This window comes from Citrobacter freundii complex sp. 2025EL-00176, from assembly GCF_053309355.1.
The window spans coordinates 1-86819 of record NZ_JBRYHT010000016.1; the positions used below are offsets into that span (position 1 = coordinate 1).

78 protein-coding genes and 1 pseudogene are annotated in these 86819 nt (G+C 54.4%); 29 read left to right on the plus strand and 50 right to left on the minus strand.

Annotated features, from left to right (window positions below; all coding sequences use genetic code 11):
• Nucleotides 1-152: 152 nt before the first annotated feature.
• The 3 genes from ndk to ACVXHP_RS21195 all read right to left on the minus strand — a co-directional run bounded on the left by ndk (nucleotide 153) and on the right by ACVXHP_RS21195 (nucleotide 7981).
• Complete coding sequence (ndk, locus tag ACVXHP_RS21185) at nucleotides 153-584, minus strand: nucleoside-diphosphate kinase (RefSeq protein WP_003037710.1); 432 nt, start codon at nucleotides 582-584, stop codon at nucleotides 153-155.
• A 149-nt stretch (nucleotides 585-733) separates the two neighbouring features.
• Nucleotides 734-3046 carry a peptidoglycan glycosyltransferase PbpC gene (gene pbpC, locus ACVXHP_RS21190; protein WP_447572142.1) on the minus strand — a complete coding sequence of 771 codons (2313 nt, stop codon included), beginning with the start codon at nucleotides 3044-3046 and terminating at the stop codon, nucleotides 734-736.
• Complete coding sequence (locus tag ACVXHP_RS21195) at nucleotides 3047-7981, minus strand: alpha-2-macroglobulin family protein (RefSeq protein WP_447572143.1); 4935 nt, start codon at nucleotides 7979-7981, stop codon at nucleotides 3047-3049.
• Between the two features lie 206 nt (nucleotides 7982-8187).
• Here ACVXHP_RS21195 and sseA point away from each other — a divergent pair, with 206 nt between their 5' ends.
• A complete protein-coding gene (sseA, locus tag ACVXHP_RS21200) occupies nucleotides 8188-9039 on the plus strand; it encodes a 3-mercaptopyruvate sulfurtransferase (RefSeq protein WP_447572144.1) in 852 nt (283 codons plus the stop codon).
• A gap of 8 nt (nucleotides 9040-9047) precedes the next feature.
• Here the strand turns inward: sseA and ACVXHP_RS21205 are convergent, their stop codons facing one another.
• Nucleotides 9048-9218: a hypothetical protein gene (locus ACVXHP_RS21205; RefSeq protein WP_447572145.1), complete on the minus strand. Its 171-nt coding sequence runs from the start codon at nucleotides 9216-9218 to the stop codon at nucleotides 9048-9050.
• Between the two features lie 10 nt (nucleotides 9219-9228).
• Between ACVXHP_RS21205 and timP the strand changes: the two genes are divergently transcribed.
• On the plus strand, nucleotides 9229-9345 hold the full coding sequence (timP, locus tag ACVXHP_RS21210) for a small toxic inner membrane protein TimP (RefSeq protein WP_304701152.1): 117 nt from the start codon (nucleotides 9229-9231) through the stop codon (nucleotides 9343-9345).
• Nucleotides 9346-9381: 36 nt separating this feature from the next.
• Here the strand turns inward: timP and sseB are convergent, their stop codons facing one another.
• From sseB to trmJ, 11 genes are all read right to left on the minus strand, one after another.
• Nucleotides 9382-10158 carry an enhanced serine sensitivity protein SseB gene (gene sseB / locus ACVXHP_RS21215; protein WP_447572146.1) on the minus strand — a complete coding sequence of 259 codons (777 nt, stop codon included), beginning with the start codon at nucleotides 10156-10158 and terminating at the stop codon, nucleotides 9382-9384.
• A gap of 70 nt (nucleotides 10159-10228) precedes the next feature.
• A complete protein-coding gene (gene pepB, locus ACVXHP_RS21220; RefSeq protein WP_038642620.1) occupies nucleotides 10229-11512 on the minus strand; it encodes an aminopeptidase PepB in 1284 nt (427 codons plus the stop codon).
• A gap of 61 nt (nucleotides 11513-11573) precedes the next feature.
• Nucleotides 11574-11774, minus strand: a complete 201-nt coding sequence (gene iscX / locus ACVXHP_RS21225) for a Fe-S cluster assembly protein IscX (protein WP_200005470.1) — start codon at nucleotides 11772-11774, stop codon at nucleotides 11574-11576.
• A gap of 11 nt (nucleotides 11775-11785) precedes the next feature.
• Nucleotides 11786-12121, minus strand: a complete 336-nt coding sequence (gene fdx, locus ACVXHP_RS21230; protein ID WP_003037690.1) for an ISC system 2Fe-2S type ferredoxin — start codon at nucleotides 12119-12121, stop codon at nucleotides 11786-11788.
• Nucleotide 12122: 1 nt separating this feature from the next.
• A complete protein-coding gene (gene hscA / locus ACVXHP_RS21235) occupies nucleotides 12123-13973 on the minus strand; it encodes a Fe-S protein assembly chaperone HscA (RefSeq protein WP_165408184.1) in 1851 nt (616 codons plus the stop codon).
• 15 nt (nucleotides 13974-13988) lie between these two features.
• A complete protein-coding gene (gene hscB / locus ACVXHP_RS21240; RefSeq protein ID WP_447572147.1) occupies nucleotides 13989-14504 on the minus strand; it encodes a co-chaperone HscB in 516 nt (171 codons plus the stop codon).
• A gap of 74 nt (nucleotides 14505-14578) precedes the next feature.
• Nucleotides 14579-14902, minus strand: coding sequence for an iron-sulfur cluster assembly protein IscA (gene iscA, locus ACVXHP_RS21245; protein ID WP_003037681.1), 324 nt, complete (start codon nucleotides 14900-14902; stop codon nucleotides 14579-14581).
• Between the two features lie 20 nt (nucleotides 14903-14922).
• Nucleotides 14923-15309, minus strand: coding sequence for a Fe-S cluster assembly scaffold IscU (iscU, locus tag ACVXHP_RS21250; RefSeq protein WP_032433428.1), 387 nt, complete (start codon nucleotides 15307-15309; stop codon nucleotides 14923-14925).
• A gap of 26 nt (nucleotides 15310-15335) precedes the next feature.
• Complete coding sequence (gene iscS, locus ACVXHP_RS21255; protein WP_032939471.1) at nucleotides 15336-16550, minus strand: cysteine desulfurase; 1215 nt, start codon at nucleotides 16548-16550, stop codon at nucleotides 15336-15338.
• A gap of 112 nt (nucleotides 16551-16662) precedes the next feature.
• Nucleotides 16663-17154 (minus strand): Fe-S cluster assembly transcriptional regulator IscR, encoded by a 492-nt coding sequence (gene iscR / locus ACVXHP_RS21260; RefSeq protein ID WP_200005468.1) that lies wholly within the window; start codon nucleotides 17152-17154, stop codon nucleotides 16663-16665.
• 241 nt (nucleotides 17155-17395) lie between these two features.
• The gene (trmJ, locus tag ACVXHP_RS21265) at nucleotides 17396-18127 is read right to left on the minus strand and encodes a tRNA (cytosine(32)/uridine(32)-2'-O)-methyltransferase TrmJ (protein WP_447572148.1); all 732 of its coding nucleotides are present in this window, start codon (nucleotides 18125-18127) and stop codon (nucleotides 17396-17398) included.
• Between the two features lie 118 nt (nucleotides 18128-18245).
• Here trmJ and suhB point away from each other — a divergent pair, with 118 nt between their 5' ends.
• Nucleotides 18246-19049, plus strand: a complete 804-nt coding sequence (suhB, locus tag ACVXHP_RS21270; protein WP_149281455.1) for an inositol-1-monophosphatase — start codon at nucleotides 18246-18248, stop codon at nucleotides 19047-19049.
• 67 nt (nucleotides 19050-19116) lie between these two features.
• Here suhB and ACVXHP_RS21275 read toward each other — a convergent pair whose 3' ends face one another.
• A complete protein-coding gene (locus ACVXHP_RS21275) occupies nucleotides 19117-20097 on the minus strand; it encodes a nickel/cobalt transporter (protein WP_447572149.1) in 981 nt (326 codons plus the stop codon).
• Entirely contained in the window at nucleotides 20088-20726 is a 639-nt protein-coding gene (locus ACVXHP_RS21280) for a DUF1007 family protein (protein WP_200005464.1), read from the minus strand. Before ACVXHP_RS21280 ends, ACVXHP_RS21275 begins: the two co-directional genes overlap by 10 nt.
• 419 nt (nucleotides 20727-21145) lie before the next feature.
• Between ACVXHP_RS21280 and ACVXHP_RS21285 the strand changes: the two genes are divergently transcribed.
• The 6 genes from ACVXHP_RS21285 to ACVXHP_RS21310 all read left to right on the plus strand — a co-directional run bounded on the left by ACVXHP_RS21285 (nucleotide 21146) and on the right by ACVXHP_RS21310 (nucleotide 27935).
• Nucleotides 21146-22129: a substrate-binding domain-containing protein gene (locus tag ACVXHP_RS21285; RefSeq protein ID WP_447572150.1), complete on the plus strand. Its 984-nt coding sequence runs from the start codon at nucleotides 21146-21148 to the stop codon at nucleotides 22127-22129.
• Nucleotides 22130-22232: 103 nt separating this feature from the next.
• Nucleotides 22233-23741, plus strand: a complete 1509-nt coding sequence (locus ACVXHP_RS21290) for a sugar ABC transporter ATP-binding protein (protein WP_200005462.1) — start codon at nucleotides 22233-22235, stop codon at nucleotides 23739-23741.
• Nucleotides 23734-24723: an ABC transporter permease gene (locus ACVXHP_RS21295; protein ID WP_304701173.1), complete on the plus strand. Its 990-nt coding sequence runs from the start codon at nucleotides 23734-23736 to the stop codon at nucleotides 24721-24723. The genes ACVXHP_RS21290 and ACVXHP_RS21295 overlap by 8 nt, the downstream gene beginning before the upstream one ends.
• A gap of 1 nt (nucleotide 24724) precedes the next feature.
• The gene (locus ACVXHP_RS21300) at nucleotides 24725-25678 is read left to right on the plus strand and encodes an ABC transporter permease (protein ID WP_200005460.1); all 954 of its coding nucleotides are present in this window, start codon (nucleotides 24725-24727) and stop codon (nucleotides 25676-25678) included.
• Nucleotides 25679-25695: 17 nt separating this feature from the next.
• Nucleotides 25696-27333 carry an FGGY-family carbohydrate kinase gene (locus tag ACVXHP_RS21305; RefSeq protein ID WP_304701175.1) on the plus strand — a complete coding sequence of 546 codons (1638 nt, stop codon included), beginning with the start codon at nucleotides 25696-25698 and terminating at the stop codon, nucleotides 27331-27333.
• Nucleotides 27330-27935, plus strand: a complete 606-nt coding sequence (locus ACVXHP_RS21310) for an SIS domain-containing protein (RefSeq protein ID WP_447572151.1) — start codon at nucleotides 27330-27332, stop codon at nucleotides 27933-27935. The genes ACVXHP_RS21305 and ACVXHP_RS21310 overlap by 4 nt, the downstream gene beginning before the upstream one ends.
• Nucleotides 27936-28228: 293 nt before the next feature.
• Here the strand turns inward: ACVXHP_RS21310 and ACVXHP_RS21315 are convergent, their stop codons facing one another.
• Entirely contained in the window at nucleotides 28229-28531 is a 303-nt protein-coding gene (locus ACVXHP_RS21315) for a hypothetical protein (protein ID WP_447572152.1), read from the minus strand.
• Nucleotides 28532-28594: 63 nt separating this feature from the next.
• On the opposite strand from ACVXHP_RS21315, the gene csiE reads away from it, so the two are divergent.
• A complete protein-coding gene (gene csiE, locus ACVXHP_RS21320; RefSeq protein ID WP_447572153.1) occupies nucleotides 28595-29872 on the plus strand; it encodes a stationary phase inducible protein CsiE in 1278 nt (425 codons plus the stop codon).
• On the opposite strand, the gene ACVXHP_RS21325 is transcribed toward csiE, so the two are convergent.
• From ACVXHP_RS21325 to ACVXHP_RS21340, 4 genes are all read right to left on the minus strand, one after another.
• Nucleotides 29867-31015 carry a 3-phenylpropionate MFS transporter gene (locus tag ACVXHP_RS21325; protein WP_447572154.1) on the minus strand — a complete coding sequence of 383 codons (1149 nt, stop codon included), beginning with the start codon at nucleotides 31013-31015 and terminating at the stop codon, nucleotides 29867-29869. The two genes, csiE and ACVXHP_RS21325, sit on opposite strands and share 6 nt — an antisense overlap.
• Before the next feature lie 88 nt (nucleotides 31016-31103).
• Entirely contained in the window at nucleotides 31104-31946 is an 843-nt protein-coding gene (locus ACVXHP_RS21330; RefSeq protein WP_447572155.1) for an aldose 1-epimerase, read from the minus strand.
• The gene (locus ACVXHP_RS21335) at nucleotides 31946-33385 is read right to left on the minus strand and encodes a sugar porter family MFS transporter (protein ID WP_316130264.1); all 1440 of its coding nucleotides are present in this window, start codon (nucleotides 33383-33385) and stop codon (nucleotides 31946-31948) included. Before ACVXHP_RS21335 ends, ACVXHP_RS21330 begins: the two co-directional genes overlap by 1 nt.
• Before the next feature lie 72 nt (nucleotides 33386-33457).
• Nucleotides 33458-36724 (minus strand): DUF5107 domain-containing protein, encoded by a 3267-nt coding sequence (locus ACVXHP_RS21340; protein ID WP_447572156.1) that lies wholly within the window; start codon nucleotides 36722-36724, stop codon nucleotides 33458-33460.
• A gap of 114 nt (nucleotides 36725-36838) precedes the next feature.
• Here ACVXHP_RS21340 and ACVXHP_RS21345 point away from each other — a divergent pair, with 114 nt between their 5' ends.
• Complete coding sequence (locus ACVXHP_RS21345) at nucleotides 36839-38032, plus strand: ROK family transcriptional regulator (protein WP_447572157.1); 1194 nt, start codon at nucleotides 36839-36841, stop codon at nucleotides 38030-38032.
• A 3-nt stretch (nucleotides 38033-38035) separates the two neighbouring features.
• Here ACVXHP_RS21345 and hcaR read toward each other — a convergent pair whose 3' ends face one another.
• Complete coding sequence (gene hcaR, locus ACVXHP_RS21350) at nucleotides 38036-38929, minus strand: DNA-binding transcriptional regulator HcaR (RefSeq protein ID WP_200005452.1); 894 nt, start codon at nucleotides 38927-38929, stop codon at nucleotides 38036-38038.
• Nucleotides 38930-39064: 135 nt separating this feature from the next.
• On the opposite strand from hcaR, the gene hcaE reads away from it, so the two are divergent.
• From hcaE to hcaD, 5 genes are read left to right on the plus strand one after another with little or no spacing between them, the layout of a single operon-like run.
• The gene (gene hcaE, locus ACVXHP_RS21355) at nucleotides 39065-40426 is read left to right on the plus strand and encodes a 3-phenylpropionate/cinnamic acid dioxygenase subunit alpha (protein ID WP_200005451.1); all 1362 of its coding nucleotides are present in this window, start codon (nucleotides 39065-39067) and stop codon (nucleotides 40424-40426) included.
• The gene (hcaF, locus tag ACVXHP_RS21360; RefSeq protein ID WP_447572158.1) at nucleotides 40423-40941 is read left to right on the plus strand and encodes a 3-phenylpropionate/cinnamic acid dioxygenase subunit beta; all 519 of its coding nucleotides are present in this window, start codon (nucleotides 40423-40425) and stop codon (nucleotides 40939-40941) included. The genes hcaE and hcaF overlap by 4 nt, the downstream gene beginning before the upstream one ends.
• Nucleotides 40941-41258 carry a 3-phenylpropionate/cinnamic acid dioxygenase ferredoxin subunit gene (hcaC, locus tag ACVXHP_RS21365; protein WP_200005449.1) on the plus strand — a complete coding sequence of 106 codons (318 nt, stop codon included), beginning with the start codon at nucleotides 40941-40943 and terminating at the stop codon, nucleotides 41256-41258. Before hcaF ends, hcaC begins: the two co-directional genes overlap by 1 nt.
• Nucleotides 41258-42070: a 3-phenylpropionate-dihydrodiol/cinnamic acid-dihydrodiol dehydrogenase gene (hcaB, locus tag ACVXHP_RS21370; protein WP_447572159.1), complete on the plus strand. Its 813-nt coding sequence runs from the start codon at nucleotides 41258-41260 to the stop codon at nucleotides 42068-42070. The genes hcaC and hcaB overlap by 1 nt, the downstream gene beginning before the upstream one ends.
• Before the next feature lie 9 nt (nucleotides 42071-42079).
• Complete coding sequence (hcaD, locus tag ACVXHP_RS21375; protein WP_447572160.1) at nucleotides 42080-43282, plus strand: phenylpropionate dioxygenase ferredoxin reductase subunit; 1203 nt, start codon at nucleotides 42080-42082, stop codon at nucleotides 43280-43282.
• Nucleotides 43283-43360: 78 nt separating this feature from the next.
• Here hcaD and glyA read toward each other — a convergent pair whose 3' ends face one another.
• Entirely contained in the window at nucleotides 43361-44614 is a 1254-nt protein-coding gene (gene glyA, locus ACVXHP_RS21380; RefSeq protein WP_032939458.1) for a serine hydroxymethyltransferase, read from the minus strand.
• A 326-nt stretch (nucleotides 44615-44940) separates the two neighbouring features.
• On the opposite strand from glyA, the gene hmpA reads away from it, so the two are divergent.
• Nucleotides 44941-46131: an NO-inducible flavohemoprotein gene (hmpA, locus tag ACVXHP_RS21385; protein ID WP_447572161.1), complete on the plus strand. Its 1191-nt coding sequence runs from the start codon at nucleotides 44941-44943 to the stop codon at nucleotides 46129-46131.
• A gap of 101 nt (nucleotides 46132-46232) precedes the next feature.
• On the opposite strand, the gene glnB is transcribed toward hmpA, so the two are convergent.
• The 5 genes from glnB to purL all read right to left on the minus strand — a co-directional run bounded on the left by glnB (nucleotide 46233) and on the right by purL (nucleotide 54609).
• Nucleotides 46233-46571: a nitrogen regulatory protein P-II gene (gene glnB, locus ACVXHP_RS21390; RefSeq protein ID WP_002914032.1), complete on the minus strand. Its 339-nt coding sequence runs from the start codon at nucleotides 46569-46571 to the stop codon at nucleotides 46233-46235.
• Nucleotides 46572-46631: 60 nt separating this feature from the next.
• Nucleotides 46632-47966 carry a two-component system response regulator GlrR gene (gene glrR, locus ACVXHP_RS21395; protein WP_304701307.1) on the minus strand — a complete coding sequence of 445 codons (1335 nt, stop codon included), beginning with the start codon at nucleotides 47964-47966 and terminating at the stop codon, nucleotides 46632-46634.
• Nucleotides 47966-48709: a two-component system QseEF-associated lipoprotein QseG gene (qseG, locus tag ACVXHP_RS21400; RefSeq protein WP_447572162.1), complete on the minus strand. Its 744-nt coding sequence runs from the start codon at nucleotides 48707-48709 to the stop codon at nucleotides 47966-47968. The genes glrR and qseG overlap by 1 nt, the downstream gene beginning before the upstream one ends.
• Nucleotides 48710-48731: 22 nt before the next feature.
• On the minus strand, nucleotides 48732-50162 hold the full coding sequence (gene qseE, locus ACVXHP_RS21405; protein ID WP_200006810.1) for a two component system sensor histidine kinase QseE/GlrK: 1431 nt from the start codon (nucleotides 50160-50162) through the stop codon (nucleotides 48732-48734).
• Between the two features lie 559 nt (nucleotides 50163-50721).
• Entirely contained in the window at nucleotides 50722-54609 is a 3888-nt protein-coding gene (gene purL, locus ACVXHP_RS21410; protein WP_447572163.1) for a phosphoribosylformylglycinamidine synthase, read from the minus strand.
• 257 nt (nucleotides 54610-54866) lie between these two features.
• Between purL and mltF the strand changes: the two genes are divergently transcribed.
• Nucleotides 54867-56417, plus strand: coding sequence for a membrane-bound lytic murein transglycosylase MltF (gene mltF / locus ACVXHP_RS21415; protein ID WP_447572164.1), 1551 nt, complete (start codon nucleotides 54867-54869; stop codon nucleotides 56415-56417).
• 40 nt (nucleotides 56418-56457) lie between these two features.
• Here the strand turns inward: mltF and tadA are convergent, their stop codons facing one another.
• The 4 genes from tadA to murQ are packed head-to-tail and all read right to left on the minus strand — an operon-like array spanning nucleotide 56458 to nucleotide 59918.
• Nucleotides 56458-56994, minus strand: a complete 537-nt coding sequence (gene tadA / locus ACVXHP_RS21420) for a tRNA adenosine(34) deaminase TadA (protein ID WP_200005442.1) — start codon at nucleotides 56992-56994, stop codon at nucleotides 56458-56460.
• A 17-nt stretch (nucleotides 56995-57011) separates the two neighbouring features.
• The gene (gene yfhb / locus ACVXHP_RS21425; protein ID WP_200005441.1) at nucleotides 57012-57647 is read right to left on the minus strand and encodes a phosphatidylglycerophosphatase C; all 636 of its coding nucleotides are present in this window, start codon (nucleotides 57645-57647) and stop codon (nucleotides 57012-57014) included.
• Nucleotides 57648-57650: 3 nt separating this feature from the next.
• A complete protein-coding gene (locus ACVXHP_RS21430; RefSeq protein WP_447572165.1) occupies nucleotides 57651-59015 on the minus strand; it encodes a PTS transporter subunit EIIC in 1365 nt (454 codons plus the stop codon).
• A gap of 9 nt (nucleotides 59016-59024) precedes the next feature.
• On the minus strand, nucleotides 59025-59918 hold the full coding sequence (murQ, locus tag ACVXHP_RS21435; RefSeq protein ID WP_447572166.1) for an N-acetylmuramic acid 6-phosphate etherase: 894 nt from the start codon (nucleotides 59916-59918) through the stop codon (nucleotides 59025-59027).
• 117 nt (nucleotides 59919-60035) lie between these two features.
• Between murQ and ACVXHP_RS21440 the strand changes: the two genes are divergently transcribed.
• Together ACVXHP_RS21440 and ACVXHP_RS21445 are read left to right on the plus strand one after the other, a co-directional pair.
• A complete protein-coding gene (locus tag ACVXHP_RS21440) occupies nucleotides 60036-60884 on the plus strand; it encodes a MurR/RpiR family transcriptional regulator (RefSeq protein WP_304701214.1) in 849 nt (282 codons plus the stop codon).
• A 55-nt stretch (nucleotides 60885-60939) separates the two neighbouring features.
• Entirely contained in the window at nucleotides 60940-61200 is a 261-nt protein-coding gene (locus tag ACVXHP_RS21445; protein ID WP_038642696.1) for a YfhL family 4Fe-4S dicluster ferredoxin, read from the plus strand.
• Here the strand turns inward: ACVXHP_RS21445 and acpS are convergent.
• From acpS to rseD, 12 genes and pseudogenes are all read right to left on the minus strand, one after another.
• Nucleotides 61197-61577 (minus strand): holo-ACP synthase, encoded by a 381-nt coding sequence (gene acpS / locus ACVXHP_RS21450; RefSeq protein ID WP_038642698.1) that lies wholly within the window; start codon nucleotides 61575-61577, stop codon nucleotides 61197-61199. The two genes, ACVXHP_RS21445 and acpS, sit on opposite strands and share 4 nt — an antisense overlap.
• A complete protein-coding gene (pdxJ, locus tag ACVXHP_RS21455) occupies nucleotides 61577-62308 on the minus strand; it encodes a pyridoxine 5'-phosphate synthase (protein WP_003838383.1) in 732 nt (243 codons plus the stop codon). The genes acpS and pdxJ overlap by 1 nt, the downstream gene beginning before the upstream one ends.
• Before the next feature lie 11 nt (nucleotides 62309-62319).
• Entirely contained in the window at nucleotides 62320-63048 is a 729-nt protein-coding gene (gene recO, locus ACVXHP_RS21460; protein ID WP_042306658.1) for a DNA repair protein RecO, read from the minus strand.
• A gap of 134 nt (nucleotides 63049-63182) precedes the next feature.
• Nucleotides 63183-64088, minus strand: coding sequence for a GTPase Era (gene era / locus ACVXHP_RS21465; RefSeq protein WP_006683413.1), 906 nt, complete (start codon nucleotides 64086-64088; stop codon nucleotides 63183-63185).
• On the minus strand, nucleotides 64085-64765 hold the full coding sequence (gene rnc / locus ACVXHP_RS21470; RefSeq protein ID WP_003037579.1) for a ribonuclease III: 681 nt from the start codon (nucleotides 64763-64765) through the stop codon (nucleotides 64085-64087). Before rnc ends, era begins: the two co-directional genes overlap by 4 nt.
• Before the next feature lie 269 nt (nucleotides 64766-65034).
• Nucleotides 65035-66009 carry a signal peptidase I gene (gene lepB / locus ACVXHP_RS21475; RefSeq protein WP_038642704.1) on the minus strand — a complete coding sequence of 325 codons (975 nt, stop codon included), beginning with the start codon at nucleotides 66007-66009 and terminating at the stop codon, nucleotides 65035-65037.
• Nucleotides 66010-66024: 15 nt separating this feature from the next.
• A complete protein-coding gene (gene lepA, locus ACVXHP_RS21480; protein ID WP_200005437.1) occupies nucleotides 66025-67824 on the minus strand; it encodes a translation elongation factor 4 in 1800 nt (599 codons plus the stop codon).
• A 282-nt stretch (nucleotides 67825-68106) separates the two neighbouring features.
• Entirely contained in the window at nucleotides 68107-68586 is a 480-nt protein-coding gene (gene rseC, locus ACVXHP_RS21485) for a SoxR-reducing system protein RseC (RefSeq protein WP_447572167.1), read from the minus strand.
• Nucleotides 68583-69539 (minus strand): sigma-E factor regulatory protein RseB, encoded by a 957-nt coding sequence (gene rseB, locus ACVXHP_RS21490; protein WP_447572168.1) that lies wholly within the window; start codon nucleotides 69537-69539, stop codon nucleotides 68583-68585. Before rseB ends, rseC begins: the two co-directional genes overlap by 4 nt.
• Nucleotides 69539-70189: an anti-sigma-E factor RseA gene (rseA, locus tag ACVXHP_RS21495; protein ID WP_008785497.1), complete on the minus strand. Its 651-nt coding sequence runs from the start codon at nucleotides 70187-70189 to the stop codon at nucleotides 69539-69541. Before rseA ends, rseB begins: the two co-directional genes overlap by 1 nt.
• 31 nt (nucleotides 70190-70220) lie before the next feature.
• Nucleotides 70221-70796, minus strand: coding sequence for an RNA polymerase sigma factor RpoE (rpoE, locus tag ACVXHP_RS21500; RefSeq protein WP_003037573.1), 576 nt, complete (start codon nucleotides 70794-70796; stop codon nucleotides 70221-70223).
• A pseudogene (gene rseD, locus ACVXHP_RS21505) lies at nucleotides 70793-70958 on the minus strand (rpoE leader peptide RseD). Before rseD ends, rpoE begins: the two are co-directional and overlap by 4 nt.
• Nucleotides 70959-71220: 262 nt before the next feature.
• Between rseD and nadB the strand changes: the two are divergent.
• The gene (gene nadB / locus ACVXHP_RS21510; RefSeq protein WP_038642714.1) at nucleotides 71221-72843 is read left to right on the plus strand and encodes an L-aspartate oxidase; all 1623 of its coding nucleotides are present in this window, start codon (nucleotides 71221-71223) and stop codon (nucleotides 72841-72843) included.
• Here the strand turns inward: nadB and trmN are convergent.
• On the minus strand, nucleotides 72828-73565 hold the full coding sequence (gene trmN / locus ACVXHP_RS21515) for a tRNA(1)(Val) (adenine(37)-N(6))-methyltransferase TrmN (RefSeq protein ID WP_085048976.1): 738 nt from the start codon (nucleotides 73563-73565) through the stop codon (nucleotides 72828-72830). The genes nadB and trmN overlap by 16 nt on opposite strands.
• Before the next feature lie 130 nt (nucleotides 73566-73695).
• On the opposite strand from trmN, the gene srmB reads away from it, so the two are divergent.
• The gene (gene srmB, locus ACVXHP_RS21520; protein WP_447572169.1) at nucleotides 73696-75024 is read left to right on the plus strand and encodes an ATP-dependent RNA helicase SrmB; all 1329 of its coding nucleotides are present in this window, start codon (nucleotides 73696-73698) and stop codon (nucleotides 75022-75024) included.
• 18 nt (nucleotides 75025-75042) lie between these two features.
• Here the strand turns inward: srmB and ACVXHP_RS21525 are convergent, their stop codons facing one another.
• Entirely contained in the window at nucleotides 75043-75939 is an 897-nt protein-coding gene (locus tag ACVXHP_RS21525) for a LysR family transcriptional regulator (RefSeq protein WP_447572170.1), read from the minus strand.
• Between the two features lie 102 nt (nucleotides 75940-76041).
• On the opposite strand from ACVXHP_RS21525, the gene eamB reads away from it, so the two are divergent.
• Nucleotides 76042-76629: a cysteine/O-acetylserine transporter gene (gene eamB / locus ACVXHP_RS21530; RefSeq protein WP_165408156.1), complete on the plus strand. Its 588-nt coding sequence runs from the start codon at nucleotides 76042-76044 to the stop codon at nucleotides 76627-76629.
• Between the two features lie 78 nt (nucleotides 76630-76707).
• Here the strand turns inward: eamB and grcA are convergent, their stop codons facing one another.
• Complete coding sequence (gene grcA / locus ACVXHP_RS21535; protein WP_005121223.1) at nucleotides 76708-77091, minus strand: autonomous glycyl radical cofactor GrcA; 384 nt, start codon at nucleotides 77089-77091, stop codon at nucleotides 76708-76710.
• 317 nt (nucleotides 77092-77408) lie between these two features.
• On the opposite strand from grcA, the gene ung reads away from it, so the two are divergent.
• A complete protein-coding gene (gene ung, locus ACVXHP_RS21540) occupies nucleotides 77409-78098 on the plus strand; it encodes a uracil-DNA glycosylase (RefSeq protein ID WP_042306632.1) in 690 nt (229 codons plus the stop codon).
• A gap of 33 nt (nucleotides 78099-78131) precedes the next feature.
• Here the strand turns inward: ung and ACVXHP_RS21545 are convergent, their stop codons facing one another.
• Nucleotides 78132-79211, minus strand: coding sequence for a tRNA/rRNA methyltransferase (locus ACVXHP_RS21545; protein ID WP_447572171.1), 1080 nt, complete (start codon nucleotides 79209-79211; stop codon nucleotides 78132-78134).
• Between the two features lie 207 nt (nucleotides 79212-79418).
• On the opposite strand from ACVXHP_RS21545, the gene trxC reads away from it, so the two are divergent.
• From trxC to ACVXHP_RS21570, 5 genes are all read left to right on the plus strand, one after another.
• A complete protein-coding gene (gene trxC / locus ACVXHP_RS21550) occupies nucleotides 79419-79838 on the plus strand; it encodes a thioredoxin TrxC (RefSeq protein WP_008785506.1) in 420 nt (139 codons plus the stop codon).
• A gap of 69 nt (nucleotides 79839-79907) precedes the next feature.
• Nucleotides 79908-80606, plus strand: a complete 699-nt coding sequence (gene tapT, locus ACVXHP_RS21555; protein WP_174330097.1) for a tRNA-uridine aminocarboxypropyltransferase — start codon at nucleotides 79908-79910, stop codon at nucleotides 80604-80606.
• 36 nt (nucleotides 80607-80642) lie between these two features.
• Nucleotides 80643-83303: a bifunctional acetate--CoA ligase family protein/GNAT family N-acetyltransferase gene (locus ACVXHP_RS21560; RefSeq protein WP_447572172.1), complete on the plus strand. Its 2661-nt coding sequence runs from the start codon at nucleotides 80643-80645 to the stop codon at nucleotides 83301-83303.
• A 114-nt stretch (nucleotides 83304-83417) separates the two neighbouring features.
• Nucleotides 83418-84773: a CDP-diacylglycerol--serine O-phosphatidyltransferase gene (gene pssA / locus ACVXHP_RS21565; protein WP_038642732.1), complete on the plus strand. Its 1356-nt coding sequence runs from the start codon at nucleotides 83418-83420 to the stop codon at nucleotides 84771-84773.
• Between the two features lie 32 nt (nucleotides 84774-84805).
• Nucleotides 84806-85141: a YfiM family lipoprotein gene (locus ACVXHP_RS21570; RefSeq protein ID WP_447572173.1), complete on the plus strand. Its 336-nt coding sequence runs from the start codon at nucleotides 84806-84808 to the stop codon at nucleotides 85139-85141.
• Here the strand turns inward: ACVXHP_RS21570 and ACVXHP_RS21575 are convergent.
• Nucleotides 85138-86436, minus strand: a complete 1299-nt coding sequence (locus ACVXHP_RS21575) for an MFS family transporter (RefSeq protein ID WP_447572174.1) — start codon at nucleotides 86434-86436, stop codon at nucleotides 85138-85140. The two genes, ACVXHP_RS21570 and ACVXHP_RS21575, sit on opposite strands and share 4 nt — an antisense overlap.
• Nucleotides 86437-86819: the final 383 nt, after the last annotated feature.

Sequence of the window (86819 nt, forward strand, 5' to 3'; positions counted from 1 at the left end):
TGATACGGCATGCGGGCTGCATGGCAGAAAGAACTGGCCGGTTCTCTCTGCACAGAAAGGATAATACAAGGCCTGATAAGACGCCTCGCGTCGCCATCAGGCAAAGCAGAGCCGGATGCGCAAACGCTTATCCGGCCTACAGGACGAGCTTATTAGCGCGTACGCGGGCAAACCTCGCCCTCACCAAAGAAATAGGCGATTTCGCGAGCGGCAGATTCAACGGAATCAGAACCGTGAGTCCCGTTCTCGGTGAAGCTGTCAGCGTAGTCGGCACGCAGGGTACCGGCCAGCGCGTTCGCCGGGTTGGTAGCGCCCAGCAGATCGCGATGACGCTGTACGGCGTTTTCGCTTTCCAGAACGGAAACAACGATCGGGCCGGAGGTCATGAATTCAACCAGACCGTCAAAGAACGGCTTGCCATCGTGCTCAGCATAAAAGCCACGCGCCTGCTCAACGGTCAGGTGCAGCATTTTAGTCCCGACAATCTTGAACCCTGCAGCTTCAAAGCGCGCAAAGATGCTCCCAATAACGTTTTTTGCCACCGCGTTTGGTTTAATGATGGAAAAAGTACGTTCAATAGCCATTGATAACCTCTGTAATGTGTTCTGTTGTTGTCTATATAGATGTACGACCTGGCGCGGATTATAAAGAGCATCCCGGCAATTGACTATTGATGAAGGTAACATTTCTTTAAAATAAGATGAGTTTTAGCAACAAATAGTCACCAACTGGTCTACTGCAACGAAAATCTCACCGTCGCCACCTGTCCGGCGTCATCCATCACCAGCAGCTGGTAATCCCCTTTGGCTGTCAGACGTAGCGTCAGGTGACGCCCGCGCTCGTCCAGACGTTGTCCGTTAAGAAACCACCAGCGATCGCCTGTTCCACCGCTGGTTTGCACCGGTAATGAAGCCTCTGGAAAACCAGGTAAACGCTTCACGATCGCGCCATCGCGCAGACCTGTCAACTGCAACGGTAACGCGGGGTCCTGCCCCAACGGCGGACATGTGGCAGAAACAGGCGGTAATCTCGCCCCACGGCGCTCTGATTCCGGCAGCCATGGTTCCAGCGGCAAGGGCCAGACGATAAGCGTCTGTTCGCGCGCCTGTGGGCAATCCGCCGCCACGCGTTTACCCTCGCCGTCCAGCCAGACAGGGAAACGAATGCCGTTAACGCCCTCCTGCTCGGGTAATAACAGCGTTGGCGGCTGACTGCCATCCAGTAACCAGGTTGCCAGACGGCGGCGACAGTTGCCGTCTCCAGCCGCAAGAGATTGCCCGCCCGGCCAACATACCACGCCGCGGCTGACAGATTCAGGACGAGGATCTTCCGGCTGATTCGTCCCGCGAGAGAGCAGAAGATTGTTGACCTGATTGAGCAGCGGTACAGCACTGGCAAAACCAAACTGCCCCACCACCGGCGTACCGTCCGGCCTGCCGGTCCAGATGCCAATCACATAACGGGCGTTAATACCAATCGCCCACGCATCGCGATAGCCATAGCTGGTGCCCGTTTTCCACGCCAGCGGAACCACTCTGCTCAGTGCGTTATCCGGGAGCGGTTGTGCTTCGTCAGCCATAATCCGGCGAATAATCCACGCCGCGCCTGCCGACATCAGCGGGCGCTCCAGTAGCGGGTCTGCTGGCTGCAGGCGCAATTTACCCGCCTTCCCGTGGCGGGCAAAGGCGCTATACGCCGCCGCCATATCATCAAGCCTTGCCCCCGCCCCGCCCAAAATCAGCGACAGATTCGGCGCAGCCCCTGCGGGTAGATATAACGGTAAACCGACGTTACGTAACGATGCGGCAAAACGCTTCGGGCCATAGGCTTCCAGTACCTGGACCGCGGGTAAATTCAGTGACCGTACCAGCGCCTCGCTCATGCTTACCGGTCCGTGAAATCCACTGTCAAAATTCCCCGGTCGATAATCACCGGTTCGCCGTGGTACATCCTGCAACAACGAGGCCGGATGAATTAATCCGTCATCCAGCGCCAGACCATAGATAAACGGCTTCAACACCGATCCCGGCGAGCGGATCGCATTCACCATATCCACATGGCCAAAGCGGGAGTCATCATTCATATCCACCGACCCCACCCAGCCACGCACGCTCATATCGGTGTGATCGACCACAATCATCGCCAGCGAACTGCGCGCCGGTAATCGCCCTTTCCAGTTTTGCGCCAGCTCTTCGAGTTGGCGCTGCAACCCGGCGTCAAGGGTAGTCACGATTTTATCGCTTCGGCTTTTTCCCAGCATCATGCGCGAAAATAACGGCGCTAACTGCGGCATCTGCCTGGGGGCCAGCCAGACCGGCTCTTCGCGTGACTCCTGCACCTGTTTTGCGGGCCAAATGCCCTGAGTTGCCATACGTTCGAGCACTTTATTACGTGCCGCTTCAGCGCGCTCCGGCCAGCGGTCCGGGCGCAGACGGCTCGGCGCCTGTGGCAGCACAGCCAGCAATGCGGCGTCAGAGTAGCTCAGTTGTGCAGGCGATTTGCCAAGATAGGCCCAGCTTGCTGCGCCCACGCCCTGCAACGTGCCGCCAAACGGCGCACGGTTAAGATACAGCGTCAGGATGTCGCGCTTGGACAGATGCCATTCCAGCTGCAACGCGCGCCAGAGCTGGCGAAACTTGCCGCCAAAGGTGCGTGGGTGGGGGTCGAGTAAACGTGCCACCTGCATGGTGAGCGTACTGCCGCCCGAGACGACACGTCCTGAAGAGAGGTCCTGCCATGCGGCGCGCAGCACTGAAAACGGATTGACGCCAGGATGTTTCCAGAACCAGCGGTCTTCGTAATTGATTAAGGCTTCAAGGTATCGGGGGGATACCTCCTCAATCGTCACCGGATAACGCCAGATACCGTCCGCGTCGGCGAAGCGCCAGAGAGGCGTACCATCGTGCGCCACCACGACACGTGCGGTATCCACCTCGTGAAGCGGCAGTGGCCAGATTTTATCTGCCGCCCAAATCGCCGTCACCAACACTAGCGCAACGGCTGCCAGCCAGAGCCAGCAGCCGCGTTTACCCAACCTGCGCATCATTTACGGTCTGACAATCAAAAGCCCCTCTGTCGCACCGGTTGCTCGCCACTGCGGTACATACATTGATTCCACCTGCGGGACGGGAACCTGATACGTCCCCGGCGTTACTGCCCTCGCCAGGTAGACCAGCGTAACCGGCTGTCCTTCATTGACCGCCACCGCAGCGACAAAGCGATCGTCGCGGAACTCAATATGCTGGATATCCGCCTGCTGCATCTGATTGAGCAGATTCGCCACTTCGCTAGCGCTATCCTGCAGGCTGGCGCTACCGTTGGCCAGATTCTGGTTTTCCAGCTCCAGCCCGGCAGGCAGTAAGTCGACAACCAGCGCATCCGGCACGTTCTGGCTGGCTTTCACTTCCAGCCAGACCAGCACCAGCTCGCCACTGCGCAGAGAATCCAGTGATTTGCTGCTCCCGTCGAGTCCCAGGATTTGACGTTCAATATGCAGTACGTTGCTGGCAGGCGTCGGTGAGGTTTGCGGATACCCGCTGACATCCAGACGCAGCCACAGCGGCAGATTACCGGTATTCGTGACGCTCAGCGTGGACAGTTCGTCGGCATCCAGATTCCGGGTTTGCGATTTCTCACCTGCTAACGGCTGTTCAGAGAGTGATGTTTGCGCCTGCCACGTGCCAGGTAAATCCTGTAGCGTACGCGCGGCAAGGAACAACGCATTATTTTCCTGAGTAGAGAGCCAGCGCTGACCAAAGGCCTGTTCTGACAATGTATTCAGCAACGTATTCTGCTCTTCAGGTTTGAGCTTGTTCTCTTCCAGCAAGGCCAGCATCAGCGCATTGTCGCGAAGCTGACTGCCGTAATCCGCCATCCACTCCTGTGCATCGCGACGCGGTGTATTCAGTGCCAACGTAAGCGCCTGTTCACTGCGATTGGCATCGCCCATGTTTTTCAGCGCGATCCCCAGTTGCAACAGCGGTAAACCAGAAGCCGCCTGAGCGCGGCGATCCCAGATTTCACGCAGTGCACCAAGCGGGGCTTTTTGCTGACGGGCCAGCACCAGCGCGGCGTAGGCCTGTACGGCAAACCGGCTTGCAGACGAGTCATCGGTATAACGAATCGACATCATCCCCGGATCCTGCAAATAACGCAGCAGCCGCTCATTACCCCGGTTAATCACCTCAACCGGGACGCTGTAGCCCTGTTCGTTCGCACGGACGAGGAAATCCATTACGTACGCGGTCAGCCAGTACTCTTCCGGCCCGTTCTTATCCCACAGCGCAAAACCGCCGTTATCACGCTGCATTTGCAGTAAACGGGAGATGCCAATCTCTACTGCCGCACGGCGTTTTTCATCACTGTCGCCCGCGATACCTAACGCCTTCAGTTGCGCAGCATTGGTGTATAAAGAGGGGAACAACCCACTCGCCGTTTGCTCCAGACAACCGTAAGGGTACGCTTTCAATTCACGGATGTAGCGCGCCAGATTCAGCGGCGGCTTACCGCTGAACAGCAATTGCCCCTGCATCGTCACAGGAGAGAAATTAGCCAACTCTTCGCCCGGAAGCTGCCAGGTTGTCCCCGGCTGGAGCGCAACGCCATTATTGACGGTTTGCGCGGGGAATGCCGGGCGCACGCCAATCTTCCACTGTTTGTGCTGCACAGGCAGCGTTTCACCCGGCAGAGACAGACCGCTAATCTGCGCCTGAATTTCACCCTCGCCAAAGCCTTCCCGCGCGCGCACCGGAATAAACAGCGTAGTCCGTACGCCTGGCGCCAGATTCACCGGCGTAGGATCTTGCCCTATCAGTTCCAGTAAACCGCTGGCCGCGAGCTTAAGATTCAGCGTCTGTGGCTTATCGGTCAGGTTGGTCACGTCCAGCGTCAGGCGCGACGTATCTCCCCCAGCCAAAAAGCGCGGCATGTTCAGTTCAGCAATCACCGGCGCGGCGACAATCACTTTGCTTTCGCTGCTGCCAAAGTCATCCGCCGTCCAGGCCTGCGCCATAACCCGCAGCTCGCCGTTGAAATCACCGATCGGTAACGTCACCGTACCTTCGCCCTGCTCGTTAAGCGTGACCGGCAGCGCCTGTTGCGCCACGATATTGACGTGATTAACCGGAGGCTTACCGCCACGCTTTAACTCGTCGCCATCGCCACCAAAGCGCAGCGCCGCCAGACGTCCTTGTCCTTCGATGACCTGACCGTAAATATCATAAATATCCGCGCCATAGCGTTTTTGCCCAAAAAACGCCTGCCATGGGTCGGGCGTGACGTAATCAGTGATGTTCAACACCCCACTGTCAACGGCAGAGACCAGCACGTTAACCTGCTTTGGCACGTCGCCATTTTTAACGCTGGCTTTAATCCTGACGGTTAACGGCTGATTTGGACGTACTTTCGCCGGGCTTTCGAGCGCCAGTCCCAGACGGCGATTTTCATCGCCCAGCGGTAAATGCAGCAACCCAACCGCCCGTTTTGGCGTCGCCGAACGGGATTTGTCGCCAGGACGAACCACCAGCGCACTGAGATACAAATCGTGGCGATTCCAGGTTTTATCGACCGGAATAGTGAGATCCAGGCCATTCGCAGGCACGTCTATTTCTTGCCACCACAACGGTCCTTCGCTGGATTCCACCATCGCATAACCTTTGCCAGCCGCAGGGGCAGCAATATGCAGCTTCATGGTATCGCCAGGACGATAGCCGGGTTTATCCAGTTTCAGGGTCACACGATCGGGGCGAACAGAGCCGCTGCCGTCGCTATTATCCTGCCAGCTATAACCGGCCCAGAAGCGCACACTGCTCACCGCATCATTCGGCGCTTTTACTTCCAGACGATAGGCGCCCCACTCAACCGGGAAGCTCACTTTCCCGGTTTCATCGGCTTTAAGATCCAGCGTCTGCTCACCTTCGATCAGATCTTTTTGATCAAACTGCGATTGCCAGCCCTCACCCTCAGTCCAGTTCCAGTAATAATCACGACGTTCCCGGATCAAACGCACCTGCAAGCCGGACACCGCTTTTTTATCGCCTTTCGCATCGGCATAAACGATATCAAAAGCGGCATTGCTGTCTTCATCGACGATAGGCTGATTCACCGTGGTGTCGGTGCGGTAATCATAAACGGCTTTCGCCGCAAACTGCGGACGAATCCCCGGCAGCGTATCCGCAGGCCAGATGGCTTGTTCAACCCGACGCGTCACCGGGCGGCCCCCCGACTCCAGCAGGCTGGCTTGCAACACCACCTGTAACGGCGAGTGCGTCTCCTGCCACTGGCTGGCGGTGGTTACTTCGCCACGACCGTGATCGTCCAGCGTGAGCTGAACCTCATCAAGACTGCGGGAAAGATTTTCTTCGGCAATATTACCAAACTGGAACCCCGGCAGTGTCTGCACCGCTTCGCGTAACGGCCGCAGGAAAAGCTGCCCTTGCAGCGCGTTGCCGTTGGCGGGCGCGCCGTACAGGTAGTATCCCACCACCGAGAACTTCACTTCATCAGTTGGCGCTACCGGCATCTTGCTGGCGGTGAGATTCAGCGCCATCCGCTCTGGCATAAAATCTTCGACATGGAAATCCCACATCCGCGTCTGGTTGTCGCCAGTATTGGCGCGAATATGCCACATACCGGTTGGCGCGCTGCTGTCCAGCGGCCAGCTAAAGCGGTACAGACCGTTCTCCGGCTGGCTGACAACCGAGCGCAAGACCTGTCCGTCGGGCTTGACGACCTCCAGTTTTACTGGCTGATCGGGCAACGTTTTGCCGTCGCTGTCACGTAGTAATCCATTGAGGATCACCGTTTCACCGGGGCGATAGAGATCGCGCGGACCAAACATAAAGAACTGTTTGCTGTATCCCGGCGCGCCGGCAATATCAAACTCAGCCAGATCCAACGCCGGAAGTTTCAGGTCAAGCAGCGTGGTCTGCCCGTCTTTGCGAGCCAGCAATAAGGCCGCTTCTTTATCGGTTTTAAGCTTTACATGACCCTGTGCGTCGCTGGTGGCCTGCGCCAGCGTCTGCCCTTTTTCGTTGAGCAACGTGACATCAATACCCTGCTGCGCTGCACCGTTTTCCAGACTCTGCGTAAAGACATCCAGTTGATTGTGGTAACGATGCGCCGACACACCAATATCGCTGAGCGTAAACAGCGTCGCGGCATTACTGTAGTTGTATTTTCCGGCCTGATTCATCACCGCGATGTAAACGCCGGCCTGCTGCAACGGTTTGATTTCGCTCAGCGGCAGCAACAGCTTTTCGCGCGTATTGCGCGCAGGGTTGAGGTCAAAGCGTCCGGTATAGACCAGTTCCGCCATTTTCAGCAGATTATCGGATTCCCAGTTCGACAACGAATTGCGGTATTCCCACTGGCTGACAAACGCGCCGAGCGACTCTGGCTTCACGCGATAAAAATTCACATCCACACTGTTAACGTTGAGCGCCATCACCGGCAGCCCTTCAATCACTTTTCCCGGCAGTAGCGAACCGCGACTGGCGAAGCCTACGCTCGGCTGGACGTCACGTGTGGTTATGTTTTTTTCATAATCGATGCCAAACGTCGCTTTATTCAGCGCCAGTAAATCACGTTCAATGGTAACCACCAGTTCACGGTTAGGTTCGAGGTGGCGTAGGCGTAGCTCTTTCAGGTTTGGCGCCAGCTCCCAGGCACCATCGACTTTGCCGCTTTTTTTATCGACAACGTGCACTACGCGGGAAAAATCTTGTTCCGGATTGAGAGGAATGGAAAAGGTCAACACGAGCGTTGCCGCACCGTCGAGCTGAACCTCTGAGGCATCTAACAGCGTCAGCGACTTGCCCTGACTTTGTTGCATCAGCTTTTCTAACTGAGCCTTGTCTTTTGCGGGCGCGGTCTGCGGCGCAGGTGCATCCGGCTTCGCGGCCGTCGTCGATTTTTCGTTATTATTATCGCACCCGACAAGTGCCAGCATCAGCATGCAGGCCGCTACGCGTAAATGTTTCATTTTTCATCCCTGGCCGTAGTGGCCCGTTAGCTACGTAGAACAACTATTATGCGTTAGTTTTCAGGCTGTGGAAGCCAGTAAATGAACAACGTTGTCCTAATTTTCGTGATTAATGTGGATTCGCCTGCCAAATCAGCCTCTTTTACTTGTCGCTTTGCACTAAACGTCCGACAATTTGCCAAAACCTGGTAAAAATGGAGATGCCTATGACCACCGCCTTCTTTGTCGCTGCCGACTGGCTTGCCGAACACATTGACGACCCGGAAATACAAATCCTTGATGCCCGGATGGCACCGCCAGGTCAGGAAGATCGCGATGTTGACGAGGAGTATCGTGCAGGTCACATTCCTGGCGCCGTTTTTTTTGATATTGAAGCGCTTTCCGACCATACCTCGCCGTTGCCGCACATGATGCCGCGCCCGGAAGCCTTCGCTGTCGCGATGCGCGAACTGGGTGTTCATCAGGATAAGCATCTGGTGGTCTACGATGATGGCAATCTGTTTTCCGCCCCACGCGCGTGGTGGATGCTGCGGACTTTTGGCGTCGAGAATGTCTCCATTCTGGCGGGCGGCCTTGCAGGCTGGCAGCGCGATGAGCTGATGCTGCAGGAAGGAAACGAGGATTTACCCGAAGGCGAATTTAACGTCGCATTTACGCCTGAAGCCGTGGTACGCGTCACTGATGTGCTGCTGGCCAGTCATGAAAAAACGGCGCAGATCGTCGATGCCCGCCCGGCTGCGCGTTTTAATGCCGAAGTTGACGAGCCGCGTCCTGGCCTGAAGCGTGGTCATGTGCCTGGTGCGCTTAACGTACCGTGGACAGAGCTGGTTCGTGATGGCGAACTGAAAACTACCGATGAGCTGGATGCTATTTTCTTCAGCCATGGCGTGAGCTTTGACCGCCCGATTATCGCCAGCTGCGGCTCCGGCGTTACGGCTGCCGTGGTGGTACTGGCGCTTGCCACACTGGATGTTTCGAACGTCGCATTGTATGACGGGGCGTGGAGCGAATGGGGAGCGCGTAACGATTTACCGGTTGAACCGGCTGAGGCTAAATAAAATCTGATTTACTCATCTTTTTCGCCGACAAAAAAACCGCTCAAATGAGCGGTTTTTTTGTGCCAGTCCGGTTCGCGGCCTTTCCAGCAGGCGTTGTTGCCATAGCAACGCAAGCACACCACAGTGCTTGCTATCACGGCATTATCGCCAGTGGTGCTGTCGTGATGCGGTCTTCGCATGGACCGCGCAATGAAGATACGATATTTCTGTATCGTGCTTGTTGTTTCTGGCGCGTTGTGTCTTCACGGGGACCAGAGTTACTCAGGTAATTCTGCACGCGTGACGCTCAGCCCCCAGGGCAAGTAAGCCTGGTAGCCGCCCTTCGGGGCGGCTTTCCTTCACTCAGATAATCCGGTTCTGTTTAAAATCGCGCAGGAAACCGCCCCAGCGGCGTTCGTAGAACGGCGCGATATGCTCGGTAATAAAGTGGCTGGCGCCCTTCTCGCCTTTCTTCACCTGGCAGATATCAATCGGCTCATCGCCCGGTAATGTGTCGGTCGCGACGCTGCCCGCAGCATGAATGATCTCTTCAATATCACCTTCGGCTTCAATACCAATCAGCAGGTTCGGCTGAGCTTCCGCACTTTCTTTGATTGAGCAGAGAAACGCGCGTTTTACCGGCTTAATGGTTTTGAACAGCGTGGTCAACGAGTCAATCATCTGCGCCGGGGGTTCTGCGACTTCGGAGAGGATCAGCGATTCCCCCCCTTCCAGTACCTCCTGGGTGCTTAGCGGACTCCCCTCTTCACCGATCAGCAGACTGATTTCACGCGGCATAAACTCTTTGCCGGTCGGCAGTTTCGCATTGAGAAACAGCGTTTCGCCAAGCGTCATTTCAAACAGCGTGCGCACTGGCATGACGACAAATGCTTGCTCGTCTGCAACCGCCTGCTGCAGAGCCTCAAGGGAAGTAAAGAACGGGATCACGGTTGTGCCGTCTTCTTTTTCCCAGTGCTGCAGATCGAGCGCGCTGTCTTCAACCACCGCCTCGCCTTCTGCAGCAGTACCCGGCACCCAGACGGTGGATTCAAGTAAAGTACGGAAAAATGCCGGACGATGCGCAGGCTCTGTCGCCGCTTGTTCCAGCAACGTTTCTAATTCATTTTTTGTTTCGGACATAAGGATCACAAATTAGATGAATACATGTAGGCCGGATAAGCGTAGCGCCATCCGGCAATACCGTCATGAATTATGCGGTCAGCAGATTCGCGATGGTGCGCACACCCAGACCGGTCGCGCCTGCAGACCACTGCTCAACCGGCGCTTTGCGATAGGTTGCAGAGCAGTCGATGTGCAGCCAGCCTTGCTGGTAGTTTTCCACGAAATGGGACAGGAAGCCTGCCGCAGTGCTCGCCCCCGCCGGATAGGCCGCGCTGCCGGTGTTATTCAGTTCGGCAAAGTTAGACGGCAACTGGCTACGGTGGAACTCAGCCAACGGCAGACGCCAGAACGGCTCGTTTTCTTGTGCCGCACTTGCCAGCAGACGAGCAGCCAGCTTGTCATCAAAGCTGAACAACGCGTGATAATCGTTACCCAGGGCGGTTTTCGCGGCGCCGGTCAGCGTAGCTGCATCAATAATCAGCTCTGGTTTCTGCGCGCTGGCGTCGATCAGACCATCAGCAAGCACCAGGCGTCCTTCCGCATCGGTATTCATCACTTCAACTTTTTTGCCGTTGCGATAGTGAATAATATCGCCCAGCTTAAAGGCGTTGCCGCTGATCAGGTTATCCGCACAGCACAGATACAGTTTCACACGCTTGTTCAGACCACGGGTAATGGCAAACGCCAGCGCGCCGGTGACCGTTGCCGCACCGCCCATATCAGACTTCATTGAGTCCATAAATGCGCTTTGCTTGATGCTGTAACCGCCGGAGTCAAAGGTAATTCCCTTACCAACCAGGCAAGCATAAACCGGGGCTTCTTTGTCGCCAGTCGGGTTGTAATCCAGCGCCAGCAGCACCGGAGGACGCTCGGAGCCGCGGCCCACGGTATGCAATCCCATGTAGTTCTGCTCACGCAGATCTTCACCTTTGGTGATGCGGTAAGAGACGTTATCGCAGGCAACAGAGCACAGCAGGTCGACCGCGCGCTGCGCCAGTTGTTCCGGACCCAGTTCTTCCGCCGGGGCGTTAATGGTATCGCGCACCCAGTCAATAATCTTCAGACGGTTATCCAGCTCTTTGCGCTGTGCTTCATCCAGGGCAGCCCACTCAACTTTGCGACTGCCTTTTGGTCCTTTATAACCCTGCCAAAAAGCCCAGCTGCGTTCGGTATCCCAGCCTTCACCGTCCAGTTGAACGTGTTTAATACCCAGGCCGTCGATTTTACGCGCGGCGCGCTGGATAAGGCCAAGGTCATCTTTTCCGTTCAGGTGCAGGGTAATGCCTTCATTATTAATACTGTATGTTGCCTTTTCACCCCAGCGGGCATCAGCAGGTTGCGTGGAAAGCGTAATTTTCATGGCTTCTGTCATTTTATTTATCCTTATTTTCGCGCATACAGGAAAACGGGCCACCCGTGGGCAGCCCGTTGACTTATTCGGCTTCGTCCAGCCAGACCAGTAAAATGGCCTCAAGGATTTTTTCGTTCGATGCCTGTGGATCATCATCGAACTCTTCCAGGTCACAGATCCATTGGTGCAGATCGGTGAAACGAACGGTCTTGGGATCGAGATCGGGGAAGGTGTCGTACAACGCTTCACCGATTTCACGGCTATCGGTCCACTTCAGTCCCATACTACCCTCTGTTAATGCTCACGTGCATGATTGATTGTGTAACGTGGGATTTCGACCACTAAATCGTCCTCGGTTACCCGCGCCTGACAGCTTAAACGGCTCTCCGGCTCCAGACCCCAGGCTTTATCCAGCATGTCGTCTTCTTCTTCCGTGCTTTCCGGCAAAGAATCAAAACCTTCACGTACGATGCAGTGACAGGTCGTACAGGCACAGGATTTTTCACAGGCGTGTTCAATCTCGATACCGTTACGCAGGGCAACGTCGAGAATGGTTTCGCCGGTCTCAGCTTCCAGAACTGCGCCATCGGGACAGAGATCCTGATGAGGCAAAATAACAATCTTTGGCATATTAAACCTCGTCCACGGAATGGCCTTTCAGCGCGCTACGGACGGATTTGTCCATGCGGCGAGCGGCGAATTCCTGGGTTTGTTTGTCTACGTTTTTAATGGCTTGTTCTATCGCGTCAACATCGTCACCCTGCGCAACCTCGCTCAAGTGCGCGGCGGCGGTGTCGATAGCCTGACGTTCTGCGGCGCTTAACAGCGCGGCATCAGCGTTCAGCGCACCGGATAAACTCTCCAGTACACGTGCCGCTTCGACTTTCTGTTCTGCCAGCATACGGGCTTTGACGTCCTGCTCGGCAAAACTCATCGAATCCTGAATCATAGAGGCGATTTCGCCGTCGGTCAGACCGTAGGACGGTTTGACCTGAATGGAGGACTCAACGCCGGTGGATTTTTCCATAGCGGTGACGCTCAACAGCCCGTCGGCATCCACCTGGAAGGTCACGCGAATATGCGCGCCCCCTGCCGGCAGCGCCGGAATACCGCGCAGCGCAAAGCGCGCCAGTGAACGACAGTCCTGCACCAGCTCACGCTCGCCTTGCATCACGTGGATGGACATCGCGGTCTGGCCGTCTTTAAAGGTGGTAAAGTCCTGCGCACGCGCCACCGGGATAGTGGTGTTACGCGGAATCACTTTCTCCACCAGACCGCCCATGGTTTCCAGCCCCAGGGACAGCGGAATGACGTCTAGCAACAGCATTTCGCTGTCTGGTTTATTCCCGACCAGAATATCCGCCTGGATTGCCGCACCGATAGCGACCACTTTGTCCGGGTCGATAGAGGTCAGCGGCGTACGGCCAAAGAATTCGCCGACGCGTTCACGAACCAGCGGCACGCGGGTTGAACCACCGACCATCACCACTTCCAACACATCCTGCGGCTCAACACCCGCATCTTTCAGCGCGCGACGGCAGGCCAGCAGCGTACGCTTAACCAGTGCGGAAATAAGTTCATTGAAGGTTTCACGGGTGATTTCACCCTGCCATCCCGCCACGTTAACCGTTACCGAATCGGCGTCGCTGAGCGCGATTTTCGCCGCAATGGCGGCATCCAGCAGTTCGCGCTGTACGCGATTGTCGCTGCGATCGGCAACACCCGCCTGCTCGCGAATGTAATCGGCGAGCAGATGGTCAAAATCATCGCCACCGAGTGCGGAATCACCGCCGGTCGCCAGCACTTCGAACACGCCGCGGCTCAGGCGCAGAATAGAAATATCAAAGGTACCGCCGCCAAGGTCATAGACCGCGATCACGCCTTCCTGACCGGAGTCCAGGCCATAAGCGATCGCCGCAGCGGTCGGCTCATTCAGCAGACGTAATACGTGCAGACCAGCCAGACGCGCGGCGTCTTTGGTCCCCTGACGCTGTGCATCGTCAAAGTATGCCGGGACGGTGATCACGACGCCGTCCAGTTCACCGGACAGCGATTCGGTTGCCCGCGCGGCCAGCGCTTTCAGAATGTCAGCGGATACGCGCACCGGATTAAGTAAACCGGCAGCGGTTTCAATCATCGGCAGGCCGTTTTCACTGGCCTGGAACGTATAAGGCAGATGCGGGTAGCGCGCCTGGATATCCGCCAGTGAGCGGCCCATCATGCGTTTTACCGAACTAACGGTATTGGCCGGGTCAAGCGCGGCATTGGCGCGGGCATCATAACCGACAGAGTAGCCCTGCGGCTGATAGTGAACCACTGACGGCAACAGGTGGCGACCTTCGTGGTCTGCCAGCGTTTCGGCCTGGCCGCTGCGTACGGTCGCAACCAGGGAGTTGGTAGTGCCTAGATCGATACCTACCGCCAGACGACGCTGGTGCGGCGCGGCGCTCAGACCAGGCTCACTAATTTGTAATAAGGCCATTTTCGCTTCCGGAAATTAAAAATCGAGCAGTTTTTCTTCGAGTTGTTCTGCACTGCTTCGCAGTTTATCGAGAAAACGCAGCTTACGCACGGTATCCGCCGCCGCGTCCCACATCTCGTTATCCAGCTGTTCAACCATCAGTTGATGGCGACTTTCAAACATTTTTTTCACGCGCTGGATAAAGCTTTCCAGTCGCGATTCGTCTTTCGCCTGCTCGATCTCGTCAAGCTCTTCCCGCAGCTCCAGTTGCTCCATCAGGAACGCGGTATCACACACCGTGTGCTGCTCGCTGCGGATATCAAAGCCGTGTAAAGACAATAAGTATTCGGCGCGCATCAAGGGGTGACGCAGCGTTTGCCAGGCCTGGTTAATGGTGGCGGACTGCGAAACCGCAGCAAGTTGCTCCGCCTGAGAGCCGCTGGCGAATTTATCAGGATGATACTGACGTTGGAGATCCTGAAAACGGATCGTCAGAGCCTGGAGATCAATAGGATATTGAGCGGGTAATCCGAAGAGAGTGAAGTAATCCATAACTATCTCAGGGGTAGCCTGTTAGAACAAACCCCACACGTAAAATCATGCGTGTGGGGTTATCGGTGAGCGCGTTATACGTGGAAGCTTTCGCCGCATCCACATTCGTCTTTCACGTTCGGGTTAGTGAACTTAAACCCTTCGTTCAGACCTTCTTTGACGAAGTCTAACTGCGTACCGTCGAGAAATTGCAGGCTCTTACCGTCGACTACAACTTTAACGCCTTTGTCTTCAAACACGGTATCTTCAGCCGCCGGCTCGTCAACAAATTCCAGTACATAGGCCATACCTGAGCAACCGGAGGTTCTCACGCCCAGACGCAGGCCAAACCCCTTACCGCGGTTAGCCAGGAAGGTATTTACACGCGCTGCTGCACTGTCGCTTAAGGTAATCGACATAATAAAACCTCAACTCTTAATTATTTTACTTCACGTTTGCTTTTGTAATCCGCAATCGCGGCTTTAATCGCGTCTTCAGCCAGGATAGAGCAGTGAATTTTCACCGGTGGCAGTTCAAGCTCGTCGGCGATATCGGTGTTTTTAATCGCCTGTGCTTCGTCCAGAGATTTCCCTTTTACCCATTCGGTAACCAGAGAGCTGGAGGCAATAGCGGAACCGCAGCCGTAAGTCTTGAAACGCGCGTCTTCAATGATACCCTCATTGTTGACTTTGATCTGCAACTTCATCACGTCGCCACAGGCTGGTGCACCGACCATGCCGCTACCCACGTTCTCGTCGCTGTTGTCAAAAGAGCCCACGTTACGTGGATTCTCGTAATGATCGATAACTTTTTCGCTGTAAGCCATGTTGAATTCTCCTTATCGGTGCCGAATTAGTGATGTGACCATTCAATACTGTTCAAATCCACGCCCTGTTTGAACATTTCCCACAGTGGAGAAAGGTCGCGCAGACGGCCAATGGAGTTGCGAACCAGATTGATGGCGTAGTCAATCTCTTCTTCGGTAGTGAAACGACCTAAAGAGAAACGAATTGAGCTGTGTGCCAGCTCGTCGGTCATACCCAGCGCGCGCAGCACGTAGGATGGCTCCAGGCTTGCTGAAGTACATGCAGAACCGGAAGATACCGCCAGGTCTTTCAGCGCCATAATCAGCGACTCGCCTTCAACAAAGTTGAAGCTGACGTTGAGAATGTTCGGTGCGCCCTGCTCGAGGTCGCCGTTCAGGTACACTTCTTCCATGTCCTTCACGCCGTTCCACAGACGGTTACGCAGGCTGCGCAGACGCGCCATCTCGGTTTCCATCTCTTCTTTCGCGATACGGTACGCTTCACCCATGCCAACGATCTGGTGGACAGGCAAAGTACCGGAACGCATGCCGCGTTCGTGACCGCCGCCGTGCATCTGCGCTTCGATACGGATACGCGGTTTACGACGCACATACAGCGCGCCGATACCTTTCGGACCATAGATTTTGTGGCCGGAGAAGGACATCAGGTCAACTTTCAGCTGGCTCAGGTCGATAGGCAGTTTGCCCACGCTCTGAGTGGCGTCAACGTGATAGATGATGCCGCGCGCACGGCACATTTCGCCGATAGTCGCGATATCCTGCACCACGCCGATTTCGTTGTTCACGTGCATGATGGACACAAGGATGGTGTCGTCACGCATTGCCGCTTCAAGTTCTTTCAGGTCGATAATACCGTTACGCTGTGGGGCGAGGTAGGTGACTTCAAACCCTTCGCGCTCCAACTGACGGCAGGTATCCAGCACGGCTTTGTGTTCGGTTTTGCTGGTGATGATGTGCTTGCCTTTTTTCTGATAAAAGTTAGCTGCACCTTTAATCGCCAGGTTATCGGATTCCGTCGCACCGGAGGTAAAGACGATTTCACGCGGATCGGCACCGACCAGCTCAGCGATCTGATTACGGGCGATATCTACCGCCTCTTCAGCATGCCAGCCAAAACGGTGTGAACGGGAAGCTGGGTTACCAAAGTTTCCGTCCAGGGTCAGACACTGCATCATTTTCTCGGCAACACGCGGGTCCACCGGCGTGGTTGCGGAGTAATCGAGATAGATCGGTAATTTCATTGCTCTATAAACTCCGTACATCGCTTCAATGCAAGGAACCAGGCAACCGGCTGGATGTACGACCGAGTTAACGGGGCGTCAAACACCCCGGCCTGATTCTGAAATACTTTTATTATGCGCGTAACTTAACGTCGATCGCGTCTTGAGTACGATTAGTGCGTGGAGCGTCGTGCGTGTGCTGGCGACCAGACACATCCAGGACTTCCTGATTATTCACCAGTTCGCCCAACGTAATGTTGTTGAGGAAACCGGTCAGACGATCGCTCAGATCGCGCCACAGCGCGTGGGTCAGGCATTTATCGCCGCCCTGACAACCGCCTTTGCCCTGGCAACGGGTCGCATCTACAGACTCGTCAACAGCGCTAATCACTTCACCTACTGCGATGCTCCCGGCATCTTTACCCAGCAGATACCCGCCGCCTGGTCCACGTACGCTTGAAACCAGACCGTTTTTACGCAAACGGGAAAACAGCTGCTCCAGATATGACAGGGAAATTCCCTGACGTTCAGAAATATCAGCCAACGGTACCGGGCCCGTTTCGGAGTTGAGCGCAACGTCCAACATTGCGGTCACGGCATAACGCCCTTTTGATGTCAGTCTCATGTCTTACTTAGCCTCAAACTCGCCCCTGCCCGGGGTTTTTTATTGTAAAATGGGGGTATTGCATAGCAGGGGCAAGTCTGACATTCCCGACTAAATCAGTCAACTATTTACTTGACTAATTTAGTCAAGTATTTGGCGTTCCGTGCGGTATTCGTTTGTCGGATGGCGCTTCGCTTATCCGACCTACAGGCCGCACGATTCGTAGGCCGGATAAGCGAAGCGCCATCCGGCATTAGCACAGTTACTTGCTTTTATTCTGCTGTTCAATCGACGCCAAAATTCCGCGCAAAATGTTCAGCTCCTGACTCTCAGGACGCGCACGCGTAAACAAACGGCGCAGCTTGTTCATCACTTGTCCCGGATGGCCTTCGCGAATAAACCCGGTCGACAGCAGCGTTTGTTCCAGATGACCGTAAAAACGCTCTAAATCATCCACCAGCGGATACTCAGCTTCTTCGTATTCGACGGTCTTATCACCTTCCTGCGTCGCCAGCCAGGCCATGCGGACTTCATAAGAGATAACCTGCACCGCCATCGCCAGGTTGAGCGAACTGTATTCCGGGTTCGCGGCAATGGCGACGTGATAATGGCATTTTTGCAGTTCTTCGTTGGTCAGGCCAACGCGTTCACGACCAAATACCAGCGCCACCGGCGTATTCGCCGCTTCAGAGACGCTTTTTAAGCCGCATTCGCGCGGGTCCAGCATCGGCCACGGCAACGTACGGGAACGCGCGCTGGTGCCAACCACCAGACTGCAACCCGCCAGCGCTTCATCAAGGGTATCGACGATCTGCGCGCTGCCGATTACATCGCTGGCGCCCGCCGCCAGGGCGATGGCCTGCGAGTCCGGTTTAACCAGTGGATTGACAAGCCACAGATTGGTTAAACCCATGGTTTTCATTGCGCGGGCCACAGAGCCCATGTTGCCAGTGTGAGAGGTTTCCACCAGCACAATTCGAATATTTTGCAGCATTGTATTTCTTCGGCTAAAGATTATTCGGGCATATTATCATAAAACGAAGACATATTCCGAACTCGCTGCTATACTCTGCGCCGTTTTCCCGTTCTTTAACATCCAGTGAGAGAGACCGATGCATCCGATGCTGACCATCGCCGTGCGCGCAGCGCGCAAGGCGGGTAATGTAATTGCCAAACACTACGAAACCCCAGACTCTGTAGAAACCAGCCAGAAAGGCAGCAATGATTTCGTGACTAACGTCGATAAAGCCGCCGAAGCGATTATTATCGAAACGATTCGCAAATCTTACCCACAGCACACCATCATCACCGAAGAAAGCGGTGAACATGTTGGTGAAGATTTGGATGTTCAATGGGTTATCGATCCACTGGATGGCACCACCAACTTCGTAAAACGCCTGCCGCACTTCGCGGTATCTATCGCAGTACGCATTAAAGGCCGTACTGAAGTCGCCGTGGTTTACGATCCAATGCGTAACGAACTGTTCACTGCTACCCGCGGTCAGGGCGCGCAGCTTAACGGTTACCGTCTGCGTGGCAGCACGGCTCGCGATCTGGACGGCACCATCATTGCCACCGGCTTCCCGTTCAAAGCGAAACAGCACGCCGCTTCTTACATGAAAATCCTTGGCAACATGTTTACCGAATGCGCTGACTTCCGCCGCACCGGCTCTGCCGCGCTGGATCTGGCCTATGTTGCCGCTGCGCGCGTTGACGGTTATTTTGAAATCGGTCTGAAACCATGGGATTTCGCCGCAGGTGAGCTGATTGCTCGTGAAGCTGGCGCCCTGGTGTGCGACTTCACCGGCGGTCATAACTATATGGCAACCGGCAACATCGTTGCAGGTAACCCGCGCGTAGTGAAAGCCATGCTGGCTAACATGCGTGACGAACTGAGCGACGCGCTGAAGCGTTAATCTGCTGTGGTGCCGGATGCGTCGCTTTCGCGTCTTATCCGGCCTACAATTCCTGCCGCTCACTAATCTAAAACGGTCTTAATCCCCTACCGACCGGCACCGCGCTCATCCACATCACCACCGCCGCCGCAATCAATACCGCCCCACCGGCTAATGCCAGCGTTGTCCAGCCAATTTGTCGCCACAGCACCGGCGCTTTATGCCCGCTAAGTCTTACCGCCAGCGAGCGGAAACTGTGTACCAATAAAGCCAGCGACGTAATCGTTAAAGAGGTTCCCGCCGCCATCGCCAGCGCCGAGGCCATGCCCCAGCTAAAGACGCCAATCACTTTACTGAACAGCAGCACCATGATGGCCCCGGAGCATGGGCGCATCCCCATAGACAGAATAATCATCAACCGGGCGCGCCAGTCATCGCCGCTTTGCAACTGTTCCGGCTGCGGTAAATGCTGATGCCCGCAGCCACAGCCGTCGTGATGCACATGGTGCGGTATGAAAGCGGTAAACGTTGGCCGTTTTAGCAATGAGCGCAGTTTTTTCAGCGCCCGCCAGCACAGCAGCAGGCCCAACACGCCCACCAGCACATAGCTCCCTCTTTCCAGCCAGAAGCTGCTCATATGCAGCTGCCGCGCAGGCAACTGCAAGACGGTGAGCACAATAACGACCAGACCAATCGCGACCAGTCCTTGTAATAAAGACGACGCCAGCGTCAGACCGATACTTGATTTGAGTTTCGACGGGTGCGTCGCAAGCCAGGTAGTAATCACGACTTTTCCATGTCCCGGCCCCAGTGCATGCAGGACGCCGTAGAGAAAACTAAACAGTAGCAGCGATCCCCCTGCCTGGGTCGGACTGGCAGCAACCGCTTTCAGCAATCCGCTCATCTGTTGGTTTACTTCGCGCTGCCAGACGATGCTTTTCATCATCACCTGCGGCCAAGCCTGCCATAGCCACAGTATGCCGCCTGCCGCCAGCAGCAAAAATAGCGCCAGCGGCCACAGCGTAAGCCAACGACGTCCGGCGGAGCGTTGCTGATAAACTACTGACATTGCAGCGTTACCGTTTGTGCGAACTGTTTACCCAACTCCATATCCTCCGGCGGGGCGTCTTCTTTATCCAGCGACTGCGCAAAGCTCAGCGTTTGTTCATTCGGCGTCGGCGTATGGACAGTGAGTCGGCATTGCTGGCTAATGGCCTGCGTTAGCCTGGCGTCGCTGTCCTGGTCATAGCTCATATCAACGTAGTAGGTCGGATCGAAGGTTGAAATGGTATATTTTTGACCACTCAGCGGCTGCGGTTCAGCTAAGGGCAGAACGAACGTCAGCACCGCCTGATGTTCCTCACGTTCCATGCCGTATTCCGTCGGCCTGTTTTTAAACTTTACCTTTTGCCCGTCATGCCACACTTCAGTGAAATAATGCTGCCCAAGCACATTCGCCATCACTTCCGCCGCCAGCTTTTTCCAGATCTCCGTGCCAGGTTTGGCATTGCCCGCATCGTAAAGCAGATCTGCTGAGGTGATTTCATCCATCGTCCAGCGCATTTTCAGCGCCACGAACTGATTATTCTCGCTCACGATCTCGGTTTTCAAATGGATAAAGCTGTGGGGATGCGCGCCTGCGCCAAAGGACAGGACAGCAAGAAACAACGCTACAATAATGTGCTTAACGTGCTGCATGACTTCTCCACGATAAAAATCCAGGCCGCCAGAAATAATGATGTGTGTTTGGCGAAAGAGTGCTGAGAATACCATTGAACGAAAAAATGTTGAGCACCCTTTTCCGGTATCGATTCAGTTCTCAATTTCGACAATTCTTTCTCCAGCAACGCCCGTCTAAATCCCTTTTCACCGCCACAACTTACGTAAAATGATAATGAAATGTTAATTTATAGTTTCATTTTAATGATTAATTAACAATACCTTCGCTGCAACGGATAGAAAATCTCGGTAATTTAACTAATTTTTAACTATTATTTCTCCATAAATTCACAGCAACGGACATATATCACATTCACGAAACTTATGATTCATTCCCTCTTCCATTCGTAGTTAACTTCACGGCGTGACATGTCCTGCCCCCTACGAAAGGTACAACTATGAAATTCAAACTCGCATTACTCAGTGCAACCCTGGTTTCTGCATGCATGTTGTCCGGCACATCCTTTGCGGCGGAAAAATATGAAATTGCTGTGGTTGCCAAAGTCACCGGGATTCCGTGGTTTAACCGGATGGAAACCGGCGTTAATGAAGCAGCAAAAAAATTGGATGTGAATGCTTACCAGACCGGGCCTTCGACACCGGATCCGGCTCAACAGGTGAAAGTCATTGAGGATCTGATCGCCAAAAACGTTAACGCGATCATTGTGGTGCCGAATGATGCCAAAGTCCTTGAGCCGGTACTGAAAAAAGCGCGCGATAAAGGCATCGTGGTGCTGACGCACGAATCCCCGGATGAGCAGATTGGCCAGTGGGATATTGAAACCATCGACAGTGAAAAATATGCGCAGGCTAACGTCGATGAATTAGCGAAAAGCATGGGCGGAAAAGGGGGGTATGCCATCTATGTCGGTTCGCTGACGGTACCGTTGCATAACGCGTGGGCCGATTATGCGATTAAGTACCAAAAAGAAAAATATCCGGAAATGTTCGAGGTCACTTCACGTCTGCCGGTCGCGGAAAGCATCGATAAATCCTACGCCACCACGCTGGACCTGATGAAAACCTATCCACAGATGAAGGGCATTATCGGCTTCGGCTCGCTGGGTCCAATCGGTGCGGGTCAGGCGGTGCAGAAAAAACGCGCCAAAGATAAAATCGCCGTTGTCGGGATCGCTATGCCAGCACAGGCTGCGCCTTACCTGATGCGTGGCGATATCAAAAAAGCGCTGCTGTGGGATCCAAAAGACGCGGGATACGCGCTGGTAACGGTAGCCGATCAACTGTTGCAGGGTAAAGACGTTAACGCCGATTTGAGTATCGATGGTTTAGGGAAAGCCGATATCGACACGGAGAAGAAAGTGATCCGCTTTAACAAGATCCTCGAAGTCACCAAAGACAACGCAAAATCACTCGGTTTCTAAGGCTTTAGCCGACACCAGGGAACCTTAACGCCGACCGTCTGGTCGGCGCTATCAACCAAACTAACACTTAGCGTCCATGCGGACGCGCGCAGGGGTATTGTCCATGACAGACACCACCGCATTTATCACTCTTGAGAATATCAGCAAACAATTCCCGGGCGTGCTGGCGCTGGATAACGTGAATCTGACGCTGAGAAAAGGCGAAGTTCACTGTCTGGCGGGTCAAAACGGCTGTGGTAAAAGCACCATTATTAAAGTGATCTCCGGGGTGTATCATCCGGAAAAAGGCGCGAAGATTTTACTCGATGGCAAATTATTCCATCACCTGACACCACAGCTTTCTTCCCATTATGGTATTCAGGTTATTTATCAGGACCTGTCATTATTCCCTAACTTTAGCGTCGCCGAAAATATCGCGGTCAACCGCTATCTGCCCGGTGGCGATATCTGGGTACGCCGTGGCGCGATGAAACAGCAGGCGCTGGCCGCCATGAAACGCATCGGCGTGAACATCGATCCCGATAAAAAAGTCGAAAAACTGTCGATTGCCGATCGGCAACTGGTCGCCATTTGCCGGGCTATTGCCGCCGATGCGCGTCTGGTGATTATGGACGAACCCACCGCGTCGTTAACCCGCCAGGAGGTCAATGGCCTGCTGCGGGTCGTCAACGAACTGAAAGCGGCCGGGATTTGCGTGGTGTTTGTCAGCCACCGTCTGGATGAAGTGATGGAAGTGGCGGACCGCATCAGCGTGATGCGCGACGGCAAACTGGTGGGGACTTACCCAGCCAGCGAACTCGACAGTCACGAACTGGCCTTCCTGATGACCGGACAACGCTTCCACTACAGCCCGCTGCCGGAAAGACCTGCGGTTGAGCAAGAGCCGCTGCTTGAGCTGCGCAACCTCAGCCGCCGGGGGAAATACCAAAACATCAATTTATCGCTACATAGCGGTGAGATTGTCTCCATTGTCGGTCTGCTGGGTGCCGGTCGCACCGAGCTTTGCCTCAGTTTGTTCGGCATGACCCATCCGGAAAGCGGCGAAATGCGCATTAACGGCCAACCGGTTACTCTGCGCAACAACCATGACGCCATCAAACACGGGATCGGCTATGTCTCTGAAGATCGCCTGACGCAGGGGCTGATCATGGAGCAGTCGATCTATGACAACACCATCGTCACGGTGTTTGACCAACTGCATACCGGCAGCGGTCTGCTCGATCATCGCAAAGCGCAAAAGCTGGTCGCCGATTTGATCCGCGAGCTGAACATTAAAGTCTCCGATCCGCATCTGCCGGTCAAAACGCTCTCCGGCGGTAATGCCCAACGCATTGCCATTGCCAAATGGGTGGCAACCCATCCGCGCATCTTGATCCTCGACTCCCCTACGGTCGGCGTGGATATCGCCAACAAAGAGGGGATTTACCAGATAGCCCGCGATCTGGCGGAACAGGGAATGGCGGTGCTGATGATTTGCGATGAAATCCCGGAAGCGTATTACAACAGTCATCGTGTGCTGGTGATGCGCCGCGGCAAGCTGGTAGCGGAATTTAATCCTCATCACTGCCGTGAAGAGGAGATTGCTGAAGTGGTCGAGGTAATCAATGAATAGTCTGCGTCTCTCCCGTTTAATCGGGCAACATGAATTCTGGCTGGGCCTGCTGGTCGTGGCGCTCGCCGTCGGGCTGAGCGTCAGTACCGATGAGTTCTTGTCACTGGGCAATCTCACAGATGTCGCCACCAGCTACGCTATTCTCGGCATTCTCGCCTGCGGGCTGTTTGTGGTGCTGATTTCCGGCGGGATCGACATCTCATTTCCGGCGATGACCGCGATTGCCCAGTATGCGATGGCCAGTTGGGTGATCGCTCACGGCGGCAACTTCGTACTGGCTTTAGCCATCGCAATGGCGGTCGGCCTGCTGCTTGGCCTGTTTAATGGCTTCCTGGTCTACTGGCTGCGCGTTCCGGCGATCATCATTACCATCGCCACGCTGAACGTCTACTACGGCCTGTTGGTTTATGCCACCAAAGGTACCTGGCTGTACGGCTTCCCGGACTGGTTTATGAACGGTATCAACTGGTTGTCGTTCACCGCGACAGACGGCTACGACTACGGTTTAACCCTGCCCCTGCTGTGCCTGGCGGCGGTGATCATCTTTACCGCCGTGCTGATGAACTATACCCGTCTTGGCCGTCAGGTTTACGCCATGGGCGGCAACCGCGACGCGGCCTCGCGCCTGGGGCTGAATCTGCTGAAGCTGCATTTCTACGTCTATGGCTATATGGGCATTCTGGCTGGTGTTGCCGCCGTGGTTCAGGCGCAAATCACCCAGTCTGTTGCCCCCAACTCCCTGCTCGGCTTTGAGTTAACGGTACTGGCAGCGGTCGTGCTCGGCGGCACCAGCATGAGCGGCGGGCGCGGTACGTTAACCGGAACGCTACTGGGTGTTGTGCTGCTGGCGTTCTTGCAAAATGGTCTGACGCTGCTGAGCGTCTCCTCTTACTGGCACACCGTGTTCAGCGGCGCCATTATCCTGGTCAGCATTAGCGCCACGGCCTGGAATGAAAAACGTAAACTGGCAAGGGAGCTTTGAGATGAAAACAATCGCCAGATTTTTACCCGGTGATGCCATCATTCGTCTGCAATGCGTCATTATTGTGGTCGTCGCCCTGGTCTTCTCGGCCCTGCTCGGCAGCCGTTTTTTCAGCGTCGCTAACTTCCAGTCGATCGGCTCGCAGCTGCCGATCCTCGGCATGCTGGCCCTCGGAATGGGCATGACCATGCTGACCGGCGGCATTAACTTGTCGATTATTGCCGGCGCAAACGCCTGCTCGCTGGTGATGGCGGCGATTATCGTCACGCATCCGGATAACCCGCTGTTTCTGGTGCTGGCGTTGATCGCAGGCGCGGCGGTGGCGGTGGCTATCGGCACGCTCAACGGTGCTTTAATTGCCTGGGTCGGCGTCTCGCCTATTCTCGCCACCCTCGGCACGATGACGCTTATCTCCGGGCTGAATATTTTGCTCTCCAACGGGACGGTGATTTCCGGTTTCCCGACCGCCATTCAATACCTTGGTAACGCGACGATTGCCGGCATTCCGGTGGCGCTGCTGCTCTTTTTCCTCGTGGCTATCCTGCTGTGGGTGCTGCTGGAGCACACCACGCTTGGGCGCAGTCTTTATCTCGTCGGTTCCAATGAGCAGGCTACCCGCTACAGTGGCGTGAATACCGTACGGGTACAAATTTCGGTGTACGTTATTTCAGCCCTGCTCGGCTGGGTCGCCGCCATTCTGATGATGGCGAAATTCAACTCGGCCAAAGCCGGATACGGTGAATCCTACCTGCTGGTCACCATCCTTGCCTCTGTGCTCGGCGGCATTAACCCAGATGGCGGCTTCGGGCGCATTATCGGCCTGGTACTGGCGCTGATTGTGCTGCAAATGCTGGAAAGCGGCCTTAACTTGCTGGGGGTCAGCAGCTATCTGACGATGGCGCTGTGGGGCGCGGTGCTGATCCTCTTTATCGCATTACAGAATCGTAAAGCCTGATTTCAGGAGAAAAAATTATGGCAAGTTACTTTATTGGTGTGGATGTCGGAACCGGAAGCGCCCGTGCTGGCGTGTTTGATCTCAACGGCAGAATGGTCGGTCAGGCCAGTCGGGCCATCGAGATTTACCGTCCGCAGGCCGATTTTGTTGAGCAGTCTTCCGATAACATCTGGCAGGCTGTGTGTAACGCGGTTCGCGATGCGATTAACCAGTCGGATATCAACCCTATTCAGGTGAAAGGTCTGGGCTTTGACGCTACCTGTTCATTGGTGGTGCTGGATAAAGAAGGTAATCCACTCACCATCAGCCCTTCCGGGCGCAGTGAACAAAACATTATTGTGTGGATGGACCACCGCGCCATTACCCAGGCCGATCGCATTAACGCCCTGCATCATCGGGTGCTGGATTATGTGGGCGGTATAATCTCCCCGGAAATGCAAACGCCAAAACTGTTGTGGCTGAAGCAGCATATGCCCAATACCTGGGCTAACGCCGGTTACTACTTTGACCTGCCTGATTTTCTCACCTGGCGCGCAACGGGCGACGATACGCGCTCATTGTGCTCGACGGTGTGTAAATGGACCTATATGGGCCATGAAGATAAATGGGATGCCAGCTATTTCCGCCAGATTGGGCTGGAAGATTTGCTGGAACACGATGCCGCCAAAATTGGCCGCTACGTGAAAACCATGGGCGAACCGCTCGGCCATGGGCTTTCAGCGCGCGCCGCCAGCGAAATGGGGCTCATCCCCGGCACTGCGGTCAGCGTATCGATTATTGATGCCCACGCCGGTACCCTCGGCACGCTCGGCGCCAGCGGTGTTTCTGGCGAAGTGCCGGATTTCGACCGTCGTATCGCACTGATTGGCGGCACCTCCACCGGGCATATGGCGATTTCTAAAGAGCCGCGTTTTATCGGCGGCGTCTGGGGACCTTACTACTCTGCCGTACTGCCGGAATACTGGCTCAACGAAGGCGGGCAGTCGGCTACGGGGGCGTTAATCGACCACGTAATTCAGTCGCATCCGTGCTACGACACCCTGCTGACGCAGGCTAAGTCCCAAGGGCAGACCATCTATGAAGTGCTGAATGCGTTGCTGCGCAAAATGGCCGGTGAGCCGGAAGATATCGCCTTCCTGACCCGCGATATGCATATCCTGCCCTATTTCCACGGCAACCGCTCGCCGCGCGCCAACCCAACGCTTACGGGGACAATCACCGGGCTTAAGCTGTCGCGCACGCCGGAAGATATGGCGCGACAGTATCTGGCGACCATCCAGGCCATTGCCCTCGGTACGCGGCATATCATTGAAACGATGAATCAAAGCGGCTACACCATCGATACCATTATGGCCAGCGGCGGCGGGACGAAAAACCCGATCTTCGTCCAGGAGCACGCCAACGCCACCGGCTGCGCCATGCTGCTGCCGGAGGAGAGCGAAGCCATGCTGTTGGGCGGCGCCATGATGGGAACTATCGCCGCCGGAGTATTTGACACCTTCCCGGAAGCGATGTCGGCGATGAGCCGGATTGGTAAAACGGTCACCCCACAAACCAACCGCATTAAGCAGTACTACGATCGCAAATATCGGGTATTCCACGAGATGTATCAGGACGATATGAAATACCGCCAGCTGATGCAGGAGGACGCATGAGTGACTCATGGTCTCAAGCCACCGGCGTATTCCAGATCTACAGCGATGCCCTTGCGGGACTGGGACAGCATCTGACTGAGCCGGTCTGGCAGTCGCTGATGGCAGAACTGCGCGGATGCCAGGGGAAAATCGTCGTTACCGGCGTCGGCACCTCCGGCATTGCGGCGCGTAAAGTCGCGCATATGCTCGCCTGCGTGGAGCGCCCGGCGATTTATCTCAATGCCACCGATGCGGCGCACGGCGATCTGGGTTTTTTACGCGCCGACGACCTGGTTATTATGCTGTCGCGCGGGGGCAATTCGGATGAACTTACCCGGCTGCTGCCTGGGCTGGCGGCGAGAAATGTGCCGATCCTGAGCGTGACGGAAAACGCCGATTCGGCCATCGCTAAAGCGTCGAGGCTGGTGATTTCCACCGGCGTACAGCGTGAGGCCGACCCGCTGAACATGCTGGCCACGACCTCAATTCTGCTGGTACTGGCTATCTTTGACGCCGCCTGCGCCTGTCTGATGAGTGAAAGCGGCTACTCAAAGGAGACACTGCTGGCGGTGCATCCCGGCGGCGATGTGGGATTAACGCTGAGCCGTGGGCAAATGCCGTAAGTTAAAGGAGATTGACCGTAGCAATAGCTGAGAGTGGAGCATCCGTAGATATTGAATTTGTTACCTCCAGCGTATTGCTACGTTCACCTTATGTTTTTCACTTCTCTGAAATAATGGCACCCGTGAACGTGTTAAGGGTACTATCGCCGTACCCTTAACAATCCCGGCTCCCGGCGGGAAAATTGTTGCTGCGCAATACCCTCCGCTTATTCCTTCAGGCTAGCGGGCCGGGCGCGAGGTAGCGTCCTTGCAAAGCGCGCCCTGAGCCAGCATCCATGCTGGCTCTCCCGGCCTTACGGAAACACGTCGGCAATTTTCAGCCGGACCAGCCACACCTGACCACCTGTATTTTTATTTGAAAATATCTGAACAGCAAAACCGATATAGTTGAAAGCAAGAGCGTTGAAGCGCCCCCCGTCCGGAATTACATGTTCTCCATAATGTAAAACAGACATGCAGTACATCTCTGGCATATCTAAACAAAAGATAAAACCGTGAAAAAGGGTGTTAACGCGCTGCGTTCCACTACCGCTATCTGTTCCGCACGTTAAAAATTCTGTGACGCTCCCCAGCATTCCTGGCGTAAAGCTTTCCATTCCTCAAATCTATGCGCAAACTTTAACTATTCTTATCAAACATACTCACGGGAGATTCTACAGATGATGTCAACGCTCGCCCCACCATCTGTACTTTCCGCTCCCCAACGCCGTTGCCAGGTGCTGCTGACGCTTTTTCTGCCGGGGCAGATAGCTACCGCGCAGACCTTCAGCAGTCTCAATGGCGTCGATGATGCCACCGTTCAGGAGGATATCATTGGCGCGGGACTTGAAATCCAGCGCTATCATCGGCTTGCCATTACTTCCGCCCAGAATGGCGGCTATACGATCGAAGGGGCCACGCTGAACCAGCGTCTGTGCCTGTTGCATTGGCTGCGCCGTGGCTTGCGTATCTGCCCGACGTTTATCGCCCAACATTTCACCCCCGCATTGAAAATGGCGCTGAAACAGCAGGGCATCGCGCGCACGTTATATGATGATACCAATCTGCATGCGCTAATTAACCTCTGCTCCCGACGATTGCAAAAGCCCTTTGAGTGTCGTGATATCCAGTTCCTGCGGCTATTTTTACAGTACTGCCTGCTGCAGCATCACGCGGGGATCACCCCGGAGTTTAATCCACTTCAGCAGCGCTGGGCGCAATCCTGCGCGGAGTACGCGCTCGCTGAGGAGATTGCCCGCCACTGGCAACGTCACGTCATGCAAAGTGCGCCGCCAGGCGAATCGCTGTTTATGGCATTGCTGTTCTCAATGATTCGTATCCCCGATCCCATCCGCGATAACCACCAGCAGGATCGTCGTCTTCGTCTGGCTATCGCGCGGCTGGTGCTGCGCTTTCGCGAGTATGGCAACGTTCGCTTCAGCGATGAACAAGGGCTGAATGACCAACTGTATATCCACCTTGCCCAAGCGCTGAACCGCAGTTTGTTTGCTATTGGCATTGATAACACGCTACCGGAGGAGTTCAGCCGACTTTATCCCCGGCTGGTACGCACCACCCGCGAGGCAATACACGGATTCGAAGCAGAATACGATGTGCAGTTTTCAGAAGAAGAGATCGGACTGGTGGCGGTTATTTTCGGTGCCTGGCTGATGCAGGAGAAGGATTTACACGAGAAGCAGATTATCCTGCTGACCGGCAGTAATGAACAGCTCGAAGCGCATATAGAACAGCAACTGCGCGAACTGACGCTGCTGCCGCTCAATGTAAAACATATGCCAATGCAGGACTTCCAAAAAGAGGGTGCGCCGCGCGGCGTAACGCTGATCGTCACACCGTACACTACGCCGCTGCCGCTGTTTTCACCGCCATTGATTCATGCGGATCTGGCGCTGACGTCTCACCAGCAGCAGCAGATCCGCAAAATCCTCGAATCATGACGTCGCAGGCTGCGCCACCACTTTCGGGCGCAGCACGATAGCCGGTAGCGCCACCAGCGCCATCACCCAGAATACGCCGCTGCCCAGGTTCTGGTACAGATAGCCGGCGAAGACGGTCATGATAGCGATACTGCCGCCCATCGCCACCGCGGAATAGACCGCCTGCAGACGAATCACTTCGCTGCCCTGTCGCGTCGCGATATAGCGCATTGCCGCCAGGTGACAGACCGTAAAGGTGCCACAGTGCAGGATTTGCACCACAATCAGCCACGGCAGCTCGGTGCTCCAGCCCATCAGTCCCCAACGAACCACGCCGCAAACGGCGGAAAGCAGCAGCAGATCGCGGGCGCTAAAGCGACGGAACAGCTTGTGACTCAGCGCGAAGATGATCACTTCCGCCACCACGCCCAATGACCATAAATAGCCCACCGCCGAGGCGGAATACCCGGCGGATTGCCAGTAAATGGCGCTGAAACCGTAATAGGCGGCATGCGCGCCTTGCAGCAGACTCACGCAGGCCAGAAAACGCCAGCTCTGGGTTATCAGCGCGCGCCACGCGGGCCATCCCGCACTCTCCTGCTGACGGTTTTCACCCGCTGGCTGCACGCTCGGGCGAATCATCATTCCCAGCAGCATCGAGGCGACGCCAAGCGACAGCAGAATAAGGATCACCCGATAGTCGAACAGGCTCACCAGCTTACCGGTCAGCGCAGAGCCAATCACAAAGGCCACGGATCCCCACAGTCGAACCCGCCCATAATCCATGGTTATCTGTTTTTGCCAGGTGTTGGCCAGCGCATCCGTCAGCGGCACCAACGGTGAGAAAAACAGGTTAAATCCGACCATCACCACCATCAGCCACGCCACGTTGGTACCCGCCCAGAAGGCCAGCGCAAACACCAACGTCAACAGAGCCAGAATACGTAAAGCGGTAATCAGACGAGAGGGATCGCTCACCCGCGGCGCAATCAGCAGGCTACCGAGAAAACGGGCAATCAGCCCCGCGCCCAGCAGTAAACCAATGGTTTCCGGCGTCAGCCCCAGCCCTTCAAGCCAGACGCTCCAGAAAGGCAGAAAAATACCGTAGCTAAAGAAATAGGTGAAATAACCGAGCGCCAACCAGCGCGTGGAATGCAAAGCCATGAATCCCTCCCGTTTGGAGACGGTAGTCTGGCGATAAAGTCTGGTTGGCGCAAGAGACCATTAACAGGCAGATAACATGATTTTTGCCCTATTCTACGCAAATTTGCATCGCAAAATGACAGCGTTCTCCCTGCGCTAAAACCTGCAATCCCGGCTGCCCCTGCATGTGGTGGGCATTCACCGGATGCGTTTGCGGTTCAAGGCACAGGAACTCCTCACCCGACATTCTGAACAGCATCAACCACGGAGTTTGCGCTAAAATCGTGACTTTCATCACACCTCTGCGGATAATCGCCCGCCCACTCCAGCCGGAATAACCCACATTCAACCAGGCATCTTCTCCGTATTGCGCATGCATGAAATCTGCTGCGGGTGGAATATTACTTTGCCAATCCAGTGGCAGATGCTGTTCCCCCCCCGGCCAATAGCCGCTGGCGCTGAACTGGGCCGTACTGCGCGTATCAAAGGCGAAAAACGGATGGAACCCGCAGCCATAGATCATTGGCTGTTCACCGCAATGGGTGAGCGTCAATGAAGCATGCAGGATCGACGCTTCCAGTTGGTAGCAAAGCTGCGCCGTATAGTCGTAACCACAGGGATGCCAACTGCGCAACTGTAGCAAACAACCGCTTTGCGTAGCGGTGATAACCTGCCAGCGCTGCAACCAGCCGTCACCGTGCAGGAAGAAGTGTTCATCCGCCTCATGGTGCGGTAGCACAACCTCTTCCCCACGTAACATAAAACGATTGCCCGCCACCCTATTTGCCACCGGTAACATCGGGAACAGACCGCAATCACCGGGCTGCTGACCATGACCTTCACGTAATATTGCCTGTTGATGTTGTAACGAAACCAGACTCAATAGCGAACCGCCCTGTGGATCTACGCACATCCGTAGATGTGCGTTTTGTAGCATCAGCAGAGAGTTCATTAGCGGGCGCTTCGTTGCTGGCTTGATGCGCCAACTTTCGTATGCTGTGCCGCCAGCCGTTCTTCCAGTGCTTCCAGCGTCACCCCTTTGGTTTCCGGTACATTACGCAGAACATAGATAAAGCCCATCGCGCAAATCACACCGTAGAGCAGGAAGCTTCCCGATGCGCCCAGACTCGCATTCAGCAGTGGGAAGGTATAGGTCAGCAGGAAGCAGGCAATCCACAACGCCAGCGTGCCGAGCGACATCGCTAACCCGCGTACACGGTTGGGGAAAATTTCGGATAGCAGCACCCAAGTCACTGGGGCCAGCGTCAGAGCGTAAATGGCGATCGCCGCCAGCACCAATACCAAAACCGGCCAGCCCAGAATGCCCAACCCGTATGCCCCGGCAATAAGTACGTAGATAACCGTCAACCCTGATGCACCAAACAGCATCAGTTTACGCCGCCCAATTTTGTCCACCAGCGGCAGAGCGGCAAGGGTAAAGACCAGATTAATGATCCCGGTCGCTACGATCGATTTTAACGTGCCGTTGATGTCGAATCCGGCAGAAGCAAATATCTCCTGCGCATAGTTGAAAATAACGTTGATCCCACACCACTGCTGGAACACGGCCAGCACCATGCCAATAATCACGATCGGTTTTATCTGCGGCTGTAACAGCGTGGACCACGCAACCTTGTGGTTATCTTTTTGCAGCGTATGTTCAATCTCTTTCAGGGTTTGCCCGGCATATTCCGCCGAACCAATGCGCTGCAGCATGGCACGGGCACGTTCGGTTTTCCCTGCCTTCACTAACCAACGCGGCGATTCAGGGACAAAGAACATCAGTACCAGGAAGATCACCGCGGGCACTAATTCAGCGCCAAACATCCAGCGCCAGCCCGTCTGACCATTCCAGCTTTCCACAATCGCCTGCTGCGTAGCACCTGTAGCGACAGGTTCGGCAATCATCAGGTTGATAAGTTGCGCCGCCAGTACGCCAATCACGATGGTGAGCTGGTTAACGGCAACAAAGCGACCACGCTTTTCAGCCGGGCTAACCTCGGCGATATACAGCGGGCTTAGCGCGGATGCCAGACCGATCCCCACGCCGCCAACGATGCGGTAAACAATAAACATGTCGAAATTGCTGGCAACTGCGGTTCCCCAGGCTGAAGCGCTAAAGAGGATCGCCGAGAGAATCAGCGGCATCTTTCGACCAAATTTGTCGGCGCACCAGCCCGAAATCAGCGCACCAAAGATACAACCAACCAGCGCCGAGCTCATCGCCCAGCCAGATTGTGCCGGATCGGTAATCGAGAAATAAGCTTCATAGAAGGGCTTTGCCCCGCCGATCACCACCCAGTCATAGCCAAACAGTAAACCACCGCAGGCGGCAACCAGGCAGATAGTCCAGACGTAACCAATCTTTAAATGTGTCTGCGCGTTATTCATTATGATTCCTCTTTCAGGGAAACGCAGGGGACAGAAGGTTTCGGGTGAGGTTGCCCCCACCCGTTTCGGGTATTACTGGAAAAGCCTTACGTTGATGGCGTGACGCAGCAGTAACGCCTTGTCATGCGCCGGATTGCGTTGCAGAAGCTCAGCAAGATCGCGCTGGCAAGCAGAACTGTTTCCCAGCCCCAGATGCCCAAGCGCATTGATAAACAGGCAGTGTTGCTGATGTTTTGCTTGTGCAGAGGTATCCAGCACCACCAGATCGGGCAGCGATACGGCAAAGAAATCGACATCCGGGACGTTATCACGATGCGACTCAACCCATTGCAGGAAGCTGTTGAACAGGGCGTCCGCCTCTGCATCATCGCCAAGTTTTCTCTGCGCCATCCCCTGCCAGAAGAGATAGTCCACCGGCTGGTCGTTGTAGTAACGTCCGGCATCCAGTGAGCTACCGCCACGCGTCGCACGGGAGAAGTAGCGTTGGGATTCCTCGAAATGCCCCAGCTGCTGGGCGCAATAACCCAGCAAATACCAGATGTCATTATCCGTTTGCCCAGGCAGACGCCCCTCCCCAAGGTTTTGCGGGTAGTGCAGCGCCTGTTGCAGTTGCGTAATAGCGGTTTGCGGGTCGCCTGACTGCACGGCCTCCAGTGCGCGATGCATCTGATTCAGCAGATATTGCCCAGTGGCTTTGCCTTCTCCCCCTTCCCACGGGTGAAAGACACGCTCACGTAATATTGCCGCGGCCTCGTCGTAGCGACCCAATCCATTCCACAGACTCAGCAGTTTCACCGTCAGATCGTCACGTTGGAAGACAATATCTTTGCTGGCTTCCAGTCGCTGCAAACGCTGTTCAGCCGGTTGCGCCATCAGCTTTTTGAGATAGTCGAGTTCGAACAGGAAACGGGCATTTTGCGGATCCAGAGCGACGGCCTGCGACAGATACTGCATAGCCTGCTGTGCATCGTGCTGTTTGTTCCACGCATAGATCCCCAATAAGCGATGCACTGGGGCAAAATCCGGCTCCTGCACAAGGGTAAATTGCCAGCAGGAGACCGCCTCGTCATAGCAGCGTTTGCTGTACCAGAAACAGCCGAGCAAATAGCGGGCAAAAGCGCTCTGCTCGAGGGTTTGCAGCATCTGTACTTCATCCAGCGTATTGGGAAAACGGACGCGATTTTGCAGGCACTTACGCGCTCGTTCGATGAAAGGTTGCGGATCGTCGCTCAACGAAGCGCGCCACAGCATCGGTAGCGTTTCCTGGCTGTCGAGCAGTTCCAGCACGCTACGGGCAGCATCTTTTTGCCCCAATGCGCTCAGCCAGCCTGCCAGTTCACACGCGTTGGTACCACGACGCCCGGTAATCGAGATTAGCGCCTGTGCAGTCGCCTCATCCTGGCAGATAGCCCAGCGCGCATAGTGCAGGGTGTAACTCAGCGGATAATCAACCAGTTGTTGGCGAATGTACTCCAGCGCTTGCGCATTGCGATCAAGCTTTGCCAGCGCCAGCGCTTTCAGTCCCATCGCCAGGTTATTACTGCCGTTAAAGCGCAGGCTCTGCTCGACCTTTTCCAACGCGCCGGCATAGTCCTGACGTTTCATCGCCAGACGCGCCAACGACCAGAAAGCCGCATCCCGGCAGTTGCCGCTCCAGCTCGCCTTATAATAATTATCCCAGGCGCTTTCATCGTCGCCCTGGCGTTCCTGCGCGGCGGCCAGCAGCATACTCGCCTCGCCATCACGTGGATTCTTATTGAGCTTGTGCGCCCGTTCCAGCGCCTTGTTCGCACAATGCGCTGCTAATGCCCAGTCCGCGCGGTTTAGCGCCAGCGTCCCCAGAGCCACATTATTACGATAATCCAGCGGGTCAACCTCCAGCGCGCGGCGGTAATAATCTTCGGCATAGCGGCTGGCGTGGTTGTATTGCTCCAGATGTTGACCAATAAAATAGAGTTCATCGGTATTAGAAAGCGTTTCTGGCTGAGCTGGCGCGACGGCCGCCGAGGGCAGCGGTAACTCTTGCGCGATGTGCTCTTCGTACTGCAAAAGCACAGTGCCATCGGCGCGAGTGACGGTCATCGTTACCCGGGCATGACCATTGTCAGACACATCAGCTAACCAACTCTGCCCCGGTTCAAGGGTGAGTGTATTCTCAAAGAACGGCTGCCCGTGTGCCGCAAGCGTAACCTGGACATCACGTAGCGGCGCAATGGCATAAATGCCGACAGAAAGTTGGCTTCCCTCACGCACCAGCCGAAGCGCCAACTGCGTGCTGGCGTTTTGCACCATGCCAAGTTCGCTGTAGGGCAGGAAGTTTTGCACGAAGACTTTCTCTTCGTACGGCGCAAGCCAGGTGAAATCCGGCTGGTTATCGGTAAAGACCCCGGTCATCAGTTCGATATACGGACCGTTGTCATCGGTGAGATTACGATCCCAGGCAACGCCAAAGTCGCCGTATCCCCAGGTCCACTGTTTTTTCCCTGGCGAAACGTGGTGGTCCGCCACGTGCAGTAATCCACCACGCTCACCATGGTGCCAGGCACCGACAAAGTCATAATCCGATTTTTCCGCCATATAAGAGGTCGGAACGGGCACATTTTTGTAGCGAGAGATATCCACACCCGCCGAGTAATCCACTTTGTAGTAGGTGCCAGTAGCAATAGGAAACGCTGAAACATCGCGCTTGCCGTGGTCAAATACCGCGGTTACATCCGGCGGAAACACGCTCTGATGATCGTCGCCACCTTTCACCGCCGGATTCGCCCACCACAGGAAGTGGCGCGGCGTGGCGTTACCGTTAAACACCTTCCCGGTTATTTCGATCAGAGCGCGATCTGGATACAGCGTGAATCCGGTCATCACCTGTAAACCGCGCATGGGTTCAACCTCCCCCATCCACACGGTGTATTCGCCCTGCTCGCCCTGCTGCTGCGTAAAATCAACCGGCATAAAGGTGGTGGGACGATGATGCTGCGGCCAGTTAAACTCAATGCCGCCAGAGATCCATGGTCCAAGCAGGCCAACCAACGCAGGTTTCACCACTTCGTTGTAGTAGACGAAATCACGCTGCTGCACTTTGTCATACGCACGATGGATACGTCCGCCTAATTCCGGCAGCAGCATGATGCGAATGAAGTCATTCTCCATCCATACCGCCTGATAGTCGCGCATTTCACGTTTGCCGGTCAGCGTATCAATCACGCCGTAGGGATAAACCGCACCAGAGGACCCCTGATACACCCTTTTCTCCAGAAACATCGGGTTGGCGTCTTCTTCACCCACCGTCCACGTTGGGAGGGTGATCTTTTCCTGCCAGACTTTAACAGAACCGTACATGCCGCTCTCCACTCAATAAACAAAAGTAAAAATTTAACCTGAGGCTATTCTGCGGCAGTTAAGTGGCGTTAAAATGCGCAATGCTCACGCAATATAGTAAAGGGAGTTAAGTGTATGCAGCGTTCGGGATTCAATAACGCCAGGGTGCGCCAGGCAAATAAACAGATCTTTTTGTCGCATCTATGGCGGGAAAAACAGCTCAGCAAGTCGCAGTTGGCGCAGCTCACCAGCCTGTCGATTCCAGCGGTCAGCAATATTCTTGAAGAGCTGATGGATGAAGGGAGAATCAGCCATTCGCGAGAAACGTTAAGCCAGCGCGGTTTGAGTAGCGGCAGCTATCATTTGCCAGAAACAGGCGCCTGGACGCTCTGCATCAACGTCACCCCCACCAGCATCACCAGCCAACTGGCGGACGCGCGTCTGGTTGCCGTCGGTGACTGGCGCCATGAGGTCATTAATCCTGAAACGCCAAAAGCGCTGCTGACGGCATTGGCGGCACACTGGCGGGAATACCGTCGGCAATTTCCAGAGGTTACGATTAATCTGGCGCTAGGCGTGCACGGCCAGGTTGATCCGATTACCGGCGCATCAAAAACCATGCCTCAGGCTCCGTGGAAAACACCGGTGGAAATAAAATATCTGCTCGAGGAGATGCTTGGTGTGCAGGTCCGGCTGGACAATGACTGCGTGATGCTGGCGCTGGCGGAAAAGTGGCAAAATCCGGCGGCTAACGGTGATTTTTGTGTGATTAACGTTGATTACGGCATTGGCTCATCGTTTGTCATTAACGATAACATCTGGCGGGGTAGTTTGTATGGCAGCGGTCAGATTGGCCATACAATAATTCATCCGGACGGCGTTGCCTGTGACTGCGGTCGTTATGGGTGTCTGGAAACGGTGGCGTCATTAAGCGCACTGAAAAAGCAGGCTCGCATGTGGATGAAATCGCAACCGACATCCCGGTATGATCCCCAAACACTGACGACCGACCAGCTTATTGATGCCTGGAGGCACGGAGATGTCCGCATTCAGGCGTGGGCTGAACATGCCGCCAGCGCTATTGGCCTGAGTCTTTATAACTTTTTGAATATACTGAATATTAACCAAATATGGTTATATGGCCGGAGCTGCGCATTTGGCGAGAGCTGGCTCAATACGCTGGTGCAACAAACCGGATTTAATCCGTTCGATCACGGCGATAATCCGCGAGCCAGGGCAACGCAGATCGGTTTCGGTAAACTGACTCGCGCTCAGCAACTCATGGGAATTGGCTATCTGTATGTAGAATCACAGCTTAGCGAGCTGTAACCGTTAATCCGTAACGCTCACGGCTAAACGTTCATGCACCGTGGCGATAAAATCGGCCAGCGCCGGTTTGATCGCTCCTTTTTTCCACGCCATCAGCAACGCAATGGTCGGGACATCACCAATAATTGGCCGAAAAACCACCTGCCCGGTATTAAAATTATTCATATAACCGGGTATCAAAGTCACCCCTAACCCCATGCCAACCAGGTTCATGGTCACCAGAATATTGGTCGCCACCTGCACGATATTGGGCTGGCTTTTTTGCTGCTGAAACCAGTTTTTGACAATCATTGCTAACGCGCCGGAATAGGCCGGATCGGTACTGACAAAATTGACGCCGTGCAGTTGCTCCGCCGATATCGCGTTCTCATTAGCCAGCGGGTGATTAACGGGTAACACCACCACCAGCGGCTCATGAATCAGCTCCAGGTAATCCAGCTCCGGGCTGTAAACCGGATGACGCATTAAGCCAACGTCCAGCTCTCCACGTAGGATCTTCTCCTCCTGCTCGGTGGTGATCAGACTGACCAGTTCAATGTGCGTATTCGGTTGTTTTAAACGAAACAAAGGCAGCACCTTGGGCAACAGATTTACCTCTGCGGAAGGGACAAAGCCGATGGAGAAATGGTTATCTTCCTGCACCGTTTTACGAGCGCGAACTTTGGCATTTTCCGCCTGTTCGAGGATCACCAACGCATCCTGTAAAAAACACTCACCTGCTGCCGTTAACGCAACTTTGCGCTTGTCCCGCACCAGCAAGGGCACCCCCACGCAGGCCTCCAGATCGCGGATCTGACTGCTTAACGAGGGCTGAGAGGTATGCAGTTTTTCTGCCGCCCGGGTGAAATTCAGCGCCTGCGCCACCGCCACAAAATAGCGTAAGTGCCTCAGTTCCATGCCCTTCTCCTTGTTATCGAAAAAATGTCTCAACTGGTAGAAATTTACTATTTCACAGATTGATAACTAACCAGCAACATCCTTAGGGCACAAAAAAAGAAGGTCAATACATCTTAGCTTTCAGGATTAAAAAATATGACCACCCCCTCAAATTTAGACATCTACCAACTGATTGATACCCAACACGGTCGCGTAACCCCACGTATTTATACCGACCCTGAAATTTACCAACTGGAGCTGGAACGCATCTTCGGTCGCTGCTGGCTGTTTCTTGCCCACGAAAGCCAAATCCCCAAACCGGGCGATTTCTTTAACACCTATATGGGCGAAGACGCGGTCGTGGTGGTGCGCCAGAAGGACGGCAGCATCAAAGCGTTTCTCAACCAGTGCCGCCACCGCGCGATGCGCGTGAGTTACGCCGACTGCGGTAACACCCGCGCGTTTACCTGCCCGTATCACGGCTGGTCGTACGGCATTAACGGCGAGCTGATCGACGTACCGCTGGAGCCGCGCGCCTACCCACAAGGGTTGTGCAAATCCCACTGGGGGCTGAACGAAGTGCCGTGCGTCGAGAGCTACAAAGGGCTGATTTTCGGTAACTGGGATACCACCGCGCCGAACCTGCGCGATTATCTCGGCGACATAGCCTGGTATCTCGACGGCGTGCTGGATCGCCGTGAAGGCGGCACTGAAATCGTCGGCGGCGTGCAGAAGTGGACCATCGACTGCAACTGGAAATTCCCCGCCGAACAGTTCGCCAGCGACCAGTATCACGCGCTGTTCAGCCACGCCTCCGCCGTGCAGGTGCTGGGCGCGAAAGACGACGGCAGCGATAAGCGCCTCGGCGACGGCCAGACCGCCCGCCCGGTGTGGGAAACCGCCAAAGACGCGCTACAATTCGGCCAGGACGGGCATGGCAGCGGCTTCTTCTTTACTGAGAAACCGGACGCCAACGTCTGGGTCGACGGCGAAGTCTCCAGCTACTATCGCGACACCTATCAAGAGGCCGAGCAGCGCCTGGGCAAAGTACGCGCCCTGCGTCTGGCCGGTCACAACAATATTTTCCCCACCCTCTCCTGGCTGAACGGCACCGCCACGCTGCGCGTCTGGCATCCGCGCGGGCCGGATAAAGTGGAAGTGTGGGCGTTCTGTATCGCCGATAAAGCCGCCTCTGATGACGTCAAAGCCGCTTTTGAAAACAGCGCCACCCGCGCCTTCGGTCCGGCGGGATTCCTTGAACAGGATGACTCGGAAAACTGGTGTGAGATTCAAAAACTGCTGAAAGGCCACCGGGCACGCAACACCAACCTGTGCCTGGAGATGGGTCTCGGCCAGGAAAAACGTCGTGAAGACGGCATTCCAGGGATCACTAACTACATCTTCTCGGAAACCGCTGCCCGCGGCATGTATCAGCGCTGGGCCGATTTATTAAGCAGCGAAAGCTGGCAGGAAGTGCACGAAAAAACCGCCGCGTACCAGCAGGAGGTGATGAAATGAGCACGTTAGTCTCTCTGGAGCTACATCACCGCATCAGCCAGTTCCTGTATGAAGAAGCGCGTCTGCTGGACGACTGGCAGTTTCGCGACTGGCTGGCGCAGCTGGATGACGACATTCGTTACACCATGCGCACCACGGTCAATGCTCAAACCCGTGACCGCCGCAAAGGTGTACAGCCGCCGACCACCTGGATTTTCAACGACAACAAAGACCAGCTTGAGCGCCGCATCGCGCGGCTGGAAACCGGCATGGCGTGGGCCGAAGAGCCGCCTTCCCGCACCCGCCATATGATCAGCAACCTGCAGGTGAGCGAAACCGACCAGCCGGAGGTGTTCGCCGTGCGCCTGAACTATCTGCTGTATCGCGCGCAAAAGGAGCGTGACGAGACGTTCTACGTCGGCACGCGCATGGATAAAGTCCGTCGTCTGCCGGGCGACGAATGGCGCTTACTGGAGCGTGAGATCGTGCTCGATCAGGCGGTGATCGCCTCCCACAACCTGAGTGTACTGTTCTGATGAGCCGCATATTTGCCTGCTCCGCCACGGAGCTACCGGAGGGGGAAGCCCTCCGGCTGGAAACCTCTCCCGTCATCGCGCTGTTTCACATTGGCGGTGAGTTTTATGCCATTAACGATCGCTGTAGCCACGGTAACGCCTCGATGTCAGAGGGCTATCTGGAAGACGACGCCACGGTGGAGTGCCCGCTGCACGCCGCCAGCTTCTGCCTGAAAACCGGCAAAGCGCTGTGCCTGCCCGCCACCGATCCGCTCACCACCTACGCGGTGCATGTGGAAGGTGGTGAGGTGTTTATTGATGTCCCCGAGGAGGCCTGATGAGCGATTTACGCGATAACGTCGTCTTTATTACCGGCGGCGGTTCCGGCCTGGGCCTGGCGCTGGTGGAACGCTTTATTGAAGAAGGTGCGAAGGTTGCCACGCTGGAACTTTCGCCAGCCAAAGTCGCCAGCCTGCGCCAGCGCTTTGGCGAACATATACTGGCAGTGGAAGGTAACGTGACCTGCTACGCCGACTACCAGCGCGCGGTGGATAGTATCCTCAGCACCTTCGGCAGGTTGGATTGTTTTATCGGCAACGCGGGTATCTGGGATCACAATGCTTCGCTGGTCGATACGCCCGCCGAGGCGCTGGAGAGCGGCTTCCACGAGTTGTTTAACGTTAACGTGCTGGGTTATCTGCTGGGTGCCAAAGCCTGCACCCAGGCGTTAATCGCCAGCGAAGGCAGCATCATCTTTACCCTGTCTAACGCCGCGTGGTATCCCGGCGGCGGCGGGCCGCTGTATACCGCCAGCAAGCACGCTGCCACCGGGTTGATTCGCCAGTTGGCCTACGAACTCGCCCCCAAAGTGCGGGTGAACGGTGTCGGCCCGTGCGGCATGGCGACCGATCTGCGCGGCCCGCAGGCGCTGGGGCAAAACGACACCTCGATTATGCAGTCGCTAACGCCGGAGAAAATCGCCGCCATTCTGCCGCTACAGTTCTTCCCCGATCCGGCCGATTTTACCGGCCCGTACGTGATGCTGGCGTCGCGTCGTAACAACCGCACGCTGAGCGGCGTGATGATCAATGCCGACGCTGGTCTGGGGATCCGTGGGATCCGTCACGTCGCGGCCGGTCTGGAGCTGTAAGGAGCAAGCATGAACGAACAGATTATTGCCATCATCGGCGGCGGTCAGGCAGGCGCGATGGCCGCCGCTGCGCTACGTCAGCAGGGGTTTAGCGGGCCGTTACACCTCTTTTCTGACGAGGCGTATCTGCCCTACGAGCGCCCGCCGCTTTCAAAAGCGATGCTGCTGGACGATAACCCGCAGCTTCAGCCAGTGCTCCCCGCCAGCTGGTGGCAGGAGCACAACGTGCAGCTGCATCTGGGCGTGACGCTTCGCGAGATCGATCGCGCGACCCGCACGTTAACGCTTGCGGATGGGCAAACCTACCGCTGGACTCAACTGCTGCTGGCGACCGGGGCCGCCGCCAGACCACTGCCGCTGCTGGATGCACTGGGCGATCGCTGTTTTACCCTGCGCCATGCGGGCGATGCCGAGCGCCTACGCACCGTTCTACAACCTGGGAAATCGGTGGTCATCATCGGCGCGGGCACCATTGGCCTGGAACTGGCGGCCAGCGCCACCCAGCGCGGCTGCCGGGTGACGCTGGTCGAACTGGCGGATACGGTGATGGGCCGCAATGCGCCGGCTCCGGTACGCGATTATTTGCTCGCTCGCCATCAGTTAGCCGGCGTGCGGATGCTGCTCAATAGCGCCATTGAGCACGCCAAAGCGGGAGAATTTCTCACGCTCACGCTGCAAAACGGCGAACAGCTCACCGCCGACGCGGTAGTTTACGGCATCGGTATCATCGCCAACGATACGCTGGCCAGCGACGCGGGGCTGGAAACGGCCAACGGTATTATTGTCGATAGCGCCTGCGCCACCGCCGACCCGACCATTTTCGCCGCCGGTGATGTGGCGCTCACTCGCCAGCCGGATGGTTCACTGCGCCGGATCGAAAGCTGGGAAAACGCCAATTTTCAGGCGCAGGTAGCCGCCGCCGCGATGCTCGGCTTGCCCCTGCCGGAAGCAGCGCCAGGCTGGTTCTGGACCGATCAGTACAGCGATAACCTGCAGTTTGTCGGGGAGATGCAGGGAGAAAGCTGGCTCGTACGTGGCGATCCTGATGCGCAGAAAGCAATATGGTTTAGTCTGCAGAATGACGTGATTGTCGGCGCAGTGACGTTAAACCAGGGCCGGGAAATGCGCTTATTGAGGAAATGGATTCAGGCAAAGAAAAAGCCGCCAGTGGCGGCTTTAGTCGATGAAACAATCTTGCTTAAGTCAATATAACTGGCGGATGTCTCTTCGTTTATCCGGCCTACACGTGAGTTATCAGTAGGCCGGATAAGGTCCGGCAATCAATATTACTTACGCGTAAACCGGGAAGCGTGCGCAGATATCCAGCACTTTACCTTTGATGCGCTCAATCACCGCTTCATCATTGATATTGTCCAGAACATCACACATCCAGCCAGCCAGCTCTTTCACTTCCGCTTCTTTAAAGCCACGGCGAGTGACAGCCGGGGAACCGATACGGATACCGGAAGTCACAAACGGGCTCTTCGGATCGTTTGGTACGCTGTTTTTGTTGACGGTGATGTTAGCACGACCCAGTGCGGCGTCAGCTTCTTTACCGGTCAGGTTTTTATCAACCAGATCCAGCAGGAACAGGTGGTTTTCAGTCCCGCCGGAAACCACTTTGTAGCCGCGGTTCAGGAACACTTCCACCATCGCTTTGGCGTTTTTCGCAACCTGCTGCTGGTAGACTTTGAACTCTGGCTCCATCGCTTCTTTCAGCGCCACAGCTTTCGCTGCGATCACGTGCATCAGCGGGCCGCCCTGCGCGCTTGGGAACACAGCGGAGTTCAGTTTTTTGTACAGCTCTTCGTCACCGCCTTTTGCCAGGATCAGGCCGCCGCGCGGACCCGCCAGGGTTTTGTGGGTGGTGGTGGTGACAACGTGAGCGTGCGGAACAGGGTTCGGGTAAACGCCAGCAGCAATCAGGCCAGCAACGTGCGCCATGTCGACGAACAGGTATGCGCCGATGCTGTCAGCGATTTCACGCATTTTTGCCCAGTCAACCACGCCGGAGTAGGCAGAGAAGCCACCGATGATCATTTTTGGCTTATGCTCTTTGGCCTGCTTAGCCATGTCTTCGTAGTCAATTTTACCGGACTCATCAATGCCGTAAGGAATGATGTTGTACAGTTTGCCGGAGAAGTTAACCGGGGAGCCGTGAGTCAGGTGGCCGCCCTGCGCCAGGTTCATACCCAGCACGGTATCGCCCGGTTGCAGCAGCGCGGTGTAGACAGCAAAGTTAGCCTGAGAGCCAGAGTGCGGCTGGACGTTAGCGTAGTCAGCGCCAAACAGTTCTTTTGCACGATCGATAGCCAGTTGCTCAACGATATCAACGTACTCGCAACCGCCGTAGTAGCGCTTGCCCGGATAACCTTCAGCGTATTTGTTGGTCAGCTGAGAACCCTGCGCCTGCATTACACGCGGGCTGGTATAGTTTTCGGAGGCGATCAGTTCGATGTGCTCTTCCTGACGTACTTTTTCCTGCTCCATAGCCTGCCACAGTTCGGCATCATAATCGGCAATGTTCATTTCACGCTTTAACATCCGCATCTCCTGACTCAGCTAACAATAGAATTTCGGCCTAAAAAGGCAGTCCCGTTGGACGACGGCCAACAGTATAACCGAATCATTCTTCGATAACAGGTCTTGACAAAGGATTTTACGCAAACGATTACCTTCACGGCACACAAGGCTTTGGAGAACAAAGGTCTGCTGAATTTCAACGGATTTCTTTTCAGGTTTGTGATGCAGATTTTTCACGATGTAACCTTTACAACGCAAAGTTACAAAGAACCATTTACAATGCAGGGGTATTTTTTATAAGATGCATTTGACATACATCATTAAAGTTTCAGATAAAGGAAGACCGTATGCTTGACGCACAAACCATCGCTACAGTGAAAGCCACCATTCCCCTGCTGGTTGAAACAGGTCCGAAGCTGACCGCCCATTTCTACGATCGCATGTTTACGCATAACCCAGAGCTGAAAGAAATTTTCAACATGAGTAACCAGCGCAATGGCGATCAGCGTGAAGCGCTGTTTAACGCCATTGCCGCGTATGCCAGCAACATCGACAACCTGGCAGCGCTGTTGCCAGCCGTTGAGAAAATCGCGCAGAAACATACCAGCTTCCAGATTAAACCAGAGCAGTACAACATCGTTGGGAGCCACCTGCTGGCCACGCTGGACGAAATGTTCAGCCCGGGCCAGGAAGTGCTGGATGCGTGGGGCAAAGCATACGGCGTGCTGGCGGGCGTGTTTATTAACCGTGAAGCGCAAATCTACAGCGAAAACGCCAACAAAAATGGCGGTTGGGAAGGCACGCGTCCTTTCCGTATCGTGGCGAAAACGCCGCAAAGCCGCGCGATTACCAGCTTTGAGTTTGAACCCGTCGACGGCGGCGCAGTGGCTGAATACCATCCGGGCCAATACCTGGGCGTCTGGCTGAAGCCGGAAGGTTTCCCGCATCAGGAAATTCGTCAGTACTCACTGACCCGTAAACCCGATGGCAAAGGCTATCGAATTGCCGTGAAGCGCGAGGACGGTGGTCAGGTTTCAACCTGGCTGCATAACCACGCCAATGTCGGTGACGTCGTTCACTTAGCCGCGCCAGCGGGTGATTTCTTTATGGACGTCGCGACCGATACTCCGGTGTCTCTGATTTCCGCAGGCGTGGGTCAGACCCCGATGCTGGCGATGCTGGATACGCTGGCGAAGGCCAATCATACGGCGCAGGTAAACTGGTTCCACGCGGCGGAAAATGGTGATGTACATGCTTTCGCCGATGAAGTAAAAGCACTCGGCGAAACGCTGCCACGCTTTAGCGCACATACCTGGTATCGTGAGCCAAACGAAGCCGATCGCGCGAAAGGTGCGTTTGATAGCATTGGTCTGATGGATCTGAACAAACTGGAAGGGACAATCAGCGATCCGGCGATGCAGTTTTATCTGTGCGGCCCGGTCGGCTTTATGCAGTTCGCCGCGAAGCAACTGGTCGGTCTGGGCGTGAAAAACGAGAACATTCATTACGAATGCTTCGGCCCGCATAAAGTGTTGTAATGTATTACGCGTGTAGGCCGGATAAGGCGTTTACGCCGCCATCCGGCATTCACTCTGCCTGATGCGCTACGCTTATCAGGCCTACAAATTAACGGCGCGGCTTAGATTGCCGCGTCGTCTTCTTCACCGGTACGAATACGAATAACGCGTGCCACGTCGAAGACAAAAATCTTACCGTCACCGATTTTACCGGTCTGCGCGGTACGAATAATGGTGTCAACGCAGGTATCGACGATGTCGTCGGTAACCACAATTTCAATTTTTACCTTCGGCAGAAAATCAACCATGTATTCCGCACCACGGTATAACTCGGTATGGCCTTTCTGACGGCCAAACCCTTTCACTTCTGTGACTGTCATACCAGTAATGCCGACTTCTGCCAGCGCTTCACGGACGTCGTCCAGCTTGAAGGGTTTAATAATCGCATCAATCTTTTTCATGCTATTCCTTGAAAAGGTCGCCTGTCTTTTGATCGAATAAAGCTAACATAATCCGCAGATTTATTCTTTGAAATCGTTTGCATCCAGCTCGTGTCGAGAAAGCAATTTATAGAATTCGGTGCGGTTGCGCCCCGCCATTCGCGCCGCGTGGGTCACATTGCCTTTGGTGATTTGCAATAGCTTGCGCAGGTAGTTGAGTTCAAACTGATTGCGCGCTTCAACAAACGTCGGCAGCGCGGTGTTCTCCCCTTCCAGGGCCTGCTCCACCAGCGCATCGCTGATCACCGGCGAAGAGGTCAAAGCCACGCACTGCTCGATCACGTTGACCAACTGACGCACGTTGCCCGGCCAACTGGCGGTCATCAAACGCTTCATGGCATCGGTCGAGAAGGCGCGCACGAACGGTTTATGCCGTTCAGCAGACTGTCGCAGCAGATGGTTTGCCAACAGCGGAATATCTTCCGTACGCTCGGCCAACGCCGGGATCTTCAGGCTTACCACGTTGAGGCGATAGTACAAATCTTCACGAAACTCGCCCCGCGCCATCGCTTTTGGCAGGTCGCGGTGGGTAGCGGATATAATGCGCACATCAATGTCGATATCGCGGTTACTGCCCAGCGGTCTGACCTTGCGCTCCTGTAAAACGCGCAGCAATTTGACCTGTAATGGCGCGGGCATATCGCCAATCTCATCAAGGAACAGCGTCCCGCCTTCCGCCGCCTGAAACAGGCCCTCGCGATTGCTTACCGCACCGGTAAAAGCACCGCGCGCATGACCAAACAGTTCGGACTCCAGCAGTTGTTCCGGTAACGCGCCGCAGTTAATAGCAATGAATGGCTTGTGGCTGCGCGGGCTGGCGTTATGAATCGCCTGGGCAAACACCTCTTTCCCGGTTCCGCTTTGACCGTTAATCAATACGCTCACATCCGATTGCGCTACCATCCGCGCCTGTTCTAACAGACGCAGCATCAGCGGGCTGCGGGTGACGATGGACTCACGCCAGCTGTCATCCGTGGCTGGCGCAGACTGTTCCAATGCGCCATCAATCGCCTGGTATAACGCGTCTTTATCAACCGGCTTGGTGAGAAAACTGAACACCCCTTGCTGCGTCGCGGCAACGGCGTCAGGGATGGAACCGTGAGCAGTGAGGATTATAACCGGCATTCCAGGCTGCACTTTCTGGATTTCAGTAAACAGCTGCATGCCGTCCATTTCATCCATACGCAGGTCACTGATAACCAGATCCACTTTTTCGCGGTTCAGCACCCGTAACCCTTCCTGCCCACTTTCTGCGGTTACGACACTGTAGCCTTCGCTGGTCAGTCGCATACCGAGCAATTTCAACAGGCCCGGATCGTCATCCACCAGCAGCAGATGTGCGGGCTTACGGCTTATCATGGTGTGACCTCATCGGCTGATGGCACAGTGCCATCCTCGTTATCAGGCGTGGTGAGTTTATCATTCCCGTGCGGCGCATCAGGATTGTAGCTGCCTGCAGGTTTGCGCGTGGAAAGCTGACGTTCTATATCGGTCAGATTCTCCAGCTTACGGGTGGTGAGATCGAGCTGGGACTGCAAATGCTGCTGCTGTTGACGTAGCGTATCAAGATCGCTGTCCGATGTTTGCTGGAGTTTACTGTAGCGCATACGCTCTTCGGCAAGCTGCAGTTGTAGCGTTTGGCTGCTGAGCCAGACCTGATACAGCGGTCTGACTTGCGGCGGAATTTGTGGACTTAATGCCTCGAGGCGCGAAACAGCCTCCCGCCTTTCAGGTGGCGTAATGTTAGCGTTATCGAGCAGAATCCCGCGTCTGAAAGCCCCCTGCCAGGTATCTGGCATCATCATACTGGCTTCACTGCGCGCCTGGACCGGCATCAGGCGATTGGCGCAATCCATAGCCCGCAGCCAGTACAGTGGATTAGTCTCTGTGGGCTGGCCCGCCAGTGACCAGATATCCGTACACTCGGTTGCAAGATAGTCCGCCAGTTGGTAAGGCGGGATTTTCTCCTGCGAGGGATCGCCGGTAACATGATTCACCGCGTTCGGCGCGCACCCGGCCAGCACCAGACACGGCAGGCTCATAAGCAAGACTCGACGGAAAAAATGTCGTTTAAGCATTCGGACAACAACGTGTGGCATACTCACCAGACTTAGGTTTATTTTAGTGATTTTTTGCAGCAGATAGCGGCAATTCTATGCGAAAACAAACGCTTTGCGCATGGTCATCAACCAGATACAGTTTGCCCCGCATACGGCGGATGCAATCTCTGGCAATGCTTAGCCCCAACCCGCTTCCTTTTACCGCCCCTTTTCGCTGATGACTACCCTGGAAAAAAGGCTCGAAGATCATGGTCTGTTCTGCTTCTGGAATCGGTGTGCCGGTATTCGTTATATCGATGTATACCGTTGAGCCATGCAAACTGCTGCGGATCCAAATGTTACCGGATTCAGCGCCATAGTGCACCGCATTGGAATAAAGATTGTCCAGCACGCTCATCAACAGCATCGGTTCTGCCAGGCAGGTGTTCGCCTCAAGCGCTACCTCAGTATGTATCATTTTGCCGCGAGCGGGCAGACTATGTGCAGAAACAACGCGTTCAACCAGCGGCGCGATTTCCACGCTCTCAAGCTCAACCTCGTCATCCGCCAGCTTGCGGTTGTAATCAAGAAGCTGCTCAATCAGCTTTTGCAGGTTGCGGCTACTGTCATCCAGAATACCGACCACCTCTTTTTGCTCCGGCGTTAGCGGTCCAACGACCTGATCGGCCAGCAACTCCGTACCTTCGCGCATGCTCGCCAGCGGTGTTTTCAGCTCATGAGACAGATGGCGTAAAAACTGATGCCGTTGCGACTCAAGCCAGGAAAGACGTTCGCTCAACCAGATAATGCGCTGACCGACAGACCTCAGCTCACGCGGCCCGGTAAATAATACGCTATCGCCCAGCGAGCGCCCTTCCCCCAGCCGATTGATCATCCTTTCTATGCCCTTCACCGGGCCAATAATCATACGAGTGAACAGCAGTACCATCGCCAGGCTGACAAGAAACAGCACCAGCGCCTGCCAACCAAAGAACTGCCCACGTTCGGCTATTTCCTGCTGTAGCTGCTGACCACGAGAAAAGACCACGGTGCGCGTCGCTTGTACCATCTCGGTATTGGCATTAGCGAACGCTTCCAGCCGGGCTGCCGCCACGCTATCTGGACCGCTGTTATGGCACTGTAATTGCGCGAGATCGTTGAGATCCTGACGTAATGCCTGATAAAGCTTGTTATCCGGCAACACGCCCGCATGCGCATCCAGCATGTCGCTATAGCGTTTACGCTGACTCTGGTAGACCTTTGCCAACGTTGGGTCATCAAGCACACAGTATTGCCGGTAGCTCCGCTCCATCTCCAGCGCAGCGTTGGTCATTGCCTCACTGCGTCTGGCGTCAATCAGCGTGGTGCGGTTCGTCAGCGCCGCCTGCGCGCTCAAAGCATTCAGGCTTTGCCACGCCTGCCAGGCCAGAACTAACAACGGCAGCAGAATCAGCAAGAATGCCAACATAACCAATTGACGTAAAGATCGGGGGAAAACTGACCAGCGCTTCAAGGCGTTACTCTCAATGGACAGGAATAGCTTGATGCTAACTGAGGGGAACGCCAGATACAACAAAGCCGGGATTAACCCGGCTTTGTTGTGGAATAAGGCGGTGCCTAACTCGACGTTTCGCCCGGAGGTTGATATGAGCAATGCTAATATCAGATGTTGGACGGCAGGCACCTTGTTGTGCGTCATTCGAAGTTTATGTAGCGCTTCCCGAAGGGGCTGACATAAGAAGGTGAATGAGCCACTGATTAATATTATGCAGTATCTGTGCCAATATTCAAAACACTTTGTTAACACAATGATAGATATGAAAAATATCGTTATTCAGGCAAAAAATAATTCTGCCTGTTTTTTGCGCTTTCTGTCGCTAATCAGCAACACATGCAGCACATAAAAACAAAACCATTTTAAATCAAATGGTTAAATGTCTCTTTTTGGCGACAGCCTCACCCCACCCATGTCGGGATTTCCCGACAGTTTAATCTTGCGGCGTAAACGCTTTATCCGGCCTACGATACAAAAAAGCCCCTCACGAAGAGGGGCTTAATGACTATTGAGCGAATTAACCGAGCTGTTTACGCGCGTTACGGAAAATACGCATCCACGGGCTGTCCTCGCCCCAGTTTTCCGGGTGCCAGGAGTTAGCCACCGTGCGGAACACACGTTCCGGGTGCGGCATCATAATGGTGACGCGACCATTTTCAGTAGTAACGGCAGTAATACCGTTCGGCGAACCGTTCGGGTTAGCCGGGTAGGTTTCGGTCACCTTACCGAAGTTATCAACGTAGCGCAGCGCCACCAGACCTTTGCCCTCAAGCTGAGCCAGATGCGCGTCGTCACGCACTTCCACCCGACCTTCACCGTGAGAAACGGCAATCGGCATCATCGATCCAACCATATCGCTGAGCAGTAAAGATGGGCTTTGCGTCACTTCGACCAGGCTGAAGCGGGCTTCAAAACGATCGGAGTGGTTACGCACAAAGCGCGGCCACAGGTCGCTGCCCGGGATCAGTTCATGCAGGTTCGACATCATCTGACAACCGTTACACACCCCAAGCGCCAGCGTTTGTGGACGATGGAAGAAGGTTTCAAACTCGTCACGTACACGGTTGTTGAACAGAATCGACTTCGCCCAGCCCTCCCCGGCGCCAAGCACATCACCGTAAGAGAAGCCGCCACAGGCTACCAGCGCCTGGAAATTCCCCAGACCGATACGTCCGCCCAGCAGATCGCTCATGTGCACGTCGATAGCATCGAAGCCCGCGCGATGGAAAGCTGCTGCCATCTCGACGTGGGAATTAACGCCCTGCTCGCGCAGTACGGCGACTTTTGGACGTGCGCCGGTGGCGATGTACGGCGCAGCAACATCGTCATTAATATCGAACGACAGTTTGACGTTGAGACCCGGATCGGCGTCGTTGGTTTTAGCGTCGTGTTCCTGATCGGCGCATTCCGGGTTGTCGCGCAGACGCTGCATCTGCCATGTGGTTTCTGCCCACCACATACGCAGGGTGGTGCGGCTTTCGCTGAACACCGACTGCCCATTAGCGGAGAGGGTGAAGCGATCGCCTTCGACGGCTTTACCGAGGTAGTGTACGCAGCCTGCCAGGCCGTTGGCCGCCAGAATGGCTTCCACCGCGTCACGGTCAGCGGCGCGAACCTGGATCACGGCGCCCAGCTCTTCGTTAAACAGCGCTGCCAGACGATCGTCGCCCAGCGTGCTGATATCAGCCTCAATACCACAGTGCCCGGTGAAGGCCATTTCCGCCAGCGTCACCAGCAGACCGCCGTCAGAACGGTCGTGGTAGGCCAGCAGCTTGCGCTGTGCGACCAGCGCCTGAATAGCATCGTAGAAGCCTTTCAACTGCGCCACGTCACGAACGTCGGCCGGTTTGTCGCCCAGTTGACGGTAAACCTGCGCCAGCGCGGTCGCGCCCAGTGCGTTGTGGCCCAGACCAAGGTCAATTAACAGCAGGGCATTATCTTCAGTAGAGAGCTGCGGGGTAATAGTGTGACGCACATCTTCCACACGGGCAAAAGCGGTGATCACCAGCGACAGCGGCGAGGTCATTTCGCGCTGCTCGTTGCCTTCTTGCCAGCGGGTTTTCATCGACATGGAGTCTTTACCCACCGGAATAGTCAGGCCAAGCGCCGGACATAATTCTTCCCCGACGGCTTTTACCGCTTCGTATAACCCGGCATCTTCACCCGGGTGACCCGCAGCCGCCATCCAGTTTGCGGAGAGTTTAATGCGTTTGATGTCGCCAATCTGCGTTGCCGCAATGTTGGTCAGCGCTTCCCCTACCGCCAGACGGGCAGAGGCCGAGAAGTCCAGCAGAGCGACTGGCGCACGTTCGCCGATAGACATCGCTTCACCATAGTAGCTATCAAGGCTGGCGGTGGTCACCGCACAGTTAGCCACCGGGATCTGCCACGGCCCCACCATCTGGTCACGCGCCACCATACCGGTAACCGTACGGTCGCCGATGGTTACGAGGAAGGTTTTTTCGGCGACAGTCGGCAGATGCAGCACGCGGTTCACCGCATCTGCAATCGAGATTTCGCCACGATTCAGAGCATCGCCCTTGGCTTTCAGCGTCTGCACATCACGGGTCATCTTCGGCGTTTTGCCCAGCAGCACGTCCAGCGGCATGTCGATCGGCTGGTTATCGAAGTGGCTGTCGCTAAGGGTCAGATGCTGCTCTTCGGTGGCTTCACCGATCACCGCATACGGCGCGCGCTCGCGCTTACAAAGTTCGTCAAACAGCGGCAACTGGTCGGCAGCAACCGCCAGCACGTAACGTTCCTGAGATTCGTTACACCAGATTTCCAGCGGGCTCATACCCGGCTCGTCGCTGAGGATATCGCGCAGCTGGAATTTACCGCCGCGACCGCCATCGCTGACCAGCTCCGGCATGGCGTTGGACAGACCGCCCGCGCCAACGTCGTGGATGAACAGAATCGGGTTGGCATCGCCCATCTGCCAGCAGCGGTCGATAACTTCCTGGCAACGACGCTCCATTTCCGGGTTATCACGTTGTACGGAGGCGAAGTCGAGATCCGCGTCAGACTGGCCGGATGCCATAGAAGAAGCCGCCCCGCCGCCGAGGCCGATGTTCATCGCCGGGCCGCCGAGAACGATCAGCTTCGCGCCGACGACAATCTCGCCTTTCTGCACGTGATCGGCACGGATGTTGCCAATGCCGCCCGCCAGCATGATCGGCTTATGATAGCCGCGCAGCTCTTCGCCGTTGTGACTGTTAACTTTTTCTTCATAGGTACGGAAGTAGCCGGTCAGCGCCGGACGACCAAATTCGTTGTTAAACGCCGCGCCGCCCAGCGGGCCGTCGGTCATGATATCCAGCGCGGTAACAATACGTTCCGGTTTGCCGAAATCTTCTTCCCACGGCTGTTCGAAGCCGGGAATACGCAGGTTGGAAACAGAGAAGCCCACCAGCCCGGCTTTCGGTTTTGCGCCGCGCCCGGTGGCGCCTTCATCACGAATTTCACCGCCGGATCCGGTTGCCGCGCCCGGCCATGGAGAGATGGCGGTCGGGTGGTTATGGGTTTCGACCTTCATCAGGATATGGGCTGGCTCCTGATGGAAATCGTAGCGACCGGTTTCGTGGTCAGCGAAGTAACGGCCAACTTCGGATCCTTCCATCACCGCAGCGTTGTCTTTATAGGCAGACAGCACGTGGTCCGGGGTGGTTTCGAAGGTGTTTTTAATCATTTTAAACAGCGACTTCGGCTGCTGTTCACCGTCGATAATCCAGTCGGCGTTAAAAATCTTGTGGCGACAGTGTTCGGAGTTGGCCTGCGCGAACATGTACAGCTCGATGTCGTTCGGGTTGCGCCCCAGTTTGCTGAACGCATCCTGTAGATAGTCGATTTCATCTTCCGCCAATGCCAGGCCGAGACGCACGTTGGCGTCAATCAGCGCCTGACGACCCTGGCCGAGCAGGTCAACGCTGGAGACCGGCGCAGGCTGGTGATGCGCAAACAGTTTTTCGGCATCGTTTAGCGCAGAGAAAACCGTTTCCATCATGCGGTCGTGCAGTACGTCGGCAACCTCCTGCCACTGCGCCGCAGTCAGCGTAGAAGCGTCTACATAGTAAGCAACACCACGCTCCAGGCGGCTAATCTGTTGTAGGCCGCAATTATGGGCAATATCAGTCGCTTTAGAAGACCACGGGGAGATGGTGCCTGGACGAGGGGTAACCAGCAGCAGTTTACCCTCAGGAGCGTGGCTGTGAAGAGCAGGACCATATTTCAGCAGGCGTGCAAGCTGTGCGTGCTCATCCTCATTCAACGGTGCGTTCAGATCGGCAAAATGGACGTACTCGGCGTAAATATTGTGGACCTGGAGGTTGGCAGCCTGAAAACGTGCCAGCAGTTTGTTAATACGGAATGCAGACAGTGCAGGTGAACCACGCAGAATTTCCATCATAAGTCTCTCGTCTTCTAAGCTTTCGGTGTGCCCAAGTGGGGGAAACGGGCGGTATTATAAAGAATCTACCGCGCCGACGAAACCGTTTGCGTGGAAATAAAATCGCGGCCTTGTCTTATCATCAAATGCGGTCTGTATTCTGAATAAGTTGCCAACTGACGCAAGTTTAAGCAAAATGCCGCTCATTAATGACGACTTCACTTCTTAAACAACACCACAGCAGACAGAGACAACGTACGGTTCAGAGAATTAACTAATTGAAAAAATTAAAGATTAATTATCTGTTCATCGGCATATTAACGCTGTTGTTGGCAGCGGCTCTCTGGCCATCCATTCCCTGGTTCGGTAAAGCCGAAAATCGTATCGCCGCCATTCAGTCGCGGGGAGAACTGCGCGTCAGTACCATCGACTCGCCGTTAACTTACGCTACTCTCAACGGCAAAAAATTCGGTCTGGATTATGAACTGGCCCAGGCGTTCGCCAACTATTTAGGCGTGAAGTTAAAAGTTACCGTGCGTCAGAACATCAGCCAGCTGTTTGACGACCTGGATAACGGGAATGCCGATCTGTTAGCCGCAGGCCTGGTGTATAACAGCGAGCGGGTGAAAAATTATCAGCCCGGCCCGACCTATTACTCGGTTTCACAACAGCTGGTGTATCGTGTTGGGCAATATCGCCCCCGAACCCTGGCTACCGTGAATGAAAATCAGCTGACTATCGCCCCGGGGCATGTGGTGGTTAACGATCTCCAGCAGCTAAAAGAGAAAAAATTTCCCGACCTGAGCTGGAAAGTAGATGACAAAAAGGGCACCACTGAACTGCTTGATGATGTTATCGCCGGTAAGCTGGATTACACCATCGCCGATTCCGTCGCCATTAGCCTGTACCAACGCGTACATCCTGAGCTGGCCGTCGCGCTGGACGTCTCCGACGAACAACCGGTGACCTGGTTTAGTCGTCTGGACGATGACAACACCCTGTCTGCCGCCCTGTTGGATTTCTTTAACACCATGAATGAAGATGGCTCTCTGGCGCGACTGGAAGAGAAATATCTCGGGCATGGCGATGATTTTGACTATGTCGACACCCGCACCTTTTTGCGCGCCGTCGATAGCGTGTTGCCAGACCTTAAGCCGCTGTTTGAAAAATATGCGCAAAAAATAGACTGGCGACTGCTTGCCGCGATCTCGTATCAGGAGTCGCACTGGGACGCGCAGGCCACGTCCCCGACCGGCGTACGCGGACTGATGATGTTGACCAAAAATACCGCCCAGAGTCTCGGGCTAACTGACCGTACCGATGCCGAACAGAGCATCAGCGGCGGCGCGCGTTATTTGCAGGATATGATGAGTAAAGTGCCGGATACCGTCCCGGAAGGGGAACGCATCTGGTTTGCGCTTGCCGCCTACAATATGGGTTATGCGCATATGCTGGACGCACGGGCGCTGACGGTCAAAACCAAAGGCAATCCGAATAGCTGGTCCGATGTAAAACAGCGTCTACCGCTGCTCAGTCAAAAGCCATATTACAACAAGCTGACCTATGGCTATGCGCGTGGTCATGAAGCCTACGCCTATGTGGAAAATATCCGTAAATACCAGATAAGCCTGGTGGGATATCTGCAAGAAAAAGAAAAGCAGGCGCAGGAAACGCAGCAGCTGGCGCAGGATTACCCGGCGGTGTCACCCGCGGAGTTATTAGGTAAAGAGAAATTCCCGCTTTCCGCGTTCCTGTCTCAAACGTCGTCAAACTACCTGACGCACTCCCCTTCCCTGCTGTTTTCCACGCAAAAGAAAGAGGAAAAGTAGTCTTATCGGCCTGATAAACATCAGGCAATCAGGCCGGCATTTACGCACTGGCGGATTTTTTCAGGGCTTTAATTTCCTGACGACGCATACGAAAGAAATCGCTGAGCAGAGTGGCGCATTCATCCCGTAGGACTCCCTCTGTCACTTCAACCCGATGATTCATTCCAGGGTGATGCAGCACGTCCATTAATGAACCCGCCGCCCCCGTTTTCGCATCGCGCGCGCCAAAAACCACCCGGCCGATACGGCTGTGCACCATCGCGCCTGCGCACATCACGCATGGCTCCAGAGTGACGTACAACGTGGCATCTAACAGACGATAATTTTGCAGCACCAGGCCGCCCTGACGCAGCGCCATAATTTCAGCATGGGCTGTGGGATCATGGTGACCAATCGGCCGGTTCCAGCCTTCGCCAATGACGCGGTTATCATGCACTAATACCGCGCCCACCGGGACTTCACGCTCATCCCAGGCGCGCTTAGCCAGCGTTAAAGCATGACGCATCCAGTATTCGTGGCTAAATTCAACTTCAGACAAAGGGGTAACTCCAGTAATCAAAGCGGGCGCATTATACACAGACGCTATCGTTTACTCTATTCGAGTTGTTGCAGTTCCCCACGCGGCGTGACGCGCCAGCGATGCTGGCAAAAAGAGAGCAGCGGGTTGTCCTGTTTACTGTCGCTATAACCACTATACAGTTGCAGCGGCGCGCCAATCTGGCGTTCCAGCTGTGTCACTTTCTCATGCCCCAGACAGCGCAGAGGCAGCACCCAGCCACCATATCCCCGCGCCATTTTACTGGCGATCAGATTGACGCGCGGTAGCCACGGGGTATCAAAGTAAACCTGTTCCACCAGCGACTGTGGGGAGCCGGTGATAAGCCAAATATCGGCGTCAGAACTCAACAGATAAGTGGTCAACCGCTGCTGTACGAGCGGAAACGCCGTCACGTTATTGCGAAACCAACGTACAAAATCAGCCTGGTGCGCTTTCAGACGCGCCTCGCTACGACCAAAAGTGCACCCCCATAACAGCAGGCTCATCGGCCAGCGGGCCGCGCGTCCTTTTATCAACAACGCCAGCGCAATCACCGGTAACAGAGGCAGCACAAGCAGCACGTTCAGCGGCTGGCGGCGCAGCAGATAACGTATAAAACTACCGAACATATCCTGCTGGTGTAACGTGCCATCCAAATCAAAAAAGACAACGCGGCGCTGGTGATTGGTCAAACTTTATTCCTCTGGATCGTTGAACCCCAATAGCCAGGTAAACAGAAACCCGGCAATAACTGCTACCAGATAGCCTAACAGATAGAACATCACTTTTCCGGCAACAATCGTTAATGCCAGCGGTAATCCTGAGATACCAAAGGTGATGACCGTTGCCACTTTCCAGTAGCTTATCAGCGCCCCGCCTACCGCTCCGCCAAGACAAGCACCGATAAACGGCTTACCCAACGGTAGCGTAACGCCAAAAATCAGCGGTTCGCCAATACCCAATAATCCAACCGGCAACGCCCCTTTGATCACTTTTTTTAGTCGTGCGTTGCGGGTTTTCATCAGCACCGCAATCGCAGCACCTATTTGCCCAACACCCGCCATGGCAAGGATTGGAAAGAGCGCGTTATAACCGTGCGCCTGCACCAGTTCGACGTGGATAGGCACTAACCCCTGATGAAGTCCGGTAAGCACCAGCGGCAGGAAGGTTCCTGCCAGTACAGCGCCGACCAGAAAACCGCCGCGATCGATGGCCCAGGATGCGCCGTGAGCGATAGATTCGGAAATCCATCCCCCCAATGGTTGCAGCGCCACTATCGCAATAGCCCCGGTAATAATAGTGGTCAGTAGTGGGTTAAGGATCAGTTCCAGTGATTCCGGCAGCAGTTCGCGGAATTTGCGCTCGATCCAGCACATCAACGCGACCACCAACAGCACTGCGATCACCCCACCGCGCCCCGGCTGCAACGTTTCGCCAAACAGGGTAATTTGCGCCAGTTGCGGACTGGAGAGGATCCCCGCCATCACTCCGCCCATCGCCAGAGAACCGCCGAAGACTTTAGCGGTATTGACCCCGACCAGAATATTCATAATGGCAAACACGGCGCTGCCGAATATGCCCATCAGTCCAAGTAAATTCGGATAGTGGGTCGCAAAATCCCCGACGATATCAGGCCGCTTAAGGATGTTAATAATGCCGGTAATTAAACCAGAGGCGATAAACGCCGGAATAAGGGGGATAAAGACGTTCGCCAGCTTACGCAGCGCGTCGCTCATCGGCGCTTTGTATTTCGCTTTAGCCTGTGACTTCGTGCGCTCGATATCATGCGCATTGGTATGCTCTCCGCTATCGGCAATCAGGGAGCGCATAGCATCCACCACCCTGGCAGCTTTACCGGGGCCGACGATGATCTGGTGCTGCGCGCCCTGCTTCACATAACCGCTGACGCCGGACAGTTGCTTAAGTCGGGATACATCGAGCTGACCGTCATCCCGGACTTCCACCCTGACACGGGTCATACAGTTTTCCAGGCGCAGAATATTTTTCTCTCCGCCAACGCCCAGCAGAATGTCGCTGGCCAGCACCGCCGTCTTATCCATATACACCTCTTAGTGTTCTAACGCCGCGCGTAAAAAACCTTGGTGAGCAGCAAGCTTTTCGCGGGCGGCAGCGGCGTCCTGGCCGGTGAGCGCCATTAAAATGGCGGGTTTAACATCAAAGTCAGTCTGCTTTAACAGCGCTTGCGCCTGCTCACGCGCAATGCCAGTGGCTTCAACCACCATGCGACACGCCCGATCGACCAGTTTGACGTTGGTGGCCTGCATATCCACCATCAGGTTCTGGTACACCTTGCCAAACTTCACCATCGCACCGGTTGAGATCATATTGAGCACCAGTTTTTGCGCGGTGCCGGATTTCAGTCGTGTTGACCCCGTCAGAGCCTCCGGTCCTACCACGGGGGAGATGGCAATATCCGCTTCATGCGCGATAGGAGAGTCCGGATTGCAGGAAATTGCCACCGTCGTACAGCCTACCGTCCGGGCATATTTCAGCCCGCCAATCACATACGGCGTACGACCTGAAGCCGCCAGACCCACCACCAGATCCTGTGCGGTAAGATTGAGCGCACGCAGATCGTCTTCACCTAACTGCGGATTATCTTCCGCGCCTTCAACCGCCTTCAGCAACGCGCCCGGTCCCCCGGCAATCAGCCCAACCACCAGACCGTGCGGTACGCCGAAAGTCGGTGGGCATTCAGATGCATCCAGAACCCCAAGACGCCCGCTGGTACCCGCGCCCATGTATATAATGCGTCCACCCGCTTTAAGCGCATCAGCCGCCGCATCGACCGCACGCGCAACTTCAGGAAGAGTGGCTTTTACTGCTTGTGCTACCAGCGTATCCTGTTGATTAAAACGATGAACCAACTCCAGCGTGGAGAGCGCATCAAGATCCATGGTCTGAGGGTTACGGGTTTCTGAAACTAATGCACCGAGATTCATTTTTTGGTCCTTAGGAATTTTTAATTCATAATAATCTGTCATAATGGAATATTATATTCATCCAGGCGAGTGAAATTTTGTTTTGTAATCGCCATCACGTTTTCGCCAGGAGACAGCATGAACTGTTTAATTCGCATTCGTCAGCGTTACCCGGATCTCGCGCAAAGCGATAAAAAACTTGCGGATTATCTCCTTGCTCAACCGGATACCGCGCGTCACCTCAGCTCACAGCAGTTGGCATTTGAAGCGGGCGTCAGCCAGTCCAGCGTGGTGAAGTTCGCGCAAAAAATGGGCTTTAAGGGTTTTCCGGCACTCAAACTGGCGATTAGCGAAGCACTGGCCAGCAATCCCAACCCCCATTCTATTCCGGTGCATAATCAGATCCGTGGTGATGACCCGATGCGTCTGGTGGGTGAAAAGCTGATTCAGGAGAACGTGGCGGCGATGCATGCGACGCTGGATATTAACAGCGAAGAAAAACTGTTGGAGAGCGTCACGATGCTGCGCTCTGCACGACGTATTATTCTGACCGGTATTGGTGCCTCCGGTCTGGTAGCGCAGAATTTTGCCTGGAAGCTGTTGAAGATTGGTTTTAACGCGGTGGTTGAACGCGATATGCACGCGCTGCTGGCGACGGTGCAGGCGCTTTCGCCAGGCGATCTACTGCTGGCTATTTCGTACACCGGTGAACGCCGCGAGCTTAATCTGGCGGCAGATGAAACGCTGCGTACCGGGGCCAAAATTCTCGCCATCACCGGCTTTACGCCCAATGCCCTGCAGCAACGCGCAAGTCATTGTCTGTATACGATTGCCGAGGAGCAGGCCACGCGCAGCGCCGCGATCTCCTCCACCCACGCGCAAATGATGCTTACCGATTTACTGTTTATGGCGCTGGTGCAGCAGGATCTGGAGCATGCTCCGGAACGCATTCGTCACAGCGAAGCGCTGGTAAAAAAACTGGTCTGAGCAAAGAATGCGCGTATAATGCCCGCCCGATTTGTGATGTTTTGAGAGTTTCCTGATGGCCCTGTTAATCACTAAAAAATGTATCAATTGCGATATGTGCGAACCTGAATGCCCGAATGAGGCGATTTCGATGGGTGACAGCATTTACGAGATTAACAGTGACAAATGTACGGAATGCGTAGGCCATTACGACACGCCAACCTGCCAGAAGGTGTGCCCGATCCCCAATACTATTTTGAAAGATCCGGCACATTTAGAGAGTGAAGAGCAGTTGTGGGATAAATTCGTCCAGATGCATCACGCGGACAAAATCTAGCTTTCAATAATTACCGTGGCGCAGGCGTAGTGACGCTCATCGGCCAGCGTCACATGCATATGTGCGACGCCGAGTTTTTCCGCCAGGTTTAACGCCTCCCCCCATAACCGCAGACGCGGCTTACCGAGTTCATCGTTAAAGACCTCGAACTGATTAAACGCCAGGCCGTTACGGATACCCGTACCAAAGGCTTTTGCTGCCGCCTCTTTAACCGCAAAACGCTTCGCCAGAAAACGTACCGGCTGCTGATGCGTCTCCCAGATTGCCCATTCGTTGTCGCTGAGTACGCGCCTTGCCAGACGGTCACCGGAGCGGGAGATCACCGCTTCAATGCGGGCAATCTCCACGATATCCGTACCTAATCCCAAAATCGCCATTAGCCACGCGCTTCCAGCATCAGGCGTTTCATTTCTACTACCGCGTCTTTCAGACCGCTCATCACTGCGCGTCCGATAATGGCATGACCGATGTTCAGTTCGTGCATTTCCGGGATCCGCGCGATGGCTTTAACGTTGTGATACGTCAGACCATGACCCGCGTTAACCTTCAGGCCAAGGCTTGCGGCAAAGGTCGCCGCTTTCGCGATACGCGCCAGTTCGCTGGCCTGTTCCGCGTCAGTTTTCGCATCAGCATAACAGCCGGTGTGAATTTCGATAAACGGCGCGCCAACTTCAGCAGCGGCTTTGATCTGTTCTTCATCGGCATCGATGAACAGCGAAACCAGGATGCCGGCGTCCGCCAGGCGTTTACAGGCGTCACGCATCTTGTCACGTTGACCGGCGACATCCAGACCACCTTCAGTGGTAACTTCCTGGCGTTTTTCCGGCACCAGGCAGCAAAAATGCGGCTTAGTCTCAACGGCAATCGCCAGCATTTCTTCGGTTACCGCCATTTCCAGATTCATACGCGTGTCCAGCGTCTGGCGCAGAATACGCACGTCTCGGTCGGTGATATGGCGACGGTCTTCGCGCAGATGCACGGTAATGCCGTCTGCGCCCGCTTGTTCAACGATAAACGCCGCCTGAACCGGGTCCGGGTATGCGGTGCCGCGTGCATTACGTAAAGTGGCAATGTGGTCAATGTTGACGCCTAACAGTAATTCAGCCATGACAATCCTCGTTAATCATTTTTAATTTTTACTGCGCGTTTTGGCATAAATTGCCGGAACAGTTCCCGGCTTTTTAACGGCTTACCACCAAGATACGGCTTTAACGCCATGCGGGTAAAGCGTTTCGCAGCGCGAAGCGTATCAACATCCGGAAATTCACGCGACTCAAGCGCTTTCAGATGGCGTCCGGTAAAGGTGGCGTTATCAATTACTACACTTGCAATAAACCCTTTCTCTTCCCGATAGCGATAGGTCATGGTGTCATCTACCGGCTCGCCGCTGCCCGCGCAGTGGGTAAAATCGACGCCGTAACCCAGATGACCGAGTAAAGCCAGTTCAAAGCGACGTAAGGCGGGCTCTGGGGAACCTGTCGCGCCTGCCAGCGCCTGGATACAGTTCAGGTAGTCGAAAAAGAGTTCAGAAAAGCGGGTCTCGTATTCAAGCACGCGCGAGATAAGCTCGTTGATATACAGACCGCTGTACAACGTAATACCGCTTAGAGGGAGTGCCAGAGAGACGGCTTCGGCGCTACGCAAGGTTTTGACCTCACCACGTCCACCAAAGCGAAGCAATAACGGCGTAAAAGGCTGGAGTGCGCCTTTGAGATTAGAACGTTTGGAACGCGCGCCTTTGGCTACAAGGCGCACGCGGCCTGATTCTTCCGTGAAGACGTCCAGCACAAGACTGGTTTCGCTCCACGGGCGGCTATGCAGGACAAAAGCGCGTTGCCATCCTTCCATCATAATACTCGTCGTCTTTCAAGTTGCAGGTGCGTTGGCTGCGCCCGTTCACCCCAGTCACTTACGCGAGTAAGCTCCCGGGGATTCGCGGACTTGCCGCCTTCCTGCACCTCGAAAGCCATAGAGTATTAAAACTACTGATCGTCGCCGTAACCGAGGCTGCGCAGCGCGCGTTCGTCATCGGCCCAGCCGGATTTCACTTTCACCCACAGTTCGAGGTGAACAGGCGCTTCGAACATTTCCTGCATGTCTTTACGCGCTTCAATACCGATGGTTTTAATTTTGGCCCCTTTGTTGCCAATCACCATCTTCTTCTGCCCTTCACGTTCGACAAGGATCAGACCGTTGATATCGTAGCCGCCGCGCTCGTTAGAGATAAAACGCTCAATCTCAACGGTGACGGAATACGGCAGTTCAGCCCCCAGAAAACGCATCAGCTTCTCACGGATGATTTCAGAAGCCATAAAGCGTTGAGAACGGTCAGTAATGTAATCTTCCGGGAAGTGATGAATCGCTTCCGGCAGGTGCTTACGCACGATGCCCGCAACAGTATCGACATTCAGGCCGGTTTCGGCAGAGATCGGGACGATGTCGAGGAAGTTCATCTGGCTGGCCAGGAACTGCAGGTGCGGCAGCAGATCGGCTTTTTCCTGAACGTTGTCGACTTTGTTCACCGCCAGAATTACCGGGGCTTTACCATCACGCAGCTTGTTGAGCACCATTTCGTCGTCCGGCGTCCAGCGAGTGCCTTCCACAACGAAAATCACCAGCTCAACATCACCAATTGAGCTGCTCGCCGCCTTGTTCATCAAGCGGTTAATGGCACGTTTTTCTTCCATATGCAGGCCCGGGGTATCAACATAAATCGCCTGATACGCGCCTTCGGTATGGATGCCAACAATACGGTGACGTGTTGTCTGAGCCTTACGAGAGGTAATAGAAATCTTCTGCCCAAGCAGATTATTCAACAGGGTAGATTTACCAACGTTCGGGCGACCGACGATGGCAATAAATCCGCAGTAAGTTTTATCGATACTCATTCCAGCTCCAGTTTTTTCAACGCCTGTTCGGCGGCAGCCTGCTCAGCCTTACGACGGCTCGAACCTGTGCCAACCACCGGTTCACTCAGGCCGCTGACCTGGCAGTGGATAGTAAATTCTTGATCGTGAGCTTCACCACGGACCTGCACCACCAGGTAGGACGGCAGCGGCAGGTGGCGACCCTGTAAATATTCCTGCAGGCGCGTTTTCGGATCTTTTTGTTTGTCGCCCGGGCTAATTTCATCCAGACGGGTTTGATACCAATTCAGGATCAGTTGCTCAACGGTTTGAATATCGCTGTCGAGGAAGACGCCGCCGATCAAAGCTTCAACGGTGTCTGCCAGGATCGATTCACGACGGAAACCGCCGCTTTTCAGCTCGCCTGGCCCCAAACGTAAACATTCACCGAGGTCAAACTCACGGGCTAATTCTGCCAGCGTATTACCGCGAACCAGCGTCGCGCGCATGCGGCTCATATCACCTTCATCCACACGCGGGAAACGGTGATATAACGCATTAGCGATGACAAAGCTCAAAATAGAGTCGCCTAAAAATTCTAAACGCTCGTTATGTTTGCTGCTGGCACTACGGTGAGTTAATGCCTGCTGCAACAGCTCCTGATGATTAAAAGTGTAGCCCAGCTTCCGTTGAAGCCGATTAATTACGATGGGGTTCATGCGATACCAATAAATGAATGCGTCAACAATTCAGCACACGAAACAGACCTGATATACGCCATTCACTCAGCCATCTGGCATCGTCTGAATGCTTTTGTATACAAACCAACGCTGTTTCGTGTGCCGTGGCAACCTGTCGGTGCCAACCTAAAACTTCGGGGGAATATTCTATACACAACGACAAGGGATGTCGTTAGTCTGCGGGAATTTATCCGAGAAATAATTCACGTTGTCGCCATAATGACGACAACGTGAACGATTATTAGCAATTAATGAATACCACCAATACGGCTTAAACGCACGCCGGTCGGCCATTCACCCTCTTGCTTGTCGAAGCTCATCCAGATTGCAGTCGCTTTACCCACCAGATTCGCTTCCGGGACAAATCCCCAATAACGGCTGTCCGCGCTGTTGTCACGGTTATCACCCATCATGAAGTAATGTCCCGGTGGGACGATCCAGGTCGCTAACTGCTGGCCTGGCTGACGGTAGTACATGCCTACCTGATCCTGCGCGATTGGCACGGTCAGAATGCGGTGCGTTACCTCACCCAGCGTTTCTTTACGTTCGGTGAGGCGAATACCGTTCTCTTTCGTTTCGTTCAACGGAACTTCAAAGAAACCGCTGGTCGCTTCCCCGCCATTACGACGAGCAAAGGTCTGCACAAAATCACTCGGCTGAACATCAGAGTAGGTTACCGGCAGCGCATTTTCACACGCCTGACCGGAGCTGCAACCTGGCTGAATAGTCACCTCTTTCGCCACCGGATCGTACGTCACTTTGTCTCCCGGTAAACCGACAGCGCGTTTGATGTAGTCCAGGCGCGGATCTTCCGGGTATTTAAACACCACGATATCACCGCGTTTTGGATGGCCGGTTTCGATCAACGTTTTCTGGTAAATCGGATCTTTAATCCCGTAGGCGAATTTCTCCACCAGAATAAAATCACCAATCAACAGCGTCGGCATCATCGAACCTGACGGGATCTGGAATGGTTCATAAATAAACGAACGCACCACCAGCACGATAGCTAATACCGGGAAAACAGATGCGCCAGTTTCCAGCCAGCCCGGCTTAGGGGCCACTTTTTTCAGCGTTGCTTTATCCAGTGAATCCCCTGCAGCAGCTTGCGCTGCTGCCTGACGCTCCCGGCGTTTCGGCGCGAAAATGAATTTATCTACGCACCATAAAATGCCCGTCACCAGTGTGGCAATCACCAGAATCAGGGCAAACATGTTCGCCATGCCAACTCCTTAAGATTATTTGCTGTCTTTACCGACATGCAGAATGGCGAGGAAGGCTTCCTGCGGCAGTTCGACGTTACCGATCTGCTTCATGCGCTTTTTACCCTCTTTCTGTTTTTGCAGCAGCTTTTTCTTACGGCTGATATCGCCACCGTAGCACTTCGCCAGAACGTTTTTACGCAGCTGCTTCACCGTTGAACGCGCGATGATGTGCGTGCCGATGGCCGCCTGAATCGCAATATCAAACTGCTGGCGCGGGATCAGATCTTTCATCTTCTCCACCAGCTCACGGCCACGGCTCTGCGAGTTATCGCGGTGCGTGATCAGCGCCAGCGCATCGACACGTTCGTTGTTGATGAGGACATCAACGCGCACCATGTCAGAGGCCTGGAAACGTTTGAAGTTGTAGTCCAGCGACGCATAGCCGCGGGAGGTCGACTTCAGACGGTCGAAGAAGTCGAGTACCACTTCCGCCATCGGAATTTCGTAGGTCAGCGCCACCTGGTTACCGTGGTAAACCATGTTGGTCTGTACGCCACGCTTCTCGATACACAGCGTGATGACGTTACCAAGGTAAGCCTGCGGCAACAGCATGTGACACTCGGCGATCGGCTCGCGCAGTTCGTAGATGTTGTTCAGCGGCGGCAGCTTGGACGGACTATCGACGTAGATAGTCTCCTTCGCCGTGGTTTCCACTTCGTAGACTACGGTCGGCGCGGTAGTGATCAGATCCAGATCGTATTCACGCTCCAGACGTTCCTGAATGATCTCCATGTGCAACAGGCCGAGGAAGCCACAGCGGAAGCCGAAGCCCAGCGCGGTTGAGCTTTCCGGTTCGTAGAACAAGGAAGCGTCGTTCAGGCTCAGCTTGCCGAGCGCATCACGGAAGTTTTCGTAATCGTCAGAGCTGACCGGGAACAAACCGGCGTAAACCTGCGGCTTCACTTTTTTAAAGCCTGGCAGCGGTTTGTCTGCCGGGTTACGCGACTGGGTCAGGGTATCGCCCACCGGCGCGCCGAGGATGTCTTTAATTGCACACACCAGCCAGCCTACCTCGCCGCATTTCAGCTCGGTACGGTCAACCTGTTTCGGCGTAAAGATGCCCAGACGGTCGGCGTTATAGACCTGACCGGTGCTCATCACTTTGATTTTGTCGCCTTTACGCATGGTGCCGTTTTTAATACGCACCAGCGACACAACGCCCAGGTAGTTATCGAACCAGGAGTCGATGATCAGCGCCTGCAGCGGGCCTTCCGGATCGCCTTCCGGCGGCGGAATGTCGCGCACCAGACGTTCAAGAACGTCGGTCACGCCCACGCCGGTTTTCGCCGAGCAGCGTACTGCGTCGGTGGCGTCGATGCCGACGATGTCTTCAATTTCTTCCGCTACGCGCTCAGGGTCAGCGGCCGGCAGGTCAATTTTGTTCAGTACCGGCACCACTTCCAGATCCATTTCCATGGCGGTGTAGCAGTTGGCCAGCGTTTGCGCTTCTACACCCTGTCCGGCGTCAACCACCAGCAGTGCGCCTTCACAGGCGGCAAGCGAGCGGGAAACTTCATATGAGAAGTCGACGTGGCCCGGGGTGTCGATAAAGTTAAGCTGATAGGTTTCACCATCAGATGCTTTGAAATCGAGCGTCACGCTCTGCGCTTTGATAGTAATACCGCGCTCACGCTCAAGATCCATCGAGTCGAGAACCTGCGCTTCCATTTCACGGTCAGACAGGCCACCGCAGATCTGGATAATACGGTCAGACAGCGTCGATTTACCGTGGTCGATGTGAGCTATGATTGAAAAGTTACGTATGTTCTTCATATAGAGTAATTATTGTGCCTTACGCCCGCCGGAGCAGGCTCTGAGAAGTCGCTGATCTGAGCTTAACGTCTGTTTAAGTGAAACGCCGCATTCTACACTACAACGCTGAGGCGAGGAAATGTTCATAGAGCAAGGATAGCGGGAACTGGAAACGGCATCGCTTTTCTGATGTAAAACATCGTAAGACAAGCGTGGTGCCCGATGGCGCAAGCTTATCGGGCCTACAGGGCTTACTGATCGTTTGTAGGCCGGATAAGGCGAAGCCGCCATCCGGCAAGAATATCATGGGGTCGTTTCGGTAGATGGTGTTTCGACGCGAATAAGATCGGGTGGGAGGGCAACGTTCAGAATAACCGGCTGCCAGGCTTCACGTTCAGCAAGCTTACGGGAATATCCGCGGGCGATCAGGAATCCGCCTACGCCACCCAGTATAGCCCCGCTTAATGCTGCCAGATCGGAGCCAAACAGCACCTGGAACAGCGCCGCGAAAAGAAAGAGCCCCGCCAGCGGAGACATATAAACCAACATCGCCGATCCCAACAGGCTCCCCTCGGCAATGCCTAATTCAACTTTTTGACCTGGAGCCAATGGCTCATCGCTGGATACCACAATAGTGTGCGTGGTCTGCGGTCCAAGTTTATTCAGCACACGGCTCCCGCACCCGGCCCGGGAAGCACAGCTGCCACATGACGCTTTCACATCACAGCTGACGGTCGCGAGACCATTTTGCCAGGAAACGACTGTCGCCCACTCTTTAATCATTGTGCGGCCCTGAACTTAATATTGTCTGCGATACGCTTCGCCGTTTGTGGTGGAAGCTCGCCCACGATCGTAATTTCCGCGTTATCACGCACGCTGGTGCTGACCGTTCTACGTCCGGTTCGCAGCAGTTGATCGGTGCTGTTTTGCGTCGCGCGGTTTACGTTCACGGAGAAACTGAACAGGCCATCCGAATAAAGGCGTGATTCAATCGGCATGTTATCCATGGTCGGCAGCGGGCGTCGACTGCTGGAAACTTCGCTAAAGCCTTGCGGTACCCATGACGGGCTCCAGTTGAAGTTGGTTTTTTCACCCGCAGGAACCGACAGCAACGGCGGTAGATTGGCTTTCGCCAGCGTCTGCATGCTGTCGCTAACGCCGTTGTTTACGGTAAAGGCGATGACGCGGAACTGTTCCAGCGTTTCGCCATCACGATCGAGAAGATCGACACGCATCGGTAGCTTAGTTTCCGTGTCCATCCAGACGATATAGCTGTAACGGGTGCCGTCACGAGCGACAACGCGGATCACTTCACAGAGCCGATCGGCAATGCGGGTGCGGCCTACTGAAATAAAATCATAGTAGGGTGCAAGGCGTTTGAAGTCGGTATAAATCAGGGATGGCAGAGAGTCAACGATATAGTCGCCGTTCAGCGTGAACGGTTCGAGCCCAGGCTCGAAATAGCTAATTTCATTGCCACGTTGCACCACTTCCCGGCGCGGTCCATCCAATTGCAACAGCTGCGCTAGCGGACGGTTATCCTGGCGGGCATGGCGATAACGTAGGGATTCAACACCCTGTTTATTGATGCTGACAAATGACAGCTCATAGGTTAGCGACTGGCTGGCCAGATTCATCTGCTGCAACAACGCCCCGGACGCAGGATTGGCCGAGGCTTTTACAGAGAAGAACAGGCTACCAGCCACAAGTGACATGGCAAACCAAAGTTGCTTCATTACTGCGATTGCGTTCCTAAAGTTTGAATTCCTGGCACCTGCACAGCGGCTTGCTGTGTTTGCGCCTGCTCAAACTGAAGCTGTTCAGAGTGCAGTCGACGTTGCAGTTCGTAATCCTGCAACATGGCATTAATACGACGACGCTGCTCCTGTACCTGCTGTTGCTGACCGCCGCTGGCCGTCGCGTCAGAAGGTACACCCAGGCTTACCGGACTGGCTTTACCCATCATCGGTAATGTATTAAATACCGGCGTTTCGGGCTGCTGGGACGTTTCAGATTGACCATTATAGTGCTGGACGCCAACAATAACTGCAAGTGATACACACGCGGCCACACCCATTTGGGTAAGCTGCGCGGCCCACGGACGCATTTTCTTCCAGAATGGCATTTTCTGCCACTGGTGCGGTGCTGGCTGGGCCTCAGGAATCAATGGCGCCGTCTGACGTACTGGCTCATCCTGGATGGCAGCCATTACGCGGGCGGAAATATCAAAATGGAGAACGTCGGCGGTATCACCTCGCATGGAATCGCGAATCAGGTGATAACTCTCCCAGGTTTTTTGCATTTCCGGGTCGTGAGTCAGCTCTTTAAGCAACTCAGTATCCAGCGTTTCGCCATCCATTAAAGCGGAAAGTTTTTCTTTCTGCATGCCTAATACCTTTTCCAGTATCCCGCTATCGTCAACGCCTGATAAGCGGTTGAACTTTATTATCAATAGCTTCCCTCGCTCGGAAGATACGTGAACGCACCGTACCTACCGGACAATCCATGATAGCGGCTATCTCTTCATAGCTCAGGCCATCCAGCTCCCGCAAGGTTATTGCCATGCGTAAATCTTCCGGGAGGGACTCAATAGTTCGGAAAACTATCTGTCTCAGTTCTTCTGACAACATTAAGTTCTCAGGGTTCGAAATTTCTTTCAGTGCACCGCCACTTTCGTAGTTTTCTGCTTCAATCGCATCTATATCACTGGAAGGTGGACGACGCCCCTGAGCGACCAGGTAATTCTTCGCTGTATTGACTGCGATACGATACAGCCAGGTATAAAAAGCACTATCTCCCCGGAACGAGTCCAGCGCACGATAGGCCTTGATAAATGCTTCTTGTACTACATCGGGTACATCGCCCGACGGTACATAGCGAGAAACCAGACTCGCCACCTTATGCTGATAGCGGACTACCAGTAGGTTAAAGGCTTTCTGATCTCCCTTCTGGACCCGTTCTACCAGGACCTGGTCCGTTAACTGCTCGCTCATCCGAGGTAAAGTCTCCCCAAACCAAATTTCCACGCGCTGTCGAAACGCCACTCCATAAGCTTCACTATGAGCAAGCAAATGCTTAGAGTGCTCAAGTTTCGTAAAGTTCCGTTACGCATTTGTTTTTTGTTTGTCATGTTGTAGACAGGTCTTATCTCTCATTATAAGTCTACATAACCCGATCAACGCACTATCTGTAAGAAATGCCCATTTCACCGCTTGCAGAGTAACCCAACGGCCACTTTATTTCATCACCTAATCTGATGCTAACGGCCTGCTTCACAAAATAAATTTGCTCATTTCGTCCGCGTCATACTTTTCTTTTCTGTTTAGCCATTGCAACACATTTAAAAATAAAACGTGCAGTAACGCGCAGCGTGGTGCTATTGTGACCAAACACTGTTTAGTAAATTAAACAAAAATCATGAATACAACTCCTGAATTATCCTGTGACGTGCTGATCATTGGCAGCGGAGCTGCCGGACTCTCACTGGCGCTGCGGCTGGCTGAGAAACATCAGGTTATTGTACTGAGCAAAGGTCCTGTCAGCGAAGGCTCGACGTTTTATGCCCAGGGCGGTATTGCCGCGGTTTTCGATGAAACCGACAGTATCGACTCCCACGTTGAAGATACGCTGGTTGCCGGGGCCGGACTTTGCGATCGTCATGCGGTTGAGTTTGTCGCCAGCAATGCCCGCACCTGTGTGCAGTGGCTTATCGATCAGGGCGTGTTATTTGATACGCAGGTTCAGCCCAACGGTGAAGAGAGTTATCACCTGACCCGTGAAGGCGGTCATAGCCATCGGCGCATCCTGCATGCTGCGGATGCCACCGGTAAAGAAGTCGAAACCACCCTTGTCAGCCAGGCGCAAAATCATCCCAACATCCAGGTTCTGGAGCGCAGTAATGCCGTCGACCTGATTGTCTCTGATAAAATCGGTCTGCCGGGAACGCGTCGGGTTGTTGGGGCCTGGATCTGGAATCGTAATAAAGAAGCGGTCGAAACCTGCCATGCGAAGTCAGTGGTGTTAGCCACCGGCGGCGCGTCAAAAGTGTATCAGTACACCACCAATCCGGATATCTCCTCGGGGGATGGGATTGCAATGGCCTGGCGCGCGGGGTGCCGTGTCGCCAATCTTGAATTTAACCAGTTTCACCCCACGGCGCTGTATCATCCGCAGGCGCGCAATTTCCTGCTGACCGAGGCGCTGCGTGGCGAAGGCGCACACCTGAAGCGCCCGGACGGCTCGCGCTTCATGCCCGATTTTGACGAACGTGGCGAACTGGCTCCTCGCGATATTGTCGCCCGTGCCATTGACCACGAGATGAAACGTCTGGGCGCTGACTGCATGTTCCTCGACATCAGCCATAAACCGGAAGCATTTGTTCGTCAGCATTTCCCGATGATTTATGAAAAACTGCTGGGACTGGGTATCGATTTGACCAAAGAGCCGGTCCCTATCGTCCCTGCCGCGCACTATACCTGCGGCGGTGTAATGGTTGATGACTTTGGCCGCACGGATGTCGACGGGCTGTATGCTATCGGCGAAGTGAGTTATACCGGCCTGCATGGCGCCAACCGGATGGCGTCGAACTCATTGCTTGAATGCCTGGTTTATGGCTGGTCAGCCGCGGAAGATATCGACAGGCGAATGCCTTACGCGCGCGGTGTCAACACACTTCCCGCCTGGGATGAAAGTCGTGTGGAAAATCCGGATGAGTTGGTTGTGATCCAACATAACTGGCATGAGCTGCGCTTATTCATGTGGGACTACGTCGGAATTGTACGTACGACTAAGCGGCTGGAACGCGCGCTGCGCCGTATCACCATGCTGCAACAGGAAATCGACGAGTATTACGCCCATTTCCGCGTGTCGAACAATTTGCTGGAACTGCGCAACCTGGTGCAGGTTGCCGAGCTGATTGTACGCTGCGCAATGATGCGCAAAGAGAGTCGGGGCCTGCACTACACGCTGGATTATCCTGAACAACTTCCCGAGTCAGGCCCGTCGATTCTCTCGCCGCTAAGTCATCACATAAACAGATAAAACGCCTGGGTCAGCGCCGTGTAACCTTCAGAGTAACGTTGGTCTGGCCCACGGATAACCAACCTGTCGCTAAAGCACTCCCCGGCCTGCGGGGAGAATGCCAACAATACACGATGTGGTAGCCGGGCCTCAGTTTCTGCCACATCCGTACGTAAACGCAAATGCCAGCCCATACTTAATGCCTGCTGGGTAAAAGCATTACCAATTTGTTCCGGCAGCACGACACAAAAAAAACCATCTTCAGTAATACTGCCCGCCGCCAGCGCCAGCAATGCTTCATGATCGAGCGCGGTAGTGTAACGTGCCTGCTCGCGCTGCGGCGTGGCGCATTCCACTCCCTGTTCATAATAAGGTGGATTGCTGATAATCAAATCAAAACGTACGGTCTGGCGTGGTATCCATTGCTGCGCATCTGCTGTATGAACGCTGACGCGATGCATCCACGGAGATTGCGCGATGTTCTCCTGCGCCTGCTGCGCGGCGTCGACATCAAGCTCCACGGCGTCAATGATGACATTTTCATCAGTGCGCTGGGCCAGCATCAGCGCCAACAAGCCGCTCCCGGTACCAATATCCAGGATCCGTTTTACGCCCGCAACGGGGGCCCAGGCCCCTAATAAAATACCGTCCGTTCCGACTTTCATTGCACAACGATCGTGTGCCACAAAAAACTGCTTAAATGTAAATCCATTACGTCTAAGTACGGATGTAGACTGGGGCATGAAGAACAACCTTCCTGGAAAAAAAACGATAACATAGGATAAAAACAATACCTGAGAAGCTATATCCATACAAACAGATGAAGATTGCAGCCGTAACGTCTATAATCAGCGCCCCACACAGAGGTAGAACATGACTGTAACGACTTTTTCCGAACTTGAACTCGATGAAAGCCTTCTGGATGCCCTCCAGGAAAAAGGTTTCACTCGCCCGACCGCCATTCAGGCTGCCGCCATTCCGCCTGCGCTCGATGGCCGTGATGTACTCGGTTCTGCGCCGACAGGCACCGGTAAAACGGCGGCATATTTGCTGCCAGCGTTGCAGCACCTTATCGACTTCCCGCGTAAGAAATCTGGTCCACCGCGCATTTTAATTCTGACGCCGACGCGCGAACTGGCGATGCAGGTTGCCGACCACGCCCGTGAACTGGCGAAGAATACGCATCTGGATATCGCCACAATTACTGGCGGCGTGGCTTACATGAACCACATGGAAGTCTTTAGCGAAAACCAGGATATCGTGGTCGCCACCACCGGTCGTCTGCTGCAATACATAAAAGAAGAGAACTTCGACTGCCATGCGGTTGAAACGCTGATCCTCGATGAAGCAGACCGCATGCTGGACATGGGCTTTGCCCAGGACATTGAGCATATCGCCGGTGAAACCCGCTGGCGTAAGCAGACGATGCTATTCTCTGCCACGCTGGAAGGAGACGCGATTAAAGATTTTGCCGAGCGCCTGCTGGAAGATCCGGTTGAGGTTTCGGCGGATCCATCGACCCGTGAACGCAAGAAGATCCACCAATTTTACTACCGTGCTGATGACATTGAGCACAAAACGGCTTTGCTGATCCATCTGTTAAAACAGCCTGAAGCAACCCGTTCGATTGTTTTTGTACGTAAGCGTGAGCGTGTTCACGAGCTGGCAGGCTGGCTGCGCCAGGCGGGCATTAATAACTGCTATCTCGAAGGCGAGATGGTACAGATTAAGCGTAACGAAGCGATAAAACGCCTGACCGATGGTCGTGTGAACGTGCTGGTTGCGACCGATGTTGCCGCTCGCGGGATCGATATTCCTGACGTTAGCCACGTGTTTAACTACGACATGCCGCGCAGTGGTGATGCCTATCTGCACCGCATTGGCCGTACCGGCCGCGCTGGTCGTAAAGGTACCGCGATTTCTCTGGTTGAAGCGCACGACCACCTGCTGCTTGGTAAAGCGAGTCGCTATATCGACGAACCTCTGAAGGCACGCGTTATTGACGAACTGCGTCCGACCACTCGCGCGCCAAGTGAGAAATCTAACGGCAAACCGTCCAAGAAAGTGCTGGCGAAGCGTGCCGAGCAAAAGGCCAAAGAAAAAGAGAAACCGCGCGTGAAGAAACGTCACCGCGACGCCAAAAACATTGGCAAACGTCGTAAGCCGAGCGGAACGACTCCGCAGCAGTCCGACAAAGAGTAAAACCGTATGCCGGGCCGTTTAGCCCGGCATTTTTTCATGCGGCGCAAAGCTCTCTTCAATACACTCAATAAACACCCGCATCGCCGGGCTAACGACTTTTCCAGCATGGTAGCCGCACAATGCCGTAATTAACTCCGGCTGTTTGCTGAACGGTAACTCAACCAATTCCCCTGAACGTAGCTCCTTCTCGACAGCAAAACGTGGCAAAAAACTGACGCCAAGATTTGCCGATACGCAGTGCTTGATGCTCTCAATACTCCATAACTCAATCGTATTTTCCAGCGTAATCTGACGTTTACGCAGTAAGCCCTCGAAGCGTTGTCTGAAAATACATTGCGGTTCATTAATGATAAAGCTGCAGGGAATGTGCTGGTTATGCCGGGTGAAATCAACATGCTGAAGCAGAGGCGACGCAACCAGCGCCAGCGACTGATCGCCCAACGGTATCATCTCCAGCGCTTCGTCATTACCAACACGATAAAACACGCCCAGATCAACCTCATCACTAAGCAACGCATCGCGAATGACATAGCAGTTGAGCGACTGTAAGGACAACCTCACATGAGGCGCGCGTTGTTTAAAACGCTGTAATACCTGCGGCATTTTATACGCCAGCAGCGTTTCGCCGGTCGCAACGCGTAGATCGCCGCTCGGCTGCGCATCCTGCTGCGCTGACTGGCGAATCGATGCCATCACGCGGGTCAGGTCGTGTATATGCGGCATCAACCGTTTGCCCTCACTGGTGAGACACATTCTGCGGCCAATTTTTTCGAACAACTGCACCGAAAGCTCTTGCTCAAGCTGTTGAATATGAAACGTGACGGTTGATTGCGTACAGCAAAGTTTTTGTGACGCCCGCAGGAACGAGCCCTCTTCCACCACCGTTTTTAACGTAATAAACCGACGTAAATCCATCCGCACCAACCCATCGAAATTATCGAACCCAGAATGCAAAAACATTCATTTTTTTAAATGTTTTGACTCGGGTACTGTCTACCAAAACAGAGGAGATAACAAGTGACCCCCATGCTTTTAAGTGCATTCTGGACCTATACATTGATTACCGCGCTAACCCCCGGACCAAACAACATCCTTGCGCTCAGTGCTGCGACATCACACGGTTTTCGCCAGAGTACGCGCGTGCTTGCCGGGATGAGTCTGGGCTTTTTAATCGTCATGTTGATGTGTGCCGGGATTTCGTTTTCGCTTGCCGCGATGGATCCGGCCATCATTCACTGGCTCAGTTGGGCAGGAGCGGCATATATCTTGTGGCTGGCATTAAAAATCGCCACCAGCCCGGCGGCAAACGATAATTTGCAGTCCGAACCGATCGGCTTCTGGGCGAGTTTTGGCTTGCAGTTTGTTAACGTCAAAATCATTTTGTACGGCATTACCGCGTTATCCACGTTCGTACTGCCCTATACACAGGAAGCTCACTGGCTGATTGGGGTGAGTATTCTGTTGGCGCTGATCGGCACCTTTGGTAATGCATGTTGGGCGCTGGCAGGCCATCTTTTTCAGCAACTCTTTCGCCGCTACGGCCGACAGTTGAATATCATTCTGGCGCTGCTGTTAGTGTATTGCGCAGTGAGAATTTTTTACTAACGGATATAAAAAAGCGGAAGACGCGCTGGCATCTTCCGCTTTTGATTCTCTGCTAAACGGGGTTATTCCCCGTGAGCCTTACAGGCTCTCAGTAAAGGTACGAGCAATAACGTCGCGCTGCTGTTCTGGGGTCAGAGAGTTGAAACGTACCGCATAACCAGAAACACGGATGGTCAGCTGCGGATATTTTTCCGGATGCTTAACCGCATCTTCCAGCGTTTCGCGACGCAGAACGTTCACGTTCAGGTGCTGACCACCTTCCACGCGGACTTCCGGCTGTACATCTACCGGCACTTCACGGTATTCGATTTCACCCAGTTTGCTGACGGCAACGACGTCATCTGCATTGAAACCTGCTTTCGCAACGATGCAGCGTGCTTCGCCTTTTTCGCTGTCCAGCAGCCAGAAAGAGTTCAGCAGGTCGTCGTTTGCAGCTTTAGTAATCTGGATACCTGTAATCATTTGATGCCTCCCCGGCAAAATTATTTGATCTCGGTTGGCCGTCATCCGGCCAATTGGTAAAACCATTGTTGCTTGAGTGTATATATACCCCTCACACCCCCTTGAATCTTTGATTTAAATCAACAAAAACCACACACGTAAAGTGGTGATAGGTGGATTTTATTGTTTTACATCAACTTACGCCACGTGCGTAGCTAAACTTTTTACATAAATTTTCAACTATCTTTAAGACCCAGGCCGTTGAGAAACGTACAGAATTTTGCGACGTGGTAAGAAGCAGTTAAGCTAGAGGGATTGAAAATTCGCAGGAGAGCGAGATGGCCACCGAATTAACCTGGCACGATGTGCTGGCAGATGAGAAACAGCAGCCTTATTTTGTTAACACGCTACATACTGTCGCTGGCGAGCGTCAGTCGGGTATGACAATTTACCCGCCGCAAAAAGATGTGTTTAACGCTTTTCGCTTTACTGAACTTGGCGACGTAAAAGTCGTCATCCTGGGGCAGGATCCTTACCACGGTCCAGGCCAGGCACACGGTCTCGCGTTCTCTGTTCGTCCGGGTATTGCCACTCCGCCATCGCTGCTGAACATGTACAAAGAGCTGGAAGCGACTATTCCTGGCTTCACGCGCCCAACGCACGGTTATCTGGAAAGCTGGGCACGCCAGGGAGTGCTGTTACTGAATACCGTACTCACCGTTCGGGCAGGCCAGGCACATTCTCACGCCAGCCTGGGTTGGGAAACCTTCACCGATAAAGTCATCAGCCTGATTAATCAACATCGCGAAGGCGTGGTTTTTCTGCTCTGGGGTTCACACGCACAAAAGAAAGGCGCGATTATTGATACCCAGCGTCACCATGTGTTGAAAGCGCCGCACCCGTCACCGCTCTCCGCACATCGCGGTTTCTTTGGCTGCAATCACTTTGTACTGGCTAATGAATGGCTGGAACAACGAGGTGAAAAGCCGATTGACTGGACGCCGGTGTTACCAGCAGAAAGTGAGTAAAAAAATGCCAGCGATTCGCTGGCATTTTTATTATCAGGCTTTGTTCTGACGCCACCACTCGGCGAGCAGTACGCCGGTTGCCACAGATACGTTGAGCGTTTCAACGTTGCCCGTACCGTCAATCGCCACGCACAGGTCGTCAGCTGAGCATGCCGCTTCCGGCAGTGCTTCACGCTCACGCCCTAATACCAGCACCATTTTTTCCGGCAGCGTAGTAGTAAACAACGGTGTGCCTTTCACGCTTGAGGTCATCACTACCGTGTAACCTGCCTTACGGAAGTCGTCCAGCACATCGACAATGCTGTCCCCGGTGATCGGCTGAACATGCTCTGCGCCACCTTCAGCGGTACGGATAGCCGCACCTGATTCCAGCAGCGCCGCGTCCTGTACCACCACGCCTTTCACACCAAAGTGGGCGCAGCTACGCATCATTCCGCCCAGGTTGTGCGGGTTAGCAATGTCTTCCAGAGCCAGTACGCAATCCTGCGCCCCAGCCTGACCCACCCACTGCTTAACGGTAGTGCCGTTACGTTTTTTGATCAGGAAGCAAACACCGCCATGGTGCTCAGTACCGGAAGCTTTCGCCAGCTCAGCTTCGTCAACCACGTGGTAGGCTTTGCGGTTTGCCGCCATCCAACGTAATGCTTCTTTAAAGCGCGGGGTGACGCTCTGCACAAACCAGGCGCGAACAATAGCGTCCGGGCGACTCTGGAACAGAGCCTGACAGGCATTTTCACCGTAAACGCGGGTTTCTTCCGCGCGCTGACGACGTAAGACTTCAGGATCGATAAAACTCTTGCCGCTAATACCGCCATGATCGGCTTTATCCGCAGCATCATCATTCGGTGCGCGGGACACGGTACGCCATGGTGAATCATCATGTCTGCGGTCGCGTTCTACATCGCGGTCGCGACCACGTTCACGGCCGCGTTCGCTGTTCGGACCCTTTCTGTCATCACGGGCAGGGCGACGACCGCCTTCGGCTCGGGAAGTACCGGGGCGTCCGCCGCCTTTACCAGTACGTGGATTTTGGGTGCGTTTATCCGAGTCATCGTCACTGCGGACGTACATCACTTTGACCTTGCCGTTTTTGTTCTTCAGTTCGTCGCTCATGTTTTTCTCCACCTGCTCTGCGCGAAGCGCGCAGATTACCCGATGTGCACGTCGTTAGCCATTATTTCATTTAAAAGCTAAGGACTATTGTACTCATTGAATAAAACGCATTGTTGTTTAGAACAGACTCCCCGATAATATGTAACATAATAGAAACATACTGGCGTCACTGCCATGAAGTCCACACTACTCATCCAGAGGTTAGTTATGAATACCGTTTGTACCAGCTGCCAGGCTATCAACCGCATTCCCGACGATCGTGTCCAGGAAGCGGCTAAATGCGGACGCTGTGGTCACGACCTGTTTGATGGGGAGGTGATCAATGCGACCGGTGAAACACTGGATAAACTGTTAAAAGACGATCTTCCGGTAGTGGTTGATTTTTGGGCCCCCTGGTGCGGGCCGTGCCGTAACTTTGCCCCAATTTTTGAAGATGTCGCAGAAGAGCGTAGCGGTAAAGTGCGTTTTGTTAAAGTGAATACGGAAGCCGAGCGTGAACTCAGCGCCCGCTTCGGTATCCGCAGTATTCCGACCATCATGATCTTTAAAAAAGGTGAAATCGTCGACATGCTCAATGGTGCCGTCCCTAAGGCTCCGTTTGATAGCTGGCTTAACGAATCATTATAATCTCTACGGGGCGCATCTTGTGCCCCGTTTTCACCTCTGCGACAATAGCGTTTTTCAACGTGTTTCCCCATGACCGATAACGCTGTTCTTCAGTTACGCGCTGAGCGCCTCGCGCGCGCCACCCGTCCTTTCCTCGCCAGAGGTAATCGTATTCGTCGCTGCCAGCGCTGCCTGTTGCCGCTAAAGCTCTGCTTATGCGCAACCTTGGTGCCGTCTGAGGCGAAAAGCCGTTTTTGTCTGGTCATGTTTGATACCGAGCCGATGAAGCCCAGTAATACGGGACGTTTAATCGCCGATATTTTGCCAGATACCGCGGCTTTTCAGTGGTCACGCACCGAACCGCCGCAGGCGCTGCTTGAGCTGGTGAAGAATCCTGATTACCAGCCGATGGTCGTGTTCCCGGCTTCCTATGCGGGCGAAGAGCGCGAAGTGATTTTCACGCCGCCAGCCGGTAAACCGCCACTGTTTATTATGCTCGATGGCACCTGGCCGGAAGCGCGTAAAATGTTCCGCAAAAGCCCGTACCTCGACAACCTGCCGGTGATCTCCGTGGATTTATCGCGCCTGTCCGCTTATCACCTGCGTGGTATTCACGCCGAAGGGCAATACTGTACTGCCGAAGTGGCCATCGCTTTGCTGGATCTGGCAGGCGATACGCAAGCTGCGGAAGGGCTAAGCGATCACTTCACACGCTTTAAAACCCGTTACCTGGCAGGAAAAACCCAACATCAGGGAAGCGTCACAGCAGACTCGACAGAAAGCGTTTAAAATCATTCGGTCACTGGTGTCATTAAGGAAGCCGATATGAGTCAACGTGGTCTGGAAGCACTACTGCGACCGAAATCCATTGCGGTGATTGGGGCGTCGATGAAGCCTAACCGCGCGGGTTACCTGATGATGCGTAATCTGCTTGCCGGCGGTTTCAATGGGCCAGTTCTACCGGTGACGCCCGCCTGGAAAGCGGTATTGGGCGTACTGGCCTGGCCCAATATCAGCAGTTTGCCTTTTAGCCCCGACCTCGCCGTGTTGTGCACTAATGCCAGCCGTAACCTGGCATTACTCGAAGCGCTTGGCGAGAAAGGCTGTAAAACCTGCATTATTCTTTCGGCTCCCGCGGCCCAGCATGCAGAACTGCTGGCCTGCGCCTCACGCTATAAAATACGCCTGCTGGGTCCCAACAGTCTGGGACTTCTCGCCCCCTGGCAGGGGCTTAACGCCAGCTTTTCCCCCGTCCCGATTAAGCGCGGCAAGCTGGCTTTTATATCTCAATCCGCCGCCGTATCCAATACCATACTCGACTGGGCGCAGCAGAGAGAAATGGGCTTTTCTTACTTTATCGCGTTGGGTGACAGCCTGGATATCGATGTCGATGAACTACTGGATTACCTGGCGCGCGACAGCAAAACCAGCGCGATATTGCTGTATCTCGAACATTTGAGCGATGCCCGGCGCTTTGTCTCCGCCGCCCGTAGCGCCGCACGCAACAAACCCATTCTGGTGATTAAGAGCGGCCGCAGCCCGGCAGCGCAACGTTTACTGCACACCAGCGCCGGAATGGACCCAGCCTGGGACGCGGCTATCCAGCGCGCCGGTTTATTGCGAGTACAAGACACTCACGAGTTGTTCTCAGCGGTCGAAACCCTGAGTCACATGCGCCCGCTGCGTGGTGACAGGCTGATGATCATCAGTAACGGTGCCGCGCCTGCCGCGCTGGCATTGGATGAGCTATGGTCGAAAAATGGCAAACTCGCCACGCTGAGTGAAGATACCTGCCAGAAATTACGCGATGCACTACCAGCCCATGTTGATATTGGCAACCCGCTGGATCTGCGTGACGATGCCGGTAGCGAACACTATGTAAAAACGCTGGATATTTTGCTCGCCAGCCAGGACTTCGACGCGCTGATGGTGATACATTCACCCAGCGCCGCCGCCCCTGGGACCGAAAGCGCACAAGCATTAATCGAAGCAGTAAAGCAGCATCCGCGAGGGAAATTTATCTCCTTACTGACCAACTGGTGTGGGGAGTTTTCTTCTCAGGAAGCCCGTAGGCTATTTAGCGAAGCAGGGTTGCCCACCTACCGTACGCCGGAAGGAACGATCACCGCGTTTATGCATATGGTCGAGTATCGGCGTAACCAGAAGCAACTGCGAGAAACACCTGCGCTACCGGACTACCTAACCACTAACACCGCTGAAGCGCATAATCTGTTACAGCAGGCAATTGCTGAAGGGGCCACATCGCTGGACACCCATGAAGTGCAACCGATTTTACAAGCTTATGGCTTACACACGCTCCCGACCTGGATCGCCAGCGACAGCGCGGAAGCGGTGCATATCGCAGAGCAGATCGGCTATCCGGTGGCGCTCAAGCTGCGTTCACCTGATATCCCGCATAAATCGGAAGTTCAGGGGGTAATGCTCTACCTGCGAACGGCAACAGAGGTACAGCAGGCCGCGAACGCGATTTTTGATCGGGTGAAAATGGCCTGGCCGCAGGCGCGCATCCACGGTTTATTAGTGCAAAGCATGGCGAATCGCGCTGGCGCTCAGGAGCTTCGCGTCGTCGTTGAACACGATCCGGTATTTGGCCCGCTGATTATGCTGGGCGAAGGTGGCGTTGAGTGGCGACCAGAAGAACAAGCCGTGGTGGCATTACCGCCATTGAACATGAATCTGGCGCGTTATCTGGTGATCCAGGGGATCAAAAATAAGAAGATTCGCGCTCGTAGCGCACTACGCCCACTGGATATCGCCGGACTAAGCCAGCTTCTGGTGCAGGTATCCAACCTGATCGTCGATTGTCCGGAAATTCAGCGTCTGGATATTCATCCGCTGCTGGCCTCCGCTGGTGAGTTTACCGCGCTGGACGTCACGCTGGATATTGCCCCTTTCACAGGCGATAACGAAAGCAGATTAGCTGTACGTCCCTACCCTCATCAGCTTGAAGAGTGGGTGGAGTTGAAAAACGGCGAACGCTGCCTGTTCCGCCCCATTTTGCCAGAGGATGAACCTCATCTTCAGCAGTTCATTTCTCAGGTAACAAAAGAAGATCTTTATTATCGCTATTTTAGTGAGATCAACGAATTTACCCATGAAGATTTAGCCAATATGACACAGATCGACTACGATCGTGAAATGGCTTTTGTCGCAGTGCGTTGCAGAGATAATCATGAAGAGATCCTCGGCGTGACGCGAGCTATCTCGGATCCTGATAACGTAGATGCCGAGTTTGCCGTCCTGGTTCGTTCTGATCTCAAAGGACTTGGACTGGGTCGCCGATTGATGGAAAAATTAATTGCCTATACCCGAGATCACGGACTTAGACGTTTGAATGGTATTACGATGCCAAACAATCGCGGTATGGTCGCCCTGGCCCGGAAACTCGGGTTCGTTGTTGACGTCCAACTCGAAGAGGGGATTGTTGGGCTAACGCTTAATCTGGCCCAATTTGAGGAATCGTGAGTAAGGTACTGGAAATGTTGACCACATTAATGGGTACTGGTGGTATCATTGCCCGCTTATGTCGTCTGCATAGCACAGAGGACCCTTCAATGAACAGAGAAGAAATGCACTGTGATGTTGTCAAAATTTAAGCGTAATAAACATCAACAACACCTTGCCCAACTACCCAAGATTTCTCAGTCAGTTGATGATGTAGATTTCTTTTATGCTCCCGCTAATTTCAGGGAGACTCTGCTGGAAAAAATAGCCAGCGCGACGCGACGGATCTGCATTATTGCGCTGTACCTGGAACAGGATGACGGTGGCAAAGGCATACTCGACGCGCTCTATGCGGCAAAACGGCAGCGTCCTGAACTGGATGTCCGGGTGCTTGTCGACTGGCACCGAGCCCAGCGCGGGCGCATTGGTGCTGCGGCATCAAATACCAACGCTGACTGGTATTGCCGCATGGCGCAAGAAAACCCTGGTATCGATATCCCTGTCTATGGCGTGCCGATTAACACGCGCGAAGCCCTTGGCGTTTTGCATTTCAAAGGCTTTATCATCGATGACAGCGTCCTGTATAGCGGTGCCAGCCTGAACGATGTTTATCTGCATCAGCATGATAAATATCGCTACGACCGTTATCAGTTGATTCGCAACGCGCAAATGGCCGATATCATGTTCAATTGGGTGGCGCAAAACCTGATGAATGGTCGCGGCGTTAATCGTCTTGATGATATCAATCGCCCTAAAAGCCCGGAAATTAAAAACGACATTCGCTTGTACCGTCAGGAACTGCGCGATGCGTCATTCCATTTTCAGGGGGATGCGGATAATGAACAACTTTCTGTTACACCGCTGGTTGGACTCGGAAAATCCAGTCTGTTAAATAAGACTATTTTCCACCTCATGCCCTGTGCAGAGCACAAGCTCACGATCTGTACCCCTTATTTCAACCTGCCCGCCATACTGGTGCGCAATATCATTCAGCTGCTGCGTGAAGGGAAAAAGGTCGAAATCATTGTCGGTGATAAAACCGCCAACGACTTTTACATTCCGGAAGATGAGCCTTTTAAAATCATTGGCGCGCTGCCCTATCTGTATGAAATTAACCTGCGCCGTTTCCTGAGCAGACTGCAATATTATGTCAATACCGACCAGTTGGTCGTGCGCTTATGGAAAGATGATGACAACACTTATCATCTGAAAGGCATGTGGGTTGATGATAAATGGATGCTGCTCACCGGCAACAATCTTAATCCTCGAGCCTGGCGTCTGGATCTGGAAAACGCCATCCTTATCCACGATCCTAAGCAAGAGCTGGCTCCCCAGCGCGATAAAGAGTTGGAGCTTATTCGCACGCATACCACGGTGGTTAAGCACTACCGCGACCTGCAAAGCATTGCTGACTATCCAGTCAAAGTGCGTAAGCTCATCCGTCGACTACGCCGTATTCGTATCGACAGATTAATTAGCCGTATTCTGTAACCAAGACCCCGTCCAGTGACGGGGTTTTTCCTATGGAGGCAACGGTGCGCCTGTTTCTTCTTACCAGTATCCTGGCTATTTCTGGCTGCAGCCACATGGCAAATGACCGCTGGAGCGGACAAGACAAAGCTCAACATTTTATCGCCTCCGCCATGCTTGCCGCAGCCGGTAATGAATACGCCCAGCATCAGGGTTACAGCCGCGATCGCAGTGCAGCTATTGGTTTGATGTTCTCAATCAGCCTGGGCGCGTCAAAAGAGCTGTGGGACAGCCGCCCCGCTGGGAGCGGCTGGAGCTGGAAGGACTTTGCCTGGGATGTTGCGGGCGCCTCAACCGGCTATGCAGTCTGGCAACTGGCACATCATTAGAGGCGCAGCCCTTTCCCCTTGCCATGCAGCATCAGTGATACTAAAAATGCGACGACTGCCAGCGCGGTAACGTACCAGAAGAATGTGGTTTCCATACCGATGGACTTCAGGGATAAGGCAACATATTCGGCTGAACCTCCAAACAGGGCATTCGCCACCGCATAAGATAACCCTACCCCCAGGGCGCGCACCTGCGCCGGAAACATCTCAGCCTTCAGAATGCCGCTGATGGACGTATAGAAACTCACGATCAACAAGGCACACATTACCAGTGCAAACGCCACATACGGAGACGTCACGTTTTGCAACGCTGTCAGAATGGGAACGGTGAAAATCGCAGCTAATGCGCCAAAGCATAACATGGAAGTACGTCTGCCAATTTTATCTGACAAAGCGCCAAACAATGGTTGCACCAGCATGAATACACACAGTGCCGCCGTCATAATCCCGCTGGCTACGTTGGCATGCATACCGGCAGTGTTAACCAGGTACTTCTGCATATAGGTTGTGAAGGTGTAAAAACACAGCGAGCCAGCAGCGGTAAAGCCAAGCACCATGACAAAGGCTTTACGATTACGCCACAGACCTTTCAGAGAGCCCGCTTCTTTTAACGCACGAACATCCTGTTTCGAGGTTTCATCCAACTGACGACGCAGCCATAGCGCGACAATAGCCAGCACGGCCCCCAGCGCAAATGGAATACGCCAACCCCATTCTCTGAGCGCAGAGTCTTCTAACGTTTGCTGTAAAATGACCACAACCAGCAATGCCAATAGCTGCCCGCCAATTAACGTTACGTACTGGAATGAAGCATAAAAACCTTTCTTACCTTCAATAGCGACTTCACTCATGTAGGTTGCGCTGGTTCCATATTCGCCCCCGACAGACAGCCCCTGAAACAGTCTGGCCAGCAGCAGTAGCGCAGGAGCCCAGGTACCGATGGTTTCATACCCCGGCAGGCAAGCGATCACCAGCGATCCCATGCACATCATACAAACTGACAACAGCATGGATTTTTTACGCCCGTGCTTATCGGCGATGCGACCAAATAACCAGCCGCCAATTGGTCGCATCAGAAAGCCTGCGGCAAAAACGCCGGCAGTCTGTAAGAGTTGCGTAGTGGTGTTTCCTGATGGAAAAAAGATATGAGCAAAATAGAGAGAGCAGAAAGAATAGATATAGAAATCAAACCATTCGACCAAATTCCCTGATGATGCTCCAACAATCGCCCAAATACGACGACGGGTATCGCCGTCTGTCAGCGTCCCGTTCTCAGTTACACTGCTATCAGCCATTCGAATTATACCCCTGCCAAGGATCGCGTGAATTTATCAATGCTAGTTGTGTCTTTTTTGGTAAATTAAATGTTATATAATTGTTATAATAAATTATGCGACATAAATCACGGTTTTAATTAGCACAGAAAGGATTCAGATATATTCGAGGGATGAAAATTGCCTGATGCGCTGCGCTTATCAGCGCCTGCAGGAAGGGGTACACGCGTTTTTGCAGGCCGGATAAGGCGGAACGCCGCATCCGGCAGGTTTCATTTCGTACAGACGCAAAAAAGCCCATCCGGCAGGATGGGCTTCTTCACTTAATTGATGCCTGGCAGTTCCCTACTCTCGCATGGGGAGACCCCACACTACCATCGGCGCTACGGCGTTTCACTTCTGAG

Coding starts and splice junctions, on each gene's coding strand:
- ndk (WP_003037710.1), bottom strand. CDS start 584: ATGGCTATTGAACGTACTTTTTCCATCATTAAACCAAACGCGGTGGCA.
- pbpC (WP_447572142.1), bottom strand. CDS start 3,046: ATGATGCGCAGGTTGGGTAAACGCGGCTGCTGGCTCTGGCTGGCAGCC.
- ACVXHP_RS21195 (WP_447572143.1), bottom strand. CDS start 7,981: ATGAAACATTTACGCGTAGCGGCCTGCATGCTGATGCTGGCACTTGTC.
- sseA (WP_447572144.1), top strand. CDS start 8,188: ATGACCACCGCCTTCTTTGTCGCTGCCGACTGGCTTGCCGAACACATT.
- ACVXHP_RS21205 (WP_447572145.1), bottom strand. CDS start 9,218: ATGCGAAGACCGCATCACGACAGCACCACTGGCGATAATGCCGTGATA.
- timP (WP_304701152.1), top strand. CDS start 9,229: ATGAAGATACGATATTTCTGTATCGTGCTTGTTGTTTCTGGCGCGTTG.
- sseB (WP_447572146.1), bottom strand. CDS start 10,158: ATGTCCGAAACAAAAAATGAATTAGAAACGTTGCTGGAACAAGCGGCG.
- pepB (WP_038642620.1), bottom strand. CDS start 11,512: ATGACAGAAGCCATGAAAATTACGCTTTCCACGCAACCTGCTGATGCC.
- iscX (WP_200005470.1), bottom strand. CDS start 11,774: ATGGGACTGAAGTGGACCGATAGCCGTGAAATCGGTGAAGCGTTGTAC.
- fdx (WP_003037690.1), bottom strand. CDS start 12,121: ATGCCAAAGATTGTTATTTTGCCTCATCAGGATCTCTGTCCCGATGGC.
- hscA (WP_165408184.1), bottom strand. CDS start 13,973: ATGGCCTTATTACAAATTAGTGAGCCTGGTCTGAGCGCCGCGCCGCAC.
- hscB (WP_447572147.1), bottom strand. CDS start 14,504: ATGGATTACTTCACTCTCTTCGGATTACCCGCTCAATATCCTATTGAT.
- iscA (WP_003037681.1), bottom strand. CDS start 14,902: ATGTCGATTACCTTAAGCGACAGTGCAGCAGCGCGTGTAAATACCTTC.
- iscU (WP_032433428.1), bottom strand. CDS start 15,309: ATGGCTTACAGCGAAAAAGTTATCGATCATTACGAGAATCCACGTAAC.
- iscS (WP_032939471.1), bottom strand. CDS start 16,550: ATGAAATTACCGATCTATCTCGATTACTCCGCAACCACGCCGGTGGAC.
- iscR (WP_200005468.1), bottom strand. CDS start 17,154: ATGAGACTGACATCAAAAGGGCGTTATGCCGTGACCGCAATGTTGGAC.
- trmJ (WP_447572148.1), bottom strand. CDS start 18,127: ATGCTGCAAAATATTCGAATTGTGCTGGTGGAAACCTCTCACACTGGC.
- suhB (WP_149281455.1), top strand. CDS start 18,246: ATGCATCCGATGCTGACCATCGCCGTGCGCGCAGCGCGCAAGGCGGGT.
- ACVXHP_RS21275 (WP_447572149.1), bottom strand. CDS start 20,097: ATGTCAGTAGTTTATCAGCAACGCTCCGCCGGACGTCGTTGGCTTACG.
- ACVXHP_RS21280 (WP_200005464.1), bottom strand. CDS start 20,726: ATGCAGCACGTTAAGCACATTATTGTAGCGTTGTTTCTTGCTGTCCTG.
- ACVXHP_RS21285 (WP_447572150.1), top strand. CDS start 21,146: ATGAAATTCAAACTCGCATTACTCAGTGCAACCCTGGTTTCTGCATGC.
- ACVXHP_RS21290 (WP_200005462.1), top strand. CDS start 22,233: ATGACAGACACCACCGCATTTATCACTCTTGAGAATATCAGCAAACAA.
- ACVXHP_RS21295 (WP_304701173.1), top strand. CDS start 23,734: ATGAATAGTCTGCGTCTCTCCCGTTTAATCGGGCAACATGAATTCTGG.
- ACVXHP_RS21300 (WP_200005460.1), top strand. CDS start 24,725: ATGAAAACAATCGCCAGATTTTTACCCGGTGATGCCATCATTCGTCTG.
- ACVXHP_RS21305 (WP_304701175.1), top strand. CDS start 25,696: ATGGCAAGTTACTTTATTGGTGTGGATGTCGGAACCGGAAGCGCCCGT.
- ACVXHP_RS21310 (WP_447572151.1), top strand. CDS start 27,330: ATGAGTGACTCATGGTCTCAAGCCACCGGCGTATTCCAGATCTACAGC.
- ACVXHP_RS21315 (WP_447572152.1), bottom strand. CDS start 28,531: ATGGAAAGCTTTACGCCAGGAATGCTGGGGAGCGTCACAGAATTTTTA.
- csiE (WP_447572153.1), top strand. CDS start 28,595: ATGATGTCAACGCTCGCCCCACCATCTGTACTTTCCGCTCCCCAACGC.
- ACVXHP_RS21325 (WP_447572154.1), bottom strand. CDS start 31,015: ATGGCTTTGCATTCCACGCGCTGGTTGGCGCTCGGTTATTTCACCTAT.
- ACVXHP_RS21330 (WP_447572155.1), bottom strand. CDS start 31,946: ATGAACTCTCTGCTGATGCTACAAAACGCACATCTACGGATGTGCGTA.
- ACVXHP_RS21335 (WP_316130264.1), bottom strand. CDS start 33,385: ATGAATAACGCGCAGACACATTTAAAGATTGGTTACGTCTGGACTATC.
- ACVXHP_RS21340 (WP_447572156.1), bottom strand. CDS start 36,724: ATGTACGGTTCTGTTAAAGTCTGGCAGGAAAAGATCACCCTCCCAACG.
- ACVXHP_RS21345 (WP_447572157.1), top strand. CDS start 36,839: ATGCAGCGTTCGGGATTCAATAACGCCAGGGTGCGCCAGGCAAATAAA.
- hcaR (WP_200005452.1), bottom strand. CDS start 38,929: ATGGAACTGAGGCACTTACGCTATTTTGTGGCGGTGGCGCAGGCGCTG.
- hcaE (WP_200005451.1), top strand. CDS start 39,065: ATGACCACCCCCTCAAATTTAGACATCTACCAACTGATTGATACCCAA.
- hcaF (WP_447572158.1), top strand. CDS start 40,423: ATGAGCACGTTAGTCTCTCTGGAGCTACATCACCGCATCAGCCAGTTC.
- hcaC (WP_200005449.1), top strand. CDS start 40,941: ATGAGCCGCATATTTGCCTGCTCCGCCACGGAGCTACCGGAGGGGGAA.
- hcaB (WP_447572159.1), top strand. CDS start 41,258: ATGAGCGATTTACGCGATAACGTCGTCTTTATTACCGGCGGCGGTTCC.
- hcaD (WP_447572160.1), top strand. CDS start 42,080: ATGAACGAACAGATTATTGCCATCATCGGCGGCGGTCAGGCAGGCGCG.
- glyA (WP_032939458.1), bottom strand. CDS start 44,614: ATGTTAAAGCGTGAAATGAACATTGCCGATTATGATGCCGAACTGTGG.
- hmpA (WP_447572161.1), top strand. CDS start 44,941: ATGCTTGACGCACAAACCATCGCTACAGTGAAAGCCACCATTCCCCTG.
- glnB (WP_002914032.1), bottom strand. CDS start 46,571: ATGAAAAAGATTGATGCGATTATTAAACCCTTCAAGCTGGACGACGTC.
- qseG (WP_447572162.1), bottom strand. CDS start 48,709: ATGCCACACGTTGTTGTCCGAATGCTTAAACGACATTTTTTCCGTCGA.
- purL (WP_447572163.1), bottom strand. CDS start 54,609: ATGATGGAAATTCTGCGTGGTTCACCTGCACTGTCTGCATTCCGTATT.
- ACVXHP_RS21430 (WP_447572165.1), bottom strand. CDS start 59,015: ATGGATAAGACGGCGGTGCTGGCCAGCGACATTCTGCTGGGCGTTGGC.
- murQ (WP_447572166.1), bottom strand. CDS start 59,918: ATGAATCTCGGTGCATTAGTTTCAGAAACCCGTAACCCTCAGACCATG.
- ACVXHP_RS21440 (WP_304701214.1), top strand. CDS start 60,036: ATGAACTGTTTAATTCGCATTCGTCAGCGTTACCCGGATCTCGCGCAA.
- ACVXHP_RS21445 (WP_038642696.1), top strand. CDS start 60,940: ATGGCCCTGTTAATCACTAAAAAATGTATCAATTGCGATATGTGCGAA.
- acpS (WP_038642698.1), bottom strand. CDS start 61,577: ATGGCGATTTTGGGATTAGGTACGGATATCGTGGAGATTGCCCGCATT.
- pdxJ (WP_003838383.1), bottom strand. CDS start 62,308: ATGGCTGAATTACTGTTAGGCGTCAACATTGACCACATTGCCACTTTA.
- recO (WP_042306658.1), bottom strand. CDS start 63,048: ATGGAAGGATGGCAACGCGCTTTTGTCCTGCATAGCCGCCCGTGGAGC.
- era (WP_006683413.1), bottom strand. CDS start 64,088: ATGAGTATCGATAAAACTTACTGCGGATTTATTGCCATCGTCGGTCGC.
- rnc (WP_003037579.1), bottom strand. CDS start 64,765: ATGAACCCCATCGTAATTAATCGGCTTCAACGGAAGCTGGGCTACACT.
- lepB (WP_038642704.1), bottom strand. CDS start 66,009: ATGGCGAACATGTTTGCCCTGATTCTGGTGATTGCCACACTGGTGACG.
- lepA (WP_200005437.1), bottom strand. CDS start 67,824: ATGAAGAACATACGTAACTTTTCAATCATAGCTCACATCGACCACGGT.
- rseC (WP_447572167.1), bottom strand. CDS start 68,586: ATGATTAAAGAGTGGGCGACAGTCGTTTCCTGGCAAAATGGTCTCGCG.
- rseB (WP_447572168.1), bottom strand. CDS start 69,539: ATGAAGCAACTTTGGTTTGCCATGTCACTTGTGGCTGGTAGCCTGTTC.
- rseA (WP_008785497.1), bottom strand. CDS start 70,189: ATGCAGAAAGAAAAACTTTCCGCTTTAATGGATGGCGAAACGCTGGAT.
- rpoE (WP_003037573.1), bottom strand. CDS start 70,796: ATGAGCGAGCAGTTAACGGACCAGGTCCTGGTAGAACGGGTCCAGAAG.
- nadB (WP_038642714.1), top strand. CDS start 71,221: ATGAATACAACTCCTGAATTATCCTGTGACGTGCTGATCATTGGCAGC.
- trmN (WP_085048976.1), bottom strand. CDS start 73,565: ATGCCCCAGTCTACATCCGTACTTAGACGTAATGGATTTACATTTAAG.
- srmB (WP_447572169.1), top strand. CDS start 73,696: ATGACTGTAACGACTTTTTCCGAACTTGAACTCGATGAAAGCCTTCTG.
- ACVXHP_RS21525 (WP_447572170.1), bottom strand. CDS start 75,939: ATGGATTTACGTCGGTTTATTACGTTAAAAACGGTGGTGGAAGAGGGC.
- grcA (WP_005121223.1), bottom strand. CDS start 77,091: ATGATTACAGGTATCCAGATTACTAAAGCTGCAAACGACGACCTGCTG.
- ung (WP_042306632.1), top strand. CDS start 77,409: ATGGCCACCGAATTAACCTGGCACGATGTGCTGGCAGATGAGAAACAG.
- ACVXHP_RS21545 (WP_447572171.1), bottom strand. CDS start 79,211: ATGAGCGACGAACTGAAGAACAAAAACGGCAAGGTCAAAGTGATGTAC.
- trxC (WP_008785506.1), top strand. CDS start 79,419: ATGAATACCGTTTGTACCAGCTGCCAGGCTATCAACCGCATTCCCGAC.
- tapT (WP_174330097.1), top strand. CDS start 79,908: ATGACCGATAACGCTGTTCTTCAGTTACGCGCTGAGCGCCTCGCGCGC.
- ACVXHP_RS21560 (WP_447572172.1), top strand. CDS start 80,643: ATGAGTCAACGTGGTCTGGAAGCACTACTGCGACCGAAATCCATTGCG.
- pssA (WP_038642732.1), top strand. CDS start 83,418: ATGTTGTCAAAATTTAAGCGTAATAAACATCAACAACACCTTGCCCAA.
- ACVXHP_RS21570 (WP_447572173.1), top strand. CDS start 84,806: ATGGAGGCAACGGTGCGCCTGTTTCTTCTTACCAGTATCCTGGCTATT.
- ACVXHP_RS21575 (WP_447572174.1), bottom strand. CDS start 86,436: ATGGCTGATAGCAGTGTAACTGAGAACGGGACGCTGACAGACGGCGAT.